The sequence below is a fragment of the Bradyrhizobium sp. NC92 genome, assembly GCF_025200865.1.
GTDB lineage: Bacteria > Pseudomonadota > Alphaproteobacteria > Rhizobiales > Xanthobacteraceae > Bradyrhizobium.
Map to the genome: position 1 here is coordinate 2,433,201 of NZ_CP104171.1, position 112,781 is coordinate 2,545,981.

The 112,781-nt window shown below is 64.9% G+C and carries 100 protein-coding genes and 2 pseudogenes (1 of these 102 only partly in view); 56 read left to right on the top strand and 46 right to left on the bottom strand.

All coding sequences use genetic code 11. The annotated features are described in order from the left end of the window. Nucleotides 1-271 carry the beginning of a DUF72 domain-containing protein gene (locus N2602_RS11420; RefSeq protein WP_212254703.1) on the bottom strand. It extends 452 nt beyond the left edge of the window, so 271 of the gene's 723 nt are visible here — the first part of the coding sequence; its start codon is at nt 269-271; its stop codon lies off the left edge, out of view. A 90-nt stretch (nt 272-361) separates the two neighbouring features. Here N2602_RS11420 and N2602_RS11425 point away from each other — a divergent pair, with 90 nt between their 5' ends. Next, nucleotides 362-577 (top strand): hypothetical protein, encoded by a 216-nt coding sequence (locus tag N2602_RS11425; protein WP_212254704.1) that lies wholly within the window; start codon nt 362-364, stop codon nt 575-577. A gap of 1 nt (nt 578) precedes the next feature. Here N2602_RS11425 and N2602_RS11430 read toward each other — a convergent pair whose 3' ends face one another. From N2602_RS11430 to N2602_RS11445, 4 genes are all read right to left on the bottom strand, one after another. Then, nucleotides 579-1,727: an amidohydrolase gene (locus tag N2602_RS11430; RefSeq protein ID WP_260382687.1), complete on the bottom strand. Its 1,149-nt coding sequence runs from the start codon at nt 1,725-1,727 to the stop codon at nt 579-581. A 243-nt stretch (nt 1,728-1,970) separates the two neighbouring features. Further along, entirely contained in the window at nt 1,971-3,056 is a 1,086-nt protein-coding gene (locus N2602_RS11435) for a mandelate racemase/muconate lactonizing enzyme family protein (protein ID WP_172783851.1), read from the bottom strand. 149 nt (nt 3,057-3,205) lie between these two features. Then, on the bottom strand, nt 3,206-4,399 hold the full coding sequence (locus N2602_RS11440; protein ID WP_260382688.1) for a M20/M25/M40 family metallo-hydrolase: 1,194 nt from the start codon (nt 4,397-4,399) through the stop codon (nt 3,206-3,208). 68 nt (nt 4,400-4,467) lie between these two features. Further along, on the bottom strand, nt 4,468-5,709 hold the full coding sequence (locus N2602_RS11445) for an MFS transporter (protein ID WP_260382689.1): 1,242 nt from the start codon (nt 5,707-5,709) through the stop codon (nt 4,468-4,470). A gap of 236 nt (nt 5,710-5,945) precedes the next feature. Here N2602_RS11445 and N2602_RS11450 point away from each other — a divergent pair, with 236 nt between their 5' ends. The 3 genes from N2602_RS11450 (at nt 5,946) to N2602_RS11460 (ending at nt 8,095) form a co-directional block, all read left to right on the top strand. Next, the gene (locus tag N2602_RS11450) at nt 5,946-7,376 is read left to right on the top strand and encodes a TAXI family TRAP transporter solute-binding subunit (protein ID WP_260382690.1); all 1,431 of its coding nucleotides are present in this window, start codon (nt 5,946-5,948) and stop codon (nt 7,374-7,376) included. 141 nt (nt 7,377-7,517) lie between these two features. Further along, nucleotides 7,518-7,742: a hypothetical protein gene (locus tag N2602_RS11455; RefSeq protein WP_172783855.1), complete on the top strand. Its 225-nt coding sequence runs from the start codon at nt 7,518-7,520 to the stop codon at nt 7,740-7,742. Between the two features lie 170 nt (nt 7,743-7,912). Further along, the gene (locus N2602_RS11460; RefSeq protein ID WP_172783856.1) at nt 7,913-8,095 is read left to right on the top strand and encodes a hypothetical protein; all 183 of its coding nucleotides are present in this window, start codon (nt 7,913-7,915) and stop codon (nt 8,093-8,095) included. Between the two features lie 308 nt (nt 8,096-8,403). On the opposite strand, the gene N2602_RS11465 is transcribed toward N2602_RS11460, so the two are convergent. From N2602_RS11465 to N2602_RS11480, 4 genes are all read right to left on the bottom strand, one after another. Further along, nucleotides 8,404-8,772 carry an avidin/streptavidin family protein gene (locus N2602_RS11465; RefSeq protein ID WP_260382691.1) on the bottom strand — a complete coding sequence of 123 codons (369 nt, stop codon included), beginning with the start codon at nt 8,770-8,772 and terminating at the stop codon, nt 8,404-8,406. Between the two features lie 16 nt (nt 8,773-8,788). Then, nucleotides 8,789-10,303: a CYTH and CHAD domain-containing protein gene (locus tag N2602_RS11470; protein WP_260382692.1), complete on the bottom strand. Its 1,515-nt coding sequence runs from the start codon at nt 10,301-10,303 to the stop codon at nt 8,789-8,791. Between the two features lie 172 nt (nt 10,304-10,475). After that, nucleotides 10,476-13,331: a patatin-like phospholipase family protein gene (locus N2602_RS11475; protein ID WP_260382693.1), complete on the bottom strand. Its 2,856-nt coding sequence runs from the start codon at nt 13,329-13,331 to the stop codon at nt 10,476-10,478. A 640-nt stretch (nt 13,332-13,971) separates the two neighbouring features. Then, entirely contained in the window at nt 13,972-14,577 is a 606-nt protein-coding gene (locus N2602_RS11480) for a hypothetical protein (protein WP_260382694.1), read from the bottom strand. 426 nt (nt 14,578-15,003) lie between these two features. Between N2602_RS11480 and N2602_RS11485 the strand changes: the two genes are divergently transcribed. After that, nucleotides 15,004-15,987: a tripartite tricarboxylate transporter substrate binding protein gene (locus N2602_RS11485; RefSeq protein WP_260382695.1), complete on the top strand. Its 984-nt coding sequence runs from the start codon at nt 15,004-15,006 to the stop codon at nt 15,985-15,987. Between the two features lie 9 nt (nt 15,988-15,996). Here N2602_RS11485 and N2602_RS11490 read toward each other — a convergent pair whose 3' ends face one another. Next, complete coding sequence (locus N2602_RS11490) at nt 15,997-16,455, bottom strand: NUDIX domain-containing protein (RefSeq protein WP_260382696.1); 459 nt, start codon at nt 16,453-16,455, stop codon at nt 15,997-15,999. A 108-nt stretch (nt 16,456-16,563) separates the two neighbouring features. On the opposite strand from N2602_RS11490, the gene N2602_RS11495 reads away from it, so the two are divergent. Then, nucleotides 16,564-17,619: a DUF1236 domain-containing protein gene (locus N2602_RS11495; protein ID WP_260382697.1), complete on the top strand. Its 1,056-nt coding sequence runs from the start codon at nt 16,564-16,566 to the stop codon at nt 17,617-17,619. Nucleotides 17,620-17,661: 42 nt separating this feature from the next. On the opposite strand, the gene N2602_RS11500 is transcribed toward N2602_RS11495, so the two are convergent. Further along, complete coding sequence (locus tag N2602_RS11500; RefSeq protein ID WP_212254716.1) at nt 17,662-18,624, bottom strand: lytic transglycosylase domain-containing protein; 963 nt, start codon at nt 18,622-18,624, stop codon at nt 17,662-17,664. Nucleotides 18,625-18,801: 177 nt separating this feature from the next. Between N2602_RS11500 and N2602_RS11505 the strand changes: the two genes are divergently transcribed. Continuing rightward, complete coding sequence (locus N2602_RS11505) at nt 18,802-19,839, top strand: L,D-transpeptidase family protein (protein WP_260382698.1); 1,038 nt, start codon at nt 18,802-18,804, stop codon at nt 19,837-19,839. Here the strand turns inward: N2602_RS11505 and N2602_RS11510 are convergent. From N2602_RS11510 to N2602_RS11520, 3 genes are all read right to left on the bottom strand, one after another. Beyond that, on the bottom strand, nt 19,836-20,111 hold the full coding sequence (locus tag N2602_RS11510; RefSeq protein WP_260382699.1) for a hypothetical protein: 276 nt from the start codon (nt 20,109-20,111) through the stop codon (nt 19,836-19,838). The genes N2602_RS11505 and N2602_RS11510 overlap by 4 nt on opposite strands. Before the next feature lie 77 nt (nt 20,112-20,188). Continuing rightward, complete coding sequence (locus tag N2602_RS11515) at nt 20,189-21,046, bottom strand: VOC family protein (RefSeq protein ID WP_260382700.1); 858 nt, start codon at nt 21,044-21,046, stop codon at nt 20,189-20,191. A gap of 146 nt (nt 21,047-21,192) precedes the next feature. Then, a complete protein-coding gene (locus N2602_RS11520; RefSeq protein ID WP_260382701.1) occupies nt 21,193-22,383 on the bottom strand; it encodes a urate hydroxylase PuuD in 1,191 nt (396 codons plus the stop codon). 259 nt (nt 22,384-22,642) lie between these two features. Between N2602_RS11520 and N2602_RS11525 the strand changes: the two genes are divergently transcribed. Beyond that, complete coding sequence (locus N2602_RS11525) at nt 22,643-23,947, top strand: PQQ-dependent sugar dehydrogenase (RefSeq protein ID WP_409241917.1); 1,305 nt, start codon at nt 22,643-22,645, stop codon at nt 23,945-23,947. A gap of 51 nt (nt 23,948-23,998) precedes the next feature. Here the strand turns inward: N2602_RS11525 and N2602_RS11530 are convergent, their stop codons facing one another. After that, complete coding sequence (locus tag N2602_RS11530; protein WP_260382703.1) at nt 23,999-24,799, bottom strand: SDR family NAD(P)-dependent oxidoreductase; 801 nt, start codon at nt 24,797-24,799, stop codon at nt 23,999-24,001. A 242-nt stretch (nt 24,800-25,041) separates the two neighbouring features. Between N2602_RS11530 and N2602_RS11535 the strand changes: the two genes are divergently transcribed. The 4 genes from N2602_RS11535 to cyoD are packed head-to-tail and all read left to right on the top strand — an operon-like array spanning nt 25,042 to nt 28,889. Continuing rightward, complete coding sequence (locus N2602_RS11535; protein WP_260382704.1) at nt 25,042-25,875, top strand: cytochrome ubiquinol oxidase subunit II; 834 nt, start codon at nt 25,042-25,044, stop codon at nt 25,873-25,875. Beyond that, complete coding sequence (gene cyoB / locus N2602_RS11540; RefSeq protein WP_260382705.1) at nt 25,865-27,865, top strand: cytochrome o ubiquinol oxidase subunit I; 2,001 nt, start codon at nt 25,865-25,867, stop codon at nt 27,863-27,865. The genes N2602_RS11535 and cyoB overlap by 11 nt, the downstream gene beginning before the upstream one ends. Beyond that, complete coding sequence (locus N2602_RS11545) at nt 27,865-28,506, top strand: cytochrome (ubi)quinol oxidase subunit III (protein WP_212254723.1); 642 nt, start codon at nt 27,865-27,867, stop codon at nt 28,504-28,506. The genes cyoB and N2602_RS11545 overlap by 1 nt, the downstream gene beginning before the upstream one ends. Further along, on the top strand, nt 28,503-28,889 hold the full coding sequence (gene cyoD / locus N2602_RS11550) for a cytochrome o ubiquinol oxidase subunit IV (protein WP_172783873.1): 387 nt from the start codon (nt 28,503-28,505) through the stop codon (nt 28,887-28,889). The genes N2602_RS11545 and cyoD overlap by 4 nt, the downstream gene beginning before the upstream one ends. A gap of 229 nt (nt 28,890-29,118) precedes the next feature. Here the strand turns inward: cyoD and N2602_RS11555 are convergent, their stop codons facing one another. Then, nucleotides 29,119-29,907: a thermonuclease family protein gene (locus tag N2602_RS11555; protein ID WP_260382706.1), complete on the bottom strand. Its 789-nt coding sequence runs from the start codon at nt 29,905-29,907 to the stop codon at nt 29,119-29,121. A gap of 202 nt (nt 29,908-30,109) precedes the next feature. On the opposite strand from N2602_RS11555, the gene N2602_RS11560 reads away from it, so the two are divergent. The 3 genes from N2602_RS11560 (at nt 30,110) to N2602_RS11570 (ending at nt 33,461) form a co-directional block, all read left to right on the top strand. Then, complete coding sequence (locus N2602_RS11560; RefSeq protein WP_260382707.1) at nt 30,110-31,708, top strand: GMC family oxidoreductase; 1,599 nt, start codon at nt 30,110-30,112, stop codon at nt 31,706-31,708. Nucleotides 31,709-31,903: 195 nt separating this feature from the next. Further along, nucleotides 31,904-32,350 (top strand): gluconate 2-dehydrogenase subunit 3 family protein, encoded by a 447-nt coding sequence (locus N2602_RS11565; protein ID WP_260382708.1) that lies wholly within the window; start codon nt 31,904-31,906, stop codon nt 32,348-32,350. A gap of 91 nt (nt 32,351-32,441) precedes the next feature. Beyond that, nucleotides 32,442-33,461: a S1C family serine protease gene (locus N2602_RS11570; RefSeq protein ID WP_260382709.1), complete on the top strand. Its 1,020-nt coding sequence runs from the start codon at nt 32,442-32,444 to the stop codon at nt 33,459-33,461. Nucleotides 33,462-33,639: 178 nt separating this feature from the next. Here N2602_RS11570 and N2602_RS11575 read toward each other — a convergent pair whose 3' ends face one another. After that, nucleotides 33,640-37,113, bottom strand: a complete 3,474-nt coding sequence (locus N2602_RS11575) for an indolepyruvate ferredoxin oxidoreductase family protein (protein ID WP_260382710.1) — start codon at nt 37,111-37,113, stop codon at nt 33,640-33,642. A gap of 165 nt (nt 37,114-37,278) precedes the next feature. Between N2602_RS11575 and N2602_RS11580 the strand changes: the two genes are divergently transcribed. The 3 genes from N2602_RS11580 (at nt 37,279) to N2602_RS11590 (ending at nt 40,900) form a co-directional block, all read left to right on the top strand. Then, a complete protein-coding gene (locus N2602_RS11580) occupies nt 37,279-38,220 on the top strand; it encodes a hypothetical protein (RefSeq protein WP_260382711.1) in 942 nt (313 codons plus the stop codon). Between the two features lie 317 nt (nt 38,221-38,537). Then, nucleotides 38,538-39,236, top strand: a complete 699-nt coding sequence (locus N2602_RS11585) for a cysteine hydrolase family protein (protein ID WP_260382712.1) — start codon at nt 38,538-38,540, stop codon at nt 39,234-39,236. A gap of 11 nt (nt 39,237-39,247) precedes the next feature. Then, complete coding sequence (locus tag N2602_RS11590) at nt 39,248-40,900, top strand: regulator (RefSeq protein WP_260382713.1); 1,653 nt, start codon at nt 39,248-39,250, stop codon at nt 40,898-40,900. 57 nt (nt 40,901-40,957) lie between these two features. Here N2602_RS11590 and N2602_RS11595 read toward each other — a convergent pair whose 3' ends face one another. From N2602_RS11595 to N2602_RS11640, 10 genes are all read right to left on the bottom strand, one after another. Continuing rightward, entirely contained in the window at nt 40,958-41,782 is an 825-nt protein-coding gene (locus tag N2602_RS11595) for a carbohydrate ABC transporter permease (protein ID WP_260382714.1), read from the bottom strand. Continuing rightward, the gene (locus tag N2602_RS11600) at nt 41,779-42,717 is read right to left on the bottom strand and encodes a carbohydrate ABC transporter permease (protein ID WP_172783883.1); all 939 of its coding nucleotides are present in this window, start codon (nt 42,715-42,717) and stop codon (nt 41,779-41,781) included. The genes N2602_RS11595 and N2602_RS11600 overlap by 4 nt, the downstream gene beginning before the upstream one ends. Then, nucleotides 42,714-44,039 (bottom strand): ABC transporter substrate-binding protein, encoded by a 1,326-nt coding sequence (locus N2602_RS11605; RefSeq protein ID WP_260382715.1) that lies wholly within the window; start codon nt 44,037-44,039, stop codon nt 42,714-42,716. Before N2602_RS11605 ends, N2602_RS11600 begins: the two co-directional genes overlap by 4 nt. 79 nt (nt 44,040-44,118) lie before the next feature. After that, entirely contained in the window at nt 44,119-44,898 is a 780-nt protein-coding gene (gene soxA, locus N2602_RS11610; RefSeq protein WP_260382716.1) for a sulfur oxidation c-type cytochrome SoxA, read from the bottom strand. Next, nucleotides 44,895-45,212 carry a thiosulfate oxidation carrier complex protein SoxZ gene (soxZ, locus tag N2602_RS11615; RefSeq protein ID WP_212254734.1) on the bottom strand — a complete coding sequence of 106 codons (318 nt, stop codon included), beginning with the start codon at nt 45,210-45,212 and terminating at the stop codon, nt 44,895-44,897. The genes soxA and soxZ overlap by 4 nt, the downstream gene beginning before the upstream one ends. After that, nucleotides 45,212-45,679: a SoxY-related AACIE arm protein gene (locus tag N2602_RS11620; protein ID WP_260382717.1), complete on the bottom strand. Its 468-nt coding sequence runs from the start codon at nt 45,677-45,679 to the stop codon at nt 45,212-45,214. The genes soxZ and N2602_RS11620 overlap by 1 nt, the downstream gene beginning before the upstream one ends. A 4-nt stretch (nt 45,680-45,683) precedes the next feature. After that, the gene (gene soxX, locus N2602_RS11625; protein WP_260382718.1) at nt 45,684-46,100 is read right to left on the bottom strand and encodes a sulfur oxidation c-type cytochrome SoxX; all 417 of its coding nucleotides are present in this window, start codon (nt 46,098-46,100) and stop codon (nt 45,684-45,686) included. Nucleotides 46,101-46,224: 124 nt separating this feature from the next. Next, nucleotides 46,225-47,505, bottom strand: a complete 1,281-nt coding sequence (locus tag N2602_RS11630; protein WP_260382719.1) for an NAD(P)/FAD-dependent oxidoreductase — start codon at nt 47,503-47,505, stop codon at nt 46,225-46,227. A 47-nt stretch (nt 47,506-47,552) separates the two neighbouring features. Then, nucleotides 47,553-49,739, bottom strand: coding sequence for a xanthine dehydrogenase family protein molybdopterin-binding subunit (locus N2602_RS11635; protein WP_260382720.1), 2,187 nt, complete (start codon nt 49,737-49,739; stop codon nt 47,553-47,555). 12 nt (nt 49,740-49,751) lie between these two features. Then, nucleotides 49,752-50,201: a (2Fe-2S)-binding protein gene (locus N2602_RS11640; protein ID WP_212254737.1), complete on the bottom strand. Its 450-nt coding sequence runs from the start codon at nt 50,199-50,201 to the stop codon at nt 49,752-49,754. Between the two features lie 339 nt (nt 50,202-50,540). On the opposite strand from N2602_RS11640, the gene N2602_RS11645 reads away from it, so the two are divergent. After that, a complete protein-coding gene (locus tag N2602_RS11645) occupies nt 50,541-52,145 on the top strand; it encodes a B12-binding domain-containing radical SAM protein (protein WP_212254738.1) in 1,605 nt (534 codons plus the stop codon). A 4-nt stretch (nt 52,146-52,149) separates the two neighbouring features. Here the strand turns inward: N2602_RS11645 and N2602_RS11650 are convergent, their stop codons facing one another. The 3 genes from N2602_RS11650 to N2602_RS11660 form a co-directional block, all read right to left on the bottom strand. Then, nucleotides 52,150-53,538 carry an MFS transporter gene (locus N2602_RS11650; RefSeq protein WP_260382721.1) on the bottom strand — a complete coding sequence of 463 codons (1,389 nt, stop codon included), beginning with the start codon at nt 53,536-53,538 and terminating at the stop codon, nt 52,150-52,152. A 316-nt stretch (nt 53,539-53,854) separates the two neighbouring features. Continuing rightward, nucleotides 53,855-54,130 (bottom strand): hypothetical protein, encoded by a 276-nt coding sequence (locus tag N2602_RS11655; protein WP_260382722.1) that lies wholly within the window; start codon nt 54,128-54,130, stop codon nt 53,855-53,857. Between the two features lie 11 nt (nt 54,131-54,141). Further along, nucleotides 54,142-54,573, bottom strand: a complete 432-nt coding sequence (locus N2602_RS11660) for a pyridoxamine 5'-phosphate oxidase family protein (protein ID WP_260382723.1) — start codon at nt 54,571-54,573, stop codon at nt 54,142-54,144. Between the two features lie 431 nt (nt 54,574-55,004). On the opposite strand from N2602_RS11660, the gene cax reads away from it, so the two are divergent. Both cax and N2602_RS11670 read left to right on the top strand, forming a co-directional pair. Further along, complete coding sequence (gene cax / locus N2602_RS11665; RefSeq protein ID WP_172783895.1) at nt 55,005-56,108, top strand: calcium/proton exchanger; 1,104 nt, start codon at nt 55,005-55,007, stop codon at nt 56,106-56,108. Nucleotides 56,109-56,531: 423 nt separating this feature from the next. After that, nucleotides 56,532-57,533, top strand: a complete 1,002-nt coding sequence (locus N2602_RS11670) for an ABC transporter substrate-binding protein (RefSeq protein WP_172783896.1) — start codon at nt 56,532-56,534, stop codon at nt 57,531-57,533. 88 nt (nt 57,534-57,621) lie between these two features. On the opposite strand, the gene N2602_RS11675 is transcribed toward N2602_RS11670, so the two are convergent. Continuing rightward, on the bottom strand, nt 57,622-58,665 hold the full coding sequence (locus N2602_RS11675) for a medium chain dehydrogenase/reductase family protein (RefSeq protein ID WP_172783897.1): 1,044 nt from the start codon (nt 58,663-58,665) through the stop codon (nt 57,622-57,624). A 169-nt stretch (nt 58,666-58,834) separates the two neighbouring features. Here N2602_RS11675 and N2602_RS11680 point away from each other — a divergent pair, with 169 nt between their 5' ends. The 5 genes from N2602_RS11680 to N2602_RS11700 all read left to right on the top strand — a co-directional run bounded on the left by N2602_RS11680 (nt 58,835) and on the right by N2602_RS11700 (nt 64,107). Then, nucleotides 58,835-59,146, top strand: coding sequence for a hypothetical protein (locus N2602_RS11680; RefSeq protein WP_212254743.1), 312 nt, complete (start codon nt 58,835-58,837; stop codon nt 59,144-59,146). Between the two features lie 967 nt (nt 59,147-60,113). Further along, complete coding sequence (locus tag N2602_RS11685) at nt 60,114-61,742, top strand: hypothetical protein (RefSeq protein WP_260382724.1); 1,629 nt, start codon at nt 60,114-60,116, stop codon at nt 61,740-61,742. Between the two features lie 62 nt (nt 61,743-61,804). Further along, entirely contained in the window at nt 61,805-62,839 is a 1,035-nt protein-coding gene (locus N2602_RS11690) for a TAXI family TRAP transporter solute-binding subunit (RefSeq protein WP_260382725.1), read from the top strand. Further along, on the top strand, nt 62,836-63,465 hold the full coding sequence (locus tag N2602_RS11695; protein WP_260382726.1) for a hypothetical protein: 630 nt from the start codon (nt 62,836-62,838) through the stop codon (nt 63,463-63,465). Before N2602_RS11690 ends, N2602_RS11695 begins: the two co-directional genes overlap by 4 nt. Before the next feature lie 24 nt (nt 63,466-63,489). Further along, complete coding sequence (locus N2602_RS11700) at nt 63,490-64,107, top strand: hypothetical protein (protein WP_246570620.1); 618 nt, start codon at nt 63,490-63,492, stop codon at nt 64,105-64,107. Nucleotides 64,108-64,289: 182 nt separating this feature from the next. Here N2602_RS11700 and N2602_RS11705 read toward each other — a convergent pair whose 3' ends face one another. Further along, on the bottom strand, nt 64,290-66,032 hold the full coding sequence (locus N2602_RS11705; RefSeq protein ID WP_260382727.1) for a SulP family inorganic anion transporter: 1,743 nt from the start codon (nt 66,030-66,032) through the stop codon (nt 64,290-64,292). 146 nt (nt 66,033-66,178) lie between these two features. Further along, a complete protein-coding gene (locus tag N2602_RS11710) occupies nt 66,179-66,922 on the bottom strand; it encodes an SDR family NAD(P)-dependent oxidoreductase (protein WP_172783902.1) in 744 nt (247 codons plus the stop codon). A gap of 182 nt (nt 66,923-67,104) precedes the next feature. Here N2602_RS11710 and N2602_RS11715 point away from each other — a divergent pair, with 182 nt between their 5' ends. From N2602_RS11715 to N2602_RS11730, 4 genes and pseudogenes are all read left to right on the top strand, one after another. Further along, complete coding sequence (locus N2602_RS11715) at nt 67,105-67,875, top strand: methyltransferase domain-containing protein (protein WP_172783903.1); 771 nt, start codon at nt 67,105-67,107, stop codon at nt 67,873-67,875. Between the two features lie 196 nt (nt 67,876-68,071). Next, the gene (locus N2602_RS11720) at nt 68,072-69,097 is read left to right on the top strand and encodes a DctP family TRAP transporter solute-binding subunit (protein ID WP_260382728.1); all 1,026 of its coding nucleotides are present in this window, start codon (nt 68,072-68,074) and stop codon (nt 69,095-69,097) included. Nucleotides 69,098-69,444: 347 nt separating this feature from the next. Then, nucleotides 69,445-69,675 (top strand): annotated as a pseudogene (locus N2602_RS38915) (TRAP transporter small permease); the annotation flags it as partial. Between the two features lie 306 nt (nt 69,676-69,981). Further along, nucleotides 69,982-71,223 (top strand): TRAP transporter large permease, encoded by a 1,242-nt coding sequence (locus tag N2602_RS11730; protein WP_409241918.1) that lies wholly within the window; start codon nt 69,982-69,984, stop codon nt 71,221-71,223. 195 nt (nt 71,224-71,418) lie between these two features. On the opposite strand, the gene N2602_RS11735 is transcribed toward N2602_RS11730, so the two are convergent. Then, nucleotides 71,419-72,489, bottom strand: a complete 1,071-nt coding sequence (locus N2602_RS11735) for a glycosyltransferase family 4 protein (RefSeq protein ID WP_172783906.1) — start codon at nt 72,487-72,489, stop codon at nt 71,419-71,421. Nucleotides 72,490-72,764: 275 nt separating this feature from the next. On the opposite strand from N2602_RS11735, the gene N2602_RS11740 reads away from it, so the two are divergent. Genes N2602_RS11740 through N2602_RS11755 form a run of 4 tightly spaced genes read left to right on the top strand, consistent with a single transcriptional unit; the run spans nt 72,765 to nt 78,679 of the window. Continuing rightward, nucleotides 72,765-74,528: an ABC transporter ATP-binding protein gene (locus N2602_RS11740; RefSeq protein ID WP_172783907.1), complete on the top strand. Its 1,764-nt coding sequence runs from the start codon at nt 72,765-72,767 to the stop codon at nt 74,526-74,528. A gap of 57 nt (nt 74,529-74,585) precedes the next feature. Next, nucleotides 74,586-76,790 (top strand): amylo-alpha-1,6-glucosidase, encoded by a 2,205-nt coding sequence (locus N2602_RS11745; protein ID WP_260382729.1) that lies wholly within the window; start codon nt 74,586-74,588, stop codon nt 76,788-76,790. Nucleotides 76,791-76,808: 18 nt separating this feature from the next. Beyond that, nucleotides 76,809-77,342, top strand: a complete 534-nt coding sequence (locus N2602_RS11750; RefSeq protein ID WP_172783909.1) for a PRC-barrel domain-containing protein — start codon at nt 76,809-76,811, stop codon at nt 77,340-77,342. A 23-nt stretch (nt 77,343-77,365) separates the two neighbouring features. Next, a complete protein-coding gene (locus N2602_RS11755; protein ID WP_172783910.1) occupies nt 77,366-78,679 on the top strand; it encodes an MFS transporter in 1,314 nt (437 codons plus the stop codon). A 43-nt stretch (nt 78,680-78,722) separates the two neighbouring features. Here N2602_RS11755 and N2602_RS11760 read toward each other — a convergent pair whose 3' ends face one another. The 4 genes from N2602_RS11760 to fixL form a co-directional block, all read right to left on the bottom strand. After that, a complete protein-coding gene (locus tag N2602_RS11760; RefSeq protein WP_172783911.1) occupies nt 78,723-79,421 on the bottom strand; it encodes a helix-turn-helix domain-containing protein in 699 nt (232 codons plus the stop codon). A gap of 103 nt (nt 79,422-79,524) precedes the next feature. Then, entirely contained in the window at nt 79,525-79,941 is a 417-nt protein-coding gene (locus N2602_RS11765; protein ID WP_172783912.1) for a response regulator transcription factor, read from the bottom strand. Between the two features lie 43 nt (nt 79,942-79,984). Then, nucleotides 79,985-80,602 (bottom strand): response regulator FixJ, encoded by a 618-nt coding sequence (fixJ, locus tag N2602_RS11770; RefSeq protein ID WP_172783913.1) that lies wholly within the window; start codon nt 80,600-80,602, stop codon nt 79,985-79,987. 3 nt (nt 80,603-80,605) lie between these two features. Continuing rightward, complete coding sequence (gene fixL / locus N2602_RS11775; RefSeq protein ID WP_172783914.1) at nt 80,606-82,123, bottom strand: sensor protein FixL; 1,518 nt, start codon at nt 82,121-82,123, stop codon at nt 80,606-80,608. Between the two features lie 218 nt (nt 82,124-82,341). On the opposite strand from fixL, the gene N2602_RS11780 reads away from it, so the two are divergent. The 10 genes from N2602_RS11780 to ccoS all read left to right on the top strand — a co-directional run bounded on the left by N2602_RS11780 (nt 82,342) and on the right by ccoS (nt 91,781). After that, nucleotides 82,342-83,175 (top strand): universal stress protein, encoded by an 834-nt coding sequence (locus tag N2602_RS11780; RefSeq protein WP_172783915.1) that lies wholly within the window; start codon nt 82,342-82,344, stop codon nt 83,173-83,175. 40 nt (nt 83,176-83,215) lie between these two features. Then, nucleotides 83,216-83,641, top strand: a complete 426-nt coding sequence (locus N2602_RS11785) for an HPP family protein (RefSeq protein WP_172783916.1) — start codon at nt 83,216-83,218, stop codon at nt 83,639-83,641. Between the two features lie 226 nt (nt 83,642-83,867). Beyond that, nucleotides 83,868-85,517 carry a cytochrome-c oxidase, cbb3-type subunit I gene (gene ccoN / locus N2602_RS11790; protein ID WP_172783917.1) on the top strand — a complete coding sequence of 550 codons (1,650 nt, stop codon included), beginning with the start codon at nt 83,868-83,870 and terminating at the stop codon, nt 85,515-85,517. A 12-nt stretch (nt 85,518-85,529) separates the two neighbouring features. After that, entirely contained in the window at nt 85,530-86,264 is a 735-nt protein-coding gene (ccoO, locus tag N2602_RS11795) for a cytochrome-c oxidase, cbb3-type subunit II (protein ID WP_172783918.1), read from the top strand. Between the two features lie 13 nt (nt 86,265-86,277). Beyond that, nucleotides 86,278-86,442 carry a cbb3-type cytochrome c oxidase subunit 3 gene (locus tag N2602_RS11800; protein WP_172783919.1) on the top strand — a complete coding sequence of 55 codons (165 nt, stop codon included), beginning with the start codon at nt 86,278-86,280 and terminating at the stop codon, nt 86,440-86,442. Between the two features lie 6 nt (nt 86,443-86,448). Further along, complete coding sequence (gene ccoP, locus N2602_RS11805; protein WP_172783920.1) at nt 86,449-87,324, top strand: cytochrome-c oxidase, cbb3-type subunit III; 876 nt, start codon at nt 86,449-86,451, stop codon at nt 87,322-87,324. 120 nt (nt 87,325-87,444) lie between these two features. After that, entirely contained in the window at nt 87,445-88,911 is a 1,467-nt protein-coding gene (ccoG, locus tag N2602_RS11810) for a cytochrome c oxidase accessory protein CcoG (protein ID WP_260382730.1), read from the top strand. Nucleotides 88,912-88,927: 16 nt separating this feature from the next. Then, nucleotides 88,928-89,413 (top strand): FixH family protein, encoded by a 486-nt coding sequence (locus N2602_RS11815; protein WP_212254757.1) that lies wholly within the window; start codon nt 88,928-88,930, stop codon nt 89,411-89,413. Nucleotides 89,414-89,424: 11 nt separating this feature from the next. Continuing rightward, nucleotides 89,425-91,614, top strand: coding sequence for a cation-translocating P-type ATPase (locus N2602_RS11820; RefSeq protein WP_172783923.1), 2,190 nt, complete (start codon nt 89,425-89,427; stop codon nt 91,612-91,614). Then, entirely contained in the window at nt 91,614-91,781 is a 168-nt protein-coding gene (gene ccoS, locus N2602_RS11825; RefSeq protein WP_008550618.1) for a cbb3-type cytochrome oxidase assembly protein CcoS, read from the top strand. The genes N2602_RS11820 and ccoS overlap by 1 nt, the downstream gene beginning before the upstream one ends. Here the strand turns inward: ccoS and N2602_RS11830 are convergent. Next, entirely contained in the window at nt 91,778-92,980 is a 1,203-nt protein-coding gene (locus N2602_RS11830) for an MFS transporter (protein WP_260382731.1), read from the bottom strand. The genes ccoS and N2602_RS11830 overlap by 4 nt on opposite strands. 155 nt (nt 92,981-93,135) lie before the next feature. Next, complete coding sequence (locus N2602_RS11835; protein WP_172783925.1) at nt 93,136-93,615, bottom strand: cupin domain-containing protein; 480 nt, start codon at nt 93,613-93,615, stop codon at nt 93,136-93,138. A 279-nt stretch (nt 93,616-93,894) separates the two neighbouring features. On the opposite strand from N2602_RS11835, the gene N2602_RS11840 reads away from it, so the two are divergent. Next, entirely contained in the window at nt 93,895-94,611 is a 717-nt protein-coding gene (locus N2602_RS11840; RefSeq protein ID WP_172783926.1) for a peroxiredoxin-like family protein, read from the top strand. Between the two features lie 9 nt (nt 94,612-94,620). Here N2602_RS11840 and N2602_RS11845 read toward each other — a convergent pair whose 3' ends face one another. Further along, nucleotides 94,621-95,508, bottom strand: coding sequence for a LysR family transcriptional regulator (locus N2602_RS11845; protein ID WP_172783927.1), 888 nt, complete (start codon nt 95,506-95,508; stop codon nt 94,621-94,623). 180 nt (nt 95,509-95,688) lie between these two features. Here N2602_RS11845 and N2602_RS11850 point away from each other — a divergent pair, with 180 nt between their 5' ends. The 3 genes from N2602_RS11850 (at nt 95,689) to N2602_RS11860 (ending at nt 98,753) form a co-directional block, all read left to right on the top strand. After that, the gene (locus tag N2602_RS11850; RefSeq protein ID WP_260382732.1) at nt 95,689-96,513 is read left to right on the top strand and encodes a 3-hydroxybutyrate dehydrogenase; all 825 of its coding nucleotides are present in this window, start codon (nt 95,689-95,691) and stop codon (nt 96,511-96,513) included. A 58-nt stretch (nt 96,514-96,571) separates the two neighbouring features. Further along, a complete protein-coding gene (locus N2602_RS11855; protein WP_260382733.1) occupies nt 96,572-97,717 on the top strand; it encodes a patatin-like phospholipase family protein in 1,146 nt (381 codons plus the stop codon). A gap of 91 nt (nt 97,718-97,808) precedes the next feature. Continuing rightward, nucleotides 97,809-98,753 carry an oxygenase MpaB family protein gene (locus tag N2602_RS11860; RefSeq protein WP_172783930.1) on the top strand — a complete coding sequence of 315 codons (945 nt, stop codon included), beginning with the start codon at nt 97,809-97,811 and terminating at the stop codon, nt 98,751-98,753. Between the two features lie 354 nt (nt 98,754-99,107). Here N2602_RS11860 and glgA read toward each other — a convergent pair whose 3' ends face one another. Continuing rightward, entirely contained in the window at nt 99,108-100,523 is a 1,416-nt protein-coding gene (glgA, locus tag N2602_RS11865; RefSeq protein ID WP_212254765.1) for a glycogen synthase GlgA, read from the bottom strand. 193 nt (nt 100,524-100,716) lie between these two features. Between glgA and N2602_RS11870 the strand changes: the two genes are divergently transcribed. The 8 genes and pseudogenes from N2602_RS11870 (at nt 100,717) to N2602_RS11905 (ending at nt 109,707) form a co-directional block, all read left to right on the top strand. Further along, entirely contained in the window at nt 100,717-101,913 is a 1,197-nt protein-coding gene (locus N2602_RS11870) for a CaiB/BaiF CoA-transferase family protein (protein ID WP_260382734.1), read from the top strand. Nucleotides 101,914-102,044: 131 nt separating this feature from the next. Next, nucleotides 102,045-103,579, top strand: a pseudogene (locus N2602_RS11875) (ABC transporter substrate-binding protein). A gap of 7 nt (nt 103,580-103,586) precedes the next feature. After that, complete coding sequence (locus N2602_RS11880; RefSeq protein ID WP_260382735.1) at nt 103,587-104,537, top strand: ABC transporter permease; 951 nt, start codon at nt 103,587-103,589, stop codon at nt 104,535-104,537. Further along, a complete protein-coding gene (locus N2602_RS11885) occupies nt 104,524-105,396 on the top strand; it encodes an ABC transporter permease (RefSeq protein ID WP_260382736.1) in 873 nt (290 codons plus the stop codon). Before N2602_RS11880 ends, N2602_RS11885 begins: the two co-directional genes overlap by 14 nt. After that, entirely contained in the window at nt 105,393-106,385 is a 993-nt protein-coding gene (locus tag N2602_RS11890) for an ABC transporter ATP-binding protein (protein WP_260382737.1), read from the top strand. The genes N2602_RS11885 and N2602_RS11890 overlap by 4 nt, the downstream gene beginning before the upstream one ends. 11 nt (nt 106,386-106,396) lie before the next feature. Next, entirely contained in the window at nt 106,397-107,353 is a 957-nt protein-coding gene (locus tag N2602_RS11895) for an ABC transporter ATP-binding protein (RefSeq protein ID WP_373569530.1), read from the top strand. 75 nt (nt 107,354-107,428) lie between these two features. Then, nucleotides 107,429-108,496 (top strand): alcohol dehydrogenase, encoded by a 1,068-nt coding sequence (locus tag N2602_RS11900; protein ID WP_260382738.1) that lies wholly within the window; start codon nt 107,429-107,431, stop codon nt 108,494-108,496. Between the two features lie 131 nt (nt 108,497-108,627). Further along, nucleotides 108,628-109,707, top strand: a complete 1,080-nt coding sequence (locus N2602_RS11905) for an isocitrate/isopropylmalate dehydrogenase family protein (protein WP_260382739.1) — start codon at nt 108,628-108,630, stop codon at nt 109,705-109,707. Nucleotides 109,708-109,746: 39 nt separating this feature from the next. Here the strand turns inward: N2602_RS11905 and N2602_RS11910 are convergent, their stop codons facing one another. The 4 genes from N2602_RS11910 to N2602_RS11925 form a co-directional block, all read right to left on the bottom strand. Beyond that, complete coding sequence (locus N2602_RS11910) at nt 109,747-110,028, bottom strand: hypothetical protein (protein ID WP_260382740.1); 282 nt, start codon at nt 110,026-110,028, stop codon at nt 109,747-109,749. Between the two features lie 105 nt (nt 110,029-110,133). Continuing rightward, the gene (locus N2602_RS11915; RefSeq protein WP_260382741.1) at nt 110,134-110,955 is read right to left on the bottom strand and encodes an enoyl-CoA hydratase; all 822 of its coding nucleotides are present in this window, start codon (nt 110,953-110,955) and stop codon (nt 110,134-110,136) included. A gap of 316 nt (nt 110,956-111,271) precedes the next feature. Further along, nucleotides 111,272-111,643 carry a helix-turn-helix domain-containing protein gene (locus N2602_RS11920; protein WP_020608151.1) on the bottom strand — a complete coding sequence of 124 codons (372 nt, stop codon included), beginning with the start codon at nt 111,641-111,643 and terminating at the stop codon, nt 111,272-111,274. 29 nt (nt 111,644-111,672) lie between these two features. Further along, nucleotides 111,673-112,722 carry a LysR family transcriptional regulator gene (locus N2602_RS11925; RefSeq protein ID WP_172783942.1) on the bottom strand — a complete coding sequence of 350 codons (1,050 nt, stop codon included), beginning with the start codon at nt 112,720-112,722 and terminating at the stop codon, nt 111,673-111,675. Nucleotides 112,723-112,781 lie beyond the last annotated feature (59 nt).

Consider the following 112,781-nt stretch of genomic DNA (forward strand, 5'->3'; position numbering starts at 1 on the left):
GGCTGTTGACGGAGCGGTCCGACAGGCGCTTCCAGTGCGTGATGAATTTCGACGCCTTCCAGGCGAACACGAAATCGCGGCCGGTCTGCTCGCGCCATCCCGTCACTGCCTCCGGCGTCGGCGTGCGGTAGAACACCCCGTTCAGCTCCGTGGTGTCGAACTGCCCGGCATAGTAGCGAAGCTGCTGCTTCAGCGTCACGCCCTCGGGGAAGAACGGGCCGCGCCAGGAGGCGTAGTGCCAGCCCGAAGTTCCGATCAGAACGCGCGCCATGTTTCACGTGCCATCCGTTGCTATTTGCCGGAGGGAACGTCCGTACGGCCGATACGTTTCTCGTGCGCATCAACGTAAGGACCGGAACCGATGTACGCGCTGTTCGAAGGCAACAAGCAGATCGGCAATCCCTTTCCGACCGAGAAGGAGGTGTGGGAAGCCGCCTTGATCGAGGGCCTGGTCACCGATGTCCCGGTCGCCGACGAGGAGGGCGGTCACCTTTTGCCCGACGGCTATCACGTCGAGCGCGTCGACGAGACATTCGCGCCGCGGCCGGACTGGAAGCTGCCGCGCGAGATCTCCTGAGCTAGTTCGACACCAGGGCCGCCTTGGCCACCTCGGCCATCCAGCGCGAGGCCACGGGGAGGATCGCGTCGTTGAAATCATAGCGCGGACCGTGCAGCTCCGCGCCGTCGCGCAAGGGCCCGTTGCCGATCCAGACGAAGGCGCCGGGCCGCTGCTGCAGATAGTGGGCAAAATCCTCGCCGGCCATGCTGGGGGCGAGATCGCGCCGCACCGGCGCCTGCACCTTCTCCGCGGCGATGCGCGCGAGGTCGGCCTCAGCAGGCGTGTTGATCACGACGCCGACACCCCAGACGATCTCGGGCGTGACTTTGACGCCGAAGCTGGTCGCGATCCCGGCGCAGGTGCGCTCGATGCCGTCGAGGAGGGTGTCCTTGACCGCCTCGCGGTGGTAGCGCAGCGTGCCGCGGATGGTGACGCGTCCGGCGATCTGGTTCGCCGCGGTGCCGCCTTCGATGGTGCACAGCGACAGCACGGCGGTGTCGAGCGGATCGACGCCGCGCGAGGTGATCGATTGCAGCGCGACGATGAGGTGCCCGGCCGCCACCACGGGATCGCGCGTCAGATGCGGCATGCCGGCGTGCCCGGCGTGGCCCTCGATCGTGATGGTGATGCGCCCGCCGGAGGCCATGACGACGCCGTCGTGCACGGCGATGGTCCCGGCGGCAAGGCCCGGCCAGTTGTGGAAGCCGAATATCCGCTCCATCGGAAAACGGTCGAACAGCCCGGCCGCGACCATCGCTCGCGAGCCGCCAAAGCCTTCCTCGGCCGGCTGGAAGACGAAATCGACCGTGCCGCTCCAATCGCTGTCGGCGGCGAGCAGGGCCGCGGCGCCCAGCAGCGAGGCGGTATGGCCGTCATGGCCGCACGCATGCATCACGCCCGATGTCTTTGAAGCATAGGGCAGGGCGGTGTCCTCGGTGATCGGCAGCGCATCCATGTCGGCGCGCAGGCCGACCCGCCTTTGCGCGTGGCCGCGCGTCAAGGTCGCGACGATGCCGTGGCCGCCGATGTTGGCCTCGAAGGGAATGCCGAGCTCGGTGAGCTTGTCCTGCACGAAGGCGGCGGTCTCCTTCTCCTGCAGCGACAGTTCGGGATGCGCATGCAGGTGGCGGCGCCACGCGGTCAGTTTCTGGTGCAGTTCGGGGGACAAGGCAGGTGTCTCTTGAGTGATGTCGGTTGCCGCCACCATAATGGATTATCACCGCCATGCACCCCGCGCCTTGGAATGCCTCGCGTGCAGCAATGTGCTTTTTCCGTCATTCCGGGGCGCGCCTCTTGGCGCGAACCCGGAATCCATGGTGCAGCTCGCTCCGAGGCCCAATGGATTCTCAGGTGCGCAATTGCGCACCATAGCTCGCGACTTCGTCGCGCCCCGGAATGACGAGCATGGGTGTTACGCCAGCTTCGCCAGCCCCTTCCAATCGAACCCGATCCCATGCCCCGGCCGGTCGGGCGCCAGCGCCAGCCCGTCCTTCAGCACCAGCGCATGCTCGATGTACTTGTCGAGCCCGAATCCGTGCGCCTCCAGATAGGATCGGTTCGGGCAGGCCGCGAGCAGGTGCACGGTGACGTCGTGCGCGCCATGACTGGTGACGGGCAGGTTGAACGCCTCCGCCAGCCGCGCGATCTTCATGAACGCGCTGACGCCGCCGCAATTGGTCACGTCGGGCTCCGGATAGGACACCGCGCCGGATGCGATGTAGTTCTTGAACTCCCACAGCGAGCGCAGATTCTCGCCCGCCGCGATCGGCACGCCGCCGGCCTGCATGATGCGCAAATGGCCGGCGACGTCGTCGGGAATGATCGGCTCTTCAAGCCAGGTCAGGTCATAGGGCACGAAGGCGCGCGCGGCGCGGATGGCTTCCTCGACCGTCCATTTCATGTTGGCGTCCGCCATCAGCGGAAAGCCGTCGCCGAGATGCTGTCGCATCGCCGAGACGCGCGCGACATCGGACTTGAGGTCGGGCCGGCCGACCTTCATCTTGATGGCGCGAAAGCCCTTGGCGAGATTGCCGTCGGTCTGCTTGAGCAGCGCATCGACGGAGAGATCGAGGTCGATGCCGCCGGCATAGCACGGCACGTGCGCATCGAAGCCGCCGAGCAGGCGGTACAGCGGCAGCTTGGCGCGCCGCGCCTTCAAATCCCACAGCGCGATGTCGAGTGCCGACAGCGCCAGCACCGCCGGCCCGCCGCGGCCGCCATAATGCAGCCCCCACCAGACATGATGCCAGATCGCTTCGGTGCCGTCGGCCTCGCGCCCTTCGATCAGCGGCGGGATCTCGCGCTTGAGAATGTCGGCCACAGCCCCGCCATTGCGCCCGACCGTGTAGGTGTAGCCGACGCCCTCGGCGCCATCGGCATCGCGGACCCGGCAGGTGATGAGCTCGAATGCCGTCATGTCGCCATGCGTGGAGTCCGACAGCGCGACGGGGAGGGGGATCCGGTAGAACCCGGTCTCGATGTTTGCGATGCGCGGCATGTGGCCTCCCTGTTTTTTCTTTTGCTTCGTAGGGTGGGTTAGCTAGCGGTTGCGCGAAGCGCAAACGCTGGCGTAACCCACCACTTCTGTTGCCGTGGATGCATACGACGGTGGGTTACGCTGACGCTAACCCACCCTACAAACCAAACTCACCGCATCGTCGCGAGTTGCACCGCCAGCGCGCAGGCGCGGTCGTATTCGTCGAGATTGATCCATTCGTCGACCGTGTGCGCCTCGTTCTGGCCGGCGCCGAAGGTCACGGTCGGAACGCCGTGGCGGACCATCCAGTTGGCGTCGAGGCCGCCATTGGCCGCGCGCACGTTCGGGGTGCCGCCGACCGCAGACACCGCCTCGATCGCGCGTTTGACGACGGGGAGGTTCTCCTTCATGCGGAACGGATAATAGTCGGTCTCGGCCTTGAACTTGACCTTGCCGGACTTGCCTTGCGCGTTCGTCACCTTCTTGGCCGCCTTCTCGAACGCGGCCTTGTAGGCCTTGGTGATCTCCTTGAAGAACTTTCCGTCATGGCTGCGGCTCTCGCCGCGCACATGGACGTAGTCGGTGACGACGTTGGTGGCATCGCCCGCCGGGCGGCCTTCGCCGCCGGTGACGGGGCCGACATTGCTGGTGCCTTGCTGCTTGCCCTTCACCACCTTGCCGAACCAGCCGCCGGCCTTCACCTCGGCCAGCGCGAGGGCCATGATCATGGTCGAGGAGATGCCGCGCTCGGGCGCGACGCCCGCATGCGAGGCGCGGCCGAAGATCTCGACGGTCCAGCGGTCGGCGCCGACGGCCCCGATCACGACGTTGGAGGCCGAGCCGCCGTCATAGTTGAACGCCATCACCGGCTTGCCGAGCTCGTCGAGCTTGACGTGGCGCGCGCCATAGAGCCCGCTCTCCTCGCGCACGCAGAACAGAAGCGTGATCGGCGGATGATCGAGCTTCTGCTTGGCGAGCTCGGCCGCCAGCGTCACCAGCACGCCGCAGCCGCAGCGATTGTCGCCGCCGAGCGCGGTCCTGGCGTCGTTGACGATCTTGCGCCCGGATTTCTTCGGCTTGGCGCCGGCGCACAGCGGCACGGTGTCCATGTGGGTCATGAACATGATCCGCGGCTGGTTGTGCAGCGCGCCGCGGCCGGGCAGGTCGACGATCAGGTTGCCGGTCTCGGTCGGCACAGGAATGCGCGTGTTGGCGTCGTCGAGCCGGATCGCCTTCGCCGGCACGCCGGCCTCCTTCAGCGCAGCCGTGAGCTCCCGCCCGATCGCCGCCTCCTGTCCGGTGACGCCCTCTACAGTGAGGAAGCGCATGAGACGATCGGTGGCGGCTTTGGTGTCGACAGGCATGGACTCGAATTCCCCTTGATGCGGATGGCGGCGCAGCATCCCCTGCGCTTTCGCATTTCGCAAGGGGCTCAGACGCGCTGCGTGTAGATCAAAAAGATCAGCACGCCGAGCGCCAGCGCCGCCGCCATGAACAGCAGCACCGCCGGCAGCCCCGCGAGCGCGGCCACCGCGCCGGTGACGGACTGCATCAGCGCGGTGCCGAGAAAGAAGGCGAGATTGACGGCCGCAAGTGCTTTCCCTGCGACCTGCGCGTCGACGAGCTGCCTGGACATGCCGAACAGCAGCGGCTGCGCCGAGGTGAAGAGCCCGATGAGCACGAACAATGCCAGGTCGTAGGACGGCGGCATGACGTTCACGCCGAACAGCCATGCAACGGCAAAGTGCGGGGCTCCGAGCGCCATCAGCGCGAGCAGCAGCGCCGCGATCGCATGCGTGCCGGCGACCAGCTCGCGGCGGCGGCCGAGCCTGCGGTCGATCATGCCGACCAGCAGCGGGCCTGCGATCATCGCCAGCGTGAAGGCGCCGAGCTGGTTGCCGGCCTCGACCCGCGTCAGTCCCTTGATCTCCATCAGCCAGGGCCCGCCCCACAGGCCGCGCAGCACCAGCGAGCTCGCCAGCGACACCATCGCCAGCGCGATCACGCCGCGCAGCGGCCGCGACAGGCCGAGCCTGACCACATCGATCATCTGCGACAGCGGCGAGGAATCGTCCTTGTGCTCGGCCGGCTGGTGCGGCACCAGCACGAACACCGCGAGCGCGACGACGATGCCGCCGATCGCGGAGAGCCAGAAACCGGCGCGCCAGCCGTAACTGTCGATCACGAAAGCGAGCGGGCTCGCCGACAGCAGCATGCCGATATTGCCGATCGAGAGGATGGCGCCGGACCACAATCCGAACCGCGCCGCCGACAATTGCTTGGCGGCGAGCGTCATCGGGCACATCAGCATGCCCGAGGTGGCGACGCCGAGCAGCAGCTGCCCGACGGCGAAGCTCTCAGGCCCCGTCGCAAATCCCGAGGCCACCGCGCCGAACACGGTTCCCGCCAGCAGACCGAGCGACACCGGCCGCACGCCAAATCGGTCCATCGCCGCGCCGACCGGGATCTGCGAAGCCGCAAAGGCGAAGTGATAGACCGACGTGAGGCTCGCCAGCGCCTGCGGCTCAATGTGGAAATCCGCCGCCATCAGGTCGAGGCTCACCGCCGGAATGGTGCGCAGCAGGGTCGACAGCATGTGGCCGCAGGCGAGCGCGACCAGCGCGAAGATCAGCGCGCGGGTGGCTGTGCCCGCGTCGTTGGCGGCCGTGGTCATGAGCGTCCCGTCCCGAGAAGGTTTTGGGTGGGGTTACATGATCGCGGGGCCGGGCGCCAATGGCGGCAGTGCGACCCCCTCATGCCGGAATGTGGCTTCTCCGCTCGCGACCAGTCGCTTGGCAGGCTCATCCATGTCGCGGCGGTCGTGAACCAGAACGAGCGCCAAGACGTTATGCCGGCAAAACGTGGTATCCTGCAGACCAGGAAGCGCCATGACATGCGGTGGCAGCGGCAATGTCCTCGTCCGAGAGTACAAGTCAGACGACCAGTGACGCGGCCCGCCGGGAGCGGCGAAGGAGCAATTTTCTACTGTTGCTTCTCGCCGTTGGATTTCTCGTCTTCGGCGTCGCAGCGGGTGCACTCTATTACGCGTTGCGGCCGGAGATTCTCCGGATCGCCGTCGGGCCGCCTGGCAGCGACGATTACAAGGTCATTCAGGCGATGGCCGATGCGTTCGGCAGCGAAAGCCGAACTGTCAGGCTGCGTCCGATCAAGGCCGACGGAGCGATGGAAGCTCTCGCCCTGCTTGGGTCTGGCAAGGCCGATCTTGCCGTCGGCCGTGGCGACCTGGACATGCCGGCCGAGGCGCAGACCGTCGCTGTCGTACGCAAGAACTTCGTCGTGCTCTGGGCACCTTCCGGGCTTGCGGGCAAGAGTTCGAAAAGAAAGCCGTCGCCGAAGATCAAGGAGGTCGCCGATCTCTCAGGGCGCCGTGTCGGGGTGATCGGGCGGACGCCGGTGAATCCCGCGCTGCTGCGCGTCATCCTGAGCGCCGCCGGAGTGCAGCCCGACAAGGTCGCCGTGGCGCAGTTCGGCACTGACCAGATCGATGAGCTCGCGCGCGATCTCACCCTCGATGCCTTCATGGCGGTCGGGCCCCTCGACAGCAAGATCACCTCCGATGCCGTTGCCGCAACGGCGCGGGCGCGCGGCGAGCCGAAGTTTCTCGCCATCGAGGCATCGGAAGCGATCGCCATCAAGCATCCCCGGTATGAATCGGAGGAGATTCCACCCAGCATCTTCAATGCGGATCCGGCTTGGCCAGGTGACAAGGTTGAAACTCTCAGCGTCAGCCATCTGATCGTGGCGAGAAAGAGCCTGCCCGAAGCGACGGTCACCGCGTTTTTCCGTCAGCTCTTTGCCGTTCGCCAGGCGATCGCGAGGCAGGTCCCTGGCGCTGCACACATCACCAAGCCCGACCTCGAGAAGGAGGCCGAGCTGCAGGTCCACCGGGGCGCGGCGGCCGTCATCGACGGCAACGAACGCACGTTTCTCGACCGGTATGGCGACTTTTTCTGGTTCGGGCTCCTGCTTCTCTCTGGAATCGGCTCCGCTGCCGCTTGGTTGCGGCGCTATTTGAACCGCGACGAAAGGGACGACAATACCAGCCATCGCAACAGAATCCTGGCCATGGTTTCCAGCGCGAGGACCGCGGAATCCAATCAGGAGCTTGTGGCATTGCAGCGCGAGGCCGATATTATCATCGCCGAGACGCTCGAATGCTATGATGACGGCGCGATCGAGCAAGAGGAGCTCGCGGCATTCGGACTGGTGCTCGACCTCTTGAGCAATGCCATTGCCGAGAGGCGAACCGCACTGCAACGTACCACCCTCGAAACGGTTCGGGGCGCGGTAGGGAGCCACGGCGTTACGCCGCGGGGATAAAGCGTCGTGGCGCCTCCGTACTGCGCGCGACGGTTGCAGTAATTGCCTCGGCATACTCGTCTTCGTCATCGAGCGCTTCCGTCGGCGGATATAGGAACAAAAAAGACATCGTCTCTCTTACCTCGGTAAGGAGACCTGATCATGCTGTCCTCGAGACCACCGCGGCCCATTCGCACAACGCTCGATCTTGCGAACGCCGGTCAGGTCAAGTCGGTACGCAGGCGCCTTCGCATCACCAATGCCGATCTGGTCAGGATCGTCGACAAGATCGGCAATTCTCTGACGGCCATCGAGAAGGAAGTGGAGCTCGAGAAACTGGCCGCTCAGCAGTGTAATGCCAGGGACGCGACGACGACCCTCGAATGAATCCGAGCCATCACGTCGAAAAGGAGAATTGCGATGAACGGTCTGATCTACCTCATAGGGCTCGTCGTTGTGATCGCGGCCATTCTTTCGTTCTTTGGCTTGCGATGAGCGCGACGGTCCTGCAGCCCGACGCACCACCGATCCGGTGAAGCAATCTCGCGTGCACCAAAATGGTTGATCCGCACCAGGTCAATACCATCATAGCGACTACGGTCTGCGCGGTCTTCAAGGACCTTCCCGACGCTCAAATCGGAACTGAAGAAGCCAAGCTGCTGGCGAAGCAGATCACTGAAGCGCTGAACGCAGCTGGGCTGCAGATCGTCCCTGTGGATCCGGCGATCAAACGGCCTTAGAGCGTGATGAGATCAGGTTTGATTGCTACAACGTAAGTGCACTCCCTCTCCCTCTCCCGCTCTTGTCCGCCGAAGCCTTGGCGAAGGCGGATGCGGAGAGGGCTGAGGAGAGGGTGTTTCCGCAGTGGGATAGCCCCCAAGAGGAGAAAGCCCTCACCCGCGCCTTCGGCGCGACCTCTCCCGCAAGCGCAAGCGGGAGAGGTTGCACCGAGCCCGCGGCAATCGATTTGACCTAAAGCCATTCCGCTCTAGCTCCATGGCTGCGGCACCGAGCTTTCTGGCTCAAGGTCCATCAGGCGGGGGCGGCGCTAGATCCGTTCGAAACTATCGACGTTGGTCGTCACGGCGCGCCACCAGTTCAAGGGCTCGAGCCTGGCAGGCTCGTCCTCGCTGGCGGCAGTCAACGCCTGGTCGGCGACCAGGAACCAGGCGGTCTCCATCTTTCCATGCCGCAACAGCCCCGTGTAGGAAACCACGCGGTCGCCTGTCGCAGAGGAGCCCACGGCGACAAAGCCGATGCAATTGCCCCTGTGAAACCCGGTGACCTGCACCGTTTGTCCATAGAAGCCGCTATCTTCGAGCGCCGTCTCGAAAGTGCCTTCGATGCGCCCCTCCGTCTCGCTGATGATGCGTAGGATGGAGCCGAACTGATTTCGCCAGCTGCCGACCCACGACATTCCGGTTCTCCCACGGTCACTTGCCCGGCGCGACGCGCAGCCGGTGCAATCGATGCAGCTCCCCGGCGGCGTCCTTCATCAGGCTGCGCGCCGCCTCTCGCTCCTGGCCGACGATGAACCCAGATGCGAAAGCCTGGGCGCGCCGGTTCGCCGGCGGCGCCGACAACGCCGTCTCCGTCGCCAGCTCGCGATGCGTCATGAAGTCGTTGAGCGATCCCAACGCGGATTGAATCGCCTTCAGCCGGCCGGAGAGGCTTGCGAGCTGCCCCTGGTCGCGATCGCTGTAGAGGCTCACGAAGAAGTCGACGGCGTAACGGATCTTCTTGATCCTGATCCGCAACTTGTGGCGTTGCATCGGATCGAGATCGTCCAGATGCTTGCCCTGCTTGCGCGCCTTCCTGATCCGGCGGTCCAGTACCGAGGCGGCGTAAGCAGCAATCGACCGATCGTCATCGGCGCGGGACTGTCCGGTCTCGATCCACTCGAGCACGTCGATCAGCAGGCGGCGGTAGCGGGGTGATTCGACGGCCTGGCGGGCGCGCGCGAAGGCGGCCCTCCGCTCCGCGGAAAACTTCTTGGCGATCGCGCGAGCGCCGCGTTTCGGCACGCCCTGATCGGCGATCGGCCGAATGCTTTCATTGAGAAAGACGTCGATCTCGCGTGCCGGCGCCAGCTCGCCCGTGAGCCATTTGAGCTCGGTCTTGATCCGCTCCGTGCTGGCGCGCGGCAGGATGTCGGAGAACAGCGAGATCGCGGCCCGTAAGCGTCGCAGGCCGACGCGCATCTGGTGGACGCCTTCCGAATCCATGTCCCGCACCGGATCGGCATTCGCCGTGATCTGACGCAGCGTCGAATGCGCGATCACGCCGAAGGCATTGCGCGGCGACAGCTCGTGTGTCAGCTCGATCGGCTCGGCATGCTGCGCGCCCGCGCCGTTTCCCGTCACGAGTTCAAAGCCTCGCTCGGCTTTCGAGCGCAGATCGAGCTCCGCGCCCGTTCTGCGTTCGAGATTGCGCGCCAGCCGGAACAGGTCGACGGCCTGTCCGGACTTCAATTCCAGTTCGAGCTCAGCCACCGGCCGGGAACGCCGTCCGGCGCCGATGCGGCCGCGGTCGACGGCGAGCTCGATCTGGCTCCGTCGCACCCGCCTTGCTTCAGTCGTGCGGTGGACCTCGGTACGAAACACCGCCCGCAGCTTGCGCGGAAGTTTCTTGGACGCGAGATTCGCAAGAGGCGTGTTCTTGATCTGCTTGAAGTCGGGCCTTGCGCCTGCGACCTCATGCTCCCATTCGCCGCGCGTCACGGTTCCGGCGCCGCCGGCCTTCACGGTCTGCACATAGCGGTCGCCGACCTTGCGGATGCGGAGCGTGAGACCATGTCGCCTGAGCTTCTGCTTGCTGGTGTCGTAATAGGTCGACACCAGATCCTGCTCCGACCGGTCGCCGCGCTGTCCGTTTAACGCGCCATCGCGCAGGACGGATGACAGCTTTCGTGGCGCAAGGCGGAATTTGAGTTCCGTTTCGGCATTCATCGGGCACGCTTCCGTTGCCCATTCAAAGTGGCGCCACCGCGAGAAGTTCCGTGTGCAACGCGCATTTCGGATGGTGATGCGCGTCGGCCAATTGCCGCGTCCGCCGGTTATGGAAATTCACGGAACTTGCCGCGAATCGATTGAGGCGCAGGCTAGAATGAATCCGGTCAGTTCATTGCGGCGGCGGGGGCGGTGGCGAAGGCGGCGATGCTTTCAGCTTCTCGACAATCGAGAGGAATGTCGGGGGCGCCCCGGTCTTCGCGTCGACCGAAAGACCTTCGCCGCACTCGAATGCACGTTCTGCGATCTCGTAGCCGAGTGCTCGATAGCTCTCGAATTGCGATTCCGAGAAGAACTGGTTCAGCGTGGTCTCGTGCGGAAAGGTCGCGTGGGCTATCGCATAGCTCAACACACCCATGGGCTCCGTGCCGTGCAGGCCCGACTTGAAATACAGGAGCAGTCCGTTCTGCGAGTCGCCGCCATCGGCCTCACGATAGAGAATGTCGCCGATCGCCCAGTAGGGCGCTTGCTCGGCGGGGGTTGGACGTTCCTTGAAGCGCTTCTTGAGGAGGTCAAGCCCGTCCAGGTCGATGCGTACTCCGAGATCGATCCAGATCTTGCGCAGCGCATTGCCGAGGTCCTCGAAGGAATAATCGGGGTCGCAGCCGGCGTCGCTGACCACGATCACGCGGCAGCGCCGGCGGACCATCTCGTAGAGGCCTAGATTTTCGAAGTGCCCGCCGTCGGTGAGGTAGACCCAGCGCTCGGTCTCGCTGGTCAGTCCGAACATCTCCATGAAGAACGGTCGGAGCGCGTTCGTTGGCTTGACCTCCGAATAGTAGGGATTGTCGCCGCGCGGATTGGCGAGCCACCAGCCGAGCCGCACATTGAACAGCGCCATCAGGAAGGCGACGCCCGGCGAGGAGTTGTAACCCATGCTCGGGCTCACGGCCGCGCCGGAAATCGCCATCGCGGTCCCGAGCGTCAGCTTTCCACCGTAAGGCTGCGGCTGGTGGGCCGTGGCGTAGGTCGTTCGGTATGCACCGTCCGAAAAGACCGCGCTGCCGCTGCCGCAATGGAGCGGCGAGAACGTGAAGGGCGCGGCCATCCGTTCCTGCCATGCCAGGTTCTTGGATGACACCAGGTTGAGCGCCCCGCTGATGACGTGGAACGGCTTCCATTTGGCCCCTGTCGGCGCGACGCCATGCTCCCAAAGCTCGTGCAGGAGCGGGCTGTCCCGGCCGTCGAAATCCGTAAAGGCGTTCTTCGTCTTGTCACGCTCCTTCTCGTTGCGCGACGCGCCCAGAAAGGCGCGAACCAGCCGATTCCGGTAGAGGCCGTGGAGTGAGTATCGGTTGATGCTGAGGACATGTGCGGCCGCGTAGATCAGCGCGCCGAGCAACATGCCCGCCAGGAACACCATGGTCCAGGGCATGTGACCGTCTGCGCCGGAGGCAAGCGATCTGAAAGCTGCGTCCCAGCCGATGGACAGCAGAGCGACCAGGACTGCCGCGAAGATCGCCGCGGCGACGGCCGCGATCGTGTTGAGTCCGAGATATTGGCGCAAGCCTGAAATCTGCTCGGCCGCGGTCTTGGTCTTCGAGCTCGCTCCGAGGAGGATGGAGAGCAGGCCGGAAAGACCTCCTCCGGCTGCGAGCGAGGGCACGGTTGCACTGCCAATCTGGGTCTCGATCCATCTTGCAGCCGGTGGCGCGCCGAGCACGAGCCCGAACCACACGAGCCAGCCGAGATAGGCCAGCGTGAAGAGCCCGCTCGACCGCGCCTGAAATTCCAGCCCGACATCCACTTCGGACAGGAACTCGGCAAACGAAATATAGGTCACGTCGGCGACGATGCGCGCCAGCACGATCCAGGGCAGCCCGAATACGCAGGCAAAACCCGCCGCCGTGGCGGCGGAGTCGGAGGGGTTGATGCTCCAGAGCAAAATCAGTCCCACGGCGCTCAGCAGACCGAAAGCCGCGCCGGCGACAGCCCAGGCGATCAGCTCCATCCACGGATGCTTGGGGCGCGACTCGGGCGGCGGCCGGGACGATCTCCCGAAGATGATCGTCCACAGGGGCGCCAGCGCCCAGGACGCCAGGAAAAAGATCATGCCAAGGATCGTTCCGCGGATCAGCACCCCCGCGGCCGGATGCTGGTCGTTGAATTTCTCGATAAATTCGAAGCCGCTGACGCGAAGCACATCCGTGAGCGTCTTCAAACCATACGGGCTCTGCAGCACGAGCACCAGCAGTGCGGCTCCGACAAGGAAGGGAGCGAGATCGCACAGGAGAAAGCGGGGCTGCGAGACGTTGATCCAGCCGCGCGCCGGGCGGTTTGCGACGGAGAAGGACAGGGAAACCAACAAGCACAGCGTTGGTATGGCCATCACGACCAGAAACCATATCGACCTTTCCGTGATGCTGTGGGCGTCGATAAGCGCAAAGTAGAGCGCCTTGGTGACGAGCACCGCAAGGATCATCGGAGGGACGAGCAGGATCCAGTTCAGGAACAGATTGCGCAGGACGCTGGCGACATCGCTCCACAGGTCGGGAGAAAGCGACGAGAAGCTTGGAGAGAGGAAGTGCGAGTTGCGCCGAAGGTTGGAAATCGGCTCGGCTTCCTCGTGGTCTCCGAGCGGACCGCGGCTCTCGCGCATGGTGAGTGCTGGAACCACCTTATCCGGCGGGACGCTTGGACCGGCCGTTCCGCAGAGTGGGGGGACAATCAGAGCCTGGCGCCCCTTCTCGCGCTGGCGCTCCTGATACAGCCAGGCCGACAGCCAACTGCCGATATAACCGCCTCCCGATACTGTCGACAGATACTCGAACTGCTTCAGGGCCGAGCCGGCCTTCTCGTTCTTGCGTTTCGACGTGACCTCCAGCGCGGCAATCCTTTGCACGATACCGAGCGCAAACGCCGCGCTGCGGATTCCGCCACCGGACAGGCACAGCGCCCATCGCTCGTCTGCGTTGAAGGTCCGATAGACTTCTAGGAGCTGATCGGGGACCTGCTCGGTCTGTGGCAATGGCCCTGGCGGGATTTCGGAGGAGGCGAGCCGATTTGTAATCGTTAGGTCGAAGGGTAGTATTGAAGAGGGCTCAGACGCTGGCGGTGCCGGGACTGGCGGGGCGCTGGCTGCCGCATCGTTCTCGGTCTTTGGCGGGAATTCCAGAGGATCTCCGCGGAGCGCCCGTCGTTCCTCCCAGAGGACCTGCGCAAGATTCAATGCGCCCATGACACCCTCCCGCTGTTTTTCCGATATCGGTCCAAGCTAGCGATAACGGGAATAACGGGCGTGTGAAGTAATTCACAAACACGCGTAAATTGTTAAGGGGTGAGGCCGTCAGCACGCGCGTCAGGACCGGAGGACGGCAGCCGGCCCCGCTCGTGACAGCGGCATCACTTCAGCTCCTCCAGCAGTCTTTGCGCCTCTTCGAGCAGCAGTCGCTGCTGTCCCGACTCGGCTTTGGCCGCTCGCGTGAACAGGCCGTGCTTCTGTGCGTTCCGGTTTCCTCTCGGCGCCCCTGATCGCCTTGCCCCACCGTGCATGCGACATCGCTGCTTCCCCCGCCTGGCCGGTGCACGGCACGTGCCGCCGTCGCGAGTCCTCGCGCAGCAGCGAGGGCTCGACTGCATCGGTGCCGTGTTGCGGGCGTGGGAGCCGGTCATCGGCTCGGCCCCTGCCTTGCGTCGCTTTGGCCTGTCTCCGCAACGAGCACGCCCGCATGCTGCGTGACGTTGCCCACGATCGCCCGTCCGCCGTCCTGCACCGACAGGTTCTGCACCGTGATTGCGCGCTCGTCGCTGTTGCGATGGCGATTCAGCGCTTCGACCTGAGCGGCGAAGGTGCGGGAGAGCCGGGTCAACGCGCGGGCGATGCTCTCCTGCTGCGCGAGATCGTCGGTGCAGGCGAGACGGCAGGCACAGCGCATCGCCGCCATGTGCACCGACACCATCTGCGACACCAGCATGGCCTCGACGGAGTCCTTCGGCGCGATGCTCCTGATCGTCGAGATCATGAAGGCGAGGTTGGCTTCGTCGGGCTTCTGCCCGACCGCGCTGGCTTTGACCAATTGCCTCAGTATGCCGTGCATCGCGTCACGGTCGGCGGCGCCGAGCGCCTCGACCAGCAGCTGCTCGCCGGCTTGCGGGTCGGGATGGCTGATCGCAATGCGCCGCTTGTAGAGTTTGACGCGCGGGTTCGCGGCGGGGGCGCTGCGATCGGATGCCGCGAGCGGCGAAGTGATGGGACGTGAGAGAGCTGTCGTCATGTGCTGTGTCCTTCTGGCGGCGCAGGCGCGAACGGTCGTTCGCTGCTGCGCGCGAATGCGAATTTTGAAATGTCGATGAAGGGTTTAGGCGCAACCGCGTCGGACGGCTTCGGCCTGGCGGGCCACGACGCTCGCGACTGTTGCGATGATGCCAGTATGCCACTGTTTTGCCCGACGCCTCAGAATTTATTTCGCGAAACCGAAAAATTCGTCCGCCGCCCGCAAGTCCTTGTTCTGACAGGGGCGGTCTACTGTGCATGGGGTTGTTTTCGCATTTTTGTTTTGGAAGCGGCGCGCATGTGCCGTGCCACGGAATGCCGGCAGCCAAACGCGATTGCGAAATCCCGCACGGCCGCTATTCATGACTCCAAGGCGTCGCACCAAGAAGCATGCACAAGCGGCGCCAAGAGGTCTGGGAGAGAACGAATGCAACGAACGGCCCGCCTGCTGGCAGTCATCGCAGGACTTTGCGCCTCGGCGCTGGCGACAGAGGCCCCGGCGCAGAAATATCCGTCGCGGCCGGTCAAGATCATGGTCGGCTTCAGCGCGGGCGGGCCGGTCGACGTCGTCGCGCGCATCATCGGCGATCGGCTCAGCAACAAGCTCGGCCAGCCCTTCGTGATCGAGAACCGCGCCGGCGCCAACGGCATGATTGCGGCCGAAGGCGTCGCGCGTGCGGAGGCGGACGGCTACACCATGCTCGCCTGCAACTCGTCGACGATCACGCTGAACAAGACGCTGTTCAAGGATATCCGCTACGATCCGCAAGTGGACTTTGCGCCGCTCACCACGGTGGTGTCGGCGCCGCTCGTCCTCGTCGTCAACCCCGAGAATCCCAAGACGGCGAACGTCAAGTCGGTCGCCGATCTCGTCGCTGCGGCGAAGGCCGCGCCCGGCGCGCTCGCCTACGGCTCCGGCGGTAACGGCAATCTCGCCCATCTCGCCATGGAGCTGCTCAGCCAAAAGGCCGGCATCAAGCTGATCCACGTGCCCTATCGCGGCGGCTCGGCCGCCGAGGTCGGCATTCTCGCGCAGGAGGTGCTGGCGGTGTTCGATCCGCTCTCCGCCGTGCCGCCGGTCAAGGCCGGCAAGCTGCGTGCGCTGGCGGTGTCCTCGGCCGAGCGGCTGCCGGCGCTGCCCGATGTGCCGACCGTGGCAGAGGCCGGCTATCCCGGCTTCGACATCTCGTTCTGGGTCGGCTTCTTCATGCCCAAGGCGACGCCCGCGCCAATCCTGGAAACGCTGCACCGGGAGATCGTCGCCGCCGCCAAGGATCCGGCGGCCGAGGAGAAGCTCGGCTCGCAAGGCGTCGTCAGCGTGCTCAGCCCGGCCGACTACGCCGCGAAGATCGCCAAGGAGACCAAGGAGCTCGCCGAGGTGGTCGCGGCCGCAAACATCAAGGCGGAGTGAGGCGGCCCGCTATCCGCCGATCAGCAGCGTAAGCCGGTCGAGCAGCGGACGTTGTCCTGCGTTGATCTTCTCCTGCGCCGCGCCGAGCGTGAACCATTCGGCGCGGTCGACTTCCGGAAAGGCCTGCCGCTTGCCGCTGCGCGGCGGCCATTCCATCTCGAACGTGTTGCTGCGAATGCTGCGCACGTCGAGATCGAGCTCGGCCGCGAAGGCGGTGACGCGCTTGCCCCCGCGCTGCCTGACCTCGCCCAGCGGGGTCAACGGCACGGACAGCTCGAGTCCCAGCTCTTCCGCGAACTCCCGTCGCGCGGCGAGCTCTGCGTCGTCTCCGTCCGCGTACTCGCCCTTCGGGATCGACCATGCGCCGAGATCCTTGTTGCGCCAGAACGGCCCGCCGGGATGGACGAGGAGCACCTCGATGTTCCCACGTTTGCGATAGGCGATGATCCCGGCACTCTTCGCTGGCATTGCAGGTTCCACAGGCAAAGAGGCGCGGCGTTCCCTCGGGAAAAACTGGAACCGCCCGTTCTAACGCAGGTTAGTAGCCCAGTTTCATTTGATGAAAGGGAGTGAACCATGTTCCGCCTGTTGGCAACCACCGCCTTGGGGGTGGTGCTGGCGAGCGCCGCGTTTGCGCAATCGCCCAGCACGAATCCGCCGTCTCAGCAGACGCCGCAGTCCCAGTCGAATACCACCGCGCCATCCGCGACCTCGCCTTCGAGCGCGGCCGACAAGCAGCAGACCACATCGCAACCGCAGCAATCAACGACGTCGGGAACGCCAGCCCAGACCACGCAGGCCAACCCACAATCCTCCGGCTCCGGCACCTCGACCGCGCAGTCACAGAGCGGTGCGGCAAATTCCAATGCAGCCGGCAGCCAGCCTGCAACGCAGCAGAGCGCCAACCCGCCTCCGGCGAACACCAATCAGGCGCAGGACCGGTCCAATCCGCCGCCGGCCAGCAATCAGGCCCAGCAGGCACCTGCCGCATCTGGAACCAACCAGGCCCAGCAGGCACCGACTGCGCCGACGAGCAATCAGGCGGCCGCCCAGACCGACGTCAATATCAGCAAGCAGCAGGAGACCAGGATCAGCGCGTCAATCTCGCACCTCAACGTGCGGCCGCTGACCAGCGTCAATTTCTCGCTGAATGTCGGCACGGTGGTTCCGCGCGACGTGCACCTCTCGACACTGCCGCCCGACGTCGTCGAGATCGTGCCGCAATATCGCGGCTACAGCTTTGCGCTGGTGAAAGATCAGATCGTCGTGGTCGATCCGGCGACCTACAAGATCGTGACGGTGCTGCCGTACTCGGGCCAGTCCACGGCGACAACGACGACGACCACGCGCGAGCGCAGCGCCAGCAAGTTCTCGGATCGCGATCGCGAGGTGATCCGCAAGCATGCGAAGACCCGCACCGAAGGACGCAGCGAGGCGCGGACCACCGGCAGCACCGCACGCACGGAGATGCGCATCGGTGATCGGGTCCCGGAGACCGTCGAGGTCGAGGAATTCCCGACCACGGTCTACCGCGATGCGCCGGGCTTGCGCGAATATCGCTATATCCATCGCGACAGCCGGACCTACGTCATCGAGCCGCGCGAACGTCGGGTGATCGAGGAGATCGATTAGCTCAATGGAGATCGGAGCCGCGCAAGCGAGCGGCTCCGATCGCTAGCCTGACGTCCGTTCGCGCGATGCGATGCGAACGGCCCGCGCCTTCGCGCTCTTTCCGGCCGCGCGTGCCGCAATCATGCTGCGTGCCCTGCCGGGACCCGCGGCATTCTTCCGCAGCAGGGTTGCGAATTGCTTGCGCGCGCGGTTCGTCGTCAGGCGCGCCGCGAGTTGCTCGGCCTTGCGAATGATGCCCGCAACCGAAGGCGTCAGGTTCACCGGAACCCAGGCGACGTCCTTGGCCTTCGAAAGGCTGCCGATGCCTTCGCACGGCGCTTCGCGCGGCAGGTCGATCCTGATCGCGAGCGCCTCCGAGCGTTCGATCCAGTCTTCGGCTTTGGTGCCGGTGATGATCCGGACATAGTCGCGCGTTTCGCGCGGCAGCTCGCTCTCCCTGGCAAGCCATTTCTGGATGCGGCCGGGACCGGCATTGTAGGCGGCGGCAGCAAGGCCGAGATTGCCGAAATCGTCGCGCAGCTTGCGCAGGAATTTCGCCGACGCCGGCAGCGCCTTCATCGGATCGAAGGGATCGTCGAGCCCGACCTCGGCCGCCGTCCCCGGCATGAACTGAGCGACGCCCTGCGCGCCGGCGTGGCTGACCTCGTTGGACTTGAAGCGGCTCTCCTGCCAGATCAGGCGTGCGAAGAACGGCACCGGAATGCCGCTGGATTCGGCGGCCGCGCGCAGCGCGTGACAAAATCGTTCGGTTGGCGAGGGCTCGGCCTGCACCGCCGGCTCGACCGCGCGTGGTGGCTCGATCACCTGCTCATAGGCCGCGTGCGCGTTGGCAAGCTCGATCGCCTGCACGCTGGCGACGAAGAGTTCGACCACCGGAACAAGTGACGAGGCATGATTGTTCTGGAGAACAGTAGTGTCGAAACGTGATGCTTGCCGGGACGCCGACGGATCGAGGTCGCACATCAGAAGCAGAAACGCGGCGCAAGCCGCGACGACAAATCGCATTTGCGGGGACAACCTCGAACTGTGGGATGAACGGCCAGCGCTGCGCCGGCGATAGGAAGTTCTTAACCGTCCGATTGCGGCAAAGCTGCGGTCTCCTCGGTTCCTTCGGTGTTAGTACGGTGTTCCCGAAGAGAAACCTTCCGCTCTTTTGCGGGCCGCTTGCGAGTGGGATGTGCGATGACGATGCGATGGATGCTTGGCGCGGTGATTTCGCTGTGGCTCGTCGGCCCGGCGCTCGCAGGCAATCTCGATCCGGCTGCGGTGAACGAAGCTGCGCGTCCTGCGAAGCCGCCGGCCACCGACAAGCTGAATGCAGCCGTGGTGAAACTTCAGGTGCTGCTCGATCGCGCGCAATTCTCGCCCGGCGAGATTGACGGCAAGTTCGGCGAGAACGCGCAGAAGGCGCTCAAGGCGTTCGCGGAGCAGAACGGCATCGCATCCGACAAGGGAGTCGCGCCGGAGCTCTGGGAAAAGCTGACCGCAGCGAGCGAGGGCCCCATTCTCGTCGACTACAAGATCACGGACGCCGATGTGAAAGGGCCGTTCCTGGAGAAATTGCCTAGTAAGCTCGACGACATGAAATCGCTGAAGGCGCTGAGCTACACCAGCCCTCTCGAAGGACTTGCCGAGAAATTTCACATGAGTGCGGATCTGCTCAGGGCGCTCAATCCGGGCAAGGCGTTCGACAAGGCAGGAGCGACGATCGTCGTTGCCAACGTTCCGGCACGGCGCGAGCTGCCGCGCATCGCCCGGCTCGAAGTCGACAAGACGCACGGGACCTTGAAAGCGTTCGATGCCAGCGGCGCTCTGCTGGCGTTCTATCCGGCGTCAGTCGGCAGTCCGGATCGCCCGACGCCGACCGGAACGCTGAAGGTCACCGGCACCAACGCGCAGCCGACCTACCATTACAATCCCGAGTACAAGTTCAAGAGCGTCAAGTCCAACAGGCCGTTCGACATCCAGCCGGGGCCCAACAATCCCGTGGGAGCATACTGGATCGGCCTGTCGGCGCAGGGCTACGGCATCCACGGAACGGCGGAGCCGGACAAGGTCAGCAAGTCGGCGTCGCACGGCTGCGTCCGCCTGACCAATTGGGACGCGCGTGTGCTCGGCGAGAACGTGAAGCGCGGCATACAAGTCGTCTTCCTCGATGCGCCGACGGAATCCTCATCGAGGCGGCAGGGCACGCCAGCTGCGAAGCGTGCCGCGAATTAGTCCTTGGGAAAATCCTTGCGCATCGCGATCTCCGCCGCGTCGCCGGGCGACAGCACGGTCTGGTCGAAGGCGGCCTGCGGCGTCGTCATGATGTCGTAGAGCGAGATGCCCTTGATCGGCTTGCCCATGAGCTCGCGGACGCATTCCGCGAGCGTGCCGTTGTAGACGAGATAGGGCGGACCGCGATCCCTCTGCCTCTCCCCTTTCAGCGACGGCCATTTCTTCAGTTCGGCCGGCGCGTCATAGGCGATCGGCGACCCCTCTTTGAACATGCGTTTGGCCCCGGTGGCTTGGATGGCCGGGAAGCCTACAGCCGCCGGGTAAACACCCGTTAAAGAATTGGTTCAAATCAGCCGGCAACGAAGGCGAGCAGGGTGCCGTTGGCCTTGGCCGGCGGCACGCAGATCGCAGCTCCGCTCCGCACGGCGGCCGACCCCAGCGCCTTCTCGGTCGCCGCGAGATCGCCGCTGACCAGCACCAGCGCGGCGCCGCCGCGCTCGGAGAGGCCGGTCAGGGGCACGCCAGGATAGCGCTTGGCAAGCTGGTCCAGTGTCAGATAGACGAAGTCAGCGCGATCGCCGCCGGAGGGCACGCTGACCGCGCCGTCCGCGTCGGTCTTGGCTTCGCGGTCGATCAGGCGGGCGAGATGCGCGGCCTCCTTGGCGGGCTCCGGCGTTGCGATCAGCGTCTGCTTGATCCGCTTGGCCGCATTGGCGTGGGTCATCAGCTCGGGAATCCACACGGTCTCGCGGGTCTTGTGCTGGCAGGCGAAGATGCGCACGCCGCCCGGCGCTTCCGACGTCGGCCACATGAAGGTGCGGAATTTCGCCGCCGAGATCGTACCATCAGGCAGCGTGACAGGGCGTTCGAAATCGGTCGGGCCGATCGGCTCCAGTCCCCGTGCGCGGATCTCCTCGGCGCCGGCGGCGCTATCGACTGCGGTGAAAGCGATGCGCTCGATCCCTTCGCCGCGCTTGTCCAGGAAGGCGCGCGCGGGAACATTGAGCTCGGTCGGGGCGAGCACGCCGAGCAGCTCCATATAGTCGGGGTCGAACATGATGGTGTAGTTGCCTGTGCCCATGTGAACGCTGTGGGTGCCGCGCGGGGACACGGTGAAGCCCAGTTGCCGATAATTCTCGGCGGCCTTGTCGAGGTCCTTCACCATGACGACGGCGTGGTCGATACCGATGACGTTCTTGAGGGCCACTGTTCTCATCCCCGATTGCAAGCTGACTTTGCGCCGTGCCGGCGGCTGCCGGCCATGTCTACGCCGGATGAACGGCCAAGTCATTTTCAATTCGGCGGGGAGAAGCGGAATTTCATTCCGCGCAAGGCATCCTCGTTGGACGCGCCTCAGCGCGCCTGCTCGATATAGGCCGCGAGGACGGCGCGCTCCTCGCCGGTCATTTCCGTGATGTTGCCAGGCGGCATCGCATTCGACCAGGCCGCGACCCGCCCGATCAGGCGGATGTTGCGATGGATGTGCTCGGGCGTGTCGAGCAAAATGCCCTTCGGCGCGGTGACGATGCCGGCCCAGACCGGTTCGGCTGCATGGCACATGCTGCAGCGGGACATCACGATCTCCTCGACATTGGCGACCGTGACCGGCGCCGACAATGCGCCCGTCTTCACCTCGCGCGGGCCGGCGGCGGAAAGGAGGAGGATCGCAATCACGCCGGCAGCGGCTACGCCCCACACCCACCACGGCGATTGGCGGCCGGCATGGCGCTCGTTGAAGAAGTGGCGGATCACCGGCCCGAGCGCCAGGATGATCGCGACGATGATCCAGTTGAAGCGCGTGGCGTAGAGCAGGGGATAGTGGTTGCTGATCATCAGCACGACAACGGGGAGCGTCAGGTAATTGTTGTGGACCGAGCGCTCCTTGCTGGCCTTGCCGAGCTTCGGGTCGGGCGCCTGTCCGGCGATCAGGCTGGCCACGATCTTCTTCTGGTTCGGGATGATCAGCGTGAAGACATTGGCCACCATGATGGTGCCGATGATCGCGCCGATCTGGTTGAAGGCGCCGCGGCCGCTCAGCACATGGGTGAAGGCGTAGGTGAGCGCGACCAGGAACAGATAGCCGCCGATGGCGAAAGGCAGCTCGCGCTGCGCGAGCCCGGTGCGGCAGGCGGCCTCATAGAGCAGCCATGCCAGCGCGAGGCTGCAGAAGCTGAACAGCCCGGCCTGGAATGGCGTGAGATCGAGGATCGACTTGTCGACCAGGAACAGGTCGGCCTCGAGATAATAGACCACCACCATCAGCGCGAAGCCGGACAGCCAGGTGGTGTAGGCTTCCCATTTGAACCAGGTCAGCTCGTTCGGCATCTGGCTGGGCGCGACCAGGTATTTCATGATCCGGTAGAACCCGCCGCCATGGACCTGCCAGGCCTCGCCCTGCACGCCGTCAGGCAGGTCCGTCTTCGGCTTCAGGCTGAGGTCGAGGGCGATGAAATAGAAGGAACTGCCGATCCAGGCGATCGCGGCCACCACGTGCAGCCAGCGCAGCAGCAGGCTCGCCCATTCCGATATGATGGATCCCCACATGATCTCCCCATCCGACGCGACCTGGATGCCGCAGCCTCCATGACCGTAACCGGCGCTCGCCGCCCCCACAATGTGTCGCACCGTTCAACCGCGTTTTCCAGTATGATGGGCTGCGGCTGATGCACATCGTGCGGGCATGAACTGACGTGGGATTCGGCAGGCGCCAAACTCGCCGCAGACCTTTTTCGGTTGATCGGCGTTGACGCACGACACGGGCAAGGCGGAGGACGACGTGAGCGACAGGATAACGTTCGTGGCGATGCTCGCAGCGCTGCTGGTTGCGGCCGGCGCGCAGGCCGAGCCAGTGTTGCAAGGCAAGGACGCCTATGGTGATTGGCGCGCTGACAAGCCCGGCACGGTCAGGCTGATCCGGCCGCAGGATCTGGTCAGGCCTGGCGCCACGCGATCGGTTGCGAGCTCGTCGCGCGTGGTGCCGCGTCCGCCGGAAGCCGAGCTCCAGGTTCCGGCCGGCTTCAAGATCGAGCTGTTCGCCGAAGGCCTGCGCGCGCCGCGTATCATCCGCGTGGCACCGAATGGCGATGTGTTCGTCGCGGAAACACGAGCCGGGACCATCCGCGTGCTGCGCGCGGGTGAGGGTGGCAAGGCCGCGACCAACGAGGTGTTCGCCAGCGGCCTGCGGCAGCCATTCGGCATCGCGTTCTTTCCCACTGGCGACAATCCGCAATGGGTCTACATCGCCAACACCGACAGCGTCGTCCGCTTTGCCTACCAGGCCGGCGATCTCAAGGCGCGCGGCAAGGCGGAGACGATTGTTGCGAGCCTGCCGCATGACGGCGGGCATTCCACGCGCGATATCGTCTTCACGCCCGACAACAAGCGTATGCTGGTGTCGGTGGGCTCTCTCAGCAATGTCGCCGAGGGCATGGGCACACCGCCGGGCGGGATGGACGCGTGGTCGAAGACGCAGCCGCTCGGCGCCACATGGGCCAGCGAGCTCGAACGTGCCGCGGTGCTGGCCTTCAATCCCGACGGCAAGGAGCGAAAGATCTATGCCACCGGTATCCGCAACTGCGTGGGCCTCGCGATCCAGCCGCAGACCGGGCTGCCCTGGTGCTCGACCAACGAGCGCGACGGCCTCGGCGACGATCTCGTGCCCGATTACGTCACCAGCGTGAAGGAGGGCGCGTTCTACGGCTGGCCGTGGTTCTATATCGGTGGCAATGAAGACCCGCGCCATGCCGGCGCGCGGCCGGATCTCAAAGACAAGGTGACGGTGCCTGATGTGCTGATCCAGCCGCACTCGGCCTCGCTCGGCATGACGTTCTACCAAAGCACGCAGTTTCCGCCCGAATACCAGGGCGACGCCTTCGCTGCCGAGCACGGCTCCTGGAACAGGTCGAAACGCACCGGCTACAAGGTGATCCGCATCCGCATGAAGGACGGCAAGCCGACCGGCGAGTACGAGGATTTCGTCACGGGGTTCGTCGTGAACGACAGCGAGGTGTGGGGTAGGCCGGTGGGAGTGGCTGTGGCGAAGGACGGATCATTGCTGATCTCCGAGGACGGCAACGGCACGATCTGGCGGGTGATATATTCGCGCTGAGCGCCTTACTCTTTGCCTCTCCCCGCGTGCGAGGAGAGGGAGAAGAACGACCTACCCCCGCCTCACGCTGGCACCCCCATCCACCGGCAGCGTGACACCCGTAATGAAATTCGCCTCATCGCTCGCCAGGAACAGCGCGGCGTTGGCGACGTCCCAGCCCGTGCCCATCTTCCTGCGCAGCGGCACCTTGCTGTCGCGTTCGGCTTCGACTTCGGCGCGGGTCTTCTGCCATTCGCGGGCGCGGGTGTCGACGGCCATCGGCGTGTTCATCAGGCCGGGCAGGATGACGTTGGCGCGGATGCCGTATTCGGCGTTCTGGTAGGCGAGCTGTTCGGTGAAGGCGATCATCGCCGACTTCGTCGCCTTGTAGGCGACGTAAGGATAGGTCGTGATTGCCGCCATCGACGAGATGTTGATGATGGCGCCGCTTCTCTGCGCGCGCATGATCGGGATCACCTCTTTCGCCGCCAGGATGCAGCTCTTCAGATTGATGGCAACGACGCGATCGAACGCCTCCTCGGTCAATTGCAGCAGCTCGGCATCGCCGCCGGCGAGGCTGACGCCGACATTGTTGTGCAGCACGTCGATACGCCCCCAGCGCGATTGCGCATCCGCAACCATCGCCTTGATGTCCGCAGCTTTGGTCACGTCCGCGTTGAAGGCCGCGGCCGTGCCGCCTTGCGCGGCGATCATCGCCACTGTTTCCTGCGCCGATTCCAGATTGTGGTCGACGCACAAAACCTTGGCGCCCTCGCGCGCGAAGGTGAGCGCAGTCGCCCGGCCGTTGCCCATGCCTTCGCCGGGGCTTTGCCCGGCCCCGACGACGATCGCGACCTTGTCCTTTAAGCGCATCTCGGTTCACTCCCGTCCTCGTCATTATTTTCGTGCAGACTAGCAATCGCCCTGATGGGAGAGAAGAGCGCGCTTCTGCGCTCATGTCATTGACATCACACGGAATTGCATGTGGCCGCCGGCCTGTCGCGCATGGCTGGCCGTTGCAGTCCCGGAACCGTTCCGACCTCGCAGCGTTTGTTGCGGAGCCGTTCCCGCGCTAGGCTCAGCCCCGGAGCTTCCCAACCACCAGTGGCTTGCCGATGAATCTGCTCGACCCACAAGGGCCCGTGGCTGCCGCCAACAGCACCATCCTGGTCGATTCCGTCTTCATCATGCTCGTGATCGTGGTGCCGACCATTTTCGCGATCCTGGCTTTTGCGTTCTGGTTTCGCGCCTCGAATCCGAGGGCGCGCTATCAGCCGGAGTTCGTCTATTCCGGCCGCGTCGAGATGGTGGTGTGGGCAATCCCGGCGCTCACGGTGATCCTGCTCGGCGGCGTCGCCTGGATCGGCTCGCACCAGCTCGATCCCGCAGTGCCCGTGCCCGGCACCGGCAGCCCGGTGCGGATCCAGGCCGTCTCGCTCGATTGGAAATGGCTCTTCATCTATCCGGACCAGCGCATCGCCACCGTCAACACGCTGACGGTGCCGACCGGCGCCGAGCTGAACTTCCAGCTGACATCGTCGAGCGTGATGAACACGTTCTTCATTCCGCAGCTCGGCAGCATGATCTATACCATGAACGGCATGGTGACGAAGCTGAACCTGCGCGCCGACAACGAAGGCAAGCTTCAGGGCCTGTCGGCACATTTCTCCGGCGACGGCTTCCCGGACATGATGTTCGACGTCCACGTGATCTCGCCGCTCGCCTTTCCGGACTGGGTGGCGAATACGGCGAAGACGGATGCGGTGCTGAACGAGGACAGCTACAAGAAGCTGATGCAGCAGGGTGTCGAGCGGGGCCGGCCGACCTACCGCCTCGAAGACCCGCGCCTGTTCGATCTGATCGCGACCCAGCACATTCCGCCCGGGCCCGGGCCGGAGCTCGCGTCCGAAGCAGGCCGGTCGCACAGTGGAGGCCATGATGCTCGGTAAGCTCGATTGGTCGGCCATCCCGTTCGACCAGCCGATTCCGCTCGTCGCCGGCGCGGTGGTGCTGGTCGCCATCCTCGGCGTGCTGGCTTGGGTCGTCGTGAAGGGACATCTGCCCTATCTCTGGCACGAATGGATCACCAGCGTCGATCACAAGCGCATCGGCGTCATGTACATCCTGCTGGCATCGGTGATGCTGCTGCGCGGCGGCAGCGACGCCATCATGATGCGGATCCAGCAAGCGGTGGCCTATCAGTCGCAGGGCTATCTGCCGCCGGAGCACTACAACCAGATCTTCTCAGCGCACGGCACCATCATGATCTTCTTCGTGGCGATGCCGTTCGTGATCGGGCTGATGAACCTCGTCGTGCCGCTCCAGCTCGGCGTGCGCGACGTCGCCTTCCCGACGCTCAATTCGGTCGGCTTCTGGCTGACGGCGACCGGCGCGCTATTGGTCAATATCTCGCTCGTGGTCGGCGAGTTCGCGCGCACCGGCTGGCTCGCCTTTCCGCCGCTGTCGGAATTGTCCTACTCGCCCGGCGTCGGCGTCGATTATTACGCCTGGTCGCTGCAGATCTCCGGCGTCGGCACGCTGGTGGCCGGCATCAATCTCGTCACCACCGTGCTGAAGCTGCGTACCAGGGGCATGAACTACCTGCGCATGCCGATGTTCTGCTGGACCACGCTGGCCTCGAACCTCCTCATCGTCGCGGCGTTCCCGATCCTCACCGCGACGCTCGCGATGCTGCTGCTCGACCGCTATCTCGGCTTCCACTTCTTCACCAACGAGGCCGGCGGCAACGTCATGATGTTCATGAACCTGATCTGGGCCTGGGGCCATCCCGAGGTCTATATTTTGGTGCTGCCGGCCTTCGGCATCTTCTCCGAGGTGGTCTCGACCTTCTCCGGCAAGGCGCTGTTCGGCTACCGCTCCATGGTGCTTGCGACCATGGCGATCTGCGTCATCTCCTTCATGGTCTGGCTGCACCATTTCTTCACGATGGGGGCAGGGCCGAACGTCAACGCCATCTTCGGCATCGCCAGCATGATCATCGCGGTGCCGACCGGCGTGAAGATCTATAACTGGCTGTTCACGATGTATGGCGGCCGCATCCGCTTTGCGACACCGATGTTGTGGTCGGTCGGCTTCATGGTCACCTTCATCATCGGCGGATTGACGGGCGTCCTGGTCGCGGTGCCGCCGGCGGACTTCATGCTCCACAACAGCATGTTCCTGGTCGCGCATTTCCACAACGTCATCATCGGCGGCGTGCTGTTCGGCGCCTTCGCCGGCTTCGAATACTGGTTTCCGAAGGCGTTCGGTTTCCGCCTCGACGAGCGCTGGGGCAAGGCGGCGTTCTGGTTCACCTTCACGGGCTTCTACGTCACCTTCATGCCGCTCTATATCGTCGGCATGCTCGGCATGACCCGGCGCATGCAGCACTATGACGTCGCGGCCTGGCGGCCCTGGATGATCATCGCTGCACTCGGCATGGCCGTGCTGACGATGGGTGTGATCTGCCAGATCGTGCAGCTCGTGCTCAGCATCCGCAATCGCGAGGCGCTGCGCGACCGCACCGGCGATCCCTGGGACGGTCGCTCGCTGGAATGGGCGACCTCGTCGCCGCCGCCGGTGTTCAACTTCGCATTCAATCCAGATGTGCGTGGCGAGGATGCCTACTGGGAGATGAAGGCGCATGCCCGGCAGCAATCGTTCGAGCATGAAGAGCCCGAATATCAGGACATCGAGATGCCGCGCAATTCTCCTACCGGCTTCGTCTGCGCGTTCTTCGCCACCATCATGGGCTTCGCCCTGATCTGGCACATCTGGTGGATGGTGATCCTGGGGGGGATCGGCGCGTTCGCGACCTTCGTCGTGTTCGCCTGGCGCGACCATGACGAGTACGTCATTCCGGCCGCGGAGGTCGCCGCGATCGACCGCGTCAATATCGAGGAACGGCGCAGCCTCGTCAGCATGGCGGGAGCGGTCTGATGGCGATGAGCGCGACCGTCGGCCACGCCCATGCCGATCCCCATCACATCGGCGTGGTCATCGAGCATCCCGGGCCCGCGCCGAAGCGGATCGTGACCGCCTACGGCTTTTGGGTCTTCCTGCTCTCCGACATCGTGATGTTCTCCTGCTTCTTTGCGGCCTATGCGGTGCTATCAGGCCAGACCGCCGGCGGCCCCAAGGGCGCGGAGATCTTCGAGCAGAGGAACGTCGCGATCGAGACGGTCTGCCTGCTGCTGTCGAGCTTCACCTGCGGCATGGCCAGCATCGCCGCCGACGTGCGCAACCGGTTCTGGTTCTATCTCGGCATGAGCGTGACCTGCGTGCTCGGCCTCATCTTCCTGGTGATCGAGTTCCGCGAATTCGCCGACCTTGTCGGCCGTGGCTACGGGCCGTCACGCAGTGCGTTCCTGACCGCGTTCTTCTCGCTGGTCGGATGCCACGGCCTGCACGTCTCCGCCGGCGTGCTCTGGCTGCTCACCATGATGGCCCAGGTCTTCGCGAAAGGCTTTCGCGCCGACGTGCTGCGGCGGATGATGTGCTTTGCGCTGTTCTGGCACGCACTCGACATCATCTGGGTCGGGGTGTTCTCCGTCGTCTACCTGCTTGGGGGTGCCCCATGAGCGATCAGACGCATATTCCGGCCGGGCGCGACCTCGCACCGGGCGAGGAAGAGCAGCATAGCGTCGGTGAGCGGATCCTGGGTTATGTCGTCGGTCTTGTTCTGGCGCTGTTGCTCACGGCGACGTCGTTCTTCATCGCCGGCACCGACCTGGTCTGGCAGCCTTCGATCCCCGTCGCGCTGATCGTGCTTGCGATCGCGCAGATGGGCGTGCACCTCGTATTCTTCCTGCACATCACCACCGGCCCCGACAACACCAACAACGTGCTGGCGCTCGCCTTCGGGCTGCTGGTGGTGTTCCTGGTGGTGGGCGGGACGGTCTGGATCATGGCGCATCTCAACGCCAATATGCCGCCGATGGACCAGATCATGCGGACGCAGTGACAGACCCCGCACGAATGCCGCACAAAAAAGAAGAGCCGCTTGTGGTGACAAGCGGCCCAAGTCTAGGGAGGAAACGCCCGAGCAAAGACAATCCGATGAGGATCGTCTGCCAAGGAAACGCTCGCGCAAAGCGCGTGCGCACTTTGATAAGTGCCGCAACTCCCGATGAAGTTCAATTCCGGATCAATACGGTCTTGGACTACCACTCACGCGTGCGTGAAGGAAATGTTCACTTCGGCCGACGGCAATTGTAGGCCTTCCGAAAGCCGGCGGCCTGGGCGTCGTCCTCGGAGCAGAACCAGCGGTCCGGCTTGGTGGTCGCCGGATAGCTCGGGCAGCCGCGCAGATGATAGATGCCGATATTGCCGGTGACGCGGGCGCGCACCGCGAGCTTGCCCTTGATGCTGCAGCTGGGTGGCATGGTCAGCTCCTCCGGAAACAGCACGGCGCGGATCTCCTTGTCGCGGTCGGGTCGGCAGGCGGCGCCCAGCAGTGCGCCGTCCTTCTTGCCGCTGCGGAAATCTTGCGGCGCAACAAAGCAGCCCTTCCAGATCCCGGCCGCCGCCGTCTTGGCCTCGTTGGCCGCCGGCTTCACGTTGGCCTTGATCGGCTCGCGGGCGAGGGCAAAGCCGAGCTTGATCAGCTGCTCGTTCAAGCTGGCCTTGTCGCCCTCGGCCGTGCAGATGGCGCGGTGGCGCTTGCCAAAACTCTTCTCGGGTCCGACATCGTCGCAGCGCACCGTCCGCTTGTTGACCAGCTTGGCCAGCTGATCGCGGGCCTCGATGCCGCAGGTCCAGGTATCGACGTGATCGTCGATGCAGACCTGGTCCAGCTCCGGCGCGTCGACGCCGTCGAGCCGGTAGGTGACGTCTCCGACCTGGATGGAGTTGCCGTCCCGGACCGTCGCGGCGCCGGTCAGCGCGGAAACCGGTCCGGACGAGGCCAGAAATCCGGACAAGGCGAGAAACGAAACGAGCGCAAAAGCGCGGGCGGCGGCAAAGAATTTCTGGAAGGACATACGGTCTCGCTATCGATGGCTCGTGCGCCCCGTTCCTAGCATCCGGATGTGGCGAGACCAATGGTCTGCGCCGCGCGAAGTGCGACATTCCCGCCCCGCAGCTTTACTCCGCCGTCGCTCTGCCCCTATCGTTTACCGGCCCTCGCGACACGCGAAAGGCCGAATCGCCCGGTAAGCGGCGAGGGGGGAGGACAAGGTTGCGATGAAAGACCCCGTGGACGTCCTGATCATCGGCGCCGGCGCTTCGGGCGCGGCGGTGGCGTGGTCGCTGGCCGAGACCAAGATGCACATCCTCTGCCTGGAGCAGGGCGGCTGGATGAACCCGGCGGAATATCCCAGCACGGGCCGCGACTGGGAGGCCAAGTTCTACGGCGAATGGTCGTCGAGCCCGAATGTCCGTGGCCGGCCCGAGGACTATCCGATCAACGACGACAACTCTCCGATCAAGGTCGTGAACTACAACGCCGTCGGCGGCTCGACCGTGATGTACACCGCGCACTGGCCGCGGCTGCATCCCTCCGATTTCAAGGTGAAGACGCTGGACGGCGTCGCCGACGACTGGCCGATCGACTACGACGCGCTGACCCCGTTCTTCGAGGAGAACGACCGCATGATGGGCACGTCGGGGCTATCAGGCGATCCGCTTTCGCCGCTGACGAATCCGCCCATGCCGCAGCAGCCGATGGGCTTGTCCGGGGCCATCATCGCCAAGGCCATGAACAAGCTCGGCTGGCATTGGTGGCCGTCGGACACCACGGTCGCGACGATGGACTATGAGGGGCGGGCGCGCTGCATCAATCTCGGCCATTGCACGCCGGCCTGCGCCCAAGGCGCAAAATCCTCGACCGACATCACCTATTGGCCGCACGCCATTCGCGCCGGTGTCGAGCTGCGCACCCATTGCCGGGTGCGCGAGATCACCACCGACGAGAACGGCATGGCCTCGGGCGTGGTCTATTATGACAAGGACGGCGTCGAGCAGTTTCAGCCTGCGCATGTCGTCATCATCGCCTGCAACGGCGTCGGCACGCCGCGGCTGCTGCTGAACTCGGCGTCCAGCCGCTTTCCGAACGGGCTTGCCAATTCTTCCGGCCTCGTCGGCAAGAACCTGATGTTCCATCCCTATGCGCAGATCTATGGCTATGTGAAGGAGCCGACCGACTCTAACCGCGCGCCGCCGACCTGCCTGTGGAGCAAGCAATGGTATGACACCGACCTGTCGCGCGGCTTCGTGCGCGGCTACGGCGTCCAGTTCGTGCGCGGAGCCGGGCCGGTGTTCGAGGCCGTCGTCAGCGAGCAGAAGGGCATTTTGCCCTGGGGCGAGGATCATCACCGCGTCTTCCGCAAGCTCAACGGCCACCGGCTTGGTTTCTCCGCAATCTGCGAGGATCTGCCCGAGGAGCACAATCGCGTCACGCTCGATCCGGTGCTGAAGGACAGCCACGGCATACCCGCGCCGAAGATCGACTACACGATCAGCGAGAACAGCCGGAAGATGATGGAGCACGCGCTGGCGCGCGGCCGGGAGTTTCTCGAGACGGCCGGCGCGACCGACATCTGCGTCAACTCGCCGATCCCCTGGGGCGGTTGGCACCTGCTCGGCACGGCGCGGATGGGCACCGACCCCGAGCGCTCCGTCGTCAACGAATGGGGCCGCTCGCACGACGTGAAGAACCTCTTCATCGTCGACGGCAGCATCTTCGTCACCTCCGGCGGCGTGAACCCGACCTCCACCATCCAGGCCCTCGCGCTCTACATCGCCGACCAGATGAAGCAGCGCCTCGCCAATTTGTTTGATTGACCATGATGCGGATCCAAGCAAGCGGCGACCTCGGTGCACCTCTCCCGCTTGCGGGAGAGGTCGGCGCGGAGCGCCGGGTGACGGCTGCCTCCTCTCGGGGAATCCCTCCGCGGAGACACCCTCTCCCCAACCCTCCCCCGCAAGCGGGGGAGGGAGCGCACTGTCATCGCCGCACGAGCTTTGAAAGAGCACGCCATGTCTGATCAACCCACCCTCACGCCGCGGCAACGCGACGATCTCCGCGCCATCGCCGCGATGATCATTCCTGCCAGCGAGGAGTACAAGGTGCCGGGCGCCGACGATCCCGCGATCCAGGCCGACATGCTGGCAACGCTCGGCCGCGACACCAAGTTGGTGGCGGCGGCACTGGATCATCTGGCGCGGCTCGCCGGAGCGCCGCTCGCCGAGCTTGATGCCGCCAGGCGCGATGCGGTGGCGCAGGAGTTTCGCAATAACGGCGTTGCCGCCGCAACCCTCGTCCGTGTCGTGCTGCAATGCTACTACCGCGACGACCGCGTGCTGGGCTCGCTTGGGATCGAGCTGCGCGCGCCATTCCCCAAGGGCCATGTGCTTCCGGACGGCGACTGGTCGCTGCTCGATCCGGTCAAGGCGAGGGGCGGCGCGCTGAGGCGGGCGCCCTAGCCATCTGGGCAGTCCGGCCCTGCGCTCCAGGCGGGCCACTTGCGCCGGCGGGAACAGGCCACCATTTGTGTGAGCCTCAAGGACCATTGCCATGTTGGATTTCACCTCAGATATCGCCGATGACGTACCGTCATCGCGAAAGACGGCGGCCGCCCCGGTCGATGACCGGGCGCTGCTGGACGCCTATTCCAATGCCGTGATCGACGTCACCGACCGGGTCGGCCCTGCGGTCGTGCGGGTCGAGACCGGGCCGAAAGTGCCTGATAGACGCGAGCGCGGCGGGCTCGGCTCGGGCATCGTGATCTCGCCGGACGGACTCGTGCTCACCAACAGCCATGTGGTCGGCACCTCGAAGGAGATCCGGCTGCGCGACGTCGAGGGCCATGTCGGTGACGCCCAGGTGCTCGGCGTCGATGCCGACACGGATCTGGCGCTGCTGCGCGCCAACGGTGTGCGGCACTTGCCCTATGCCGCGCTCGGCAATTCCAAGAGCCTGCGGCGTGGCCAGCTCGTGATCGCAATCGGCAATCCGCTCGGCTTTGAATCCACCGTGACGGCCGGCGTGGTCTCGGCACTCGGGCGCTCGATCCGCTCAATGAGCGGGCGCACCATCGAGGACGTGATCCAGACCGATGCCGCGCTCAATCCCGGCAATTCCGGCGGGCCGCTGGTGTCGTCGCATGCCGAGGTGATCGGCATCAACACGGCGATCATCAACGGCGCGCAGGGCATCTGCTTTGCGGTTGCCAGCAACACCGCGCAATTCGTGCTGTCGGAGATCATCCGCCACGGCTATGTCCGTCGCGCCTACATCGGTGTCGCCGGGCAGACCGCACCGGTCCCGCGGCGGCACGCGGTGCTGGCCGGCGTCGAGAACAAGATGGGCGCGCTTCTGATGCAGATCGAGCCGGACGGCCCGGCAGCCAAGGCAGGCCTGTTGCCCGGCGACGTCGTGATCAGGCTCGACGGCGTCGAGATCAACGGGGTCGACGACCTGATCCGCGTGCTCGACCGCGACCGGATCGGTCGCCGGCTCGCCATGGACGTGCTGCGGCTCGGCCGCCTGCGGACGATCGATATCGATCCCGTAGAGCGCAAGCCGGCGCGCTGAACTGTACTGAATCGCCCGGTCCAGCGATGATGCAGAATGTGTGGCGAGCACGTGTCCACGATCTCGTCATTGCGAGCGAAGCGAAGCAATCCAGACTGTCTCCGCGGAAAGACTCTGGATTGCTTCGTCGCGAGGGCTCCTCGCAATGACGGTGGCGAGAGCTGTGCGCCTTTAACCGCTACTCCGCCGCCGCCGCAAAGCGGCTGTTCTCGAGCTCTGCTTCCAGCCGCGCCGTCTCGGCGGCCGCCAGCTTGATGTTGGCTTCCTTGACATGCCCGAAGCCGCGGATGGTCTCCGGCACGCGCGCGAGCCGCGCCAGCAGCGGGATCTGCTCCGCCCTCAGCCCGGCGATCCAACGATCTATCATGGCAAAATAGTCCTCGATCAGCTTCCGCTCCGTCCGTCTCTCCTCGGTGCGGCCGAACGGGTCGAACGCGCCGCCGCGCAGGAATTTGAGTTTTGCCAGCACGCGGAAGGCGTGGATCATCCAGCCGCCGAACTCCTGCTTTTGCAGATGTCCGGTCGCCTTGTCGCGCTTGGCGAAGATCGGCGGTGCCAAATGATACTTCAGCGTGAAATCGCCGTCGAATTTCTCCGACACTTTCTTGGCGAAGCTGCCGTCGGTGTAGAGCCGGGCGACCTCGTATTCGTCCTTGTAGGACATCAGCTTGAACAGGTTCTTGGCAACCGCTTCGGTGAGCTCGGTTGACGCGGGCGAAACCGCGCTCTCCGCCTTGCGCACCTTGGCGAGGGCTGCAAGGTAGCGGTCGGCATAGGCCTTGTCCTGATAGGAGGTCAGGAATTCCGCGCGCGTCGCGATGATGTCGTCGAGCGATTTGGTCGGCGCGGACGCGCGAGCCTTGAACTGGAGCACGCTGCGCACGCGCGACATGTCATGGGCGGCGAGGCGGCCCCAGGTGAAGGCGAGCTTGTTCATCTCGATCGCGGCGCCGTTGATCTCGATGGCGCGGAGCAGGGCCTCCAGCGACAGCGGGATCGCGCCCTTCTGGAACGCGAAGCCGAGCATGAAGGGATTGGTCGCGATGGAATCGCCCATCAGCGCCGCGGCAATGCCTGTTGCGTCGATAATGTCGAGGTTGTTGTCGCCGATGGCGTCGCGCAGCACGGTCTGCATCGCGCCCATCTCGAAGTCGAGATCGGGGTTTTGCACGAAGCTCGCGGTCGGCTGCAGATCGGCGTTGATGTAGGCCTTGGTCTCGCCGCGCTCGGCCCGGCTCAGCGCCGTCGTGCCGGCCGAGACGATCATGTCGCAGCCGAGGATGACGTGGGCGCCGCCCGTGGTGATGCGGACCGCGGAAATGTCTTCCGGCCTCCGTGCGATGCGCACATGGCTCATCACCGCCCCGTTCTTTTGCGACAGGCCGGTGAAGTCGAGCGCCGAGCAGCCGCGGCCGTCGACATGGGCGGCCATGCCGAGGAGGGCACCGATGGTGATGACGCCGGTGCCGCCGATGCCGGTGACCAGGATGTTGTAGGGGCCGTCCAGCTCACGCGCCGGCGGCAGCGGCAGATCGGCGAACAGCTGGCCTGAATCCACAGCCGACGTCTTCATCCGCTTCAACGAACCGCCATGGACGGTGACGAAGCTCGGGCAAAAGCCCTCGACGCAGGAAAAGTCCTTGTTGCAGTTCGACTGGTCGATCTGGCGCTTGCGGCCGAATTCAGTTTCCAGCGGCTGCACCGAGACGCAGTTGGAGGCCTGCGAGCAATCGCCGCAGCCTTCGCAAACCAGCTCGTTGATGAAGGCACGCTTGGCGGGATCGGGATAGAGCCCGCGCTTGCGGCGGCGGCGCTTCTCGGCGGCGCAGGTCTGGTCGTAGATGATGACCGTGAGGCCCTTGATATCGCGCAGCTCGCGCTGCACGGCGTCGAGCTCGCGGCGGTGGTGGATGGTCGCGCCTTGCGGGAAGTAATTGCCTTGCGGATACTTGCTCGGATCGTCCGAGACGATCGCGAGCCGCTTGACGCCTTCGGCCCAGACCTGATGGGCGATCTGCGCGACGTTGAAGGCGCCTTCGGCCGGCTGGCCGCCGGTCATGGCGACGGCGTCGTTGTAGAGGATCTTGTAGGTGATGTTGATGCCGGCCGCGGAGGCGGCGCGCAGCGCCAGCAAGCCGGAATGCGTATAGGTGCCGTCGCCGAGATTCTGGAAGATGTGATTCTCGGTTGTGAAGGGCGACTGGCCGATCCAGTTCACGCCCTCGGCGCCCATATGCGAGATCAGATCCGTGCGGCGGGTCGGCATGCTCAGGGCCATGCCGTGGCAGCCGATGCCGGCCATGGCGCGGCTGCCCTCGGGCACGCGCGTCGAGGTGTTGTGCGGGCAGCCCGAGCAGAAGAACGGCGTGCGCGCGAGCTTGATCGGCGTGCTCGTCGTGACCGGATTGTCGAAGGCCTCGAGCCGGGCCAGGCGCTGCTCCAGCACCGGGCTGTGATGGCCGAGCTTGCGCAAGCGCGCCACCAGCGCGCCAGCGACGATGGTCGGCGTCAGCTCGCCCTCGCTCGGCAACAGCGGTGCGCCGCGCTCGTCGCGCTTGCCCGTCACGGTCGGGCGCTTCGACGCATCGACGTTGTAGAGGATGCGCATCAGCTGGTCTTCGATGAAGCCGCGCTTCTCCTCGACCACCAGCACGTCCTGCAGGCCCTCGGCGAAGCGCTTCGCGCCGCTTTCCTCCAGGGGCCAGGTCAGTGCGACCTTGTAGATGCGCAAGCCCAGGTCCTGCGCGTCCTTGTCGGTGATGCCCAGATCGGCGAGCGCCTGGCGCAGATCGAGATAGGCCTTGCCGGTCGCGACGATGCCGAGCCGTGCGGGCTTGGAATCGAGCACGATGCGGTCGAGCTGGTTGGCGCGGGCGAAGGCCTGCACCGCCGCCATCTTCGGCCCGAACAGTCGCTTCTCCGCCTCCAGCGGCGGATCGGGCCAGCGGATGTTGAGGCCGCCGGGCGGCATCTCGAAATCGTCGGGAAGCGCGATCCTGATGCGTTCCGGGTCGCTGTCGATCGAGGCCGAGCTCTCGACGGTCTCGCTGATCGCCTTGAAGCCGACCCAGCAGCCGGAGAAGCGCGACAGCGCAAAGCCGTAGAGGCCGAGGTCGAGATAGTCCTGGAGCGTTGCCGGGTTGATGACGGGGATCAGCGCCGCCGCGAACACCTGCTCGCTCTGATGCGCCAGCGTCGAGGACTGGCAGCCATGGTCGTCGCCGGCGAGCGCGAGCACGCCGCCATTGCGCGAGGTGCCGGCGGCATTGGCATGCTTGAGCGCATCCACCGAGCGGTCCACGCCCGGGCCCTTGCCGTACCAGATGCCGAACACGCCATCGACCTTGGCGCCGGGAAACAGGCCGACCTGCTGGCTGCCCCAGACGGCGGTGGCGGCGAGATCCTCGTTGAGGCCGGGCACGAAGGCGATGTCGTGCTGAAGGTGCGACTTCGCGCGCCACAGCGCGTGGTCGTACATGCCGAGCGGGGAACCGCGATAGCCCGAGATGAAGCCGCCGGTGTTGAGGCCCTGAAGCCGGTCGCGTTCGCGCTGCAACATGGGCAGGCGGACCAGGGCCTGCGTGCCGGACAGGAAGATCCGCTTCGATGCGAGCCGGTATTTGTCGTCCAGCTCGACCTGCAACAGCGTCATTTCGGAAGTCCTCGTCTCTTGGCTCGGCGTGGGGTTTGCGCTGCGGGAGGGAGTGCGGCTGCGCGATGCGAATTGTGACAGTCAAAAGGATGGGCCCGCGAAGTCAATATCGCTGGCCGCATCCGTGGCGCTCCTGCTAGTCATGGCTTGCACGCGGAGGAAAACATGATGGCGTTCGACACCGAGATCACTCAGACCGGCGGCGCCTTGGTCGGGCCGTGGCGCCGGCCGCGACAGATGCTGCAGGCGCAAACCTACGATGCGCATGCCTCGATCCATGACGACGCCACCGCGCAGAAGCTCGGCTTCAAGGGCGGGACGATCGAGGGCCCGACGCATTTCAGCCAGTTTGCCCCGCTTTGCGAGCGGCAATGGGGGCAGGTCTGGTTCGAAAGAGGTTGCCTTTCTGCCCACTATCGCAGCGTCTGCTATGAGGGTGAAGAGGTGCAGGCGATCCTGATGGCTTCTTCGGCTGAGCAACCGGAGTGTCAAATTCAAATGGTCAAGCGGGACGGCACCGAGGTGCTGCGCGGCACGGCTTCCATCGTCGACAGTCCAACGGCTCTTGGTCTGCGTCTGCGCGAGCTTAAGCCGCTCGGCGACCCGGTGATCCTTCGCGACGTGCAAGTCGGTGTGACCGGCAAGCGGCAAACGGTGCGCATGGCGTTCGACCAGAACATGGGCGACCTCTATCCGTTCTCGCTTCGGCAGAAGCTCGCCGTCATCACCGAGCGCTCGCCGTACTATTCGGGCGCGGACAATCCGTGGGGCAAGCCGATCATCCCGATGGAGATGCTGAGCGTGCTGTTCCAGTACCGCTCCAAGGACGATCCGCTGCCGGCCAAGGGCCCGGCCGTCGGTCTGTTCGCCGACCAGGAGATCCGCCTGCTGAAGGGCCCACTCTTCGTCGACGAAGAATACGAAGTCGAGCGCGAGGTGGTCGCGCTCTCGGCCAGCCGCCGCACCGAAAGCGCCTGGGTCAAGACGCGCGTGTTCGACAAAGCGGGCACGATGGTCGCAACCATGCTGCTCAACGCGGCAACGCTGAAGGACTCTTATGCGCCGTATGAGGAGGAGTATCGGCGGCTGTATGGGGCAGGGCGGTAGCCTCTGCTCGTCATTCCGGGGCGCGCCTAGCGCGAACCCGGAATCCATTTCACCTCGCGTACCGCGGCCCGATGGATTCCGGGCTCGACGCTGACGCGTCGCCCCAGAATGACGGCGGAACGAGAGTCGTGGCCCGCTTATCCTTTAAGCAAATGCACGTCGCAAAGCCGTCGCACAGCGAATGAGCAGGCGCGGGCTCTTCCGATAACATTCTGATAGCGCAGAAAATTTCCTCGCGCGGTGCTCCGGACCGCAATTGTACACAATGGCACGGCGCTTGCAGAACTCCCGGCCAAGAGAGTTCTCGCGGGGCCGTCATGTTGAACTCAGCCAAGCCAACAAAGGGCATCGTCAGCGCCGAGCCCGAGCCGATCACGCTCGACTGGCCCGCCACCGCGCTTCTCATCATCGACATGCAGCGGGATTTCATGGAGCCCGGCGGCTTCGGCGAGACGCTGGGCAACGACGTCAGCCAGCTCGCGCGCGCGGTGAAGCCGATCGGCGCGGTGCTGACGGCGGCGCGCGACAGCGGCATGTTGGTCATCCACACGCGCGAGGGCCATCTGCCCGATCTCTCCGACGCGCCGCCGGCGAAGGTCGAGCGCGGCGCGCCGAGCCTTCGCATCGGCGATCCCGGTCCGATGGGGCGCATCCTCATTCGCGGCGAGGCCGGCCACGACATCATTCCCGAGCTCTATCCGCTCGACAGCGAAATCGTGATCGACAAGCCCGGCAAGGGGGCATTCTACGCGACCGAGCTCGGCGAGGTCCTGGAGAAATACGGCATCGAGAATTTGCTCGTGTGCGGCGTCACCACGGAAGTGTGCGTCAACACCACGGTGCGCGAGGCCAATGACCGCGGCTATCGCTGCGTCGTCATCGCCGACGGCTGCGCGTCCTACTTCCCCGAGTTTCACGAGATGGGCCTGAAGATGATCAAGGCCCAGGGCGGCATCTTCGGCTGGGTCGCGGATTCAGCCGCAGTTTTGGAGGCGATGAAGATTTCGACCACATAGGGGGTACTATCATGAGCACATTGACGGGGACGGCCGGCAAGTTTGGATTCAAGCCGGCGCTATGGACATCGGGCGACTGGAACGCGTTTTTCGGCTTCGGCACCAACATCCTCGTCAACATGCTGGTGCTCACGGGCCTGTTGCGCTTCGTGCTGAAGATGCCCGATAGCCTCGTGTTCGGCCGCATCCTGCCCGCGCTGGGGCTGATGATGTGCCTGTCCACCTTCTATTACGCCTATCTCGCCTATCGCCTCGCCCAGAAGACCGGCCGCAACGACGTCTGCGCGCTGCCGTCGGGCGTCAGCGTGCCGCACATGTTCATTGTCACCTTCGTGATCATGCTGCCGATCACGCTCAAGACCGGCGATCCGCTCAAGGGCTGGTCGGCGGGTCTCGTCTGGGTGTTCTTCCAGAGCTTTATCCTGATGATCGGCGGCTTTATCGCGCCGTTCATCCGCAAGATCACGCCGCGCGCGGCGCTGCTCGGCACGCTCGCCGGCGTTTCCGTCACCTTCATCTCGATGCGGCCGGCGCTCGAGATGTACATGACGCCGCAGATCGGCCTCGTCTGCTTCGCCATCATCCTGCTGAGCTGGTTCGGCGGCGTGAAATACTGGCGCGGCATTCCCGCGGGCCTCGTCGCCATCGCGGCCGGCATGATCATCGCCTGGGGCTCGAACCTGTTCGGGCTCGGCCTCGGCGGCCTGAGCATCGCGGGTGTCGGCGCGGCCTTTGCCAATTTCGGCTTCTCGGTGCCGATGCCGGCGGTGGGCTACGTCTTCTCCGGCTTCGAGTTCCTCGGCATCATCCTGGTCACCGCCATTCCGTTCGGCATCTACGACCTCGTCGAGGCCATGGACAATGTCGAGAGCGCGGAGGCTGCCGGCGACGACTATCCGACCACGCGGGTGCTCACCGCCGACGGTGTCGTCAGCCTGATCGGCTGCCTGATGGGCAATCCCTTCATCAACGCCGTCTATATCGGCCATCCCGGATGGAAGGCGATGGGCGGCCGCATCGGCTATTCGGCGGCGACCGGCATCATGGTGGTGGTGCTGTCCTGGTTCGGCATCATCTCGGTGCTGCTGGCGCTGGTGCCCGTCGTCGCGATCTCGCCGATCCTGCTCTACATCGGCATGCTGATCGGCGCGCAGGCGTTCCAGACCACGCCGGTCAAGCATGCGCCCGCGATCGTGCTGGCGCTGACGCCGCATTTGGCCGCCTGGGCCAAGCTCCAGATCGACACCATGCTGGGCTCGACCATGATGGCCGCGGCATCGGTTGGCGGGCTCGCCGCCGACAAGGCGGACGCGGTCAAGGCGGCCGCGATTGCCGCGCTGCCGCAGCAGGGCGTGTTCTATCACGGCCTCGAGGTGATGGGCGGCGGCTCCATCCTCGGCGGCCTCATCTTAGGTGCGATCGGCGTCTTCATCATCGAGCGCGATTTCGAGAAGGCCTCGGCGTTCGCGCTCGTCGGTGCGGTGCTGACCTATTTCGGCTTCATGCACGGCGAGGCCGTCGGTATTGGCGGCGGCTTTGGCGTGACGCCGGCGGTCGCGCTGGCCTACGCCGTGGTGGCCGCCGGCCTGTTCGCCGCCAGCAAGCTCGGCGCCAGCGAGCACTACGCCGCGCATCCTGAGATGTCGGCAGCGCCGGCGGAATAAGGCGAAATCGCAACAAGAGCGGCCGGGCGACGAGGAGGCGTCCGGCCGCTTCATTTTTCATCCGCCCTTCACCGCCCCCGCAGTCAGCCCGGCCACGATCTGCCGCTGCGCCAGCACGGTGAGCAGCAGCACCGGGAAGGTCACGATCAGCGCGGCGGCGGCCAGCGGGCCCCAGCTCAGCTGGTCGAACGAGATCATGTTATAGACCGCAACCGGCAGCGTGCGGGTCTCGCGTCCCGCCAGCACGATGCCGAACACAAAGTTGTTCCAGGAGAAGATCACGGCGAGAATGAAGGCGACCGCGATGCCGGGCTTGGCAATCGGCAGCGCAACGTGGCGGAAGACCTGCCAGCGGCCGGCGCCATCGATCAGGGCGGCTTCCTCCAGCTCCATCGGCGTCGTCTCGAAATAGCCGATCATGATCCAGATCACGATCGGCACGGTGACGACGAGATGGATGATGATCTGCGGCACCAGCGTGCCGAGCAGGCCGAGCCACTGGAACAGCAGGAACAGCGGGATCAAATAGGATAGGCCGGGCGTGATGCGGGCGATCAGGATCACGATTGCGGATTTATGCGCAGCCATGCGCGCGATGCCGTAGCCGGCGGGGACGCCGACCATGAGCGCCAGCACCGTTGCGCTGCCGGTAACGATCAGACTGTTGATGAAATAGGTCAGGAAGCGGTTGGAGGCGAGCACGTCGGCATAGTTCTTCCAGGCGATGCGATCCGGAAAGAACACCGGCGGGTAGGCCGCATTGTCGACCTCGAACTTGAGTGACAGCGAGAGCATCCAGAGGAAGAACAGGATGGCCGGCGAGACGATGACGAGCACGGACAGCCACAGACCGATTTTGCCGATGATCTGACGGGGTGTCATGCGCCGCTCGCGATCTCGGTCCACAGCATGCGCTGGCGGGCGTAGAGCATCACCGCCGCGAGCAGGACGATCAGCAGGAAGAACACGACCGCGATGGCCGAGCCGTAGCCGAGGTCGTAATAGGTGAAGGCGACGCTGTAGAGATAAATGTTGATCGTCTCCGATGCCGAGCCCGGTCCACCTTGCGTGATCGCGAAGATGATGTCGAAGCTCTTCACCGCGTCGATCATGCGGATCATGCCGGCGATGAACAGGAACGGCATGATCAGCGGCAGGGTGATGAAGCGGAACACCTGCCAGAAGCTGGCGCCGTCGATCTGCGCGCTCTCGTAAGGCTCGGTCGGGATCGCGGCGAGGCCGCCGAGCACGATCAGCATCACCAGCGGCGTCCACTGCCAGGTCTCGACCAGCACCAGCGAGGGAATCACGGTCGCGGGATGAAAGACCCAGAGCTGCGCAGGAATCCCGACCAGCGACAGCAGGTAATTGAGCACACCGAGCTGCGGGTGGAACATCATGGTCCAGACCAGTGCGATCGCAACGGGCGTCGCCATCATCGGCATGATGAAGATGCCGCGCAGAAATCCGCGGCCGGCGAAGTTCTGGTGAAACACCACGGCAGAGAGTGTGCCGAGGATCAGCGGCAGCACCACCGACAGCACGGTGTAGACCAGCGTGTGGCCGACCGCCTCGAGAAACCGCGGATCGCTGGTCAGCCGCAGATAGTTGGAGAATCCGACGAAGGTGGTGGGCGAGCCGACCTTCCATTCGTTCAGGCTCATCCAGATGGTGAAGACCCACGGGAAGATAATGATGGCGAGCACGACGACCAGCGCCGGCACCACGAACGGCCAGTAGGATGGCGGCCGCAGCTCCTTCTCCGGCGCGGCTTCGGTCGAAGCCGCGGCCGGAGTCGATTGTGTCAACGCACTCACGCTTTTTCGCTACGCTCCAGGATCGGCCGGAACTGCTCGTGAGCCTTTTTCAGCTCTGTGGCGGGGTCGGTACCTGTGATGGTCGAGGTAATTGCGGCGCCGACAAGATCGCGGAATTCGGCGACCGGGATGATCACGGGCAGGCCGAGCTTGCTGATCTTGGCGGAATCGATCACCGATTGCAGCCATTCCTTGGGCATCTTCACGCCGCTCTGGATCTCGGGATCGTTCAGGATCGAGTTGCGGAACGGCACGCCGCCACCGGCCTGCAGCAGCCGCGCACCCTGCTTCTTCGAGACCACCCATTGGCAGAGCAGATAGGCGGCTTCCTTGTTCTTGCTCGCCGCAGCAATGCCGATGCCGTCGCCATAGGTGGCCGAAAATTGCCCCTTCGGTCCGGCCGGCACGACGGTGTAGCCGACCTTGCCGGCGACACGCGAGGCGGCCGGATCTTCCAGCGGCGGCGCCCAGCCAACGCCGTCGATCCACATTGCCGAGCGGCCTTGCGTGAAAGATGCCATCGACTCCATCCAGTTAAAGCCGACGACGCCGGGCGGAGCGACCTTCGTCAGCAGCGTCTGGTAGATTTTTGTTGCCTCGATTGCTTCCGGACCGTCGGTCAGGATGTTGCCTTTGGCGTCGAGGAATTCGCCGCCGCAATTGAGGAAGAAGTTCGTCCACAACGTCATATTGGCATTGCGCAGGCCTCGTCCGACGAAGCCGAAGGTGCCTTCCTTGGGGTCGGTGAGCTTTTCGGCAGCCGCGATCATCTCGTCGAAGGTCTTGGGCACCGCGACGCCCTTTTTCGCGAACAGCTCCTTGTTGTAGTAGAGGATGAAGTAATCGACCGACCACGGCAAGGAGAGCATCTGGCCCCTGTCGTTCTTGGCGTATTGCAGCCCCGCGGCCGAGAAATCGCTTTCGACGAGGTCCGGCGCGGTCAGCGTCGGGTCCTTCATGAACGGCGTGATGTCGGCGAGCCAGCCGGCTTTCTCGAACTGCCGCTTCTGCACGTGATAGCTGAGATGCACCACGTCGAAGCTCGGCCGTCCCGAGGTGAGCTCGATCACGACCTTCTGGCGCTGCTGTTGCTCGGGGATCTGCTCGGACTCGACCTGGATGCCGGTGAGCTCGGTGAACTCCTTGATGTTCTTTTGCAGGTTGTCGCCGCGCGGACCCTTGGCGAGGATCACCTCCAGCTTGGTCCCGGCGTATTTCTTCCAGTTGACCTCGGCGCGGGCGGGCAGGCCGGTCAGGCTGAGCGCGCCGGCCGCGGCGGTGCCCTTGAGCAGGCTACGGCGCGAGATGTCGTAATTGGCCAATGTAGATCCTCCCTTTGATTCATATTCTTTGGGAGGGATACTAGCGGCCGTACCACGCCTGCCTAGTCCTAATCTGCCATCAGGGACGTACGGCCGGCGTTTCCATCGGCAGGCCGCGCGCCCGCGACATCAGGTAGAGTTCGAGCGCGACCAGCTCGGGCGAGCCGTAATCATAGGCCTGGGCGCGGACCCCGCTCATGCAGCTGCGCAACCGGCGCTCGATCGACCCCAGCGTCTGCCACTCCAGGCGGTAGAGCGGATAGCCGGTCGGCTGCGCTTGCGTGATCGGGGCGCCGGCGAGGCGCTTGTCGAAATTGTCGTCATGGCAATTGGTGCAGGCAAGGTTGAGCTGGCCTTCGCGCTGCATGAAGAGGTCGCGGCCCTGGTCGACGAATGGCTTGAGCTGCGGATCGTCGCCTGCGGTGATCGGAATGCCGCGTGACTGGTGGCCGACGAAGGCGGACAATGCGAGCAGGTCGCGGCTCTCGTAGGGCAGCGGCGTCGCCTGCTGGTGATTGACGCGGCAGAGATTGATCCGCTGATCGAGCGTGATTGGGCGCCCCAGCGCCTTGTCAAAGGCGGGGTAGCGCGCCGCGACGCCCTTCATGCTGCTGCGCGCATCGCCATGACAGTCCGCGCAGGCCTTGTCGGCGGTGCCGATCGTCTTCTTCCACAGCTGCTCGCCGTCGAGCACGAACAGCATGCCGGGATTGGCGGTGTCGTCATCCTGCATCGCGCGCGTGTCCGGACCCATGAACGAATAGCCGGAGCGGCGCGCATCCGACGGGATCTCTCCGGCGAGCAGGGTGGGGCCCGTGACGAGCAATATCGCCACCGCTATCGCGCGCCAGGAGCTCATTCGACCGTGATCGATGCCGATGCGGTGGACGAATAGCCGTTGTCGCCGATCCACTCGAACTCGAACTTGCCGCTCTCCTTGGCGACCGTAAAGAACGACAAATATGGGTTCGCCGCGATCGCCGGAAACAGGTCGGCGCGAAAGATCTCGGCGCCGTTGTAGCGGCAGACGAAGCTTGTGATGATGTCGCGCGGCACGAGCTTGCCGTCCGCGGTGTGGCGGAAGCCTGTTTCCATGATGTGCGAAGTCAGCGTGCGAATCTCGATGATCTCGCCGCGTTTTGCTCTCGAGGGAACGTTGATGAGAGCGGACATCAGTTCAGCTCCTCGGTGCATGCCGCCAGCGTCACGACGATTTCGGCGGCAACCTGCCAGAACGTGTCGTCTGACAGGCGCGCGATCGCGACGACCTTCTGGGTGTCGGCGAGCCGGATCCGGGTCGAGACCTGGGCTCGGCCGGAAGATGGGCCAAAATAGAAATTGCCAATGTTCGGCTGCGGGTTCTTTTCGTTGAAGACGTGGACGCTCTTGACGTAGTCGTCCGCCGTCATCGGGCTCATCACGCTGACCGTCATCGGCACCGTGTTGCCGTTCTCGACCAGCGGCGGAATGTCGAGCTTGACCCGGCCGCTGCGAAGCTGTGCTTCGCCGACGACGTTGCGGATCGCGGTGTTGAGCATCGCCGGCGTCGCTTGAATCGGGCGCAGCGTTACGATTGGAATCGTCCCCGCGATTGTCACGCCTCTGGCGAGGTTCAAGAATTGTCGTCGCGTGGTTGGCATGAAGCTAGTCCCGAAGCGTTGCAAGAAAAGCCACGATGTCTTCGATCTCCGCAGCCGACAAGATTGGCTTCCCGGCAAAATTGCGTCCGACCCGAACGAGGCCGTCGTTACGATAATAGGACGGCATGATGGTCTCCGGATTGAAGCGGGAGGCATCGACCAGTCGGAGCCGCAACTGGCTCACGGACCACCGGTTCCCGGCACCGCCGAGATCAGGCGCGAGGTCGCCCTGGAACCGCGTTTCCGGGAATGGGCCGGAATGGCAGAGGATGCAGGTCGTCGTGCGTGCGAGCACCAGCGCGCGCCCGCGCGCGGCATCGCCGGGTGAGCCTGTGAGCGAGTCGGGAATGCCGTCGCCGACGATTGTGTAGGGCACGAGTTCTTCGGCTTGGGTCGGCAAGGCGAGGGCGAGGCTTGCCACGATGAGCGCGGCGATCGCAGCTACTGGATAGGATGGCTGAGGTCGCCGCGAGCTCCACTTACCTCTCCCGCTTGCGGGAGAGGTCGGCGCGCAGCGCCGGGTGAGGGCTCTTTCCATCATGGCCCTAGCCAAAGGTGTCCGCCGTGATGGTCTCAAACCAGCGCTCCGCTTCCGTGGCCTCGCGGGCGCGCAATTCGCGCGGTGCATCGACCGGGCTGGTGCCGCCCTCGACCTCGGCAAAGATGTCGCCGCGCGGCTGGTAGTGGCCGGCGAGCGAGAAGCCGTAGCCGGGCGCGACGACGTTGTAACAGACGCCGGTCAGGCGTGGCGTGTCCGGCGCGCGCCCGGTGAGGAGATTCACGATCGCGCTAGCGCAAGCCTTGCCTTGCGCGCTCGCAGCGGACGCCGATTTGGGAATGCCGCCGCCGAGGCAGGCATCGCCAACGACGTGGACGTTCGGAACGAGTTTCGACTCGAACGTGACGGGATTGATCGGGCACCAGCCGGTCGCGTCCGCAACGCCTGCGATGCCGGCGATGCGCCCCGCGCGCTGCGGCGGGATGACGTTGGCGACATCAGGGGTGTAGTTGCCGAACTCGGTGACGATGGTTCGCGTCGTCGGATCGACGGAGGTGACGCGGCCGCCTTGCGACAGTGCGACGCGCTCGATCATGTCGCCATAGAGGTCCTTCCACGCCTTCTCGAACAGCCGCTGCTGCGAGAACGCGTCCTTGGCGTCGAGGATCAGAACTTTCGAGCGCCGCTTTCTCGACGTCAGGTAATGCGCGATCAGGCTCGCGCGCTCGTAAGGCGCTGGCGGGCACCGGGAAGGATTGGCCGGGATTGCAATGGCGACCGTGCCGCCGTCTTCCATCGCTTCCAATTGCCGGCGCAGCAAAAGCGTTTGCGCGCCGGCTTTCCAGGCGTGCGGCATCGTCTCCAACGCGGCGTCGTCGTAGCCGGGCAGGGCTTCGAGATGGACGTCGATGCCGGGCGAGAGCACGAGGCGGTCGTAAGGCAGCGCGACGCCGTCGGTCGTCATCACGCTGCGCCGGTCCGGCTCGATCGCGGTTACGGCCTGGCCGATCACAGTGACGCCCTCGGCGGCGAGCTTGTCGTAGCCGAACTGCTGCGCGTCGATGTCGCGCAGGCCCGCAATCACCTCGTTGCTGAAGGGACAGGCGGTGTAGACCGCGTTGGGTTCGATCAGGATGACCTGCAAATCTCCCTGCGCATGCTTCAGCGCGCGGGCGCAAGCCGCGCCGCCGAACCCGCCGCCGACCACGACGACACGTCCCTTGGATTGCGCGCGCGAAATCGATGGCCGCGACAGTGTTGCGGCCGCCATGGTGATGCCGAACACGGCATTCCGCCGTGTCACCGGGCGCGTGGTCATCAGGGGCATTCGAAAAGGGCCGCGGCGGCAATCTCTCGCCGCCGCGGCATGTTGCTTTACGCGAAGGTGATGTTTTGGTCGCGCAGCGGCACCTGGCGGATGCGCTTGCCGGTCGCGGCAAAGTACGCATTCAGCACCGCCGGGGCCGCGACGCCGATGGTCGGCTCGCCGACGCCGCCCCAGAATCCGCCGCTCGGCACCATCACCGTCTCCACCTTCGGCATCTCGTTGATGCGCATCGAATTGTAGGTGTCGAAGTTGGTCTGCTCGATCTTGCCGTCCTTCACCGTGCAGCCGCCGTAGAATAGCGCGGAGAGGCCATAGACGAAGGAGCCGGCGACCTGCCGTTCCACCTGCGCCGGATTGACGACGTAGCCGGGGTCGGTGGAGGCGACGATGCGATGCACCTTGATCTTGCTGCCGTCGGTCACCGAGATCTCGGCGGCGCCGGCGACATAGCTGCCGTAGCCCATCACCTGCGCGATGCCGCGATAGACGCCTTGCGGCGCCGGCGTGGTCCAGCCGATCTTCTCGGCAACCGCGTTGAGCACCGCGAGGTGCTTGGGGTGGTTGCCCATCAGCTTGCGGCGGAATTCGAGCGGGTCCTGGCCTGCGGCCTGGGCGAGCTCGTCCATGAAGCATTCCATGTAGATCGCGTTGTGATTGACGTTGACGCCGCGCCAGAAGCCGGGCGGGACGTGCGGGTTGCGCATCGCATGCTCGACCAGAAGGTTCGGCACCGAATAGCCGAACGCGGCTTCGCCGGATTGGGCGACGCCCTGGAACGCCGCGGGGTCCATCCCGTTCTGCAACGCTTCGGGGCGGAGCGAGAACAGGATCGATTGCCCGGACAGGCGGTAGTGCAGGGCGATCAAATTGTTGTTGGCATCGAACGCGCCGGTCATCTTGCACTGGGTGATGGGGTGATACCTGCCGTGCGCCATGTCCTCTTCGCGCGACCACAACAGCTTGATCGGCGTGCCCGGCATTTGCTTGGCGATCATGACGGCCTGGCGGACATAGTCGGTCTGGCCGCGCCGGCCGAAGCCGCCGCCTGGCATCACCTTGTGAACGTCGCACTTCTCGGCCGGCAAGCCGGACGCTTCCAGCACCGCTGCAAACGCCGCCTCGCCGTTCTGCGTGCCGCACCAGACCTCGCATTTGTCCGCGGTGTAGAGCGCGGTGGCGTTCATCGGCTCCATGGTGGCGTGGTTCTGGTAGGGATAGGCATAGACAGCCTCGACCTTCTTGACGGCACCGGCAATCGCAGCCTTGGCGTCGCCGTTCTTGTTGCCGACATAGGCCGGCTGCGAATTGTCGAGCCCCTCCGCCAGCCATTTCGCGATCGACTCGCTGGAAACCTTTGCGTTGTCGCCTTCGTCCCAGACGATCGGCAGCGCCTCGAGCGCGGTCTTGGCGTGCCACCAGGTGTCGGCGACGACGGCGACCGCGGTGTCGCCGACCTTGACGACCTTCTTGACGCCTTTCATGCCGGCGATCTTGGCTTCGTCGAAGCTCTTCAGCTTGCCGCCGAACACGGGGCAATCCTTGATCGCGGCGTTCAGCATGCCCGGCAGCTTGACATCGATGCCGTAGACCATCGCGCCGGTGGTCTTGTCGGCGGTGTCGAGCCGATTGACGCCCTTGCCGATCAGCTTCCAGTCTTTCGGATCCTTCAGCTTGACGTCCGCCGGCGGCGTCAGTTTCGCCGCAGCCTCGGCGACCTTGCCGTAGGTCGTGGTCCGGCCCGACGGCGTATGGGTGATGACACTGTTCTCGGCCTTGCATTCGGAGGCCGGCACTTTCCAGGCGTCGGCTGCGGCCTGGATCAGCATCACGCGCGCGGTGGCGCCGCCCTTGCGGACATAGTCTTGCGAGGAGCGGATGCCGCGGCTGCCGCCGGTGGAGAAATCACCCCACACGCGCTTGCGGGCGACGCTCTGGCCCGGCGTCGGATATTCGGTGGTGACCTTGGTCCAGTCGCATTCGAGCTCCTCGGCCACCAGCTGGGCGAGGCCGGTCAGCGAGCCCTGGCCCATCTCCGAGCGGGCGATGCGAATCACCACGGTGTCGTCCGGCCTGACCACGACCCAGGCGCCGATCTCGGGCGAGCCGTCGGCCGCGCGGACCACGGCGGGGCCGCCGAAGGGGAGGTCGAGGCCGATGGCGAGGCCCGCACCGACCGCGGCCGTGCCAATGACGAAGGCGCGGCGATTGAGCCGCGGCGAGATATGCTTGTTCATGTGAGGATTTCCTTACGCGCTCGCGATCGTGTGGATCGCCTCGCGGACCTGCTGGAAGGTGCCGCAGCGGCAGATATTGGTGATGGCCTCGTCGATGTCGGCGTCGGTCGGCTTCGGCTTCTCGTTCAAGAGCGCGGCCACCGCCATGATCATGCCGCTCTGGCAATAGCCGCATTGCGGCACGTCCTGGGCGATCCAGGCCTCCTGCACCTTGTGCAGCGCATTGCCCGAGGCGAGCCCCTCGATAGTGGTGATCTTCTTGCCCTCGGCCTCGCTGACCGAGATCCCGCAGGAGCGCATCGCGACGCCGTCGAGGTGAACCGTGCAGGCGCCGCATTGTGCAATGCCGCAACCATACTTGGTGCCGGTCAGGCCGGCATTCTCGCGGATCGCCCAGAGCAGTGGCGTATCCGGCTCGACGTCGAGCGTGAAGGTTTTTCCGTTGATTGTTAGGTTTGCCATCGCAAGTCCCCTGATTGGCCCAATCCACCGATTGAACTCAGGGGCGCAATCTGTCCGGCAAACTGGAACGGTTCAAATCAACAGTCCGAGGGGTGGCGGGGACGCATGGCCGTGTCGCTCTGGAGTATGGACCGGGACGCCGTTTTGGCTCATCCCTTCGCAATCGATTCGGGTTGACGCCTTATTCCGAGGGCGTCAATCCGTGGCTTGAGGCGACGTCCGGCTGTGAACGCCGGTTCCAAGGCCCTGCGCGGCTTGCGCAGCGGCGACAGTTTGTCTCTTTTGCGGGGTGCAAGTCGCGGGCGCTTTGGTACACTGCGCCGACGCAAAAGGAGTTCCATGAACGTGCCGAGTCCCTGCAACGTACTGATGCTCTACCCGCTGTTCTCGGCAGAGTCCTTCTGGACCTTCGGCGAATCCTGCAAAGTGCTGGGTGTCAAGCGCCCGGCCGCCCCCCTGGGCCTGATCACCGTTGCCGCGATGCTGCCCGAGAGCTGGACGGTCCGGCTGATCGATTGCAACACGGCGCCCTTCGGCGAGGAGGATCTCGCCTGGGCCGACGTCGTGTTCACCGGCGGAATGTTGCCCCAGCAGGCCGACACATTGCGCCTGATCGAGCTCTGCCGCGCCGCGGGCAAGCCGGTCGTGGTCGGCGGACCAGATCCGACCTCGAGCCCCCACATCTACGAGCGGGCCGATTTCCGGGTGCTCGGCGAGGCCGAGAGCGTCATCGACGAATTCATCGCGGCCTGGGAGAGCGGCGCGCGGTCCGGCGTCTTCACTGCGCCGAAGTTCCAGGCCGACGTCACCAAGACGCCGGTGCCGCGTTTCGACCTGCTCAAGTTCGAGGACTATCTCTATCTCGGGGTGCAATATTCGCGCGGCTGTCCCTTCACCTGCGAGTTCTGCGACATCATCGAGCTCTACGGGCGCGTGCCGCGGACCAAGACGATCGAGCAGATGTTCGTCGAGCTCGAGACGATCTACAAGATGGGCTATCGCGGCCATCTGGATTTCGTCGACGACAATTTCATCGGCAACAAGAAGTCGCTGCGGCAATTCCTGCCGAAGCTCGCCGAATGGCAGCGCACGCACGGCTATCCGTTCGAATTCTCCACGGAAGCCTCCGTCAACCTCGCCGACGATCCGGAGCTCCTGGAGCTGATGGGTGCGGCCAATTTCTTCGGCATCTTCGTCGGCATCGAAAGTCCGGACCCCGAGACGCTGGTCGCGATGCGCAAGAAGCAGAACACGCGGCGCAACATCGCCGAGAGCATCCACAAGATCTACGCCGCTGGCATGCTCGTCACCGCGGGCTTCATCGTCGGCTTCGACAACGAGAAGGTCTCGATGGCGGAGTCGATGATCGAGTTCATCGAGGAGGCGGCTATCCCCGTGGCCATGGTCGGCCTGCTCTATGCCTTGCCGAACACGCAGCTCACGCGCCGGCTGGAGCGCGAAGGCCGGCTGCATTCGGGCCACGACGTGGCGCCGACCATCGGTGCCGATCAGTGCACGGCCGGCATCAACTTCGATCCGGTCCGCCCGTTGCGCGACATCCTGACGGACTACAAGCGGGTGCTGGAGCACGTCTACAGCCCGGCCGCCTACGCAGCACGCGTCGATCGCCTGATGACGCTGCTCGACCGGTCCAGGCAGCGTTCCGAGCTTGCCGAAGGCGATATCCGCTCCAAGCTCGGGGCCATGGAGACCGTGCACAAGGTGGTGTCCGCCCTTCCCGAGGCGCGGGCGCCGCTCTGGCAGACCTTCATGAACTGCGCCAAGCGGGACACGTCGTCGGCGCGCATCGCCGTGCAGATGATCGCGGCCTATGCACATCTCGGACCGTACTCGCGCAAGGTCATCGCGGCCATCGACGAGCGCCTGGCCGCGCTGGACAACGAGACCGTCGCTCCGGTGGCCGTCGGCGTGACGGCGGCCTGACGGCTTACTTCACCGCGAGCCGCAGGAAGCTCATCACGCTGCCGAGCGCGGCAAAGCCCGCGCCGAGCGCCAGCGCCAGTGTCGCGCCGTCATGACCTGCGAGCGCGAAGCAGGCGGCGGCGAGCGCCGCGCCGGTCGTCTGCCCCGTCAGGCGCGCGGTCGCGACGATGCCGGAGGCGCTGCCGCTGCGGTGAGCCGGCGCGCTCGCCATCACCGCCTTCATGTTCGGCGCCTGGAAGAAGCCGAATCCCATGCCGCAGATCACCATTCGCCAGATGATGTCAGGGATCGCGGGATTGGCCGGCAGTGTCGCCAGCAGCGCCATGCCGAGACCGAGCAGCACGAGCCCGATGCCGCCGAGCAGGCCGACGGCATGGCGGTCGGAGAGACGGCCTGCGATCGGCGCCATGATGCCGACCACCAGCGGCCACGGCGTCATGAAGAAGCCGGTCTCGACCTGCGAGCGGCCGAGCACGTCCTCGAAATAGAACGGCAGCGAGACGAAGGCGAGCCCCTGGACTGCGAAGGAGCACACGGCCGTTGCCGCCGACAGGGCGAACATCGGCCTGGCGAACAGGTCGATCGGCAGCATCGGCGCGGGATGATCGGCATGGCGGCGGGTCAGGATCACGCCAAGCACGAGGGCGGTGACCAGCTCGATGCCGACGACGACGGGCGACAGATTGTGCGCGGCGCTGCCGATGCCGGTGATGAACAGGCCGAGGCAGGCGGTGGCCAGGATCGCGCCGAGCAAGTCGAAGCCGTGATCGGCGCGCGGGGTCTTCGGCAGCATCGCAAAGCCGATGCCGATGGCGAGGAGGCCGAACGGGATGTTGACGGCGAACAGCCACGGCCACGGTCCGAGCGCCAGGATGGCGGAGGCGATCGAGGGCCCGAAGGTGAAGGCGGTCGCGACCACGAGCGCGTTGTGACCGAAACCCCGGCCGAGCATGCGGCCGGGATAGACGAAGCGCACCAGCGCCGTGTTGACGCTCATGATGCCGCTCGCCCCCAAGCCTTGCAGGGTGCGCGCCACCAGGAGGCTGTCGAGCGACCATGCCACCGCGCAGAACAGCGAGGCGATGGTGAACAGGATCAGGCCGCCGAGATAGATGCGCTGGTGCCCGACGATCTCGCCGAGCGCCCCCAGCGGCAGCAGCGTCGCCACCAGCGCGATCTGGTAGACGTTGACCACCCACACCGACTGCTCCGGCGTGACGTGCAGGTCGGCGGCGATGGAGGGCAGGGCGATGTTGGCGATCGCGGTGTCGAGCGAGGCCATCGCGAGCGCAGTGAAGATCGCCGCGACCGCCCAGCGCCGCTGCGTCGCCGGAAGGCCGTCGGCGGTGGGATGGTCGGGCTCGCGCGCGGCGGCAGGTAACGTGATCGTCATTTTCGTTGGCGCGCTGCTCCGGCGGCGTAGCCATGGTGGGATGTTCGGCATGTACTACGGAGGCGCCGGCTTCCACAGGCGCAAGCTTGCATGCTGAGTATGCGCGAAGGTCAGGCGATGCGGCTCGCGCTGCGTGCGCAGGGCGAGGCCACAACAAAAAAGTCGAAAAACAACCCCATGCACAGTAGGAGGCCCTTTGATCGACAAGGCATTTTCCCGCCGTGTCGCAAACGGCGGTCGCAGCCGCGATCAAGTTGACCCGTCGGGCAAAACACTGGCAGGATGCTATCGTGACGGAGCGCCTGGACAGCAGCCTTCACGGCAAAAGCGTCACGAGCACATAGAGCACCACGGCAGCGCCGAGGCAGCGTCGCCAAGGGTTCACGCCGCGGAGGATCTCATCGGCGCCCCACATGATGAGTCCGCCTTTCACGACGACCGTCAAGCCGATGCTGGCCTTGCCGGCAGACGGCCATAGCCAAAGCAGAACGGCCGCAACGATCACGATCCATAGAACGAGATTGGGCCACTGAGCGATGGTGATGGCGCTTGTTTCGCGGCTCCGGAAGAACCACTCAAGAATCCGCCTCACGATCCTGTCGATCAGAGCTCGACCTCACCCTCTTCACGACCCTTCCAATAGGTCACGCGGTTGGCCTTGACCTTGATCAGGACGATGCGCGGCGTATCGACCCCGTCCTCGAACCATCTGTCGAGATCGCTCGTCCAGTGCTGCTGGAAGGCCGCCTTGTCCCGGATCAGTTCGGCAGTCCCTTCGACGGCCACGTAGGTCCCCTTCGAGAAAAGGCCCGCTTCCGACGAAAATCCGAGCGCCACTTTCGGATTGCGTTGGATATCCGACACCGTCCGCGCCTGTTCGTAGGTGAAGTAGTACGAGGTGCCGTCATAGGCGACGTCGCCATTGTTGCTCATGGGACGGTTGGCGATCTCGCCGTTCTCGGTGTGGGTCGACAAAATGGCAATGTCGATGCCGGCCATGTCCTTGGCGATCTCGGCGAGCGATGTCTTGGGCATGAATTTTTTCTCCAGTGAGCTGGAGCAACTGCGGAATCAGGCCCGTGTTCCCAGAAGGATGGAATGGGGTACGTGCCTACATATCAGCTGGTGAATCGCGAGCCGGTCTCACGAACATGCGTCGGCGATACCGCTATTGGCCATCTTCGGTCTCATCGTGGGCATTCTGCAATTCGCGCGGAGCGGTGTCCGACCGCGCCAGGGCACGGCAAATCCTGGAGGACGGCGTCCAATCCGCGCTGCAGTTGGCGCGAGCCCTGCCATCCTGATGCCCGATGACCTGGGGACGGATCCTCGTCGTGCCTCGGGCCTGAACATCGCCTCTGGCCATGCGGTGGCGCCTCTAATCCCTTCTCGTTGAGCCAGATCAAGACTCGTGCGGCGAACGCGCCGGACTCTCCTATCAGCGCATCGATGGAAGGGCGGCCCACATGCAGACCCTGCTCAGGGAAATCCGGAATACCCCTTTGCTCTGGATGCTGGCCTTCGTGCCCATCGTGCTGGTGGCCGAGGCGGTGGCGCCGCATTCTCACACGCTGCTGTTCGTGCTGTCGGTGCTGGCCATCGTGCCGCTGGCGGCGCTGCTCAGCCACGCCACCGAGGCGGTCGCCGCGAAGACAGGCGATGCCGTGGGCGGATTGCTCAATGCAACCCTCGGCAATTTGACCGAGCTGATCATCGCCATCGCGGCGCTGCGCGCAGGCCAGTACATGCTGGTGAAGGCCTCGATCGCGGGTGCGATCGTCACCAACGCGGTGTTCATGCTGGGCGCCTGCCTGCTGCTCGGCGGCCTGCGCTATCACGTGCAGGAGTATAACCGCGCCGGCGCGCGGCTTTCGTCCGGCCTGTTGCTGATGGCGACCGTTGCCCTGCTTGCGCCGTCGGCGGTTGCCGAACTCGACCACCTGCCGCAGGGCGGGGGCATCCTCAACAAGCTCAGCCTCGGCATTTCGATCCTGCTCATCCTCGCTTACGGGCTCGGCCTATTGTTCTCGCTTCGAACCCACAAGGAATTGTTCGCCAGCGCCGATCACGGCGAGGACGACAAGGAGGCGCACTGGCCGATCGGAACAGCCGTCGGCACGCTGCTGGTTGTCACCGTGCTGGTGGCGCTGGTCAGCGAGATCTTCGTGGAATCGGTGCAGAAGGCGGCGGAAACCTTCGGAATGAGCCCAGCCTTCGTCGGCTTCATCGTCGTCTCGCTGGTCGGCGCCGCCGCCGAATTTGCGGTGGCCTTCGCCGCGGCGCGCAAGAACCGGCTGGACATGGCCGTCAGCATCGCGCTCGGCAGCGCTTCCCAGATCGCGCTGTTCGTCGCACCCGCTTTGGTGCTGCTCAGCTATGTGGTGGGGCCGAAGCCGATGGACCTGCAGTTCTGGCCGGGGGCCGTCACCATGGTGATGATCGCGACGGTGACGTCGGCCTTCATCACGGCCAGCGGGCGCTCGGCCTGGTTCGTCGGCGCCCTGATGATCTTCATCTATGCGGTGTTCGCGCTGACGCTGTACGTGGTCCCGCCGGCGGGCCAGGGATGAAGGGGGCTTTCGCGTCACCGGTTGAATTGGTTGGCTGGAGAATGGCGGCTCTCGGCGAGCCATTCTCCGAAGAAGCGAAAGCGCTTCTCAATCCTCGCGCGATCGCGCCGCCGACGACGGCGCCGGCCAAGCCATAACCGAGGCCGCGATAGCCATAGCCGCGATAGCCCCACTGCGCGGCCATCCGGCCTATTCCGGTGTGGCGCTGCCGTGACGGGCTTGATCTGGATCAAGCATTTGAGGCGTGGCGAGGCACGCGATTGCCGAACCGAAGAAGCGGCGCTTCGCCTCTGAAGCCGACTTGCCCCCTGTCAGGCGGACGTGTTGGGCACTGGGCCCGAAGCGGGCTTTCCCCGGCCCGATTGCACTTCCATGGCGGCGCCCTTTGTCTGTACGATGTTTCGTGCTTTGGCTGAGGGCCCCATGAAACGGCGCCAGTTCATCACTGTCATCGGGGGTGTGGCTGCCACGTGGCCGTTCGCAGCTCATGCTCAGCAATTGACCAGGCTTCGCCAGATTGGCGTCCTTTCGCTCGGCCGTGGCGACAAATCCGACGCAAGTCTGAAGACGCTCGATGCGTTTGTCCCGGCCTTGCGTGAGCTCGGCTATGCCGAAGGAAAGGATGTCGCATTTCACCGCAGATTCGCCGACGGCGATGCCGACAAGCTCAGCGAGCTCGCACAGGAATTCGTGGCGCAACGGGTCGACGCAATCGTTGCGTTGGCTACCCCGGCTGTCCGCGCCGCCAGGAAAGCGACTTCCACCGTTCCCATTGTCGGCATCGGCATGGCCGATCCCGTCGAGGACGAGCTCGCTTCCAGCCTGGCGCGGCCGGGCGGCAATGTTACCGGGACGACATTTCTTGGCCCGGAGCTGTTGTCCAAACGGCTTCAATTGCTCAAGGTGATCGTTCCAGGTCTTTCGCGCGTCGTCGTGCTGTGGCACCCCCGGGCATACGGTGAGCGCACGATGAAGGGGATGCTGAACGAAATCGAGAGTGCCGCTCAATCTCTCGGAGCCAAGCTTCAGCTTGTGTCGGCGGACGGTCCTGCCGATCTCGAAGGCGCGTTCGCGGACTTGGCCAAGGCGCGCGCCGATGGCCTCGTCCTGTTTCCCAGCCCGATGCTGTACAGCCAGTACGCGCGGATTGTGCCATTTGCCGAGAAGAACCGCCTGCCGGCGATCTACGCCGCCAGAGAGGCAGTGGATCTGGGGGGCCTGGTTTCCTACGGCGTCAACCTGCCTGACTTGTCGCGTGCCACCGCCAGCTACCTGGCCAGAATTCTCAAAGGCGCAAAGCCGGCCGAATTGCCGATACAGCAGCCGACCAAGTTCGAGCTGGTCATAAATCTTGCAACGGCCAGGACGCTTGGCTTGTCGATTGGTCGAGACTTTCTCCTGGTCGCCGACGAGGTGATCGAATGAGCAGCCCACCAGCCTTCCTGCACCGAAGCGGGTTCGCGTGCGAGCGCGGCTTCGATGTCGCGCCGGTGGGGTGCACCGTGCCGTCGTGTCAGACGGCGCGCTGGCTTCGTCGCGAGGAGAGATCCGGGCAAAGCACGAGCTTGCCTTCGAGACCGCCAGCCTCGAGGCGACGGTGAGCATCGGCGACCTCCTCGAAGGAGATCCGCTCGGCGATGCGCGGCCGAATGGCACCACTTGCCAGCAGCCCGAACAGTTGCTCCAGGTCCTCCTTGAACCAGCTGGGATGTCGCGCTCGCATGGCATTGACCGAGTAGAAGCGGGCTCGCTTGCCACCGGGCAACAATCTCCACAGGTACAGTCGCGCGATCTCCATCATGACAGGGAGCATCCGACGCTGTGCCTGCACGCTCGCCGAAAAGCCGATGGCACAGAGCAGGCCGCCGGGCTTGAGCGCCGCGTATGAGCGGCGATAGCCGTCTTCGCCGACGCCGTCGACGATGACATCGAATCCACCCGGCAGAATCCGCGTGAAGTCCTCATGCTGGTAGTCGATCGGCGCTGCCCCCAGGTTTCGGACGAGCGCCATGTGCTCGCCGCGTACGGTGCCCCACAGCTCGAGGCCGGCCAGTCTCCCAAGCACGAGCAGAGCCTGGCCGACCGCGCCGGCGGCCCCATGAACGAGCACACGTTGGCCTCGCCGCACCTTGGCCGCGCGGTGCAGAAGCTGGTAGGCGGTGGTCCAGCTCAAGATCAGAGCGGCCGCTTCAGCGGCGTCCACGCCCAAGGGCACGCGGGTCAGGTCGTTGGCCCGAAGCGTGCGATACTCGGCGTTTGATCCTACCACCGTCATGTCGGCCACGCGGTCGCCGATCTGAAAGTCGCGCACGCTTTCGCCGAGCTGATCGATTGCTCCCACGACGTCGTAGCCCATCACGAACGGCGGCCGGAGGCGCATCGTTTGCGGGTATAGGTGGCGCCTGATCAGCACCTCGGTGTAGTTGAGGCTCGATGCGAGCACGCGAACGCGCACCTCGCCCCGGCCAGCGTTCGGCAGGGGACCGTCGACAACCTCCAGCGTCTCGGGATCACCGAAGCTGCCGACCTGAACAACTCGATTGCGCTGCTCCATCATGGCAATCTCCATGCAATGCCGCAATTCAGCGCAAGGGAGGCAGACTGCAGTCGGGCTTGAACAGTGGATTGATCCAGATCAAGCTTGAGCGTGCACCGCTTGGAATTCTCCTCGGGCCAAATGACCAAACCAGGTTGTCTGGCGCCATCATTCATCATTGGAGGGGAATATGCCTGCAGTCATTATGCAGTTCGTTTCGCATCCAAGGCCCGGTAGCGATCTTGCGACGGTCCTACAGCTGGCAAAAGAGGGCGCGACACTCTGGAGGAAACACGGGGCCGATGTCAGCTATTGGTCGGTGATCGGTGGCGAGATCGGGAACTACGCCTTCGTGGCCCGCTTTGATAGCGTCGAAGCCTATGGTCGCACCTTGGCGTCACTGGGCGCCGATCCGGCTTTCGTTGAATTTCAAGCCAAGCGGCTGAAGGCAGGGCAATCGGATTGGGTGCGCTCCAACGTTGCCGTCCAGGTTGATCTTTGAAGGAGCGCCTTCGCTCGCGCCTACGAGACCGCCTTCGGGCGGTCTCTTGCTGCACGACCGATGTCACCTGCTGGCCCGGCACCGAAGTCGGACCCCTTGTTGAAGTTCGGTCAGCGCGTTGGATAGGTAGAGTCGTTGCGAAGCCGATCAGGCTTGGCGGCGAACGTTGTCGATGGGTTCGCTTCGCTCTCGCCGGCCTGATCGCCGCCGCCCGCGGGCTTGGGCTGTCGAGGCGCCCCTACTGCCAAGATCGGCGTCGCCTCGCCGAGGTAGCTGTGACCTTTGAACGTCTGCGGATTCGTCTTTCCTGAGCTTTTTCCAGGCGGATACGAAGGTTCTGAAGCTCTGCGAGTTGAGAGCTGAGAGACGAAACACGTTGACGCAGAATCGCAATACGGTCGCACTGACCATGAGTACTCATGACGCGCCCCAAACTGTGACCTTTAAGAAATGACCGACTTGGGCGACAAAACAGACAAAACAGAATGGCTCAAACCTATAGTCTTAATGACTATAACACAGGTTCATTCACAAGGTGTGAATTGGGTCGACAACGCGCGGGAGGAGACGTGGCCGACGCGGTCGGACAAGCCAAAGGTCAAACCGCCGTTGGAGCGGTGATTTCGGGGGACCGTCCCAAGTCGATTCCGAACTCGTTTGCGGTAAACCGCTGCTAGAGCACAAGCCCAAGCGCCAACCAGGTAGCAACAGACAAACAGACGCCAATTCCCAAATACGGCAATGCAATGCGCATGGTCACTCCTCGATGCCGAGACGCGACGAGAACATGGTCAGATACGCAGATTCGGGGCGCCAGCCCTATATTCCATGCGATGTATTGAGCCGTGTAGCGGCATCGGCGAGCATATTTAATTTGACTCTTGAATATCGTGGAAATTATATGTATTTCAGTTAATTATTATATTTAATTTGGACGTCCCGCCGCGCCGCAAGAGAGGCGTAATGCATGCGCCGATCAATCGATACTGCACCCAGGGATCGAGAAAACACCCGGATAGAAGACGCGGCGGGGGAGCTCGGTCACGAGTCGCTCGAGACGGGCAGATGGGTAGCCAAGGACGGCTCGCCGATCGGCTTTTCACCGACCCCATTGGATCCTGAGACCCAGGATGTCGATCCGGAGGAGGCAACATCGGGCAGTTCGCTCGTTGCGGCTGTCGTTCTGGTCCCCCTCATCTTCATTGGGGTGACCCTGCTCGGTGCTTTCGACCCGTTCAAGGCACAAACGACTCTCGAAATGACACGCATTGACGGCGGGAGCGCCGCCGGCCTCGACCAGCGGCCGGACATCGGGACCGGATCGCTAGCACTCCTTCAGAGCGAAACGTCCGAGGTCCTGGTGCAGGCGGTCTCGGCAAGCACGGCGGGACCTCGACAACGGCTCGACGCCGACGCTCCGCGCAGTGACGCGCTCTCCGGTGAGCTGGCCGGCGCGCGCAGCGAGCTTGACGAGGCGGTCCAGCGCACGCACGCGGCGGAAATTGCCGCGGAGGAGCTGCGGCAGTCGCTTCAACAGGAGCAGGCCCGCGGCGCCGCCTTCGCGGACGAACTTGCCGGAACCCGCCGCGAAATCGAGGCCCGTATCGCGCAGGCGCGCGACGCGGACGAGGTGGCCACGCAGCAGAGAGATGCGGCGGCGTGGGAGATCGCTGAACTTCGGCAATCCCTGCAGCAGGAGCGGGAGAAGAGCGCCGTCCAGGCGAAGCGAGTGAGCGCCGCGCAGGCGCTAGCGGCAAGCGCCGAGCAAGAACGCTACGATGCGCAGTCACGCGCCGCGGCGCTCGCGAGCGAGCTGGCCGGCATGGCTCGCGGATCGGCTCAGGCCGACAATGCGGCGGCGGAGCAAAGCGAGGCGGCGGGACGGGAGATCGCGGAATTGCGGCAGTCCCTGCAGCGGGAGCGCGACAAGAACGCAGCCCTCGCACAACAGGAGGACGCTGCGCGGTCGGCAACGGAGAACGCCGAGCACCAACGCCGTGCCTTCGAAGAGGCCCAGGCTCACGTTGCCGCGCTGGAGGGCAAACTTGCGCAAATGCGCGGAGACATCGAAACCCTGAACGAGCATCTGCGCGAGGCGAACGATGCAGCCTCGCAGCAGAGACAGGCGGCGAACCGGGAGATCGCCGAATTGCGGCAGTCGCTGCACCAGGAGCGGAGCAGGACTGAAGCCAGGGAGAGAAGCCTCGCCTCGGTATCGCGCCTCACCGATGAGCGCGCCCCGGTTGCGCAAAGAAACGACGGTCCGATTCCATCGACGGCGCAGAACGTGACCGCAGCGGAGCCGCCGACGAGTCCAGGCCAGGACGAAGTGGAGGCCCGATTGATCCCGCGTGCCAGAGCGTTGCTCGATCAGGGCAATATCGGTGCAGCGCGGATTGTCCTCGAGCTCGCTGCCGAGAAGAACATCGCGCAGGCGACCTTCATGCTCGCGGAGACATATGATCCCGCGGTTCTGTCCGCTTGGGGGGCCTATGGAACGCGCGGCGAGGCGGCCAAGGCGCGAGAGCTCTACGCGAAGGCACAGAGGAGCGGCATCCGCGGAGCCAAGGAACGACTGGATGCATTGCATCACTGAGCGTGGGCTTTGCATTCATGCTGGGACGAGTGGTTGCAGTGGGTCATCCGGAAAGGAACGACATGAACAAGGTGCCAAGGTCGCTCTCGTCGCTCCTGCTCGTCGCGCTGGTGCCGATTGCCGTGCTGCTTCAACCGGCTTGCCTGGAAGCACAAACCGCAAGATCCGCCAAGGCGGATGCACGAGGGCCGCTCCCTCAGGAGAGAGAAAAGGACCGGATGAACGCTTGGACCGTCGGGCTCGCCGGCGGTCTGCTCGAGGGCGCGCCGATTCGTCTCGCCGCAGAAATGGCCCGTGTCGTCGACGACGGAGCAGAGCTGCATCTGCTGCCGATCGTCACCCGGGGCGCCACCGACAATCTGAACGCGCTGCTCTATCTGCGTGGTGTCGATACCGCGATCATCAATTCCGATGCGCTCGACGAGTACAAGCTTCAGGTTCCGCAGATCCAAAGCCGCATTACCTACCTGCTCAATCTGTTCCCGTCCGAGCTGCACATCTTCGTACGGCCGGAGATCACGAGCCTGCAGGACCTTGCCGGCAAGAAAGTGAACTTCAATACCCAGGGCACCGCAGCCGCCTATTCCGGACCGCTGATCTTCAGCCGCCTCGGCATCGACGTCGACAAGACGTTCATTCCGCATCAGCTTGCCCTGGAACAGATGCGCAAGGGTGAGATGTCGGCCGTCGTGTTCATCACGTCGAAGCCCGTCGACGCCTTCGTACGCGGTCGTTGGGAGGCGGGATTCAAGTTTCTCCCGGTCCACTACGACAGGAGATTCGAGGATTATTATCTGCCCGCGACGTTGGACGCGATCGAGTATCCCAATCTGATCAAGCAGGGCGACCGGGTCTCGACCATCGCGGTGCCGACAGCGCTCGTTGCGTTCAACTGGCGGCCAGGCTCGAATCGCTATCAACGGGTGGCGCGCCTCGTCGACTACCTGTTCTCGCGGATCGACCGCCTGCAGGCACCAGGCTTCGACCCGAAATGGCGGTCGATCAATCTCGCCGCAACCATCCCGGGGCTGACCCGCTTCCAGGCTGCGCAGGAATGGCTGGATCGCCAGGCGCACAGCGCCCAGGCGAAGCCATGAACATTGCCGTTGCCCCGCTCGCCGTCGCCTTCAACGTTGCCTGCGGAATTGCCTACGCGCAAAGCACGAGCGATTCCATGGAAGCACTTCGGGCTTGTTCGGGAATGGACGGATCGGCCCGGCTGGAATGTCTTCAAGAGTCATCACGCAAGTTGTCACCGCCTGCCCGGCGGGTGTCGGACGAAAACTGGCTTGTCAGCGAGACCACCTCGCCGGTCGACTATTCGCCGATCGTCACCGCCACCACATCCTCTGTCGGCGGCTCCGATGGAGCCGCCATGCAGCTCGCAATCCACTGCCGCAAAGGCCGCACCGAAGTCACGGTCGCCGGACCGGCGCTGTCACGGAGCGCCAACGAGTACGTCATCTCCTTTCGGCTGAATGCGGACACGCCAACGCAACTCGCGGCAGCGTCGCCGTCATTCGGCTCCGGCGTCGCTTTCGGGGGCGACGTCGTAAAGTTGCTGAACGCGCTACCCGACGAAGGTCACATCGTTGTGCGCCTTTTCGCCCGCACTGGTCAGGTGCAAGACGGACAATTCCTGCTCAGCGGATTTGGGAACGTGCGCAAAAGAATGGCGGCTGCATGCAAATGGCCACATAGCGTCGCCAGACCAGGAAGGTGATGGTCAGGAAACGGGAGACACGAGATGATCAATCCGAAGTTGGCGATGGCAGCGATCGGCGGCCTGGCGATGGTGCTTCTGGTCGTACCAAGCGTGCAGGCGCAGCAGGACAACCAGTTGAATCCGCACTCGAGCGCGACGAATCAAGTAAGCGATCCGAAGCAACCGAGTAGACAGGCGCAGGCGAGCAAGCCGGGACAGACTCGCACGGGCAAGCAAACCGCTGCGACCAGGGCGGCGATGGCTCAGGCGACAAAGGCCGAGATCGCCAAAAAGCCGCATCAGCTGATATTGCAGGTCAATTCCAACGACCCCGCGATGATGAACCTCACGCTCAACAATGCGAGCAATGTCGCGCAATATTACCGCGATCTCGGTGAACCAGTGTCGATCGAGATCGTAACCTTTGGTCCGGGTCTTCATATGCTGCGCGATGATACCTCGCCGGTAAAGCCACGCATCGAGGTGCTCGCGATGAGCAATCCCGAAATCTCCTTCAAAGCGTGCGGCAATACCCAGGACAATATGCGGAAGGCGGAGAGCAAGGACATCAATCTGATTCCTCAGGCGACGGTGGTCAAATCGGGTGTCGTCCGCGTCATGGAGCTGCAGGAACAGGGCTGGAGCTACGTCAAGCCCTGAGGTCCGGCGGTATGGGGCCATCGGATGCGCGGCTGGAGCATGATGGCGTGAGGCTTGATCGCTGCGCCGACGGAGGTGCACTCCCTCTCCCGCAAGCGGGGAGGCCGCGGCAGCCGTTTCGACGCAAAGCCATTCCGCTTTGGCAGGACATCTCGGCTCCGACGATCGGTTTCGCTCTCGCTCTACAATCCGACGGGCTGCGAACCGACCTTGACCTGATCTTCCCAGTCCTCCCATTCGACATTGTTGATGTCCAGGTAGCTCGAGACCGCCGAGCCGATGGTCGGAAAGAACTGGGCTTCGCCGACCTGCGCATACAAACCAAACCGCTTCAGCTTGTCCTTCACGGGATCCTTGAGCTCGGCAAAGCATAGTTCGATGCCCCTGGCGTGCAGCGCCTTGTCCAGTTCGGCAACGGTATCGCAGGCGGTGACGTCTACGCTCGTGACCGGTTCGGCGGCGACGACCAGCCAGCGCACGGGCGTCGGCGATTTCTCGACCGCGGCCAAAATACGCTCCTTGAAGAACTCGGCATTGGCGAAGAACAGCGGCGCGTCCCAGCGGAACAGCACCAGTCCAGGTATCAAGCGGGCATCGGGATATCTCGTGATGTCGTGATAGCCCTTGACGCCGTGCGCCCGCCCCAGAATCGCGGAATGTGGACGCCAGCCGTCCCACAGAAACTCGGCAATGGCCACCGCGATGGCGAGGCCGATTCCCGGAATCGCGCCCAGCACGGCCACGCCGACGAAGCACAGCACGGTCAACCAGAATTCCCAGCGCTGGATCCGGTAGATCCGTTTGAGATCGCCGATCTCGATCAGACCGATCGCGGCTGCGATCACCACCGCCGCCAAGGCGGCATTCGGCAGGTGCTGCAACAGGTTTGGCGCAGCCAACAGAAGGAACGCGATCGCAAGCGCGCCGACGACGCAGGTGAGTTGGGTGCGGGCGCCGGCCGCTTCGGCAACGGGCGTGCGCGAGGAGCTGCTGCTGATCGGAAAGCCCTGAAAAAACCCGGTTGCCAGGTTGGCGGCGCCGAGACCCACCATCTCCTGGTTCGGATCGACCTTGTCGCCCAAGCGAGCAGCATAGGTTCGCGACAACACGCTGGTATCGGCGAACGAGACCAGAGCGATGGCGCAGCCGCCGGCCAGCACGGGGATCAGATCGCTATAGCCGATCCTGGGGATGGAGAAGGCCGGCAGCCCCTGGGGGAGTGGCCCCAGGACTTTCACACCATAACCGGTTCCCAGGTCGAGGAGTGAGACGACAAGCGTCGCTCCGACGACGGCGATCAGGATTCCCGGCAGTCGTTTGTTGTCCTTGAGCAGCAGGATGACCATCAACGTGCCAAGTCCGACTGCGAATGCGGCCCAATTGATCTTGCCGTCGCCGATCCCAACGGCGATCGCCCACAGGTCTCTCAGCGGTCCTTCGCTTTCGATCGAGAAGCCGAGCAGCTTTGGCAGCTGGCTGATCAAAACGGTCAGCGCGATCCCGTTCATGTAGCCGTACCGTATCGGCTTGGACAGCAGCTCGGTCACGAACCCCAACCGTGCGATGCCCGCGACAACGAGCACCGCTCCGGAAACGAGCGCCATCATCGCGGCAAGCATGGCCGCGCGGACCGGATCGTCGCCGGACAAGGGGACAATGACACCGAGGATGACGGCGGCCAGCGCCGAGTCGGGTCCGAGCACGATGATGCGGCTCGGACCGAACATCGCGTAGGCCAGAAGCGGGACGATGGTCGCATAGAGGCCATGGATGCCCGGCAGTCCGGACGCCACGGCATAGGCAATCCCGACCGGGACCAGCATGGTCGCCAGCACGAGACCTGCGAATACATCATGCCGAAGCCAATCAGCTTCGTAGTGGCGAAGCGTGTTGATCCCGGGCACCCAACGCGTCCAACCGTTCACCGCGCGCACTCTCGTGTCGGTTCGCCGATAGCGCGCGAGGATCTCGCAACCGCTCGACCGCTCGCTTGACGCAAATCAACGTTGTCGATGCCTCGACCCTTCCGCGGCGCAGCAATGCTTGGGACGTGCATGAAGAGCGTGCGGTTCTAGAACTGATACCGCCGCAGTCCTCCATCCACCGGGATCACCGTGCCCGTGATGTACCGCGCCACCGGCGAGGCCAGGAACACCGCGAGTGCGGCCAGATCGTCCGGCTCGCCCCAATAGCCGACCGGGATCTCCTCCTCGGCAAAGCGCTCGCGGTAATCCGGCGGGTAGTTGCGGCGGATCTGCTCGCTCATGATGCGGCCGGGCGGGATGCAGTTGATGGTGATGCCGTGCTTGCCGATCTCGCGCGAGAGCCCCTTGGCCCAGGCGTGCACGGCGGCTTTGGCGGCGAAAGCGGCATTGAGGCCCTCCGGCTCCGACTTGCCGGTGATGTTGACGATGCGGCCCCATTTGCGCTCGATCATCTGCGGCAGCAGTGCATGCGCGATGCGGCGGTAGCTGGTGAAGTTGAGCGCGATCGCCTCGTCCCATTTGCTGTCGGGCGCATCGACGGGCAGGGGACGGCTGCCGCCGGCATTGTTGACGAGGATGTCGACATGGCCGAGCTCCTCCACGGCAAAGGCCGCGATGGTCTCGGCGGCGTCCTTGGCCATCACGTCCTGCGCGAACGGGATGATCAATCCGCCGCCGACCTCTTTCACCAGCTCGGCGAGGAGATCGGTGCGGCGCGCCACGCCGATGACACGCACGCCTTCGGCGGCGAGGCCCTTGGCGATGGCGCGGCCGATGCCGATGCTCGCGCCAGTGACGACAGCGGTTTTCGATGTGAGCCCGAGGTCCATGGTCGCACGCTTTCTTGGTCCTGCTTGTGTTTTGTTGTTGGTTTCCTGCCCTGTCCCGCGGGCTTGCGAATTGCCCGAGCGGGACGAGCAGTGGTAACCAAGAGGCTTGCCGAAGGACAAGAGCCTTTTTTTAAGGACAAAAGCCTTGGCGAAGGAAATACGAAAAACAAGGGCGTCGAAGGATGGTCTGGGATCCGCAGCAATATCTGAAGTTCTCCGGCCATCGGCTCCGGCCCGCCGTCGACCTGTTGCTGCGGATACCGGATTTTGCCCCGCGCGCGATCGCCGATCTCGGCGCCGGCGCCGGCAACGTCACCAAGTTAATCGGGGAGCGCTGGCCTGAGGCGCGCGTGACCGGTGTCGAGGGCTCGGCCGAGATGGTTGCGGCGGGACGCAGGGCCGCCCCTGACGTGGAATGGTCACATGAAGATCTCGGCCATTGGAGTCCCGCCGGACAGTACGACTTGATCTATTCCAATGCCGCACTGCACTGGCTGCCCAATCACGCAGCACTGTTTCCGTCGCTGATGGAGAAGGTGACGCCAGGAGGCATGCTCGCGGTGCAGATGCCGCGCAATTTCCTCGCGCCTTCGCATGTGCTGATCGGCGAGACCGCGCTCGACGGCCCATGGCGGTCCAAGGTGGAGCATCTCGTCGCCCCGCCCCCGGTGGAAGGGCCGGCCTTCTATCACGATCTGCTCGCGCCGATGTCGGCGAACATCGACATCTGGGAAACCGAATATCTGCAGGTGCTCGAAGGCGACAACCCCGTGAAGGAATGGACCAAGGGCACTTGGCTGACGCGCTATCTCGACGTTCTGCAAGGCGAGGAAAAAGCCGCGTTCGAAGCCGCCTACGGGATGCGCGTCGCAAAGGCCTATCCGAAGAATGCGGCGGGGCAGACGCTGTTCCCGTTCCGCCGCCTCTTCATGGTCGCGCAGCTCAAGGGCTGATGGCACTGCCGCAATGCGGCATAAGCGATCGTCCCCTTGGACTCGCGCGGGCACCGGCTTGCGCATCTGGCGGTCGCCACGTTAGCTTGGCTGCGGCAAATTGGGCTTAGGTCTAGTTGTTCGGCTGGCGGATTGCTGCCACTACTGGCCTGAAAAACAAGAAGAACCCGGTTAGAGGTTGTTGGGAGGTACGTTCATGCGCAAGCTGCTTGCCGCGGTCGGCGCCGCGGCTGTTCTCTTCGCTGCTCTCTCGGCTCCTCTCTTGGCCCCCGCCATCGCCCAAGCCCAGGGCCCGATCGTCATCAAGTTCAGCCACGTCGTCGCCAACGACACGCCGAAAGGGAAGGGCGCGCTGAAGTTCAAGGAGCTCGCCGAAAAATACACCGACGGCAAGGTCAAGGTCGAAGTCTATCCGAACTCCACGCTCTACAAGGACAAGGAGGAGATCGAGGCGCTCCAACTCGGCTCGGTGCACATGCTCGCGCCCTCGACCGCGAAATTCGCGCCGCTCGGCATCAAGGAATTCGAGGCGCTCGACCTGCCCTGGCTATTCAAGGACGACGTGACCTATTCCAACGCGATGAAGGGCACGATCGGCAAGTGGCTGTTCCAGAAGCTCGAGGCCAAGGGCATTATCGGCCTCGCTTATTGGGACAACGGCTTCCACATGCTCTCCGCCAACCGCCCCTTGCTGAAGCCGACTGATTTCCAGGGGCTTAAATTCCGCATCTCCGGATCGAAGGTCGCAGACCAATATCTCCGTATCATGGGCTCGATCCCGCAGATCATGGCGTTCTCGGAAGTCTACCAGGCGCTGCAGACCGGGGTGGTCGACGGCTGCGAGAACACGGCGTCGAACTATCTGACGCAGAAGTTCTATGAGGTGCAGAAGGACATCACCGTGTCCTATCACGCGCATCTGCAATATGCCGTCATCGTCAACTCGAAATTCTGGTCCGGCCTGCCGCCCGATATCCGCGCGCAGCTCGACAAGGCGATGGCGGAGGCGACCGACTACACCAACTCGATCGCGCGCCAGGAGAACGAGGATGCGCTGGCCGAGATCAAGAAGACGGGCAAGACCAACCTGCATTATCTCACCGAAGCCGACCGCAAGGCCTGGCAGGAGGCGATGCAGCCGACTTATAAATGGGCCAAGGGGCGCGTCGGGCAGGAGGTGCTCGATCTCCTCGCCAAGGAACTCGACGTCAAGATGAACTGACGGGCTGCGGCCCAACAAGAACACTACCAACGGTCGGGGGTGATCGCGCTCCCGGCCGTTGCGCTTGAACGATCCAATCCAGGGGGACCAAGTTGCTGCGTGTGCTGAATCGTTTTCTCGACCATCTCGAGGAATGGCTGATCGCGACGATGATCGCGGCTGCGACGTCGCTCATCTTCGTCGCCGTGCTGCACCGTTACGGCGCCGGGCTGTCGATCGACATCGCCAAATGGGCGGAAGCCCGCCACCTGGCCTTCCTCGCCGTGCCCGCGCGCGCCGCGTTCACCTGGCTTGCCTCGCTCGACCTGTCCTGGGCGCAGGAGCTCTGCATCTACATGTTCATCTGGATGGCGAAGTTCGGCGCCGCCTACGGCGTCCGGACCGGCATCCATGTCGGGGTCGACGTGCTGGTCAACATCCTGCCCGGCGGCTCGCGCCGGCGCGTCATCACCTTCGGCCTCCTGTGCGGAGCGTTGTTCACCGCCATCGTCGCCTATTTCGGCGCCGCGTTCGTCAGCCAGATGTGGCAGACCGGCCAGCAGTCCAACGATTTGGAAGCGCCGATGTGGATGGTGTATCTCACCATCCCGCTCGGCTCCGGCCTGATGTGCTTCCGCTTCCTGCAGGTCGCCTGGTCGTTCCACCGCACCGGCGAGTTGCCGCATCACGACATGGCGGGCGTCGAGGGTGTCGAGGCGGATCCGGTGCATCCGGCGCCGGTCACGCCCACCCAGGTCGTGCGGGACGAGCGCAGCCCGCTCGGCTGGATCCTGATGCTGCTGCCGGTGCTGATCGTCGCCCTGTGCTTCGCGCATGCGGCCCACGTCATCACCCTGCCGCAGGGCCTGCGCGTCCTCATCGTGTTCGCGCTGCTGCTCTCGTTGATGCTCACGGGCATGCCGATCTCGATCGCGCTCGGTCTGACCGTGCTCAGCTTCATGTTCACGCTGACCGACGTGCGAACCGAATCGGTGGCGCTGAAGCTGTTCACGGGCATCGAGAATTTCGAGATCATGGCGATCCCGTTCTTCATCCTCGCCGGCAACTTCCTGACCCATGGCGGCGTGGCGCGGCGGATGATCACCTTCGCAACGTCGCTGGTCGGCCATTGGTACGGCGGCCTCGCGCTGTCGGGTGTGGTCGCCTGCGCGCTGTTCGCCGCGATCTCCGGCTCCTCGCCGGCGACGGTCGTCGCCATCGGCTCGGTGATCCTGCCCGCCATGGTCGTGCAAGGCTTTCCGAAGCGGTTCGGCGCGGGCGTGATCACGACGTCGGGCTCGCTCGGCATTCTGATTCCGCCGTCGATCCCGATGGTGCTCTACGCCGTCTCCACCAACAGCTCGGTCGGCAAGCTGTTCATCGCCGGCATCGTGCCGGGGCTTGCGCTCGCCACGCTGCTCGGGATGACGACGTTCTATCGCGCCTGGCGCAACGACTATCCGCGGATGCCGAAGGCCACCTTCGTCGAGCGACTCGATGCGTTCCGCAAGTCGATCTGGGGCATCCTCCTGATCGTGATCGTGATCGGCGGCATCTACAGCGGCCTGTTCACGCCGACTGAAGCTGCCGCCGTCAGCGCGGTCTACGCCTTCATCGTCGCGGTGTTCATCTACAAGGATCTGAAGCTGCGCGACGTGCCGCGCGTGCTGCTGTCGTCGGCGAACCTCTCGGCGATGCTGCTCTACATCATCACCAACGCCGTGCTGTTCTCGTTCCTGATGACCTACGAGAACGTCCCGCAGGCGCTGGCGCAATGGATGATCGACCAAGGCCTGGGGTGGATCGGCTTCCTGCTGCTCGTCAACCTGCTGCTGCTGCTCGCGGGCAACGTGATGGAGCCGTCCTCGATCATCCTGATCATGGCGCCGATCCTGTTTCCGGTCGCGGTCAAGCTCGGCATCGATCCGATTCACTTCGGCATCCTGATGACGGTCAACATGGAGGTCGGTCTCTGCCATCCGCCCGTCGGCCTCAATCTCTACGTCGCCTCGGGCATCGCCAAGATGGGGATCACCGAGCTCACGGTCGCAGTGTGGCCGTGGCTGCTGACGATGCTGGGCTTCCTCGTGGTGGTGACCTATTGGCCCGGCCTGTCGCTGTGGCTGCCGCGGCTGTTGGGGATGTAGCGAGGCGAGCGATAGGGCGCTCGTGCCCCGTTCTTTCTGTCATCTCTCTCCGCACACTCGCTGTCATCGCCCGGCGGCGAAGACCGGGCGATCCAGTATCCCACAGACGGTCGTGATGGAGCCGAGATGCCGCGGCGTACTGTATGCCCCGGTCGAGCCGGGGCATGACAGTGTGCCTCGAGGTGAGAGCAGCCCCTACTCCGCGCTGCTCACCAGCTTGATCCGCGGCGCCTTGGCCTCGGTCAGGCTGCGATAGGCGGCGAGATAGTCGAGGGCCATGCGCCGCGCGGTGAAGCGCGTCTCGAACTGCTTGCGGATCGCGGTGCGGTCGAGCTGCGAAAGCCGGTTCACCACGCCTGCGGCGCTGATGACATCCTCGACGATGAAGCCGGTGAGGCCCTCGTCGATGATCTCCGGCACCGAGCCGCGGTTGAAGGCGACGACGGGTGTTCCGCACGCCATGGCTTCGATCATGACGAGGCCGAACGGCTCCGGCCAGTCGATTGGCAGCAAGAGGCCGAGCGCGCCGCTCAGGAAATCCGATTTCTCGTGATCGCTGATCTCGCCGATGAACTCCACCAGCGGATTGTTCTCGATCATCGGCCGGATCAGCTCGTCGTAATAATCCTGGTCGGCACGATCGACCTTGGCCGCGATCTTGAGCGGAATGCCGCAATGGGTCGCGATCTTGATGGCGCGGTCGACGCCCTTCTCGGGTGCGATGCGGCCGAGCACGGCGAGATATTCCTGTTTCGCCGGCTTCGGCGTCAGCAGCTTCTCCGGCAGGCCATGGTGGATCGTCGTCACCCAGTTCGCCTGCGGCACCGGCCGCCGCTGCGCGTTGGAGATCGATATGACCGGCATCTTGGAGAAGGTGTTGAAGACCGGCTGATGCTCGGGAAGATCGAGCCGGCCGTGCAGCGTGGTCACGAACGGGGTCGGCTGGCGGTGGAACAACGACCAGGGATAATAGTCGAGGTGAAAGTGGAGGAAGTCGAATTCCTCGTCGTCACATTTCTGCCGCACCCGCTCCAGCAGCACCATGTGCAGCGCATTGGGATCGCGCACGGAACCGTCGAGCCGTAGCGCCCGCGGCCATAATGCATCGAGCTTGGCAGATGTCTGCGAGTCGCCACTGGCGAAAAGCGTCACGTCATGTCCCAGGGCCACCAGCTCTTCCGTCAACCAATGCACCACCCGCTCGGTGCCGCCATACAGCTTGGGTGGAACAGCCTCCGTCAACGGAGCTACCTGCGCGATGCGCATCTCACCATCTCCTCTGCGATCATGAATGTTGAAACCCCCACCTTTTACGGCACCGGCAATGCCAGACGAGGGAACGTTCCCGCACCTGCGAAGTTCCTTCTCCCAAACGTTACATATTCGACACGTCGGGGGACCGTCGCGATGCTGCCACCACATCTTCGCAGATCGTCCGCATCCGCATGTCGTGATGGCGTTGCCCGGGAACCGGGGCGAAGCGGTCGATGTTCACTCGACCAGTAACGAAACGAAAATCAGCATAACGGGGCGATAGCCATATGGATCAGCTTTCTGGATACGCGCGCAGGCCATTTGCCTTTGTCTTGCGCTATCTCCGGCGTCGTCTCGCGTCGCATTTGGTGATCCTGGCCGCGGTCGTGGGGGCCGTTGCCTGCTCCGTAGGCACTCAATATGGCGTCAAGGCTTTGGTCGATGCCTTGTCCGCCGGGCCCTCGCATGGCGGCGGCGTATGGCTGGCATTCATTCTGCTCATGTCACTGATCGCCGCCGACAACTTCCTGTGGCGGATCGCGAGCTGGACGGCGAGCTTCACCTTTGTCCGGGTCACGGGTGATTTACGGCGCGACATCTTTCGTCATCTGACCGGGCACGCGCCGAGCTATTTCTCGGATCGCATGCCCGGCATGCTGACGAGCCGCATCACGGCGACGTCGAACGCGGTGTTCACCGTCGAGAACATGTTCGTCTGGAATGTGTTGCCGCCGTGCATTGCCACAATTGCGGCAATCTTGCTGATTGGAACCGTCAGTCCCTATATGGCGCTCGGCTTGATCCTGATCGCCGGCGGCATGGTCGCCGCGATGTTTCGTCTCGCCGCCGCCGGCAAGCCGCTGCATGACGATTTCGCCGACAAGGCCGCGGTGGTCGACGGCGAGATGATCGACGTTATCAGCAACATGCCGCTGGTGCGCGCCTTCTGCGGCATCAGCCACGAGCATGAGCGGTTCGACGCGACGGTGAACCAGGAGCTGACCGCGCGAAGCCGCAGCCTGCGCTATCTGGAGAAGCTGCGGCTGCTGCATGCCGCCATCACCGTGCTATTGACCATTGCGCTGATGGCCTGGGCCATCTCGCTCTGGCAGAAGGGCGAAGCGACGACCGGCGACGTCGTGCTGGTCTGTACCCTTGGCATCTCCATCCTGAGCGCCACGCGCGATCTCGCGGTGGCGCTGGTCGACGTCACCCAGCACGTCGCGCGTCTGACCGAGGCGATCGCCACGCTGCTGGTGCCGCACGGGCTCCGCGACCATCCCGAGGCCGAGCCCCTGGTGAAGAGCGGCGCGGCCATCGCGTACAACAACGTCACCTTCGGCTATCCCGGCGGCGACAAGATCTTCGAGCGCTTCAGCCTGCGCCTGCAGCCCGGCCAGCGCGTCGGACTGGTCGGCCAGTCCGGTGGCGGCAAGTCGACGCTGTTCACACTGCTGCAGCGCTTCTACGACGTCGATGAGGGCAACATCACCATCGACGGCCAGGACATCGCGAAGGTGACGCAGCTGAGCCTGCGCGAGGCGATTTCCGTCGTGCCGCAGGACATTTCCCTGTTTCATCGGTCGATCCGCGAGAACATCCGCTACGGCCGGCCGAACGCGACCGACGACGAGGTGCTGCGCGCGGCGATCGCGGCGCGCTGCGACTTCGTCGAGAGCCTGCCCGAGGGTCTCGACACCATGGTGGGCGACCGCGGCGTCAAGATGTCGGGCGGCCAGCGCCAGCGCATCGCCATCGCGCGCGCCTTCCTGAAGGATGCGCCGATCCTGCTGCTGGACGAGGCGACCGCCGCGCTCGACAGCGAATCCGAGGAGGCGATCCGCGAGGCGCTGTCGCGCCTGATGCGCGGCCGCACCGTGATCGCGATCGCCCATCGACTCGCGACGCTGCGCAATTTCGACCGTGTGGTGGTGCTGAGGAATGGTAAGATCATCGAGGACGGCTCGCCCGAGCGTCTGATGCAGGGTCACGGGCCGTATCGTGAGCTGGTCACGCAGGAAATGAGCCGGCTCGCGCAAGCTGCCGCGTAACCAACAGTCGCGTTCTCGAGTCGGTCGCGTTTCGAAACAAGCGCAGGGGAGCAGCTCATGTCGGCCGAAGCCGTAACCAAGTTCGTCTCCGTGACGCGGACCCCGGAACAGGTCGCGGAACAGCCCTTCTACATTCCGATGACCGGGCCCTCGGCCCGGCCGCGGCGTTCGCTCAAGCACGACGACACGTTCATCGTGCTCGACAGCCACGGCGACATCGGCGCGTCCGCCGGCGGGCCAGACGGGCTGTTCCATCACGACACGCGCTACCTCGCGCGGCTCGAGCTGGTGCTCGACGATCTCCAGCCATTGCTGCTCGGCTCGAATCTGCGCGACGACAATTCGGCGTTGACCGTCGACCTCACCAATCCGGACATCTATCGGCAGGGCAACCTCGTTCTGCAAAAGGACCTGTTGCACGTCGTGCGCACGATCTTCCTGTGGCGCGGCACCGCCTACCAACGCATCGGGGTGCAGAACCACGGCGACCGGCGCACCAGCTTCAACCTGACGCTGCTGTTCGGCAACGACTTCGCCGATCTGTTCGAAGTCCGTGGCGAGCGGCGACCGCGCCGCGGGATCGGAACGAGCCGGCTGCTCGGGCCGACCGACGTGCTGTTCGAATATCGCGGTCTCGACGACACCGAGCGGACCACCGGGCTGCATTTCGATCCGCGTCCGACGCGGCTCTCGGTCGATGCCGCAACCTGGGAGCTCGACCTGGAGCCGCACCAGGCCAAATCGCTGTTCGTCGCCGTATCCTGCAACCGGCCGGTGACGGAAAAGCCGGTGCGGTTCTTCCCGGGTCTGCTGGCGCACCGCCGCGAGATGCGGCTTCAGACGGCCGGGGCCGCCAGCATCGAGACCTCCAACAACATCTTCAACGAGGTGCTGTGCCAGGCCATGGCCGACCTCAACATGCTGATGACCGAGACGCCGCAGGGCCGTTATCCCTATGCCGGCATTCCCTGGTACTCGACGACGTTCGGGCGCGACGGCCTCATCACCGCGCTGCAGATGCTCTGGGTCGATCCGCGCATTGCCAAGGGCGTCCTGCGCCGACTCGCGCATTTCCAGGCCACGGCCGTCGATCCGCTCGCCGACGCCGCGCCCGGCAAGATCCTGCACGAGATGCGCGGCGGCGAGATGGCCGCGCTCGGAGAGGTGCCGTTCGCGCATTATTACGGCAGCGTCGATTCGACCGCGCTGTTCGTGCTGCTCGCAGGCAGCTATTTCGAGCGCACCGGCGACGAGGCCACGTTGATCGAACTGTGGCCCGCGATCGAGGCGGGGCTGGCCTGGATCGACGGTCCGGGCGATCCCGACCAGGACGGCTTCGTCGAATACCAGCGCGCGACCGAGAAGGGGCTGGCGAACCAGGGCTGGAAGGATTCTTATGATGCGATCTTCCATGCCGACGGCCAGCTTGCCGAGGGCAATATCGCGCTTGCGGAGGTGCAGGGCTACGTCTTTGCCGCCAAGCAGCTCGCCGCGCGTTGCGCGCTGCGGCTCGGCAAGCCGGACCGCGTGCGCAAGCTCGAGGCCGAAGCCAAGGCGCTCGCCGAGCGCTTCGAGCAGGCGTTCTGGTGCGAGGAGCTCGGCACTTATGCGCTCGCGCTCGACGGCAAGAAGCGGCCCTGCACGGTCAGGACCTCGAATGCCGGGCAGGTCCTGTTCAGCGGCATGGTCCGCGAGGACCGCGCGCGTCTCGTCGCCGCCGATCTGATGCGGCCGCATTTCTTCTCGGGCTGGGGCATCCGCACCGTCGCGCAAGGCGAGGTGCGCTACAATCCGATGTCCTATCATGACGGATCGATCTGGCCGCACGACAATGCGTTGATCGCGCTAGGGCTGGCGCGCTACGGCCTCAAGCATACGGTGGCGCATGTCTTCAAGGGTCTGTTCGACGCCGCGACCTACATGGACCTGCGGCGGTTGCCCGAATTGTTCTGCGGCTTCCGGCGCGAGAAACGGCGCGGGCCGACGCTCTATCCGGTCGCCTGCGCGCCGCAGGCCTGGGCCAGCGCGACGCCGTTCACGCTGCTGGAGGCGGCGCTGGGCCTCGAGTTCGACGTCGCGCGCGGCGAGATTCGTCTGCGCAACCCGCATCTGCCGGCGTTTCTCAACGAGGTGATCCTGCACGATCTGCGCCTCGGCGACTCCAGCGTGGACTTACGCGTTAGTCGTCACGGCGACGACGTGGCGCTGGAAGTGTTGCGCACGCGCGGTCAGATTCAGGTCTCGATCGTGCTGGCGCGCTAGCTGCGCAAGGAGGAGGTCATGCGCGCGACCGGATGGTTGGTTCTAAGCGTGGCGATCGTCGCGGGCTTGACGGTCGCCGTATCGCGCGCGGCGGAAGAGCCGGCCGCAGCGCCATCTTCACCTCCGACCGAAGCAAACGCACCGGCAACGGTACAACCGCCGGCTTCCGTCGTGCCCGTCACGCCCAAGGACGCCGCGCCGCCGCCATCGGTGACCATCATCGGCGCGAGCGAGGCCCACGGTGTGCTCGGCCGCGACGTTCGCAGCGCCGCCGGCGAGGACATGGGCCGCATCGTCGACGTCATCGTCGACCGCACCGGTCATGTCCGCGCTGCGGCGATCGATTTCGGCGGCTTCCTCGGCGTCGGCAGCCGCAAGATCGTCGTGGACTGGAACGCGCTGCGCTTCGGCAAGATCGCCAACAAGAAGGACAGCATCACCCTGGAATTGACCAAGGCGCAGGTCGCGGCCGCACCGGAATACAAGGAGGACACGCCGATCGTCGTGCTCGGCGCGTCCGGCAGCCTTCAGCCGCTGCAAGCGATTCAGTGAGGTGCAGGGAGGGCTGACCGCCCGTGCTGTTGTCGAGGAAGCCGAACCATGCAGATCGCGGCGGCGGCGTCGAGCAGGACAACGTCGCGGTGCAGGCGGCTGCGGGCATTCCGGCGCCGTCGCGCCAGAGCCTGCGCGGCCTCGACTGGTTCATCTTCTTCCTCGCCGACGTGCAGACCGGATTCGGCCCCTTCATCGCGGTCTACCTGACGACGCAGAAATGGACCCAGGTCGAGATCGGGCTCGTGCTCTCCATCGGCGGCATCGTCGCCCTGATCGGGCAGATGCCGGGCGGCGCGATCATCGATGCCGCGAAATCGGAACGCCTCGTCGCCGCCCTCGCGATCGCGGCCATCGGCGCCTGCGCGCTGGCCTATGCGGCGATGCCGATCTTCCCCGTCGTGGTCACCGCGGCCACGCTGCATGCGATGGCGAGCTGCGTGCTCGGGCCCGCGATCGCGGCGATCAGTCTCGGCCTCGTCGGCCCGCTCGCGATCGGCGAGCGGCTCGGCCGCAACGCGCGCTTCGCCTCACTCGGCAACGGCGTCGCCGCGGCGGTGATGGGCACCGCGGGCTATCTGCTGTCGAGCCGCTCGGTGTTCCTGGTCACCTTCCTGCTCGCGATCCCGACCCTGATCGCGCTGTCGCGCATCCGCGAGAACGAAGTCGACATCAGGCGCTGTCACGGCGAGATGCCGCCTGAAGCCGCCGATCGCGGCGACCCCAATATCTGGCACCTGGTCCGGCAGCGCCCGCTGATCGTATTCGCGCTCAGCGTGCTGCTGCTGCAGCTGGCGAATGCCGCGATGATGCCGCTGATGGCGAGCGCGGTGACGGCGCGGTCGAGCCAATGGGCGACTGTTCTCGTCGCCTTTTGCATCGTCGTTCCGCAAGCGATCGTGGCGCTGGTGTCGCCGACGGTCGGGCGCAAGGCGCAAGCGTGGGGCCGCCGGCCCCTGCTGCTGATCGGATTCGGCGCACTGGCGATCCGCGGCCTGTTGTTTGCGACCGTGCGCGATCCGTATCTGTTGGTGCTGGTGCAGGTGTTCGACGGCATTACCGCCGCGGTATTCGCGGTGATGATCCCGCTGATCGTCGCCGACGTCGCGTTCGGCAGCGGACATTTCAATCTGGCGCAGGGGATCGTCGGCACCGCGATGGGCATCGGCGCGTCGCTGAGCACGGTGCTTGGCGGCTACGTCAGCGACAAGTTCGGCAATGCCACCGCGTTCATCGGGCTGTCCGGCGTCGCTGCAGCGGGACTGCTGCTGATCCTCTTTGCGATGCCGGAGACGCGGCGCACGGGTCTGGTCGCCGCGAAAGAAATGGCCGGCTGAACGAGTTCAGCCGGCCAAAGTGGTTGGGGAGGTAGATCAAGGATCACGCGTCGAGATTGTGCAGGCGCTGGCGGTTGCGCAGCACGATCTGGCGGGCGCCGGAGAAACCGAGGATGCCCTGAGCGTGAAGCTGCGACAGCGCGCGCGACACGGTCTCCAGGGTGAGGCCGAGATAGTCGCCGATGTCGCGGCGGCACATCGGCAGCGCCATCATGCCGGCAACGGCGAGGCGGCGATCCATTTCGAGCAGGAAGGTCGCAACGCGCTCCATGGCGGTCTTGCGGCCCAGCAGCAGCATGTGGTCCTCGGCATGGCGAAGCTCGCCGGCGGTCATGGCCCAGAGCTTGCGGGCGACCTGGACGTCGGTGCCGGCGGCCTTTTCGAGGCTCGCGCGCTTCACGAGGCGCACGGTGGTGTCGATGATGGCTTCTGCGGCGAGGCGGTGGGTGGGACCGGATTCGAGGCCGAACACGTCGCCGGGAAGATGGAAGGCGCCGATCTGGCGGCGGCCGTCGGAGAGAAGCTTGTAGCTGCGCACCGCGCCGGTGACGACCTGGTAGACATATTCGGCCGCCTCGTCCTCGCCATAGATCTCCTCGTCCTTGCCGTAGGAGAACTCGGTGGCGACCAGGCCGACATGGCCGGCGATGGCGCCGAACTGGTCGGTAACGGGGTGGGCAGGAGCAATCTTGCCACCCACTTGGGTGTTGATCGCCTGGGTGTTGAGCGTCTGGGTCAGCATCTGCGCCATCTCCGTTGTGATGACGCTTTCCTACGCGGTATCGGGTGCTTCGAAAATTTCGCGAGATATCTTAAGGGGGGTGCCTTACGTAGAATCCCGTAGGTCAGGCGTGGGGGCGGTCCTTGATCGCGTGGCGGATGCATTTGACGAGGTTTTCATCGAGAAGCGGCTTCAAAACCACGTCCTTGATGCCCGCCGTCGCAGCCCGGGCCGAGATGTTCTCGTCGGGATAGCCGGTGATCAGGATCACCGGCGCATCGCGGTCGGATTTGCGCAGCCGGCCGGTCAGGTCGATGCCGTTGATGTCGGGCATCTTGTAGTCGATGACGTAGCAGTCCGGCCCTGGCGCGGCGCCGAGATTGAGCAGCGCCGTGCCGCTCCTGAAGGTTCGCACGGCGAAGCCGTCGGTCTCCAGCAGAAACCGCAGGGATCCCAGGACTGCGGCATCATCGTCGACCACAAAGACGGTGGGCTGTGGGGAGGACGACGGCCGCGCACGATATGGGCTGACCTCAACCATGCTCTCTGGCTAGCACGGCGCCGTGAAGCCGCCTTGACCTGCCTCAATCCTTGAGCATGCCGGCGCGCATCGCCAGGCGAACCAGTTCCGAAAGGCTGCTCGCCTGCATCTTGGTCATGACGTTGGCCCGGTAGACCTCGATCGTCCGCGGGCTGATGTCGTATTCGCGGGCGATCAGCTTGTTGGAGAGGCCCGCGACCAGCCCCTCCATGACCTGGCGCTCGCGCGGGCTCAAGGACGCGACGCGGGCAGCGATGTCCTGCGCGACGGCCTCGTTCTTGGCGGCGGGCTCGGCCTGGCGGATCGCCGATTCGATCATGGCGGTGAGACGGTCGTCATCGAACGGCTTTTCCAGGAAGTCGACGGCCCCGAGCTTCATCGCCTCGACCGCCAGCGGCACGTCGCCATGACCGGTCATGATCACGATCGGGAACGGGCTTTGCTGCGCCTTCATCCGCTTCAAGAGCTCGATGCCGTCGAGGCCGGGCATGCGCACGTCGGAGACGATGCAGCCGAAATCGAGGCCGGGCAGGGCTTCGAGAAAGGCGAGCGCGTCGTCGAACAGGGTGACGGCGAAGCCGGCGGAATCCAGCAGGAAGTTCAGCGAGTCCCGCATCGCCGCGTCGTCGTCGATGACATAGACATGTCCCTTGGTCGTCATGAATCAGCTCTCGTCGGTTGCCGGCAGGGTGAAGCGGAATGTCGCTCCGCCCGCTGCGTTGCTCTCGGCCCACATGCGGCCGCCATGGGCCTCGATGATCGAGCGGCTGATCGAGAGTCCCACGCCCATGCCGGTGTCTTTGGTGGTGAAGAAGGTCTGGAACAGGTTTGGAATGATGTCTTCCCGGAAGCCGATGCCGGTGTCGGAGACTTCCACCTCGATCATGCCGTCGGCGACGCGGGTGTTGGCGACGACGAGCTCGCGCCGCTGCGACTGCGCCATGGCCTCGAGCGCGTTGCGGAACAGGTTGACCAGCACCTGCTGAATCTGCACCCGGTCGGCGAGAACGAGGTCGGCGTCGGGATCGAGGCTGAAGCGGAGCTGCACGTTCTGCTCGCGCGCGCCGGCGAGCCCGAGCGCGCCGGCTTCCTCGATCAGCTTGGACAGGCTTTCGACCCGCTTCTCCGATTCTCCGCGGGAGACGAAGTCGCGCAGGCGGCGGATGATCTGGCCGGCGCGCAAGGCCTGCTCCGCGGCGCGGTCCAGCGCGCTTTCGACCTTCGGCATGTTGGGATCGGTGCTGCCGGCGAGGAGGCGCCGCGATCCCTTCATGTAATTGCTGATCGCCGCCAGCGGCTGGTTGAGCTCGTGGGCGAGCGCGGAAGCCATCTCGCCCATCGCGGTCAACCGCGACACGTGCACGAGCTCGGATTGCAGCTCCTGGAGCCGCGCCTGGGTCTGCTGGTGTTCGGTGAGGTCGCGCACGAAGCCGGTGAAATAGGGCTCGCCCGCGCGTTGCGTCTTCCCGACGGACAGGTGCATCGGGAACGTCGTGCCGTCGCGGCGTTTGCCCGTCACGATCCGGCCGATGCCGATGATGTGCGGATCATTGGTCCTGAGATAGCGCGCGAGATAGCTGTCGTGACGCGACTGATCGGGCTCCGGCATGAGAATGCTTACGTTCCGCCCGATGGCTTCCTGCCTGCTGTAGCCGAACAGCCGCTCCGCGGCGCTGCTGAAGAGCTGCATGATGCCGCGTGAATCGATGACGATCATGGCGTCGGGCACCGTTTCGAGAATCGAGCGAAGATGATTCTCCTGGGAGCGCAGCGCCTCCTCGAGCTGCTTCTCCTCGTTGATGTCGAGGAATATCCCGCTGAGGTGACGCGGCGTGCCCGCATCGTCCCGGATCACGCCGGCCCTGGCCCGGATCCATTGGCCGTTACCGGACGCGCCGCCGATCTTGAAGGACAGGTCGAGACCCCCGCCGCCTTCCGAGGCGCGCCCGATCGCTTTCAGGAGATGGTCCCGATCGGCGGGCTGCAAGAGCGAAAGAAAGAGATCGTAGCTGACGGCCTGGTCCGGCTGCAGGCCAAACAGCCGCCTGGCCATGTCCGACCATTCGAGTTCGCGGGTCTGCAGGTCGAGGTCCCAGGTGCCGACGCCGAATCCCTCGATGCGGACCCGGAAATGCTCGCCCCGACCATCGTCTGCCGGATGGGTCACGCGGGTCGGCGCCAAGCTCTGCTCCTATTCTCGGCGGGCCGGCAGGATGCCTTTACCGCTTCTGGAATGTCGCCCAAGCCATGCCCGTAGGCAAGCGCGGACGTTGAATTCACTGGCGGATTCCCATCACACGGAGAGCGAGCCACCAGCAGCGTCGGATTTGATCTATCTCAGCCTGTTGCGCGGCAGCAGGTCTAGGATTCGAAAAAATTCTGTAATGCTGGAGATATCCGATGACATACGCGACCGTCATGGTCAGCCTGGCGCTCGATCAGCCCAACGAAGCGCGTCTTCAGGTCGCAGGCGAACTCGCCGAACGATTCGAGGCGGCCATCATCGGGGTCGCAGCAGCGCAGTTCGCCCCGCCGCTCTATTTCACCGACGGCGCCGAGGCGCAAGCGCTGATCGACGACGGCGAAGCTTCGATCAGGCGGCGGCTCGCCGGCCTCGAAGCGCAATTCCGCGCGGCCGTGAAAAATCGCGGCGGGCATGCGGAGTGGCGCAGCGCCATGGACTATCCGGCGCGCTTCGTCGCGGCGCAGGCGCGTTGCGCCGACATCGTCGTCAGCGGTGGGCAGAGCCCGGCCTTCTCCGACGCTTTCTCGCTGGCGAGCCCCAAGGACCTGGTGATGCAGGCCGGTCGCCCGCTGCTCGTCGTTCCCGACAGGGCCAACTGGCTCGATCTGCGCAACGTGCTGGTGGCGTGGAAGGACACGCCGGAAGCGCGGCGGGCGGTGGCGGGCGCGCTGCCGATGCTGCACAAGGCGAAGGACGTCACCATCGTCGAAATCCCAGAGCGGGGCGACGACCGTTCGGCCGTGATGGCCGGGATCAGCGACGTTGCCGCCTGGCTCGGCCGTCACGGCGTCACCGCGACGGCGCGGGTCCTGGAGGCCGCAGGAAACGAAACCGCTGCTGCGCGGTTGGAGAAAGTCGCCGGTGACATCGGCGCGGGCCTGATCGTCGCGGGCGCCTATGGTCATTCGAGATTTCGCGAACTGATCCTCGGAGGCGTCACCCAATATCTGGTGACGCAAACCGCCCGCAGCGTGCTGCTGTCGCACTGACCATCCGGCCGGCCAATTGAGGAATCGAGGAGGACGCGCCGTGTATCAATTTCTTGAACAGACCGTCGACGGCTACATGACGCGCAACGTCAAGACGGTGCAGCGCGGCCTCGACTTGTTCCAGCTCAGCGAGATGTTCGAGACCGACGATTTCAATTCCTACCCTGTCGAAGACGACGGGCAGGTGGTCGGCATCGTCACCAAGTTCGACATCCTGAAGTGCTTCGCCTTCACGCCGAGCCAGATGTTGCCGCGCTACGACGACCTGATGAGCCGCAAGATCGGCGACGTCATGACGCCCGAGTTCATCTATGTGAGCCCCGACACGCGGCTGACACGCGTGCTCCAGATCATGGTCGAGCACCGCATCAGGAGCATCATCGTGCTCGATGGCATAGAGAAGCTGGTCGGCATCATCGCGCGCGAGGACGTCATCGCGGCGCTCAAGGCGACGGCGCGGGAGTGACGTCTGGATCCCTCGGTTCCAACCTCCGTGATTTCACGGAGGTGTCTCCAAGCGTGCCTACAGAACCAAGCCCTCGCGCGCGATGGCGCTACGCGCGGGGCGAAAAGGCACTCAGCTGGCGGCACATCGGCTCACATTAACAGAAATCCATCCATCTTGATTTCAATCAATTCCCCGCGAGGGTGGATGTGGTTTCTGGCAGCGTGTTCTTTCAGAGAGAATCCGCATGAGCCAGCCCTCCATCTCAAAATCCATGACCATCGGTGAAAGCGGCTTGGCTGTCGTATTCGCAGTCACCGCTTTCCTCTGCGTGATCGCCTCGGCCAAGGCGCTCGATGCGCCCTTCGCATTCCACGCCGCGCTCAGCGCGGCGGCGAGCGTGGCTGCGGTGTTCTTCATCGTCAACCGCTACTTCGAACGGCCGGCGGCTTTGCCGCCGCAGGAAATCAACGGCCGACCCAACTACAACATGGGGCCGATCAAGTTCTCCGCCTTCATGGCGATGTTCTGGGGCATTGCCGGATTTCTCGTCGGTCTCATCATCGCCTCGCAGCTGGCCTGGCCCGCGCTGAACTTCGATCTGCCGTGGACCAGCTTCGGCCGCCTGCGGCCGCTGCACACCTCCGCCGTGATCTTTGCCTTCGGCGGCAACGTGCTGATCGCGACCTCCTTCTACGTGGTGCAGAAGTCGTGCCGTGCGCGCCTCGCCGGCGACCTCGCGCCGTGGTTCGTGGTGGTGGGCTACAACTTCTTCATTCTGATCGCTGGCACCGGCTATCTGCTCGGCGTCACCCAGTCGAAGGAATATGCCGAGCCGGAATGGTACGCCGACCTGTGGCTGACCATCGTCTGGGTGGTTTATCTGCTGGTCTTCCTCGTCACCGTCATCAAGCGCAAGGAACCGCACATCTTCGTCGCGAACTGGTTCTATCTCGCTTTCATCGTGACGATCGCGGTGCTGCATCTCGGCAACAATCCCGCGCTGCCCGTCTCCGTGTTCGGCTCCAAGTCCTACATCGCCTGGGGCGGCATTCAGGACGCCATGTTCCAATGGTGGTACGGGCACAACGCGGTCGGCTTCTTCCTGACCGCCGGCTTCCTGGCCATCATGTACTACTTCATCCCGAAGCGCGCCGAACGGCCGATCTATTCCTATCGGCTGTCGATCATCCACTTCTGGGCACTGATCTTCCTCTATATCTGGGCCGGCCCGCACCATCTGCACTACACGGCGCTGCCTGACTGGACGCAGACGCTCGGCATGACCTTCTCGATCATGCTGTGGATGCCCTCCTGGGGCGGCATGATCAACGGCCTGATGACGCTGTCGGGCGCCTGGGACAAGCTGCGTACCGATCCCGTGCTGCGCATGCTCGTCGTCTCCGTCGCCTTCTACGGCATGTCGACCTTCGAAGGCCCGATGATGTCGATCAAGGTGGTCAACTCGCTCAGCCACTACACCGACTGGACCATCGGCCACGTGCATTCCGGCGCGCTCGGCTGGGTCGGCTTCGTCTCCTTTGGCGCGCTCTACTGCCTGGTGCCGTGGGCCTGGAATCGCAAGGGTCTCTACAGCCTCAAGCTCGTCAACTGGCACTTCTGGATCGCCACCCTCGGCATCGTTCTCTACATCTCGGCGATGTGGGTGTCCGGCATCCTGCAGGGCCTGATGTGGCGCGCCTACACCTCGCTCGGCTTCCTCGAATATTCCTTCATCGAGACCGTCGAGGCGATGCATCCCTTCTACATCATCCGCGCCGCAGGCGGCGGCCTGTTCCTAATCGGCTCGCTGATCATGGCCTACAATCTCTGGATGACGGTTCGCGTCGGCGAACAGGAAGTCCAGATGCCCGTCGCTCTTCAGCCGGCGGAATGAGGAGCTCAAGCAATGTCGTTCTGGACACGCCACCAAATCTTCGAAAAGAACTCGATCATCCTGATCGTCGGCATCCTGCTGGTGATTGCGGTCGGTGGTCTCGTCGAGATCACCCCGCTGTTCTACCTCAAGAGCACGATCGAGAAGGTCGACGGGGTCAGGCCCTACACGCCGCTCGAGCTCGCCGGACGTAACGTCTACGTCCGCGAGGGCTGCTATCTCTGCCACTCGCAGATGGTCCGGCCCTTGCGCGACGAGGTCGAGCGCTACGGTCACTTCTCGCTCGCCGCGGAGAGCATGTACGACCACCCGTTCCAGTGGGGCTCCAAGCGCACCGGTCCGGATCTCGCCCGCGTCGGCGCCAAGTATTCCGACGAATGGCACGTCACCCATCTGACCAACCCGCGCGCGATCGTGCCTCAGTCGGTGATGCCCGGCTATCCGTTCCTGAGCAAGGCCGAGGTCGACCCGGATGCGATCGCCGGCGACATGCGCGCGCTCAAGACCGTCGGGGTCCCCTATAGTGACGAACAGGTCGCCAATGCCGCAGCCGACCTGAAGGCCCAAGCAGATCCGGACAATGCCGGCACCGACGCCTTCACCAAGCGCTACGCCAAGGCCGTTGTACGCAATTTCGACGGCAAGACCGGCACGCCGACCGAGATGGACGCGCTCGTCGCGTACCTGCAGATGCTCGGCACGCTGGTCGACTTCAAGATCTACAACGAGAAAGCCAATCTTCGCTGAGAAGGCATGAACGATGAAAGCCATCCTGACCGTCCATAATCTTGCGTCCGATCTCGTGACGACGATCTGGACCCCGGCGTTCGTCGCGATCTTTCTCGCGATCATCGCCTACGCTTTTTGGCCCCGTAACAAGGCTGCGTTCGACAAGGCAGCGCACCTGCCCTTGCGGGAGGAGTGAGACATCATGACCGATCATTCTAGCGACATCGATTCCGTCTCGGGCAAGTCCACGACCGGGCACGAGTGGGACGGCATCAAGGAGCTCAACACGCCGCTGCCGCGGTGGTGGGTGATCTGCTTCTACCTCACCATCGTCTGGGCGATCGGCTATTGGATCGTCTATCCGGCCTGGCCGCTGATCCAAAGCAACACCACCGGCCTGTTCGGCTACTCCTCGCGCGCCGACGTCGCCGTCGAGCTCGCCAACCTCGAGAAGATCCGGGGTGACAAGATGGCGGCGCTGGGCACGGCCTCGCTCGTCGATATCGAGAAGGACCCGGCTCTGCTGGCGCTCGCCCGCGCCAAGGGCAAGACCGTGTTCGGCGACAATTGCGCGCCGTGCCACGGTTCCGGCGGTGCCGGCGCCAAGGGTTACCCGAACCTCAACGACGACGACTGGCTGTGGGGCGGCACGCTCGACCAGATCATGCAGACCATCCAGTTCGGCGCGCGTTCCGGCCACACCAAGACCCATGAGGGCCAGATGCTCGCCTTCGGCAAGGACGGCGTGCTGAAGGGCGACGAGATCGTCACGGTCGCCAATTACGTGCGGTCGCTCTCGGGCCTGTCCACCCGCAACGGCTATGACGCCGCCAAGGGCCAGAAGATCTTCGCGGAGAATTGCGCCGCCTGCCACGGCGACGCCGCCAAGGGCAACCAGGAGATGGGCGCACCTGATCTGACCGACAAGATCTGGCTCTACGGCTCCGACGAGGCGAGCCTGATCGAGACCATCAGCCAGGGGCGCGCCGGCGTGATGCCGGCCTGGGAAGGCCGGCTCGATCCCGCCACCATCAAGGCGATGGCGGTCTACGTCCACTCGTTGGGCGGCGGTAAATAGGCCGTTCCGCGACCGACGACTTCCGGCGGGGGCGAAGAAAAGCGCCCCCGTTTGAGCTGGATCAACTGATGCGGCGGTGTCGGGTCTAGGTTTAATCGCACCTCTTGAAAAGTTTTGGCGATGAACAAGACCGTGAACCCGAAAGACCTCACAACGGACGATGACTACGGGCCACTCTACGCAGCCCGCAAGAAGGTCTATCCCCAGAGCGTCTCCGGCACATTCCGCCGGATTAAATGGGGCCTGATGGCGTTCTGCCTCGGTGTCTACTATTTCCTGCCCTTCGTGCGCTGGAATCGCGGTCTCGGCGCGCCGAGCCAGGCGGTGCTGATCGATCTTCCCAACAGCCGCTTCTATTTCTTCTTCATCGAGCTGTGGCCGCAGGAGGTCTATTACTTCACCGGCCTGTTGATCGTCGCCGCGGTGGCGCTGTTCCTGATGAACTCCATCGGCGGCCGGATCTGGTGCGGCTATCTCTGTCCGCAGACGGTGTGGACCGACCTGTTCTATGCGGTCGAGCGCCTGATCGAGGGCGACCGGCGCGAGCGCATGAAGAAGGATGCCTCGAGCGATCCGATGAAGCTCGAGCGCATCTCCGAAATCGTGCTCAAGCATTCGATCTGGCTCTTGATCGCCTGGTGGACCGGCGGCGCCTGGGTGCTCTACTTCAACGACGCGCCGACCCTGGTGAAGGAGCTCGTCACCTTCCAGGCGCCGATGATCGCCTATATCTGGATCGGCATCCTCACCGCGACGACCTACATCCTCGCCGGCTACATGCGCGAGCAGGTCTGCACCTATATGTGCCCCTGGCCGCGTATCCAGGCCGCGCTCACCGACGAATGGGCGCTCAACGTCACCTATCGCTATGACCGTGGCGAGAAGCGCACTTCGGTGAAGAAGGCCGCCGAGCTGCGCGCGCTCGGGCAGCAGGTCGGCGATTGCGTCGACTGCTACCAGTGCGTGGCGGTCTGCCCGACTGGCATCGACATCCGCAACGGACCGCAGATGGAATGCATCCAGTGCGGGCTCTGCATCGATGCCTGCGACAACGTGATGACCAAGATCGGCCGGCCGAAGCGGCTGATTGGCTACGACAACGACATCAACATCCACCGGCGCCAGGAGGGCAAGGCGCCGATCTACCGGATCGTCCGCGCCCGCACCGTCGTCTACAGCGCGATCATCGCGGCGGTCGGCGGCATCATGATCTATACGCTGGCGACCCGCAGCCTGCTCGACGTCAACGTGCTGCACGACCGCAACCCGGTCGCGGTCAAGCTCAGCGACGGCTCGATCCGCAACGCCTATACGGTGCGGCTCCTGAACAAGAGCGGCTATGACCGCCTCATCGCGATCGACGCCAATGGGCCGGTGAACTCGACCGTTCACGTCGTCGGCGTCGATTCGGTGACGCCGGACCGGCCGATGATCGTGATCCCGCGCGATGCCACGAGCGAGCTGCGGCTCCTCGTCACCGCGCCGGCCGACAACAATCCGGAGAAGTCGATTCCGGTCCACTTCCACGTCACGGACATCGGGCTCGGCGTTGTCGCTTCCGCCACCGACAATTTCGTCTCGCCTTGAGAATCAGGAGACTGCCATGGCTTCCAAGCCGCTGACCGGAACCAAAGTCTTCCTGATGCTGGTCGCTTTCTTCGGCCTCGTGATCGGCGTCAACGTGACGATGATGAAGCTCGCGATCGCGACGCTGCCCGGCACCGACGTCGACAGCCCCTACGCCGCGGGCCTGACCTATGAGCACGAGATCTCGGCGGCGCAGGACCAGGCCGCGCGCAAATGGAAGGTCAACGCCCATATCGAGCGCCGCAACGACGGCGGCGCTTCGGTCCAGGTCGAAGCCCGCGATGCCGGCGGCCAGCCGATCTCCGGGCTGAAGTTCGGCGGCCGGCTGGAGCGGCCGACCGACAAGCGCGCCGACCTTGCGGTCGAGCTCAGCGAAGCCGGCAGTGGTCTCTATCGCGGCAATGCGGCGTCGGTCGCGCCGGGCCAATGGGACCTGGTGATCGAGGGCGAGGCGCGGGGGACGCGCGTGTTCATGTCGCGCAACCGCGTGATCCTGAACTGAAGGATTGGGTCATGCAGGTCACGCGCGATTTCTCTCACTATGTCCGCGACGCGGGCGAGGGCCTCCGGCACATCGATCTCGCCGTCGAGGGCGTTCACTGCGCCGGCTGCATGGCCAAGATCGAACGCGGGCTCTCGGCCATCCCCGACGTTACGCTGGCGCGCGTCAACCTCACCGACCGCCGCGTCGCGCTGGAATGGAAGGCGGGCACGCTCGAGCCCGACCGCTTCATCGATCGGCTCGAAGAGCTCGGCTACAAGGCCTATCCGTTCGAGACCGAGAGCGCCGAGGTCACCGAGGTCGCCGAATCCCGCTTCCTGCTGCGCTGCCTCGGGGTTGCGGCCTTTGCCACCATGAACGTGATGATGCTGTCGATCCCGGTGTGGTCGGGCAACGTCTCGGACATGCTGCCGGAGCAGCGCGACTTCTTCCACTGGCTGTCGGCGCTGATCGCGCTGCCGGCGGCGGCCTATGCCGGCCAGCCGTTCTTCCGCTCGGCTTGGCGCGCGCTGTCGGCGAGGACCACCAACATGGACGTGCCGATCTCGATCGGCGTGATCCTGGCGCTCGGCATGTCCGTGGTCGAGACGATCCATCACGCCGAGCATGCCTATTTCGATGCGGCGATCATGCTGTTGACCTTCCTGCTGGTCGGCCGCTTCCTCGACCAGAACATGCGACGGCGGACCCGCGCGGTCGCCGGCAATCTCGCGGCGCTGAAGGCGGAGACGGCGGCGAAGTTCGTCGGGCCCAGCGAGATCTCGCAGGTGCCGGTCGCGGCGATCCATCCCGGCGACATCGTGCTGCTCCGGCCCGGCGAGCGCTGCGCGGTCGACGGCACCGTGATCGAAGGGCGTTCGGAGATCGACCAGAGCCTGATCACCGGCGAGACACTCTATGTCACGGCCGAGCAGGGCACGCCGGTCTATGCGGGATCGATGAACATCTCCGGCAGCTTGCGGGTGCGGGTCTCGGCCGCCTCCGAGGCGACGCTGCTCGCCGAGATCACGCGGCTGCTCGACAACGCGCTCCAGGCGCGCTCGCGCTACATGCGCCTCGCCGATCGAGCCTCGCGGCTCTACGCGCCCGTGGTGCATGCGACCGCGCTTTTGACCATCCTCGGCTGGGTCATCGGGGGTGCCTCCTGGCATGATGCGATCGTGACCGGCGTTGCCGTGCTGATCATCACATGTCCCTGCGCGCTCGGGCTCGCGATCCCGACCGTGCAGACGGTGGCCTCGGGGGCGATGTTTAGGGCAGGTGTGCTGCTCAATGCGGGCGATGCGATCGAGCGACTGGCCGAAGCCGATCATGTGATCTTCGACAAGACCGGCACGCTGACGCTGCCCGAGCTCGAAGTCATGAACGCGGCCGATATCCCCGCCGATATTTTCGAGCTCGCCGGCCGGCTCGCGCTCTCGAGCCATCATCCGGTGGCGGCTGCGGTTGCGCAGGCTGCCAGTGCGAAGTCTCCGATCGTCGGCGCTGTGGAGGAGGCCGGGCAGGGCGTCCGCGCAACCGTCGACGGCGTCGCGCTTCGCCTTGGTCGCCCCTCCTTCTGCGGCGCCGAGGCGCTGGTCGGCGTCGCCGCGCTTGATCCCGAGGCCTCCATCGTGGCGTTCAGCAAGGGCAGCAAGAAGTTCATCCTCTCGGTTCGCCAGGGCCTGCGCCCCGATGCGCAGGCCGTGATCGCAGCGCTGAAGGAGCGCAACATCGGCATCGAGATCTTGTCCGGCGACCGCGAGCCCGCGGTGAAGGCGGCGGCGCATGCACTCGGCATTTCCGAGTGGCGTGCCGGCGTCACGCCGGCCGACAAGATCGCGCGCATCGAAGAATTGAAGCGGCGGGGCATGAAGGTGCTGATGGTCGGCGACGGCATGAACGATGCGCCCTCGCTCGCGGCGGCCCATGTCTCGATGTCCCCGATCTCGGCCGCGCATCTCAGCCAGGCCACCGCCGATCTCGTCTTCCTCGGCCGGCCGCTGGCCCCCGTCGTCGCCGCCATCGACGCTTCGCGCAAGGCGCTGCACCTGATGCGGCAGAACCTCTGGCTTGCGATCGGTTACAATGTGCTCGCGGTGCCGGTTGCGATCAGCGGCGTCGTGACGCCCCTGATCGCGGCCGCGGCCATGAGCGGATCGTCGATCCTGGTGATGCTGAACTCGCTGCGCGCCCGCAGCGCCTCGCGGGAGTTCGTGTGATGGAGATCCTGGTCATCCTGGTCCCGCTGGCCTTGATGCTCGGAGGTGCCGGCCTCGTCGCTTTCCTGTGGTCGCTCAGGAGCGGCCAGTACGACGATCTTGACGGCGCCGCCTGGCGTGCGATTGCCGACGACGAGCCGCCGCAGGAAGCGCCGGCGAAACGCTAGCGTTTCAGGGCGAAAGTGAGCAAGGCCGCCAGCGCGAGGGCGGCCCCGACGCCCCAGACGCACGTCTGCCAGCCGAAGCTGTCGAACAGCCGGCCGAGCACGGCCGTACCGACCAGCCCGCCGCAGAAATAGCACGCGAGATAAGCGCCGCTGGCGATGCCGCGGTTGTCGGCTGCGGCCTGTCCGACGAAACCCGTCGCGGCGGCCTGCGCGAAGAATGTGCCGACGCCGACCAGGACCATGCCGGCGAGCACCTCGCCGAGATGCGGCGCCAGCATCAAGGGCAAGCCGAGCCCAGCGACGGCGAGCGCACTCCAGATCGTGGGCCGCGTTCCCAGCCGCGCGGCTACCTTGCCGGCCAGAAGCGTCGTGACGACCGACGGCAGGAAGACGAAATAGACGAGGCCGAGATCCATCATGCCGAGCGACAGCGGCGGCCGCACCAGCACGAAATTGACGTAGGTGAAGGTGCCGATGAAGGCGAACAGGATGCAGAAGCCGATGCCGAAAGCGGCGCGCAGCTGCGGATTGCGCCAATGCGCGATGGTGGCGGCAAGCGGCGAAGCCGCCGGCATCATCGCATGCATCGGCCGAACGCGGTTGACGGTGAGATAGACCAGCGCCGCGCCGGCAAGATTGAGCGCCGCGAAGAAATAGAAGTTCCAGGCGAGGCCGAGGCCATCGGCCAATGCGGCCGAGATCAGCCGGCCGACGAAATTGCTGGCGACATTGCCGGTGATGTAGGCGGCAAACGCGCCGCCGGCGTCCATGGCGCTGCATTGCTCGCCGAGATAGGCGAGGGTGAGCGCGAAGGCCGACGCCATGCACAGGCCCTGCGCGACCCGCAAGGTGGTGAAGACGGCAAGATTGGGCGCGACAGCCAGCAGGCTGGTGGGGATCGCAAGCAGGGCCAGGCTCAGCAGGATGCCGGTTCGCCGGTCGATATGCGGGCTGAAGAAGCCCACCACGAGACTTGCTGTGGCCATGCCGAAGGTGCTGGCGTTGACGGCAAAGCCCATTGCCGCGGGCGTGACGTCGTAGTGCCGCGTCAGCGAGGGCAGGATCGCCTGCGTCGCGAAGAGATCGACGACCGTCAGGAAGGCGGTGAGGCCGATCACGAGCGAGCGAAACGCGAAGCCAGGGGAATGCGCATCCGCCGTCATCGCGGTCGGCTTCATCGACGCGGAAAGATCGGTCATGACAGGGCTCTCCGTTAATCCGTCATTCCGGGTTGGTGCGGACGGGACCGCGAAGCGGCCCGGAGCACCAGACCCGGAATCTCAAGGTTCTCAGGTGCGCAAGGGCGCACCAGAGTTCACGTCGCGCCCCGGAACGACGGCACACTTGGCGCTCATCACATGTGATGGTCGTTGGGATCCTTGCGGACGTCGCCGACGTAGAGAATGACGGTCTCCTTGCCGAGATTCTTCCACCAATGCGAGGTGCCGTAGACTTCGGGGCGGATGTCGCCGGCCTTGTGCACGATCGGGTCGACGCAGTTGGAGGCGTATTCGACGATCTCGCCCTGCTGCACGAAGATCAGGGCGGGGCGGTCGTCATGGCTGTGCCAGGGCACGATGCCGCCGGGCTCGATGGTCAGCTTGCGGAAGCGCAGCTCGCGGCCCTCGATATGGGCGGGCTGCTTGCCGAGATCGATCGCGCCGAGCGTCACGTCGGTGACGCCGACGGGCTTGTAGTCGACCATCTGCTGCGCGTTCGGCTTGGTCTTGCCGGCCGGACATTCGCCGGCGAAAACCGGCGTCGCAAATGTCAGTACGCCGAGAACGGCAACGCCGGTCCAAACCACGCGCGACATTGTGAGATGGCTAGACATGGAAAGTCTCCTCTGTTGGCCGCAACCCTGATGGCCGCGGGCTATGGCAGGAGCTTCGCCCGAGACCCTCTCCATCTTGAAATGCCGGCTTGCTCTCGATGCGATAGCCCGGCGCTATGCCGATAGGCGGCAGCTATCGAACCGATTGGGCATCGGCATTTCCGCTTTTGCGGCATCCAGCGTCCGATGCCAGCACGCCCGATTGGATTGCGGTCGCCTCTTGCGGGCGGGCGAGCCGGGAAACTAATATTCGCCCTCAGAGAAAGCCGGAGCAGGAAGATGACGTCTCTCTCGCCAGCCGACGCCGAGCAGCTCAGGCTCGCCTTCCAGCGCTGCCGCGACATGGACGGCACGCTGAACGAACAGCTCCGCGCCTATGCCGATGCCAGCCGCAAGGTCTTTCCGGCCTATGGCGAGGCGGTCGATCGCCTGGTCGCGCGCTTGAACGGCAACGGCGGTGGCGAGACCGCACCGCGGCCGGGCGATCCGATGCCGCCGTTCATGCTGCCGGACGAGGGTGGGCGTCTCGTGTCGCTGCCCGCGCTGCAGGCGCGCGGCCCTCTCGCGGTGATGTTCTTCCGCGGTCATTGGTGTCCCTATTGTCGGCTCAATGTCCGTGCCGTGGTCCAGTCGGTGGACCGCATCAAGGCGATGGGGGCGCAGGTCGTCGCGATCATGCCGGAGACGCAGGAATATACCGGGCAGCTCAAGGCCGAATCCGGCGCGCCGTTTCCGATCCTGACGGATCTCGACAACGGCTATGCGCTGTCGCTCAACCTCGCAATCTGGCTCGGCGCCGAGATCCAGCAATTGCTGTCCTATCAGGACATGGCGAAATTTCACGGCAATGACGGGTGGATGCTGCCGATCCCGGCCGTGTTCGTGGTCGGGCGCGACGGCATCGTGAGGGCTCGTTTCGTCGATCCGGATTTCCGCAAGCGCATGGAGATCGACGATCTGATCGAAGCGCTGGAGCGCGCGAGCCGGGAGAATTGAGCGTCGGCGCTATCCCGCGATCTCGCGCCAGTCGGCGCCGCGCAGCATGCGCATCACGGCGTTGCCCACGGCGGTGCGTTGCCGGCCGGCGACCCCATAGAGGTTGACGGTGCGGCGGGTGTCCAGCCCCGTGACTGCGGCGCGGGTCAGCCGCTCCGGCACGGGTGAGGTGTGCGGCACCATGGCGATGCCCATGTCGGCCTCGACCAGCTCGATCAAGTCGCGTTCGTTCGAGACCTCATGACCCTGTTCGATGTCGATGCCGTGCTCGCGCAGGCTCGCGGAGATGCGGCGCGCGTGCTCGCAGAAGGTTCGGCTCAGCAGCAGCTCCGATCGCAGATCGTCCAGCTCGACCGAGCTGCGGCCGGCCAGGCGGTGCCCGTCGCCGACGACGAGCTCGAAGCTCTCGGTGAACAGCGGCCAGACGTCCAGCCGGTCCCAGGCCTCGTCGATCTCGGCCGCGATGCCGAGCTCGGCTTCGCCCTTCTTCAGGAAGTCGCCGACCTCCCGGCCCGAGCCGCGCAAGAAGCGGAATTCGAGCCGGTTGAACTGCCGCTTGATCTCGTTGAGATGGGGAATCAGCAAAGCGAGGTCGATCGAATGCGTCAGCGCAATGCGGAGCGCGCCGATCTCTCCGCTCCGGAACGAGGAGGCGAGCGAGCGCGCGCCGATGGCCGCGTCATAGCACTGCTTCAGAAGCGGATGCATGCGCTGGCCGAGCTCGGTCAATTGCGCGGCGGGGCGCTCGCGGCGGAACAGGTCGCCGCCAAGCTCGGCCTCGAGCTGCTTGATCGCGCGCGTCAGCGACGGCTGCGTCACGTTGCACTCTTCGGCCGCGCGCGTGAAGTTCAAGAGCTGCGCTACGGCGAGGAAATAGCGGACCTGGTGCATTTCCATGGATCGGCTCCCAGCAGAAATCGACCGGAAATCTAGCCGATCAGGGCAGGAAATGACATCCCGCCTGCGATAGCGCGGGCGTATGGACTCGGAAGCCAACCGGCATTTCCGCAAATCCCGGAGATCCCGCACCCTTCGCTCCAGCCATGGCGCAGGTCGCGCCCAGAAGAGGTCCGGATCATGAATATCCCCATCAAGATGCAGACGTCAGCTTCGTCACGCGTGCTGGCCGGCAAGGTGGCGCTGGTCACCGGGTCGACCAGCGGCATCGGTCTCGGCATCGCACGGGCCCTCGCCGCCTCTGGCGCCGACATCGTGCTCAATGGCCTTGGTGTCGCCAGCGAGATCGGCCGGACGCGCGAGCAGATCGCCGCCGAGTTCGGCGTCAAGGCCAGCTATTCGCCGGCGGACATGACGAGGCCGAATTCGATCGCCGAGATGATCGCGGCGACGGTGGCTCAATCCGGCCGGCTCGACATCCTGGTCAACAACGCCGGCATCCAGCATGTCGCGCCGCTCGACCGGTTTCCGGTCGAGAAATGGGACCAGGTCCTCGCCATCAACCTGTCCTCGGCGTTCCACACCACGCGGCTCGCATTGCCGGCGATGCGGCAGAACGGCTTTGGCAGGATCATCAACATTGCCTCGGCGCACGGCCTGGTCGGCTCGCCGTTCAAGGCGGCCTATGTGGCGGCCAAGCACGGCATCGTCGGCCTGACCAAGGTGACGGCGCTTGAAACTGCGGAGGAAGGCATCACCTGCAACGCGGTCTGCCCCGGCTATGTCTATACCCCACTTGTCGAGGCACAGATCGACGGGCAGGCGAAGGCGCACGGCATCTCGCGCGATCAGGTGATCCGCGACGTTCTGCTGGCGCAGCAGCCCAACAAGCGCTTTGCCACGGTCGAGGAACTCGGCGCGCTGGCGGTCTTCCTGTCGACGGACGCGGCGGCCTCGATCACCGGCGTTGCGCTGCCGGTCGACGGCGGTTGGACCGCGCATTGACATGAGCCGGCGCAGCAAGTCGAATATTCGAACGGTGCAAGCTCACCAGGAGCGAGACATGGGCACGCAGGACAATTCGCAGCACAAGAAGTTCGACCTGCCGGGTCAGGTCGTGCTCGTGCTTCAGGGCGGCGGCGCGCTCGGCTCGTACCAGGCCGGGGTCTACCAGGCCTTGCACGAAGCCGGCATCGAGCCGGATTGGATCATCGGCACCTCGATCGGTGCGATCAATGCGAGCCTCATCGCCGGCAACGCGCCCGAGCACCGGCTCGCGCGCTTGCGGGAGTTCTGGAAGCGGATGGAGCAGCAGCCCGTCTGGGACTGGCGCACCGCGTTTCCCGGCTTCAACGAGAAGCTGGCCTATTGGTCGACCGTGACCCACGGCATTGCCGGTTTCTTCCGGCCCAATCCGCTGGCCCATGCCGGCGATTCCTATCCGCTGGGCGCCGATCACGCCGGCTATTATTCGACCGCGCCGCTGGAGAAGACGCTGAGCGAGCTCGTCGATTTCGATCTCGCCAACCGCTGCGCGCCGCGCCTCACGGTCGGTGCGGCTCATGTCGGCACCAGCGAAATGCGCTATTTCGACAGCCGCGACGGCGAGCTGACGGTGAAGCATGTGATGGCTTCGGGCGCGCTGCCGCCGGCCTTCCCCGCCGTGCGCATCGACGGCGAGCTCTATTGGGACGGCGGCATCCTGTCGAACACGCCGACCGAAGCGGTGTTCGACGACAATCCGCGCAGGGACTCGCTGATCTTCTCCGTGCATCTGTGGAATCCGGTCGGGCCGGAGCCGACCACGATGGCGGAGGTGCTGAACCGGCACAAGGACGTGCAATATTCCAGCCGCATCGCCAGCCAGATCGTGCGCCAGCAGCAGGCCCATCGCCTGCGCCACGTCATCAACCAGCTTGCGGCGCGGCTGCCCGAGAGCGAGCGCAACGATCCCGCGGTGAGGGAGCTGACGAGCTACGGCTGCCCGACCCGCATGCATGTGGTGCGGCTGCTGGCGCCGCAGCTCGAGCACGAGACCCATACCAAGGATATCGACTTCAGTCCGTCCGGGATCACGCGGCGCTGGCACGCCGGCTATGCGCACACGAAGTCGGTGCTGGCGCGCAAGCCCTGGATCGGCGAATTCGACCCGCTCGCCGGCGTTGTGCTGCACGAGCATCTGGACGAGATGCCGATGGCGGCGGAGTGAGGGCTCTGTCCGTCATAGCTTCGCACGACGACGATTTCGCAGGCGCGCGGTCCGGAGTATGGTCGCCGTATCTTCGTCGCGAGGCCTGCAATTGGTCGCTGAGAAAGATCTGGAGGAGTCGCTCGATACGCTGCGTGCCAACGCGGCGGGACCGGTCGCCGGCGTGTTCGGTCCGGCCTCGCTGACCTGGCAGATCGACCGGGAGGCCGTGATCTTTCTCGGCGCCGGCCGTGCGCTGCTGCTGCAACTGGCCCATCCATGGGTGGCGGCGGCGATCGCCGAGCATTCGCGCACCCTTGCCGATCCGATCGGCCGCTTCCATCGCACCTTCGACATCGTCTTCACGATGGTGTTCGGCTCGCTGGACCGGGCGCTGCTGTCGTCCCGGCAGCTGCATCGGCGTCACAGCATGATCGTCGGCGAAATGCCCGAGACCGTGGGTCCGTTCGTGGCCGGCTCGCGCTACTGCGCCAACGACATCCCCGCGCTGCGCTGGGTCCATGCGACGCTGGTCGAGACCGCGCTCATGGCACATGATCTGGTGCTGCCGCCACTCTCGGCGGAGGAGCGCGATCGCTATTGGTGCGAGGCCAGGCTGTACGGCGCCCTGTTCGGATTGACGGGGGATGATTTGCCGGCGAACTGGTCCGGCTTCGTCGCCTACACCGCGGCGATGGCGCAGTCGGAGACGCTGACCGTCAGCAGCGCAGCACGCGAGATCGCGACGCAGATCTTCACGGGCGCACGCCCGTGGTTGCGGCCGCCGCGCTGGTATCGCGCGCTCACCGCGAGCATGCTGCCGGAGCGCTTGCGTGCAGGCTTCGGCTTTGAGCTCGACGCGCGCGGAATCCGATCCGCCGACAACGCACTGCGGTGGATCAGGCGCACCTATCCGAAATTGCCTGACCGGCTGCGCTATGTCGGCCCCTACCAGGAAGCGCAGGCGCGGCTGCGGGGCGAGCTGCAGCCCGACTGGATGACACGGTGTCTCAACCGCGCATGGATCGGCCGGTCGCAGATGGACGTGCGTCGCTGAGCGCTCCCGGCGTGTCCCGGACAAGCTGCAACGCGTGGAGCGTTGCAGCGCAGAGCCGGGACCCAGGGGCCACGAGCTCAGTCGAGACATGGGCCCCGGCTCAGCAGCGCACCACGTCGCAAGGGCGACGCGCTGCGCTGCGTCCGGGGCACGAGAGGGCAGTTGGACACGCAACCTTCTCCGCGCCGTCGTTGCGAGTGCAGCGACTTGTCCGCCGAAGCCTTGGCGAAGGCGGAAGCAATCCAGAGTCCCTCCGCGGTAAGAATCTGGATTGCTTCGTCGCAAGGGCTCCTCGCAATGACACCTGGAGAGGGATGCGCTCGCAATGACGGAGTATGCGGAAACGCCTCAGCGTCACACCGACGCCAGCTTGCGGTACAGCGCGCTGTAGCTGCCGGCCGAGATGCTCCAGGAGAACGAGCGTCCCATGGCGCTACGGCGCATCGTATCGAGCTGGTCGTGGGCCATGAAGGCCGAGAAGGCGCGCCGCACGCCGCCGAGGAACGACTCGCGCGACGGCCTCGAGAACAGGAATCCGGTCTCGCCGTCGCTGATGGTCTCGGCGAGGCCGCCGGTCTGGTGGCCGATCGGCAGCGAGCCGAAGCGCTGGGCGTACATTTGGCTGAGCCCGCACGGCTCGAACCGCGACGGCATCAAGGTGAAGTCGCTGCCGGCGAAGATGCGTCGCGCCTGGGCATCGTTGAAGCCGATCGCGACCCCGATTGCGTCGGGGCGACGGCGGTGCGCGTCGATCAGGGCCTGCTCGAGCGCCGGCTCGCCGGAGCCGGTGACCACGATCTGCCCGCCGGCGTCGACGATCTCGTCCGCCGCCGACAGAACGAGGTCGATGCCCTTCTGATGCACGAGTCGCGCGACGATGCCGAACATCGGCCCGCGCGAGACCGCCAGCCCGAACTGCTTGCGGACGTAGTCCGCGTTTGCCTTCTTGCCGACCCAGTCGCCGGCGCCGAATTGCTGGGCGAGCTGGGCGCAGGAGCGTGGGTCCCAGCTCTCGTCGATACCGTTGAGGATGCCGGTGAGCTCGGCGGCGTCCGAACGCAGGCGGAGCAGGCCCTCCAGGCCACAGCCGAACTCGGCCGTGGTGATCTCCCGCGCATAGGTCCCGCTGACCGTGGTGAGGTGCGAAGCGTAGACGAGGCCTGCCTTGAGAAAGGAGACCTGATCGTAGAACTCGACGCCGTCGATGTGGAAGGAGCTCTCCGGTGCGCCGATCCGCCGCAGCGAGTCCTTAGGGAAGAGACCCTGATAGGCGAGGTTATGAATGGTCAGGATCGACGGCAGCTTGGCGCCACGCCAGGCAAGGTAAGCCGGCACGAGCGAGGCCTGCCAGTCATTGGCATGGATCAGGTCTGCTGCCCAATTCTTGTCCAGCTTGCCCATGGCGAGCTCAGCCGCCGCCGAGGCGAAGCGCGCGAAGCGGATGTCGTTGTCGGGCCAGTCGCGCCCGAATTCATCGCCATAGGGGTTGCCGGGCCGGTCGTAGAGCTGCGAGCACAACAGCACATAGACCGGCAGGCCGTCCTTGGTCGCGGCACGGCCGAGCGAGCAGGCCGGCATCTCCGCGAATGCAGGACAGCGGCCAACGACCTGAATATGCGTGAGTTGCTCGATGATGTCGCGATAGCCGGGCAGCATGATCCGGATATCGGCGAAGGAGCGAAGTGCGCGGGGGAGGGCGGCGGAAACGGCGCCCAGTCCGCCAACGCGGACGAAGTCGTCCATCTCTGTGGTGACGAACAAGACCCTCAAGAACAGCCGCCCTCTTCAGACCCCGCTTGCTGCTATGCAAGAACGGGTCCAGTTGTGCTGGAATTCCAAAGCCCGCCCACGCGGCACGTCTGTTCGGTAAACACTTTCCTACTCAGCCGCCGCCCTCTAGGGTCGCCGCATCAACAACAAAGAACTTCGACGGTTCCAAAGAGTTCCGAGGACGCAGGCAGGCATGCAGCTAGCAGATAAGCATGAGGGGACGACGACAAAGGCCTTCGCAGGCCTGCGGGTGCTGGATTTTTCGACCACGATCGCGGGGCCCCATTGCACGCGGATGCTCGCCGACATGGGCGCCGAGATCATCAAGATCGAGACCGACGGCGGGGAGACGATGCGGACCCGGCCTCCCTTGCGCAACGGCTGCAGCACCGCGTTCGGCCAGCTCAATGTCGGCAAGAAGAGCGTGGTCCTCGACCTCAAGTCCGAGGATGGCAAGGAGGCGGTGCGCCGGTTGGCCGCGACATCGGACATTCTGGTCGAGAACTTCCGTCCCGGCGTGATGCGTCGCCTTCGACTCGACTACGACAGCCTGCGTCAGGTCAACCCGAGGCTGATCTACTGCTCGATCTCCGGCTACGGCCAGACCGGCCCTTCGGCCGAACTGCCGGCCTACGCCCCGGTGATCCACGCGGCCTCAGGCTACGACATGGCGCATCTCGCCTACCAGCCGGGCCGCAACCGTCCGGACTATTGCGGCATCTACCACGCCGACGTCGTCACCGGGACCTACGGTTTCGGCGCGATCGCGTCCGCGCTCTATCAGCGCACCGTGACCGGTGTTGGCCAGCACATCGACGTCTCCATGCTGGAAACGATGCTGTCGCTGACGCTGACCGAGTTGCAGAGCTCGCAATTCACGGTGGCGCCGCCGCCACGCCCGATGTTCGGACCGACCGAGACGGCAAGCGGCTACGTCATGATCACGATCGCCAGCGAGAAGACATTCCAGGCCCTGATGGGGGTGATCGGCCGCCCCGACTGGGTCTCCGATCCACGCTTCGCCACCTATGCCGCGCGCCGCGAGAGCTGGGCCGAGCTGATGGATGGCGTCGAAGTCTGGTCGCGGCAGCTTTCGACCGATGCATGCCTGCGCGTTCTTGGTGCTGCCGGCGTGCCGGCCTCGGCCTATCGCAGCGTGTCCGAGGCCTTGGCCGATCCGCAGCTTGCACATCGCCGGGCGCTCTCGGAGGTGCGGGACAAGGGCGGCTCGTTCCAGGTGCTCAACCTGCCGTTTCGGATGTCGGCGGCTGACACGACGCCGGCCAAGACCGTGTCCGTGCTCGGCGAGCACACAAGCGCGTTGCGCGAGGAGATCGGCCTTGCGAGCGGCGTATCAATTCCGCCAGGCAAAACAGCCGCGACATCCTGAGTCGCATCGCCGCCACATGCGGCGTTTGAACTCTCGTTGGTTCCTCTTGCCGAGGCGAGCATTTGTCGCCAAGCTCGCGTCCGAGTCATTCAACGATCCGAAACATCGGACGCGGGATCCCGGGAGGAACCATGACGAACGCGGCGGCCGTGGCACGCAAGCGCGTGCCTATTTTCCTCGTTGCGGCATTTGCACTGGCAACGCCGGTGCAGGCGCAGAAATCGGGCGGCAGCATCACCGTCGGTCAGGAGCTGGAGATCGCAGGCTTCGATCCGCTCAAGGTCGGCGTCTACGACACCTCGACCTTCACCGCCGCCGCCGCGATCTTCGACACGCTCACAACGCTGAATGACAAGGGCGAGGCGGCGCCGAAGCTCGCGCTGTCCTGGACCCATTCCGACGATTACAAGAGCTGGACCTTCAAGCTCCGCGAAGGCGTGAAATTCCACGACGGCACGCCATTCAATGCGCAGGCCTTCAAGGAGAATTTCGACCGGCAGAAGGACCCCGCCAACAAGTGCCGCTGCGCCTTCTACATCACCAACGTCAAGGAGGTGCTGGCGCCGGACGAACATACGGTGATCTTCAATCTGACCGATCCTTCGGTGAATTGGCCGGCAGTGATCACCATCCAGAGCTCGAACAACGTCATTCATTCGCCGACGGCCTGGAAGACCAAGGGCGATGATTACAACCGCAATCCCGTCGGCACCGGTCCCTACATCCTGAAATCCTGGACCGCCGGCGACCGCATGGTGCTGGAGAAGAACCCCAACTACTGGGACAAGGCCGTCCCTATCTCGATCGCATCATCCTGAAGCCGCTGCCGGATGCGCAGTCGCGCTTCGCCTCGCTGCAATCGGGCGAGGCCGACATCATCTGGGACGACGAGAACGACGCCGACAACATCATGAAGGCGCAGAAGGACTCCAAGCTCACGGTGCACACCTACAAGGGCTCGGGCGCGCAAGTCTACGCCTTCAACACCAAGGTGCCGCCCTTCGACGACGTGCGGGTGCGGCAGGCGCTGGTGATGGCGATCGATCGTCCGAAGATGTCGCAGGCGATCAGCAATGGCCTCAGCCGGCCTGCGAGCAATCCTTACGGCGACGGCTCCTGGGTCAAGTGCAAGGACGACGGGGCGCTGCCGTCCGACGTCGAGAAGGCCAAGGCGCTGATCAAGGATTACGGCAAGCCGGTCGAGTTCAAGATGTTGGTGACCGCAACGCCCCGCGGCCGCATGATCGGCCAGGTGCTGCAGCAGTTCTGGAAACGCGTCGGCGCCAACATGGAGATCGAGCAGGTCGATCAGGCCACGATTCCGACGCGCGCCTTCACCCGCCAGTTTCAGCTGACGCCTTGGCGCATCGTCGATCTCGCCGATCCCGATCCGCAGATGTACGCGAATTTCCGCAGCGGCAGCCCGCTGGCGCTCGCCGGCTTCTCCGATCCCGAGCTCGACAGGCTTCTGGACCACGCACGCGTCACCGCCGACATCACCCAGCGCACCGAAGATTACTGCGCCATCAGCCGCCTGATCAACAAGGAGGCGATCTGGTTCTGGACCTTCCAGAACACTTACTACGCGCTGTCGAGCGCCAGGCTGAAGGGCTTTCCCAAGATCTACAACGGCGTGATCGACGTCTCGACCACCTGGCTGGAATGACCTCGCGATGCTGAACTTCGTCGTTCGGCGGCTCCTTGCGATGCTGCCGGTGCTGCTCGCGGTCTCGCTGCTCACGTTCCTGATCGCCTCGCTGCTGCCGGGCGATCTCGCGCTCGTCATCCTCGGCGACCAGGCAACGCCGGAGAATGTCGCCGCGCTGCGCCGTGACATGGGGCTCGACCAGCCGCTGTGGTGGCGCTACCTGAGCTGGCTTGGCCATGTGTTGCAGGGCGATCTCGGCCGCTCGTTCCGCACCGGGCAGACGGTGCTGCAGGCGGTGGCCGAGCGCATTCCGGTTTCGCTGCAGCTGATGCTGATGGCCGAGTTCATCGGGCTCCTGATCGGCGTTCCCGTTGCGATCGCCTGTGCCGCGCGCGCCGGCGGCGCGTTCGACCGCTTCATGACCGGCAGCGCGTTCGCGATGCTGTCGATGCCGTCGTTCCTGACCGCGATCCTGCTGATCTATCTTTTCGCGGTCGAGCTGCGCTGGCTGCCGGCGACCGGCTATGTGCCGTTCACCGAGGCACCGCTGGCCAATTTGCGCTTCTTCGTGCTGCCGGCGCTGACATTGGCGCTGGCGGAATGGCCGGGCATCATGCGCGTGCTGCGCTCCGACATGATCGCGACCTTGCAGGAGGATTACATCGCGCTGGCCAAAGCAAAGGGCCTCAAGCCATCGCGCATCCTGTTCGTGCATGCGCTCAAGCCTTCGTCGCTGACCCTGGTGACGGTGACGGGCATCAATATCGGCCGCCTGCTCGGCGGCACGCTGATCGTGGAAACGATCTTCGCGCTGCCCGGCATCGGCCGGCTGCTGGTCGGGGCGATCTACACCCGCGATCTCGTCATCCTCCAGGGCGTGGTGCTGCTGGTCGCCTGCGGCTTCGTCATCGTCAATTTCATCGTCGACATGCTCTACGCCGTGCTCGATCCGAGGATCCGCCATGGCCACGCTTGAGCTGTCGATCCAGGACGAGGAGGTGGCTGCGCCGGTCGGCCGCAAGCGCAAGCTCGGCCTGTTGTTCTGGATCGCAAGCGCCTGGCTTGCGATCATCCTTTCGCTCGCGATCCTGGCGCCGGTGCTGCCGCTGCAGAACCCGACCGACATGGACATGCTGGAACGGCGCGCCGCCTTCTCCTGGGAGCATTGGCTCGGCACCGACGGGCTCGGCCGCGACGAGCTCGCCCGGCTGATCTTTGGCGCGCGGGTGTCGCTGGCGGTCGGGCTGATCGCGCCCATGATCGGCCTCGTCATCGGCGGCGCGCTCGGCCTGCTGGCCGGCTATTTCCGTGGCCGGTTCGAGACGCTGGTGGTCGGCAGCATGGACGTCCTGCTCGCCTTTCCGCCGCTGATCTTCGCGCTCGCGGTGGTCGCCTATCTCGGGCAGTCGGTCCCTAACCTCACAATGGTCCTTGGCGTGCTCGGCATTCCCGCCTTCATGCGCGTGGCGCGCGCGGCGACGCTGACGCTGGCGCGGCGCGAGTTCGTGATCGCGGCCGAGGCGCTCGGCGCCAGCCATGCGCGCATCCTCCTGCGCGAGCTGCTGCCGAACGTCGTCCTGCCGCTGCTCGCCTTCTTCCTGCTCGGCGTCGCCGTCACCATCGTGGTCGAGGGCGCGCTGTCCTTTCTCGGCCTCGGCGTGCCGCCGCCGATGGCGAGCTGGGGCAGCATGATCGGGGAGGGACGCGACAGCCTCGACGTCGCGCCGCGGCTGGCGTTCCTGCCGGCGGCCGGACTGTTCCTCACCGTGCTGGCCTTCAACCTCGTCGGCGACACCTTGCGGGCCCTCACCGATCCACGTCAGGGGGCACTGTGAGCGCGCCGCTCTTGACCATCGAGGATGTCGCGGTCGAGCTGCCGACCCCGCGCGGAAACCTGCGCGCCGTCGATCACGTCGACCTTTCGCTGCAGGCCGGACGCACGCTCGGGATCGTCGGTGAATCCGGCTGCGGCAAGACCATGCTCTCGCGCGCCGTGCTGCAGCTGCTGCCGAAGAAGGCGAAGCTGACGGGCCGGGTGATGTTCGACGGACAGGATCTGGTGCGGCTCGAGCCTGAAAGCCTGCGGCGCTTGCGCGGACGCGATCTCGCGGTCGTGTTCCAGGACCCCATGACCTCGCTCAACCCGGTGCTCACCATCGGCACGCAGCTGATGGAGACGATCCAGGAGCACCTCGAGCTCGACGCCCCCGCCGCGAAGGCGCGCAGCATCGAGCTGCTCGCCGCCGTCGGCATTCCCGCGCCGGAGCAGCGGCTCGCGCAATATCCGCATCAATGCTCCGGCGGCATGCGCCAGCGCATCGCGATTGCGATCGCACTGTCCTGCGAACCGAAGCTCCTGATCGCGGACGAGCCGACCACCGCGCTCGACGTCACCATCCAGGCGCAGATCCTCGATCTGCTCGCGCGCGAGCAGCGCCGCCGCCACATGGCGATGATCATTATTACCCACGATCTCGGCGTCGTCGCCGGCCGCGCCGACGAGGTCGCGGTGATGTATGCGGGCCGGGTGGTGGAGCGCGCGCCGACGCAGGTCTTGTTCAAGCGCATGCACATGCCCTACACCGAGGCGCTGCTGGCGGCGATCCCGAAGCTGGATGCCGCGCCGCATACGCCGCTGCCGGCGATCTCGGGCCGTCCACCCGATCCGACGCGGCCGCTGAAGGGCTGCTCCTTCGCGCCGCGCTGCAATTATGCCACCGCGCGCTGTCATGAGGCCAAACCGGTCCTGACGAGTGCCGAGATGCCGGGGCATGTCTATGCCTGCTTCCACCCGATCCGGATGACGGAGGGGATCGAGGCATGATGCAGCTTGCTGTGCGCCCCGCGCCGCTTCTGAACGTCGACAATCTCGTCGTCGAATATGGCCTCGGCAACAAGATTGTTCATGCCGTCTCCGGTGTCAGCCTCCAGGTTGCGCGCGGCGAGACGCTCGGACTGGTCGGCGAATCCGGCTGCGGCAAGTCGACGCTCGGCCGCGCCGTGTTGCAACTGCGCCGTGCCAAGTCCGGCCGCGTGATGTTTGACGGCGCGGACCTCACCGCAATGGAGGGCGAGGCGCTGCGCAGGATGCGCCGCCGCGTGCAGCTGATCTTCCAGGATCCGATCGCCTCGCTCAACCCGCGCCGGCGCATCGGCGACATCGTCGCCGAGCCGCTGATCATCGCTGGCGTCAAGGATGCCGCCGAACGCAAACGGCGCGTTCACGAGGTGCTCTCTGCGGTCGGGCTCGACCCCGATCTCGTGGCGAACCGCCTGCCGCACGAATTCTCCGGCGGCCAGTGCCAGCGCATCTGTATCGCGCGGTCGCTGGTGCTCAACCCCGAATTCATCGTCTGCGACGAACCGGTCTCGGCGCTCGACGTCTCCATTCGCGCGCAGATCCTCAACCTGCTGGAGGAGATGAAGGCGCGCTTCGGCCTGACGCTGCTGTTCATCGCCCATGACCTCGCGGTGGTCAAAGCGGTCAGCGATCGCGTCGCGGTGATGTATCTCGGCCGGCTCTGCGAGGTCGGCCCTTCCGAGCAATTGTTCGCGCGGCCTGCGCATCCCTACACCGCGCTGCTGTTGCAGGCGATCCCGGTGCCGGATCCAGACGTGCGTCCCGCCGAAAGTGTGGCGGCCGGCGAGCCGCCATCGCCGATTGCGCCACCATCCGGCTGCCGCTTCCGCACCCGCTGCCCGCGGGCCGATCAGCGATGCAGCGCGGAGATACCGGAGTTGCGCGAGGTCGCACCCGGCCAGTTCGCGGCTTGCCACCATCCGCTGGCTTGAACTAAGACCGGTTTGTCTCGCCGCGCCGACCGTGGCATGGTAGCGCGACAACAAGAAGCATGCGGGAGGACGCCGATGAAGAGTTTCAAGGTTGCCGATTTCAAGGCGCCGCTGCAGGAGTTCGACGAGGCGACGCCGCAGCCCGCGGGCACGCAGGTGCTGATCAAGGTGAAGGCCGCCGGTGTCTGCCACAGCGACCTTCACATCTGGGAAGGCGGCTACGATCTCGGCCATGGCCGCAAGCCGCTCTCGTTGAAGGACCGCGGCATCAACCTGCCGCTGACCATGGGCCACGAGACCGTCGGCGAGGTCCTCGCCTTCGGCCCGGACGTGAAGCCGACCGACCAGGGCGACCTGAAGGTCGGCGATGTCGGCCTGGTCTATCCCTGGATCGGCTGCGGCAAATGTGCCACGTGCCTCGCCGGTGACGAGAACATGTGCCTGACGCCGCGCTCGCTCGGGGTCTATTGCGACGGCGGCTATTCCGATCACATGCTGGTGCCGCATCCGCGCTACCTGCTCAATCTGAAGGGCCTCGATCCCTCGACGACCGCGCCCTATGCCTGCTCCGGCGTCACCACCTACAGCGCGCTGAAGAAGGTCGAGCAGCATTTCGACACGCCGATCGTGATGTTCGGCGCCGGCGGTCTCGGCCTGATGGCGCTGTCGCTGCTGAAAGCGATGGGCGGCAAAGGCGCGATCATGGTCGATATCGACGCCCGGAAGCGCGAGGCCGCGGAGAAGGCCGGCGCGCTCTCAACCGTCGATCCCAAGGCGCCGGATGCGCTGGAGCAGCTTGCCAAGAAGGCCGGCGGGCCGATCCGCGCCGTGATCGACCTCGTCGGCAACTCTGCGACGACGCAGCTCGGCTTCGATTGCCTGACCAAAGGCGGCAAGCTCGTCATCGTCGGCCTGTTCGGCGGCGGTGCGACCTGGGCGCTGCCGCTGATTCCGATCAAGGCAGTGACGATCCAGGGCAGCTATGTCGGAAACCTGCGCGAAACGCAGGAGCTGCTCGACCTCGTGCGGTCGAAGAAGGTGCCGCCGATCCCGGTGACGCAGCAACCGCTCGCCAAGGCCAACGACGCGCTGCTGCAATTGCAGCAGGGCGCGGTGGTCGGCCGTACGGTGCTGACGCCGTAACGAACGCTCTCTCCGTCGTCATTGCGAGGAGCGAAGCGACGAAGCAATCCAGGCTGCCTCCGCGGAAAGATTCTGGATTGCCTCGCTTCGCTCGCAATGACGACTTGGCTAACTCCTTCCTCGAGGCTTCCATGTCCGCAAACAACGCCTTCCACATTGCCGTGCTCGCCGGTGACGGCATTGGTCCGGAGGTCATGGCGCCGGCGCTCCAGGTGCTGCGCAAGGTCGGCGAAAAATCCGGCCTCGGTTTCCGCTTCACCGAGGCTCCGGCCGGCGCCAACCATTATCTCGCGACCGGCAAGTCGATGCCGGATAGCACCATCAAGCTCTGCGAGGAGGCTGACGCGATCCTGCTGGGCGCCTGCGGCCTGCCGTCGGTGCGCTACCCCGACAATACCGAGATCGCGCCGCAGATCGAGCTGCGTTTCATCTTCGATCTCTATGCCGGCGTGCGGCCCGCACGCCTCATTCCGGGCGTGCCGAGCCCGATCGTCGGCGCGGACCAGCGCGGCATCGATCTCGTCGTGATCCGGGAGTCCACCGAAGGACTGTTCGCCTCGATGGGCAAGGGCGTCGTCACCCATGAGGACGCGCGCGAGACCATGGTGATCACGCGCAAAACCTCCGAGCGCCTGTTCGAGTTCTCGTTCCGCCTCGCCGAGCGGCGCAAGGCGCGCGGCAAGCCCGGTGCGCTCACCTGCGTCGACAAGGCGAACGTGTTCAAGGCCTTTGCGTTCTTCCGCGGCATCTTCGACGAGATCGAGAAGAAGCATCCAGGCGTGAAGACCGACCGGCTCTATGTCGATGCCTGCTCGGCGATGCTGGTCAAGCGTCCCTGGGATTTCGACGTGATGGTGATGGAGAACATGTTCGGCGACATCGTCTCCGACATCACCGCGAGCCTGATCGGCGGCCTCGGCATGGCGCCGTCGGCCGACATCGGCGACAAGTACGCGGTGTTCCAGCCCTGCCACGGCACGGCGCCCGATATCATGGGGCAGGGCAAGGCCAATCCCACCGGCATGATCCTGTCCGCCGCGATGATGCTGGATTGGCTCGCCGACAAACACGGCGTCGAGAGCGCCGCGGAGGCCGGCGAGACGATCGAGCGTGCGGTGGACCAAGTCTATGCCGGCGGCATCAAGCCGATGGAATTCGGCGGCAGCAACGGCACGGCTGACATCACGAAGGCGGTGCTTGCGGCGCTGTAGTTGAAGCGCGCGAAAGCGGTCCTCGGGGCCCTACGTCATTTACCAGCGACGCCAGTGGCGGTGGCCGTAATAGCCATATGGCCGTGGCCCGTAGAAACGGCGTGGGCCGTAATAGCCATAGGCACCGTAATAGTTTGGTCGCCACCAGCAGCGGCCCCAAGCGTTGCAGACCATGCGGACCTGATCGATATTCGCAGCCGGACCGCTTGCGATCTTGTCGGCCTGCGGGATGCCGTTCGGCATTGCCGCAAGCGCCGGTCCCGACGCGAGCGACACACCACCCACCGCAACCAGCGCAAGAACAGCAATTCTGAGTTTCATCGCAATCTCCCTCGTTGGTGGCGGGAGAACTTGCGGGAGATCAACTGGTTGCTATGGCGACTGGGCCGCGCGCGGAATTTAATCTTCCTGAATGTCGGTTCAGCTTCAGCGGCCCTGAAACTGCGGCTTGCGCTTTGCCATGAAGGCCTGGCGGCCTTCCCGGAAATCATCCGAGTCCATGCAGGCATTGCCGATCGCCTTGATCGCGTCCATGTCGCGTGCGCTCTCGTCTTTCAAGACCTGCGCAATGGTGATCTTGGCGGCCTTGATCGCGAGCGGAGCATTCTGCGCGATCGTCTCGGCAATCGCCATGGTCTCGCCCCAGAGCTCGCCTTGCGGGAACACGCGCTCGACGAGGCCGATGCGCAGCGCCTCGGCGGCATCGATGCGCATGCCCGTGTACATCAGGAGCCGCGCCCAGGACGGGCCGACCAGCGACACCAGATGCTTCAAGCCGTCATAGCCATAGGCGATGCCAAGCCGGGCCGCGGGAATGCCGAACTGGCTGTCCTGCGAGGCGAGGCGGATGTCGGCGAGCATCGCGACCTGCATGCCGCCGCCGAGGCAATAACCGTCGATGCAGGCGATGGTCGGCTTGGGATAGTCGGCGAGGAGGGCGCGCTGGGCGGCGCTGCGCCTGGCGTATTGCTCGGACGCCGCCGCGTTGTGCCTGACCTTCTCGAACTGGCTGATGTCGGCGCCCGAGACGAACGCCTTGCCGCCGGCGCCGCGCAGGATCACGACGCGCACCTTGTCGTCGTCGCGCAAGGCGGTCAGCGCCTCGCCAAATCCCTCCCACATCTCCAGCGACATCGCGTTGCGCTTGTCGGGATTGTTGAAAGTGATCACGCCGACGCCGTCGGCCGTGTGCGTGAGGATCTTGCCGTCGGCGTAGGGTTTTTCGGTCATGCTGAAAGTGTCTGGCATCGCGCGCTCGCTGCTCGGTGGCGAGACGCAATGTGCGGCGTAGGCGCCGCCGCGGTCAACCGGCGCTGGAGAGCAGAGCCTGCATCCGGCCGTGCTGCGATTGCATGGCGCACGACGTTCGACGGGGCCGAGACCCGAAGGAAGACTGCCAGGAAAAAGGGGCGGTCAGGCCGCTCCGAAAATCAAGGCCACGCGCGAATCGCGCGCGGGCCAAGTCAAGTTCAGATCGGATCCAGCCGATCTCGTGCAATCCGGCCGCGTCCCCGTGACGCGGCGGATTGAACGTCGGCCGTGAAGGCCGGACCGTCGATCGGCCTCAGCTCTCGTTCGCCGCGATCGATTCCATCAGCGAGACGAGCTGACGCTGCACCGTCTGATCCTTGATCTTGCTGTAGGCGCGCAGCAGGCGGAGGCTGAAGGCCGAGTCGAGGAAGAGCAGGCTCTCGACTTCGCGGGCCTTGTTGTCACCGTCGTAGAAGAAGGTCACGGGCACATCGAGGGCGGAGGCGATCTGCTGAAGCCGGGCCGCACCGACGCGATTGACGCCCTTCTCGTATTTCTGCACCTGCTGGAAGCTGACGCCGAGCTTCTCGCCGAGCTCGGCCTGCGAGATCTTCATCTCGACGCGCCGCAGACGAATCCGCTTGCCAAGCTCGATGTCCGGCTTGCCCGCGCTGCGCTGCTTCATTCTTTTCGCCGCTGCTTTCATCTCTGTTTTCACCTTTGTTCTTCGGTTGAAAATCCCCCGAAGAGCTGGGTCAGGGGTTCGCCCATATACGAGTGCTTGAATTCGTGCGGGTGCACGAACTCTTCCTTAAACCACGGGAAACGAGCCGGATTGAAAGCCTCGATCAGCCAGTCAATCATGTGCCTCACGCGCGGAATACGGCCGCTACCGGGATGGTAGGACAGCCAGATATCCAGCGGCCGGTTCAGCTCGACCTCCAGTGGAATCAACTTCCCGCCAAGCGCGATGGCGTAGCTCGGGAAGACGCCGATGCCGGCGCCATTCGCGACCGCCCAATAATTGGCGCTCGAGACGTTGGTCTTCATGACCAGAAGGTCACGTTCGGACACGCCCGGGAAGAAGCTCTCGAAAGATTCCTTGGCGGCGAGCTGGTCGGCGAATTGCAGCACCAGACGATGCTTGATCAATTCCGCCGCCGAGCGCGGCGCGCCATGCTTCTCGATGTATTTCTCGGAGGCCCAGAACATCAGATGCATGCGGCCGAGCCGCACCAGCTTGATGTCGAGCGCCGAGGGACGGGACAGATGGATGGCGACGTCGGCCTCGTGGCGCGAGACGTCGGCCGAGCGCATCGCGCAATGCAGGTCGACCAGGATCTTCGGATAGGCCTGCTGGAATTCGACGAGGCGCGGGGCTAGCCAGAATGTGCCGAGCCCCTCGGTGACGGCGACGCGGACCTCGCCGGACAGGGCGTTGGCCATCGAATCGCTGGCGCGCAGCACGTCGAAGGTGGCCGCTTCCATGCGCTCGACGGCGGACACCACCAGGGCGCCCTCATCGGTCAGATGGGTGCCGTGGACGTCGCGGGTGAATAACGTGGTGCCGGTCTGGCGTTCGAAATCGTCGATCCGGCGCCGCACGGCGTTGATCGACAGCGACAGGCGCTCGGCCGCCGAGCGAAAGCTTCCGCTTCGCACGACTTCCAAAAATATGCGGGCGGTGTCCCAATCCGAGAGGCCGCTGACATTTGTCTTTGGGCGTTCCGCCAGCGGAACGCCCCTTTCCGCCAAGGAGTGCATACAATTTCCTTTGGAAAGCTAAACTGGCAGAATCTGGAGCAAACCACAACCACGACGGG

What these genes read in the sequence shown, in the direction of transcription:
- N2602_RS11505 (WP_260382698.1), top strand. Translation starts at nt 18,802, where the DNA reads ATGACGATGCGATGGATGCTTGGCGCGGTGATTTCGCTGTGGCTCGTC.
- N2602_RS11920 (WP_020608151.1), bottom strand. Translation starts at nt 111,643, where the DNA reads ATGAAGCAGCGCAGCGCGGGCAAGCCGGACATCGAGCTTGGCAAGCGG.
- cyoB (WP_260382705.1), top strand. Translation starts at nt 25,865, where the DNA reads ATGCTCGGTAAGCTCGATTGGTCGGCCATCCCGTTCGACCAGCCGATT.
- N2602_RS11855 (WP_260382733.1), top strand. Translation starts at nt 96,572, where the DNA reads ATGGGCACGCAGGACAATTCGCAGCACAAGAAGTTCGACCTGCCGGGT.
- N2602_RS11675 (WP_172783897.1), bottom strand. Translation starts at nt 58,665, where the DNA reads ATGATGGAGCAGCGCAATCGAGTTGTTCAGGTCGGCAGCTTCGGTGAT.
- ccoS (WP_008550618.1), top strand. Translation starts at nt 91,614, where the DNA reads ATGGAGATCCTGGTCATCCTGGTCCCGCTGGCCTTGATGCTCGGAGGT.
- N2602_RS11425 (WP_212254704.1), top strand. Translation starts at nt 362, where the DNA reads ATGTACGCGCTGTTCGAAGGCAACAAGCAGATCGGCAATCCCTTTCCG.
- fixJ (WP_172783913.1), bottom strand. Translation starts at nt 80,602, where the DNA reads ATGACGACCAAGGGACATGTCTATGTCATCGACGACGACGCGGCGATG.
- N2602_RS11455 (WP_172783855.1), top strand. Translation starts at nt 7,518, where the DNA reads ATGCTGTCCTCGAGACCACCGCGGCCCATTCGCACAACGCTCGATCTT.
- N2602_RS11445 (WP_260382689.1), bottom strand. Translation starts at nt 5,709, where the DNA reads ATGACCACGGCCGCCAACGACGCGGGCACAGCCACCCGCGCGCTGATC.
- N2602_RS11685 (WP_260382724.1), top strand. Translation starts at nt 60,114, where the DNA reads ATGCGCCGATCAATCGATACTGCACCCAGGGATCGAGAAAACACCCGG.
- N2602_RS11905 (WP_260382739.1), top strand. Translation starts at nt 108,628, where the DNA reads ATGTCCGCAAACAACGCCTTCCACATTGCCGTGCTCGCCGGTGACGGC.
- cyoD (WP_172783873.1), top strand. Translation starts at nt 28,503, where the DNA reads ATGAGCGATCAGACGCATATTCCGGCCGGGCGCGACCTCGCACCGGGC.
- soxZ (WP_212254734.1), bottom strand. Translation starts at nt 45,212, where the DNA reads ATGTCCGCTCTCATCAACGTTCCCTCGAGAGCAAAACGCGGCGAGATC.
- N2602_RS11575 (WP_260382710.1), bottom strand. Translation starts at nt 37,113, where the DNA reads ATGACGCTGTTGCAGGTCGAGCTGGACGACAAATACCGGCTCGCATCG.
- N2602_RS11730 (WP_409241918.1), top strand. Translation starts at nt 69,982, where the DNA reads ATGCTCACGGGCATGCCGATCTCGATCGCGCTCGGTCTGACCGTGCTC.
- N2602_RS11710 (WP_172783902.1), bottom strand. Translation starts at nt 66,922, where the DNA reads ATGGACCTCGGGCTCACATCGAAAACCGCTGTCGTCACTGGCGCGAGC.
- N2602_RS11650 (WP_260382721.1), bottom strand. Translation starts at nt 53,538, where the DNA reads ATGACGATCACGTTACCTGCCGCCGCGCGCGAGCCCGACCATCCCACC.
- N2602_RS11595 (WP_260382714.1), bottom strand. Translation starts at nt 41,782, where the DNA reads ATGACACCCCGTCAGATCATCGGCAAAATCGGTCTGTGGCTGTCCGTG.
- N2602_RS11740 (WP_172783907.1), top strand. Translation starts at nt 72,765, where the DNA reads ATGGATCAGCTTTCTGGATACGCGCGCAGGCCATTTGCCTTTGTCTTG.
- ccoP (WP_172783920.1), top strand. Translation starts at nt 86,449, where the DNA reads ATGACCGATCATTCTAGCGACATCGATTCCGTCTCGGGCAAGTCCACG.
- N2602_RS11815 (WP_212254757.1), top strand. Translation starts at nt 88,928, where the DNA reads ATGGCTTCCAAGCCGCTGACCGGAACCAAAGTCTTCCTGATGCTGGTC.
- N2602_RS11450 (WP_260382690.1), top strand. Translation starts at nt 5,946, where the DNA reads ATGTCCTCGTCCGAGAGTACAAGTCAGACGACCAGTGACGCGGCCCGC.
- N2602_RS11570 (WP_260382709.1), top strand. Translation starts at nt 32,442, where the DNA reads ATGTTGGATTTCACCTCAGATATCGCCGATGACGTACCGTCATCGCGA.
- N2602_RS11690 (WP_260382725.1), top strand. Translation starts at nt 61,805, where the DNA reads ATGAACAAGGTGCCAAGGTCGCTCTCGTCGCTCCTGCTCGTCGCGCTG.
- N2602_RS11480 (WP_260382694.1), bottom strand. Translation starts at nt 14,577, where the DNA reads ATGACGACAGCTCTCTCACGTCCCATCACTTCGCCGCTCGCGGCATCC.
- N2602_RS11525 (WP_409241917.1), top strand. Translation starts at nt 22,643, where the DNA reads ATGCTCGCAGCGCTGCTGGTTGCGGCCGGCGCGCAGGCCGAGCCAGTG.
- ccoG (WP_260382730.1), top strand. Translation starts at nt 87,445, where the DNA reads ATGAACAAGACCGTGAACCCGAAAGACCTCACAACGGACGATGACTAC.
- N2602_RS11645 (WP_212254738.1), top strand. Translation starts at nt 50,541, where the DNA reads ATGAACGTGCCGAGTCCCTGCAACGTACTGATGCTCTACCCGCTGTTC.
- N2602_RS11635 (WP_260382720.1), bottom strand. Translation starts at nt 49,739, where the DNA reads ATGAACAAGCATATCTCGCCGCGGCTCAATCGCCGCGCCTTCGTCATT.
- N2602_RS11485 (WP_260382695.1), top strand. Translation starts at nt 15,004, where the DNA reads ATGCAACGAACGGCCCGCCTGCTGGCAGTCATCGCAGGACTTTGCGCC.
- N2602_RS11500 (WP_212254716.1), bottom strand. Translation starts at nt 18,624, where the DNA reads ATGCGATTTGTCGTCGCGGCTTGCGCCGCGTTTCTGCTTCTGATGTGC.
- N2602_RS11850 (WP_260382732.1), top strand. Translation starts at nt 95,689, where the DNA reads ATGAATATCCCCATCAAGATGCAGACGTCAGCTTCGTCACGCGTGCTG.
- N2602_RS11715 (WP_172783903.1), top strand. Translation starts at nt 67,105, where the DNA reads ATGGTCTGGGATCCGCAGCAATATCTGAAGTTCTCCGGCCATCGGCTC.
- N2602_RS11845 (WP_172783927.1), bottom strand. Translation starts at nt 95,508, where the DNA reads ATGGAAATGCACCAGGTCCGCTATTTCCTCGCCGTAGCGCAGCTCTTG.
- N2602_RS11925 (WP_172783942.1), bottom strand. Translation starts at nt 112,722, where the DNA reads ATGCACTCCTTGGCGGAAAGGGGCGTTCCGCTGGCGGAACGCCCAAAG.
- N2602_RS11590 (WP_260382713.1), top strand. Translation starts at nt 39,248, where the DNA reads ATGAGCACATTGACGGGGACGGCCGGCAAGTTTGGATTCAAGCCGGCG.
- N2602_RS11630 (WP_260382719.1), bottom strand. Translation starts at nt 47,505, where the DNA reads ATGCCCCTGATGACCACGCGCCCGGTGACACGGCGGAATGCCGTGTTC.
- N2602_RS11840 (WP_172783926.1), top strand. Translation starts at nt 93,895, where the DNA reads ATGACGTCTCTCTCGCCAGCCGACGCCGAGCAGCTCAGGCTCGCCTTC.
- N2602_RS11545 (WP_212254723.1), top strand. Translation starts at nt 27,865, where the DNA reads ATGGCGATGAGCGCGACCGTCGGCCACGCCCATGCCGATCCCCATCAC.
- N2602_RS11440 (WP_260382688.1), bottom strand. Translation starts at nt 4,399, where the DNA reads ATGCCTGTCGACACCAAAGCCGCCACCGATCGTCTCATGCGCTTCCTC.
- N2602_RS11530 (WP_260382703.1), bottom strand. Translation starts at nt 24,799, where the DNA reads ATGCGCTTAAAGGACAAGGTCGCGATCGTCGTCGGGGCCGGGCAAAGC.
- N2602_RS11490 (WP_260382696.1), bottom strand. Translation starts at nt 16,455, where the DNA reads ATGCCAGCGAAGAGTGCCGGGATCATCGCCTATCGCAAACGTGGGAAC.
- N2602_RS11555 (WP_260382706.1), bottom strand. Translation starts at nt 29,907, where the DNA reads ATGTCCTTCCAGAAATTCTTTGCCGCCGCCCGCGCTTTTGCGCTCGTT.
- N2602_RS11640 (WP_212254737.1), bottom strand. Translation starts at nt 50,201, where the DNA reads ATGGCAAACCTAACAATCAACGGAAAAACCTTCACGCTCGACGTCGAG.
- N2602_RS11565 (WP_260382708.1), top strand. Translation starts at nt 31,904, where the DNA reads ATGTCTGATCAACCCACCCTCACGCCGCGGCAACGCGACGATCTCCGC.
- N2602_RS11660 (WP_260382723.1), bottom strand. Translation starts at nt 54,573, where the DNA reads ATGCCCAAGACATCGCTCGCCGAGATCGCCAAGGACATGGCCGGCATC.
- N2602_RS11760 (WP_172783911.1), bottom strand. Translation starts at nt 79,421, where the DNA reads ATGCTGACCCAGACGCTCAACACCCAGGCGATCAACACCCAAGTGGGT.
- N2602_RS11470 (WP_260382692.1), bottom strand. Translation starts at nt 10,303, where the DNA reads ATGAATGCCGAAACGGAACTCAAATTCCGCCTTGCGCCACGAAAGCTG.
- N2602_RS11670 (WP_172783896.1), top strand. Translation starts at nt 56,532, where the DNA reads ATGAAACGGCGCCAGTTCATCACTGTCATCGGGGGTGTGGCTGCCACG.
- N2602_RS11735 (WP_172783906.1), bottom strand. Translation starts at nt 72,489, where the DNA reads ATGCGCATCGCGCAGGTAGCTCCGTTGACGGAGGCTGTTCCACCCAAG.
- N2602_RS11745 (WP_260382729.1), top strand. Translation starts at nt 74,586, where the DNA reads ATGTCGGCCGAAGCCGTAACCAAGTTCGTCTCCGTGACGCGGACCCCG.
- cax (WP_172783895.1), top strand. Translation starts at nt 55,005, where the DNA reads ATGCAGACCCTGCTCAGGGAAATCCGGAATACCCCTTTGCTCTGGATG.
- N2602_RS11830 (WP_260382731.1), bottom strand. Translation starts at nt 92,980, where the DNA reads ATGACCGATCTTTCCGCGTCGATGAAGCCGACCGCGATGACGGCGGAT.
- N2602_RS11435 (WP_172783851.1), bottom strand. Translation starts at nt 3,056, where the DNA reads ATGCCGCGCATCGCAAACATCGAGACCGGGTTCTACCGGATCCCCCTC.
- ccoO (WP_172783918.1), top strand. Translation starts at nt 85,530, where the DNA reads ATGTCGTTCTGGACACGCCACCAAATCTTCGAAAAGAACTCGATCATC.
- N2602_RS11680 (WP_212254743.1), top strand. Translation starts at nt 58,835, where the DNA reads ATGCCTGCAGTCATTATGCAGTTCGTTTCGCATCCAAGGCCCGGTAGC.
- N2602_RS11820 (WP_172783923.1), top strand. Translation starts at nt 89,425, where the DNA reads ATGCAGGTCACGCGCGATTTCTCTCACTATGTCCGCGACGCGGGCGAG.
- N2602_RS11765 (WP_172783912.1), bottom strand. Translation starts at nt 79,941, where the DNA reads ATGGTTGAGGTCAGCCCATATCGTGCGCGGCCGTCGTCCTCCCCACAG.
- N2602_RS11495 (WP_260382697.1), top strand. Translation starts at nt 16,564, where the DNA reads ATGTTCCGCCTGTTGGCAACCACCGCCTTGGGGGTGGTGCTGGCGAGC.
- N2602_RS11700 (WP_246570620.1), top strand. Translation starts at nt 63,490, where the DNA reads ATGATCAATCCGAAGTTGGCGATGGCAGCGATCGGCGGCCTGGCGATG.
- N2602_RS11510 (WP_260382699.1), bottom strand. Translation starts at nt 20,111, where the DNA reads ATGTTCAAAGAGGGGTCGCCGATCGCCTATGACGCGCCGGCCGAACTG.
- soxA (WP_260382716.1), bottom strand. Translation starts at nt 44,898, where the DNA reads ATGAGCTCCTGGCGCGCGATAGCGGTGGCGATATTGCTCGTCACGGGC.
- N2602_RS11620 (WP_260382717.1), bottom strand. Translation starts at nt 45,679, where the DNA reads ATGCCAACCACGCGACGACAATTCTTGAACCTCGCCAGAGGCGTGACA.
- N2602_RS11800 (WP_172783919.1), top strand. Translation starts at nt 86,278, where the DNA reads ATGAAAGCCATCCTGACCGTCCATAATCTTGCGTCCGATCTCGTGACG.
- N2602_RS11720 (WP_260382728.1), top strand. Translation starts at nt 68,072, where the DNA reads ATGCGCAAGCTGCTTGCCGCGGTCGGCGCCGCGGCTGTTCTCTTCGCT.
- N2602_RS11780 (WP_172783915.1), top strand. Translation starts at nt 82,342, where the DNA reads ATGACATACGCGACCGTCATGGTCAGCCTGGCGCTCGATCAGCCCAAC.
- ccoN (WP_172783917.1), top strand. Translation starts at nt 83,868, where the DNA reads ATGAGCCAGCCCTCCATCTCAAAATCCATGACCATCGGTGAAAGCGGC.
- N2602_RS11835 (WP_172783925.1), bottom strand. Translation starts at nt 93,615, where the DNA reads ATGTCTAGCCATCTCACAATGTCGCGCGTGGTTTGGACCGGCGTTGCC.
- N2602_RS11460 (WP_172783856.1), top strand. Translation starts at nt 7,913, where the DNA reads ATGGTTGATCCGCACCAGGTCAATACCATCATAGCGACTACGGTCTGC.
- N2602_RS11585 (WP_260382712.1), top strand. Translation starts at nt 38,538, where the DNA reads ATGTTGAACTCAGCCAAGCCAACAAAGGGCATCGTCAGCGCCGAGCCC.
- N2602_RS11870 (WP_260382734.1), top strand. Translation starts at nt 100,717, where the DNA reads ATGCAGCTAGCAGATAAGCATGAGGGGACGACGACAAAGGCCTTCGCA.
- N2602_RS11580 (WP_260382711.1), top strand. Translation starts at nt 37,279, where the DNA reads ATGATGGCGTTCGACACCGAGATCACTCAGACCGGCGGCGCCTTGGTC.
- N2602_RS11900 (WP_260382738.1), top strand. Translation starts at nt 107,429, where the DNA reads ATGAAGAGTTTCAAGGTTGCCGATTTCAAGGCGCCGCTGCAGGAGTTC.
- N2602_RS11915 (WP_260382741.1), bottom strand. Translation starts at nt 110,955, where the DNA reads ATGCCAGACACTTTCAGCATGACCGAAAAACCCTACGCCGACGGCAAG.
- N2602_RS11465 (WP_260382691.1), bottom strand. Translation starts at nt 8,772, where the DNA reads ATGTCGTGGGTCGGCAGCTGGCGAAATCAGTTCGGCTCCATCCTACGC.
- N2602_RS11910 (WP_260382740.1), bottom strand. Translation starts at nt 110,028, where the DNA reads ATGAAACTCAGAATTGCTGTTCTTGCGCTGGTTGCGGTGGGTGGTGTG.
- N2602_RS11750 (WP_172783909.1), top strand. Translation starts at nt 76,809, where the DNA reads ATGCGCGCGACCGGATGGTTGGTTCTAAGCGTGGCGATCGTCGCGGGC.
- N2602_RS11880 (WP_260382735.1), top strand. Translation starts at nt 103,587, where the DNA reads ATGCTGAACTTCGTCGTTCGGCGGCTCCTTGCGATGCTGCCGGTGCTG.
- N2602_RS11885 (WP_260382736.1), top strand. Translation starts at nt 104,524, where the DNA reads ATGGCCACGCTTGAGCTGTCGATCCAGGACGAGGAGGTGGCTGCGCCG.
- N2602_RS11535 (WP_260382704.1), top strand. Translation starts at nt 25,042, where the DNA reads ATGAATCTGCTCGACCCACAAGGGCCCGTGGCTGCCGCCAACAGCACC.
- N2602_RS11695 (WP_260382726.1), top strand. Translation starts at nt 62,836, where the DNA reads ATGAACATTGCCGTTGCCCCGCTCGCCGTCGCCTTCAACGTTGCCTGC.
- N2602_RS11560 (WP_260382707.1), top strand. Translation starts at nt 30,110, where the DNA reads ATGAAAGACCCCGTGGACGTCCTGATCATCGGCGCCGGCGCTTCGGGC.
- N2602_RS11520 (WP_260382701.1), bottom strand. Translation starts at nt 22,383, where the DNA reads ATGTGGGGATCCATCATATCGGAATGGGCGAGCCTGCTGCTGCGCTGG.